We start from the raw sequence: 100,992 nt of genomic DNA, 5'->3' as shown, positions 1-100,992 counted from the left end.
CCCGCCACTGGCGGGTCAACTTTGGTGATCGACAGCGGGCGATTGATGCCGTAGCTGCCAATGGTTGCGTAGACTCGCGCTAACTGTAACGGCGTTACCATTAGCCCGTAGCCGAAAGAGAAGGTGGCCCTCTCTATGTCAGACCACCGTTGTTTTTGAGGGTATAAGCCACTACTTTCCCCGACCAGCCCCAAATTGGTCGGTTTACCCAGTCCAAAGCGCGCGTAAGTGTCTACGAGTGCTGAGGAGGGCATCGCTAACGCCAAACGTGAAACCCCGACGTTACTCGACTTCTGTAAAACCCCGGTAAGGGTCAATTCGTTGTAGCGCGCCACGTCCTTGATCTCATGACCATTGACGCGGTACGGCACGGTATTCAGTACGCTGTTCTCTTTCACCACACCACGCTGCAGCGCGGTCATCACCACCATCGGTTTCACGGTGGAGCCGGGCTCGAAGATGTCGGTAATGGCACGGTTGCGCATCACATCTTTCGGCGTGTTGGAGAGATTGTTCGGGTTGTAAGCCGGGCTGTTCGCCATCGCCAGCACTTCGCCGGTGTTCACATCCACCAGAACGGCAGTGCCTGACTCCGCCTTGTTGAAGGCTACGGCATTGTTCAATTCGCGGTAAACCAACGCCTGCAAACGCTCGTCGATACTGAGCGTCAGGTTGTGCGCCGCGCGGCTGTCCACGGAGGAGATATCTTCGATCACGCGACCATAGCGATCTTTACGCACCGTACGCTCGCCTGGCGCACCGGTCAGCCACTTGTCGAAGCTCTTTTCGATGCCCTCAATGCCCTGGCCATCAATGTTGGTAAAGCCGATCAGATGCGCAGTGACCTGACCCGCTGGATAGTAGCGGCGCGACTCTTCACGCAGATAAATGCCAGGTAACTTGAGTTTTTTGACGTACTCACCAATGGCCGGGTTCACCTGGCGCGCCAGATAGATAAAGCGCCCTTTGGGATTGGCATTCACGCGCGCGGCGAGTTGATCGAGTGGGATAGATAAGGCATCTGAGAGGGCTTTCCAGCGGCTGTCGAGTGACACACCGCCATGTTCCATCAGTTCTTTAGGGTCAGCCCAGATGGCATTCACCGGTACACTGACAGCCAATGGACGACCAGCACGGTCGCTGATCATGCCACGTGCAGTAGGAACAGATTGCACCCGCAGCGAACGCAAATCCCCTTCTTTCACCAGTTTATCCGGGCTGATGACCTGTAACCACGCCACGCGTGACAGCAATCCGCCCAAAGCCAGTAAAATACAGCCGCACAGCAACGCAAAACGCCAGCTTATAAAGCTGGCCTTATCTTCCTGTTTTTTTAACTTCAGCGTTTTGCCTGCGCCGCTCATTGAGGTCTGCGATTCCTTATTTATCTCTGCACCACGATATTTTCCTGTGAAGGATCAACATGCTGCATCTGCAGCTTATCGGTTGCTATTCGCTCAACCCGGCTATGATCGCCGAGCGCATTCTCTTCCAAAATCAGGTTACGCCACTCGATATCGAGCGCATCACGTTCTAAAACCAACTGTTCGCGCTGCGCCGTTAACAGGCGCGTTTTGTGTGTGGTGGTGACCACTAACACCGAGGACACAAGCACCGCAATCAGTAGCAACACCGGGATCTTGCCGAATCGCAGCAGGTCACCGCCGATGACGCCAGGCAGGCTGTGTCGCTCGTTGCCAATCATGTCGCGGTCCTCTCAGCAATTCGCAGTACCGAACTGCGCGCGCGTGGGTTCTCGTTAACTTCCGCTTCGCCCGGAATCAGCTTGCCTAAGGTTTTCAGCTCACGTCCGCCCAGCGCTTTAAGCTGGCTTTCGGTCATTGGAATACCCGCTGGAACTTGCGGGCCACGGCTCTGATCGCGCATAAAGCGTTTGACCAATCGATCTTCCAGCGAGTGGAAGCTGATAACCGATAAACGACCGCCAGGTGCCAGCACCGACATTGCCCCTTTCAGCGCGGTGTCGATCTCTTCCAGTTCGCTGTTGATCCAGATACGAATCGCCTGGAAGGTGCGCGTAGCCGGATGCTTAAACTTGTCTTTCACTGGCATCGCAGCAGCGATCACAGTGGCTAATTCCTTGGTGCGCGTCATTGGCTGTTCACGATTGCGCTCGACGATGGCGCGTGCGATACGTTTGCCAAACTTCTCTTCACCGTAGGTCTTGATGACGAAGGCGATATCGGCTTCCTCGGCGTTCATCAGCCACTCGGCCGCAGACTGGCCCCGTGTCGGGTCCATACGCATATCCAGCGGCCCATCACGCATAAACGAGAAACCGCGCTCTGCGTCATCCAACTGCGGTGATGACACGCCAAGATCGAGCAATACGCCATCGATCTTGCCAGTGAGACCACGCGCTTCGACATACTCTGCCAGCGCCGAAAAGGGTCCGTGCACAATCGAAAAACGTGGATCCTGAATTTCAGCTGCGGCGGCTATGGCTTGCGGATCGCGATCGATCGCCAGTAACTGCCCCTTCTCGCCCAGTTGCGAAAGGATCAGACGTGAGTGACCGCCGCGCCCAAAAGTGCCGTCAATGTAAATGCCGTCTTCCCTGATATTGAGGCCGTTAACCGCCTCATCCAGCAGCACTGTGGTGTGTTTAAAATTATCCTGCATAGCTATAGCGACAAGTCCTGCAACCGCTCAGATAAAGGCTCCTGAGCCGACTGTTCTGCGTCAATATCGTCCTTAACTTGTTGATACCAGGTCTGTTCATCCCACAGCTCAAACTTATTGAACTGTCCAACCAGCATCACTTCTTTGGTCAGGCTCGCATGTTGCCGTAGCGTATTCGCCAGCAACAAACGACCTGCATTATCCATCTGGCATTCACTGGCATGTCCTAACAGCAGTCGCTGCACGCGACGCTCGTTCGGATTCATGCTGGATAAGCGCGCCAGTTTTTTCTCGATGATTTCCCATTCGGGCAGGGTATAAAGCAACAGACATGGCTGGTGGAGGTCAATGGTGCACACCATTTGCCCCTGAGACTCCGCGACAAGCAATTCACGATAGCGTGTTGGTACCGCCAATCGGCCTTTGCCGTCGAGATTGACTAACGTTGCTCCTCGGAACATGTCAGTCCTACCCCCCAATCACCCGTTTTCACCACTTTATCCCACTTTTTACCACGAAACGAGTTTACGGAGCCTATGAAATCCTTGTCAAGCCGCAACGACAAGTGAATATCACTCTTTACAAGGGTGAGAATTATTTAATGGAGGGCAATTAAAGGGAATGATTGGCAAAATAAGAAATTAACCTGATGAATAATGGAATAAAAATTTTCACGATTTGAAAAATGGCGAAAAATAAAGCGTTTTAATCGCAAAAGATAATTATCCCGGGATATGCGACAGCGGCTGCATTTTAGGGGATTTCTGAAAGGAAGCCCAGCACCATCGCGCCAGCTCTGCTACACGTCACTGCTGAAGATGTAAACAAATAAGAAAATTCAGCGCAGTTAATTCGTTAGGGAAAGTGGTGACTATTTACGCTTTTTTACCCCAGTCCTATGGCAGAAAAATATCTGGATGATTAATAAGTGCGGGCAGCGATCTGCCCGCGATTTCATTTCGTACGTCGGCTTAATTGGCCACGACGGAATAAATTGCGGCGAATACGGGTTAATCCCGGCTTCGGTTTACGCGGTTCATCCAGCGAGGCCAAAACTAATTCCAGCACGCGCTCGGCGACATCGCGATGACGCTGCCCCACCGCCAGTACCGGGCACTCTAAAAAGTCCAGTAATTCGTGGTCGCCAAAGGTAGCGATAGCCAGATCAGTGGGCAGGCGGCCATCACGCTTCAGGGTGATATCCATCACGCCCTGAAGCAGACCGAATGAAGTGGTAAACAACGCATCCGGCATCGGATGATCTTCGAGGTATTTCTCGAACAGTGAGGCAGCCGCAGCGCGATCAAAGCTGTTGCAGTAGAGGTAATCCACCGTACGTTCATCGTCTTTCCACGCATCGCGGAAGCCCATTTCACGCAGGAAACTGACTGAAAGCTCAGGCAAGGCACCAAGGAACAGCACGTTTTTCACCGGAAGCTGACGCAATTCAGCCGCCAGTGCATGCGCATCGTCCTGATCGGCACCGACCACACTGGTGAAGTGTTCACGATCCAGCGCGCGGTCCAACGCGATAATCGGCAGCGGATCGTTGATCCAGCGCTGATAAAACGGGTGTTCTGGCGGCAGTGAGGTGGAAACGATGATCGCATCCACCTGGCGCTGTAGCAGATGTTCAATACAGCGCATTTCATTGTCAGGCTGATCTTCCGAGCAGGCAATCAGCAGCTGATAGCCACGTTGACGTGCCTGGCGCTCCAGATAATTGGCAATGCGCGTGTAACTGGTGTTCTCAAGATCCGGGATCACCAGACCAATTGAACGCGTACGCCCGGCGCGCAGGCCTGCCGCAACAGCATTGGGGTGATAATTATGTTCACGCACCACCGCCATCACTTTTTCGACGGTTTTGTCGCTGACACGATACTGCCGCGCTTTGCCATTAATAACGTAGCTGGCCGTGGTGCGCGACACGCCCGCCAGGCGCGCAATTTCATCCAGTTTCACGATGACACCTTAATTCTGATAAGCCAGGGCTGGGCAAATGTCCGCAGAGTAGCTATGGGTAAAACATTTGTAACATCTAACCGCAGAACACTACGCTGAGCAACCGCTTTTATCGGGCAGCACTCACAAGCGCATTAAATAAAAAAACCCGGCATTACGCCGGGTTAGCTTTGAAGCAGGATGATAACTCTGCGGAATTAACGCATCACACGATCGCCACGTGACACGCCCACAATCCCTGATCGCGCCACTTCAACGATCTCAGCAACATCGCGCACCGTGTTAAGGAAGGCGTCGAGTTTATCGCTGGTGCCTGCCAGCTGAACCGTGTACAGCGTTGGCGTCACATCGATAATCTGGCCACGGAAAATTTCCGCGCTGCGCTTCACTTCTTCACGGCCATACCCGCTTGCCTGAATCTTCACCAGCATGATTTCACGTTCAACGTAAGCACCCTGCCCTAACTCGCTGACACGTAACACGTCTACCAGCTTGTGCAGTTGCTTTTCAATCTGCTCCAGCACTTTTTCATCGCCGACCGTCTGAATGGTCATGCGTGACAGCGTGGGATCGTCGGTTGGCGCAACGGTCAGGCTTTCGATGTTGTAGCCGCGCTGTGAGAACAAGCCCACCACGCGAGACAATGCGCCGGATTCATTTTCCAGCAATACCGATAACACACGACGCATAATTAAGTCCTCTCCGTTTTGCTCAGCCACATCTCATCCATCGAACCACCGCGAATCTGCATCGGGTAAACGTGCTCGCTGCCGTCGATATTCACATCAACAAACACCAGACGCCCTTTCGCCAGGGTATCCAATGCCAGCTGCAGCTTCTCTTCCAGCTCAGCGGGATGCGCGATGGAAATACCCACGTGTCCGTAGGCTTCGGCTAAACGCACAAAGTCAGGCAGAGATTGCATGTAGGATTGCGAGTGGCGGCCGGAATAAATCATATCCTGCCACTGTTTCACCATACCGAGGAAACCGTTGTTAAGGTTCAGTACCAGTACCGGCAAATCGTACTGCAGCGCAGTCGACAGTTCCTGGATGTTCATCTGAATACTGCCATCACCGGTCACGCAGATGACGGTTTCATCCGGCAGCGCCATTTTCACGCCCAGTGCAGCCGGTAAGCCGAAGCCCATGGTGCCAAGGCCACCGGAGTTGATCCAGCGGCGCGGCTTATCAAACTGATAATAGAGCGCGGCGAACATCTGATGCTGACCGACGTCAGAGGTAACGTACGCATCCCCCTTAGTCAGACGCCAAATGGTTTCGATAACCGCTTGCGGTTTGATCTTGTCGCTGGTGCGATCAAATTCCAGGCACTTACGGCTACGCCAGCCATCAATGGTCTGCCACCAGTCGCGCAGGCTATCCAGCTCTTGCTTCGCATCGCTTTGCGCCAGCAGTTCCAGCATCTGCGACAGCGTCTGCTTCGCATCACCCACAATGGGGATATCGGCACTGACGGTTTTGGAAATCGAGGTCGGATCGACGTCGATATGCATGATGGTGGCGTTCGGGCAATATTTTGCCAGGTTGTTGGTGGTACGATCATCGAAGCGCACACCAATGCCGAAAATCAAATCGGCATTGTGCATGGTCATGTTGGCTTCGTAAGTACCGTGCATGCCCAGCATGCCTACACTCTGGCGATGCGTGCCAGGGAACACGCCGAGCCCCATCAGTGACATGGTGACCGGAATATTCAGCTGTTCAGCTAACTGCAGCAGCTCCGCCTCACAGCCTGACATAATCGCACCGCCACCGGCATAAATCACCGGCTTATGCGCGGCCAGCAGCGTTTGCAGTGCACGCTTAATCTGTCCTTTATGCCCCTGAATCGTCGGGTTATAAGAGCGCATGCTGACCGACTCAGGATAGACGTACGGCAGTTTGTTCGCTGGGTTAAGAATGTCTTTTGGCAGGTCGATCACCACCGGGCCTGGGCGGCCGCTTGCTGCCAGCCAGAAGGCTTTTTTCAGCACGGTTGGGATCTCTTCGGCGTTTTTCACCAGGAAGCTGTGTTTGACCACCGGACGGGAAATCCCGACCATGTCGCACTCCTGGAACGCATCGTAGCCGATCAGTGAAGACGGCACCTGACCCGACAGAATCACCATCGGAATCGAATCCATGTAGGCCGTCGCAATACCGGTAATGGCATTGGTTGCGCCTGGACCTGAGGTGACCAGCACCACGCCGACTTCGCCGGTCGCGCGTGCCAGACCATCAGCCATATGCACTGCGCCTTGCTCGTGACGCACTAATACGTGGTCAATACCACCGACCGTTTGCAGCGCATCGTAAATGTCGAGCACTGCTCCGCCCGGATAGCCGAATACCTGCTTAACGCCCTGATCGATTAACGAACGGACGACCATTTCGGCTCCTGACAACATCTCCATTTTCTGCCTCCAGGCTTGAGGAACCGGATCCCGTGGCGCGCATTGCCCCTGCGCCACTGGCACCCAGCCCCGTATTCGCCAGTTAAGATCAAAACCTTATGTTTATGCTCAGATGACAGAATTCATTTCTGCCTTCCAGGTACAGGGAATCTACTTGAGTTGATTCTTTTAAGAGTAGGTCGATTACCATAACCGCAGAAAACCCGGCCTGCAAACGACAGGACGCTGCGACAGGCTTATTTCGGCACAAAAGGCACTGACACGTGATAATCGCTCGCGAGGATTAAACTAATGCCATCCCACAACCACAGATGAAAATGCTGGTTTCATGATTATTTGCAGCGTGTTCTAAGAAATATGATTTTCATATTGCCTGGCCGGTTAGCCCACAATTTTTCCTGAATATTACTTTCTGGCGTGATTAACTTCAAAATCCGCTTCTTGCATGACATTGTGCTAAGCAACCCGCCAAATCTTGTTTTTATGATTGTATCGAAAACCCAGATAAACCCATTAAATTCAATGCATTAGAATTAATTCGCTTTTATAAAATTTTTTTTAGGCTGTTTAAGCCATTATGCATGCAGCTAATTAATGCCAAAGCTCTGTATAGCGGGATATTCGCAGCAGATCACCCTTAACCGACAAAAGAAATACCCTTTCACTTAGGGTTGACTTCCCGCAGCAATCCCAGTATCAATATGTGCAGCACAAAATTTACGAGGTTTGATTCATGTTTCATTCTTTCCGCCTACTCGGTCTACTACTAAACGCATTCAGTTTGCGCGGTAGACTTGTGGGTGGAATCAATCACTGATTCGAACCTGAAGAAGTTTAAAGAACCCGCGCCGATGCGCGGGTTTTTTTATGCTCGTTACACCGGCGAAGTTGAGTTAAAGCAAAAGGAAGATGACCATGAGCCAGCAAGTTATTATTTTCGATACCACTCTGCGCGACGGCGAGCAGGCATTACAGGCCAGCCTGAGTGTTAAAGAAAAACTGCAGATCGCCCTGGCGCTGGAGCGTATGGGCGTGGATGTAATGGAAGTCGGTTTCCCTATCTCTTCGCCTGGCGATTTTGAATCGGTGCAGACCATCGCGCGCTCGGTGAAAAACAGCCGCGTTGCCGCCCTGGCTCGTTGTGTGGATAAGGATATTGATGCCGCCTACGAGGCCTTGCGTGTGGCTGAAGCATTCCGCATTCATACTTTCCTCGCCACTTCGCCAATGCATATCGCCACCAAATTGCGCAGTACGTTGCCTGATGTGATTGACCGCGCGGTAGCCTCGATTAAACGTGCCCGCAACTACACCGATGACGTTGAGTTCTCTTGCGAAGACGGCGGTCGTACACCGATTGACGATCTGTGCCGCGTGGTAGAAGCCGCGATTAACGCCGGCGCGACCACCATCAACATCCCGGATACGGTCGGCTACACCTTACCGCACGAGTACGCCAACATCTTCAGCCAGCTGCGCGAACGTGTACCGAACATCGATAAAGCCATTTTGTCCGTTCACACCCATGATGATTTAGGCATGGCAACCGGCAATGCCGTAGCAGCGGTGTTAGCGGGTGCACGTCAGGTTGAAGGCACCATCAATGGCCTGGGTGAACGTGCCGGTAACTGTGCGCTGGAAGAAGTGATCATGACGATTAAAACCCGTCAGCAGATCATGAATCTGCACACCAATATTCATCATCAGGAAATCTACCGCACCAGCCAGTTGATCAGCCAAATCTGCAACATGCCGATTCCGGCCAACAAAGCGATCGTCGGCACCGGTGCTTTCGCCCACTCTTCCGGTATCCATCAGGATGGCGTGTTGAAGAACCGCGAGAACTACGAAATCCTGACCCCGGAATCCATCGGCCTGCATAAAATCCAGTTAAACCTGACCTCACGTTCAGGCCGCGCTGCGGTAAAACATCGCATGGAAGAGATGGGCTACAAAGACTCCGACTACAATGTTGATGCTTTGTACGATGCCTTCCTGAAACTGGCCGATAAGAAAGGCCAGGTATTTGATTACGACCTGGAAGCGCTGGCCTTCATCAACAAACAGAATGAAGAGCCAGAGTATTTCCAACTGAACGAATTCAATGTGCAGACCGGTTCCAGCGTGACTGCTACCGCGTCTGTGCAGTTGGGCTGTGGCGAAGAGACCAAAGCCGATGCCGCGACCGGTAACGGCCCGGTGGATGCCGTATATCAGGCCATCAACCGCATCACCGGCTTTGAAGCCGAGCTGGTGAACTACAAGTTGACGGCGAAAGGCCACGGCGAGAACGCGCTGGGCCAGGTTGATATCGTGGTGAACTACAACGGTCGTAAATTCCATGGCGTTGGCCTGGCGACCGATATCGTCGAATCTTCTGCCAAGGCTATGGTGAACGCCCTGAACAACATCTGGCGCGCCAAACAGGTAGAAAAAGAATTGCAGCGTAAATTTAAAGATCAGAAGGAAACGGTGTAACTATGACTCAGTCTTATCATATTGCGGTAATGCCAGGCGACGGAATCGGCCCGGAAGTGATGGCGCAGGCCATCAAAGTTCTCGATGCAATTCGCGCACGCTTCGACATGCGTATCACCACCAGCGAATATGATGTTGGCGGTATCGCCATCGATCGTCACGGTGAACCGCTGCCGCCTGCCACCGTGGCCGGTGCTGAGCAAGCCAATGCGATTCTGTTCGGCTCTGTTGGTGGTCCAAAATGGGAACACCTGCCGCCGGCGGGTCAGCCTGAGCGTGGTGCACTGTTGCCGCTGCGTAAACACTTTAAGCTGTTCAGCAATCTGCGCCCCGCTTCCTTATATAAAGGTCTGGAAGCGTTTTGCCCACTGCGCAGTGACATCGCCGCACGCGGTTTCGACATCCTGTGCGTGCGTGAATTAACCGGCGGTATCTATTTCGGTCAGCCAAAAGGTCGCGAAGGTAGCGGTCCGCATGAGCGTGCATTTGATACCGAGGTGTATCACCGTTTCGAGATCGAGCGTATTGCGCGCAACGCCTTTGAAGCCGCACGCAAGCGTCGTAACAAAGTGACGTCAGTGGATAAAGCTAACGTGCTGGCAACCTCTGTGATGTGGCGTGAGATCGTCAACGAAGTGGCAAAAGATTATCCGGATGTGCAGTTGAGCCACATGTACATCGATAACGCCACCATGCAGCTGATTAAAGATCCATCACAGTTTGACGTGCTGCTCTGTTCTAACCTGTTCGGTGACATCCTGTCAGACGAATGTGCAATGATCACCGGTTCCATGGGCATGCTGCCTTCTGCCAGCATGAACGAAGAAGGTTTCGGTTTGTATGAGCCTGCGGGCGGTTCTGCGCCAGATATCGCCGGTCAGAACATTGCCAACCCGATTGCACAGATTCTCTCGTTGTCTCTGCTGTTGCGCTTTAGCCTGAATGCAGGTGAAGCCGCAGACAGTATCGAGCGTGCGGTCAGCCGTGCGCTGGAAGCGGGCCATCGTACCCGCGATTTAGCCGGTAACGGCCCAGCTGTGAGCACAGATGAAATGGGCAGCATCATTGCCGATTTTATCGCTGAGGAAAAATAATAAAATGAAAAGCTTATACCAGAAGTTATTTGATGCACATGTCGTCCACGAAGCACCTAACGAAACCCCGTTACTGTACATCGATCGCCATCTGATCCATGAAGTGACGTCACCGCAGGCCTTCGATGGCCTGCGTGCGCACGGCCGCAAAGTACGCCAGCCGTCGAAGACGTTCGCCACCATGGATCACAACGTTTCTACCCAGACCAAAGACATTAACGCGTCGGGTGAGATGGCGCGTATTCAGATGCAAGAGCTGATCAAGAACTGTGCTGAGTTCGGCATTCAGTTATATGACCTGAATCACCCGTTCCAGGGCATCGTGCACGTTATCGGACCTGAACAAGGGATGACACTGCCGGGCATGACCATCGTCTGCGGCGATTCCCATACCGCCACCCACGGCGCATTCGGCTCGCTGGCATTCGGTATCGGTACCTCCGAAGTTGAACACGTGTTTGCCACCCAGACCCTGAAGCAGGGCCGTGCCAAAACCATGAAGATTGAAGTGCTGGGTGAAGCGGCACCAGGCATTACGGCCAAAGATATCGTGTTGGCGATTATCGGTAAAACCGGCAGCGCCGGCGGTACCGGTCACGTTGTCGAATTCTGTGGCCCAGCGATTGAAGCGCTGAGCATGGAAGGCCGTATGACGCTGTGTAACATGGCGATTGAAATGGGTGCGAAAGCGGGTCTGGTCGCACCGGATGACACCACTTTCGCTTACCTGAAAGACAAACAGTTCGCACCGAAAGGCGAGCAGTGGGATGAAGCCGTCGCTTACTGGCGTACGATGAAGTCCGACAGCGATGCCAAATTTGACACCATTGTCACCCTGAACGCGGCCGATATTGCTCCGCAGGTGACCTGGGGCACCAACCCAGGCCAGGTGATGGCGGTTGATCAGGCGATCCCAAATCCTCAGTCCTTTGCCGATCCGGTTGAACGTGCTTCTGCTGAGAAAGCCTTGGCGTACATGGATTTGCAGCCGGGTATCAAACTGACTGAAGTCGCTATCGACAAAGTCTTTATCGGCTCCTGCACCAACTCACGAATTGAAGATTTGCGCGCTGCGGCAGCCATCGCTAAAGGCCGCAAAGTCGCCCCTGGCGTTGTTGCCATGGTCGTCCCTGGATCAGGCCCAGTGAAGGCACAAGCCGAAGCCGAAGGTCTGGACAAAATCTTCCTGGAAGCGGGTTTTGAATGGCGTCTGCCAGGTTGCTCCATGTGTCTGGCGATGAACAATGACCGTCTGAACCCAGGCGAGCGTTGTGCCTCCACCAGTAACCGTAACTTTGAAGGTCGTCAGGGCCGTGGCGGCCGCACTCACTTAGTGAGCCCGGCGATGGCTGCAGCGGCGGCAGTAACCGGTCGTTTTGCCGACATTCGTGAATTGACTCAGGGAGCTTAAGCCATGGCGAACAAATTTACTCAACACACTGGCATTGTAGCGCCACTGGATGCCGCAAACGTCGATACCGATGCCATCATTCCAAAGCAGTTCCTGCAAAAAGTGACGCGCACCGGTTTTGGCGCGCACCTGTTCCACGACTGGCGTTTTGAAGATGATGCGGGCACCGTGCCAACCCCAGGTTTCGTGCTGAACAAGCCGGAATTTAAAGGCACCAGCATTTTGCTGGCGCGTGAAAACTTCGGCTGCGGCTCATCACGTGAGCACGCACCGTGGGCGCTGACCGACTTCGGTTTCCATGTGGTGATTGCACCAAGCTTCGCGGATATTTTCTATGGCAACAGCTTCAACAACCAGTTGCTGCCGGTGAAGTTGAGCGATGAAGAAGTGGATGAGATGTTCAAACTGGTGGCCGCGCAGCCAGGCGTGACCTTTACCGTGGATCTGGAAGCCCAGACCGTCACGGCGGGTGATAAGTCCTACAGCTTTGAAATCGACAGCTTCCGCCGTCACTGCATGATTAACGGACTCGACAGCATTGGTTTGACGCTGCAACACGAAGCGTCCATCTCCAACTACGAGACCACTCAGCCATCATTCCTGCGTTAATGCCCTTTTCGGTGCGCTTCAATGCGTACCGAAGAGATTCGCCCTGAATGCCTGTCAAGTCGCCTTTGCTGGCGACTTTATATTTATTGGGCATCACGCACGCGCGACGCCAGCCCCAGCGCCACAACCGCCATCGCTAATGCCAGCCAATACACCGATTCATGGCCAAAGCGCTCGCTCAGCGTGCCCTGTATCAATCCCGCAATAATCAAACCGGTCGATATCGAAGTGGTAAACATCGTGGTCGCCGCGCCCGCGCGTCCCGGCATGAGATCCTGAAACCACAACATGCCAATCCCGGCGACGATACCTATAAACGCCGCGTTGAACAGCTGCAGCACCATCAATGCCGTGCGCGACTTGAACAACACCAGTCCGAGATAGAACAGGATCGCCGCCACTAGCGCTAACAGCACCAACTTGCGCTTACCAAAGCGTTTGGCATAGTGCCCAGCCAGCAGCATGATAGGAATCTCCAGCCCTGCCGCCGTCCCCATTAATAATCCCGCCAACTTTTCCGGCAGCCCCAGCGTTGAGCTGATATACAGCGGCATGTCGATGATATACATGGTGTTGCACGCCCACATCACCACGGAGGCGATAAACAGCATCCGCACCTGGCTATCTTTCCACGGGCTGAGCTGGGTCAATACCTGCTCTGGCGTCGCGGCCACGCGCGGTACCGATGGCAGAGTACGCCAAATCAACAGCATACTGAGCAGGAAGATCGCCGCCGCTACGCAGAACAGCGTCACGAAGCCATAATTGAGGGCTAAGGCGAACGACAGCGGCGGGCCAATCACCCACGCCAGCGACAGTTGCGCACGCATCACCGAGCTGAACATCACCACTTCACGCGCCGACTGATCGGCATATTCCCGTGCCAGCGCAAATATCTGCGGTATTGCCACGCTGGCCAGTGCCGATAGCAACACCCCCACGCTGATCAGCGTCAGGTAATGACGATTAAAGGCAAACAGCAGCGCATTCAGTACCGCCATCAGGCAGCAAAATAGAATCAGATTGCGACGATCGCCACGATTGTCCGAACGCTTCGCCATTAGGAGGCTAATCACGATCCCGGCAATCGCGTTAATGGTAAAAAACAGCCCAACCCAAAACGGTCGCACCTGCACTTCGCGCGTCAAAAATAAACTGAGCGTGGGCGCCTGTAGTGCACCGGCGACGCCGGTCATAAACGACACCGCCATAAAAGAGAGATAAACCGGGTTGAGACGACGCTGGCGCGTTAACAGCGATTTCATGCAGAAATCCCTTTGCGGAGAAATGAGGCTAAGACAAAGAGGGTAGAAGATTTCACAGCAAAACGAAAAAAGCCAGCAGAGAAAACGCTGCTGGCGGTGAAATGCACCCTACTCAGAAAAGGCTCCACGTCGGCGGAACCGCTGGCAGAGCGCCATTCATTGCTGAATGCCTCCCGCTCTTCCATTACCTGGCAGTATGCCTCTAATATGGGGCAGGAAAAACTGAGCGATTCTGAGAAGGAGTTCCCCTTTTATGTCCTCTGCGCGACTGCAACAGCAGTTCATCCGCCTATGGCAAAGCTGCCAGGGATTGGACCAGGAAACCACCTTAAGCGATCTGGCTGAACGGCTGCACTGTTCGCGACGCCATATGCGCAATCTGCTAAATGCCATGCAGGAGGCGGGCTGGCTGATTTGGCAGGCAGAAGCCGGGCGCGGCAAGCGTTCTAGTCTGAGCTTCAATTACACTGGCCTGGCACTCCAGCAACAGCGCGCGGAAGATTTACTGGAGCAGGACCGCATCGAACAGTTGGTGCAACTGGTGGGCGATAAGAATCAGGTGCGGCAGATGATTGCGGCCCATCTCGGGCGTAGTTTCCGTCAGGGCAAACATATCCTGCGCGTGCTCTATTACCGCCCGCTGCCTAATCTGCTGCCTGGCTCGCCGCTGCGTCGTTCGGAAAACCATCTGGCGCGACAAATCTTTAACGGCCTGACGCGAATAAATGAGGAAAAGGGGGAAATCGAAGCGGATATCGCCCACCACTGGCAACAAACCTCCCCGCTCCACTGGCGTTTCTTTTTACGACCCGCGATTCGCTTCCACCACGGCCGCGAACTGGAGATGGAAGACATCATCGCCTCACTGGAACGTGTACGCAGTCAGCCGCTGTTCTCACATATTGATAAACTGCACTCTCCCGCGCCCTGGACACTGGATATTCATCTGGCGCAGCCTGATGACTGGCTGCCCTGGCTGCTGGCCAGCGTCAGCGCCATGATCCTGCCGCGTGAGTGGCCGACGTTGCGCCATTTTGCCCGTCAACCCATCGGCACCGGCCCCTACAGTGTGGTACGCAATCAGCAGACGCAGCTGAAAATTGCCGCCTTTGATGACTATTTTGGCTATCGCGCGCTGATTGATGACGTGTCGATTTGGGTGCTGCCGGAAATCAGCGACGAGCTGGTGTATGCCGGCGTTAAGCTGCAGGGGGAAACCGCCGATGAGAAGTCCGAAGAGAGCCGTCTGGAAGAAGGCTGCTATTTCCTGCTGTTCGACCAGCGCTCAGAGCGTGGTAAGGATACCCATTTTCGCCGCTGGGTGAGCTATCTGCTTAACCCGATTGCCCTGCTCAACCATGCGGGAGTGGGCTATCAGCGCTACTGGTTCCCGGCATACGGTTTCTTACCGCGCTGGCACCATCGCCGCGATCTCACCCCGGCCGAAAAGCCCGATGGGCTAACGCAACTGACCATCAGCTGGTATAGCCATCATGTTGAGCATGAAGGTATTGCTAACGCCCTGCGCCCGCTGCTGGCTGAACAGGGCGTTGAACTGATCACGCGCGAGCTGAGCTACGAAGAGTGGTTCGAAGGTGAAGGAGAGAGTGACATCTGGCTCGGCAGCGTCAACTTCACTCTGCCGCTCGACTACGCACTGTTTGCGCAGCTCTACGAATTGCCGCTCATGCATCACTGCGTTCCGATTGACTGGCACGCAGATGCACAACAGTGGCGACAGAAAGCCTTGCCTCTGGCCGAGTGGAGCAAACAGTTGGTGAACAGCGACTTTGTTCATCCGCTCTTCCATCACTGGTTACTGCTGGAAGGCCAGCGCAGTATGCGCGGTGTGCGGCTCAACACGCTCGGCTGGTTTGACTTTAAATCAGCCTGGTTTGCGCCACCGGAGCTGTGACACTTTCGCGCTGTCACAGAAGTGTCTAAAATAAGCCGTTCTCAACGGGGTGCCCTGGTTTTGGGCTGAGAGAAACCCGTCGAACCTGATCCGGCTCATACCGGCGTAGGGATTTGAGATGAGCGATAACTCAGATCCTTTGCGACTCAACCTTATCTTCTCCTCAAGGAGCGCAAAGTGTTAAACAAAGTCTTGCCCGCGTTGCTGTTGGTCTCTGCCCCGGTGTTAGCTGCCAAGCCTGCTCTTACTGTTTACACCTACGACTCGTTCTCTGCAGATTGGGGCCCCGGCCCTGCCGTCAAAAAAGCCTTTGAAGCCGAGTGCGGCTGCGAACTGAACTATGTGGCGCTGGAAGATGGCGTGTCGCTGCTTAACCGCGTGCGGATGGAAGGCAAAAACAGCAAAGCCGATGTGGTGCTGGGCCTCGATAACAACCTCGTGCAAGCCGCCGAAAAAACCGGCCTGTTCGCGAAAAGCACCATCGACACCAGTAAATTGCAACTGCCTGATAGCTGGCATAATGACACCTTCGTTCCGTTCGATTACGGCTACTTCGCCTTCGTCTACGATAAAAACAAGCTGAAGAACCCACCGAAAAGCCTGAAAGAACTGGTCGAAAGCCCGGAAAAGTGGCGCGTGATCTATGAAGATCCACGCACCAGCACACCGGGATTAGGCCTGCTGCTGTGGATGCAAAAAGTGTATGGCGATAAAGCACCTGACGCCTGGCAGAAGCTGGCACAGAAAACGGTCACCGTCACCAAGGGCTGGAGCGAAGCCTATGGCCTGTTCCTGAAAGGCGAAGGCGATCTGGTGCTGAGTTACACCACCTCTCCCGCTTATCACATCATTGAAGAGAAGAAAGATAACTACGCCGCTGCGCCGTTTAGCGAAGGCCATTATCTGCAAGTGGAAGTGGCTGCACAGCTCGCTAGCAGCAAACAGCCGAAACTGGCGCAGCAGTTTATGCAATTTATGGTGTCGCCAGCCTTCCAGCAGACCATTCCGACTGGCAACTGGATGTATCCGGTGATCAAAAGCGATCTGCCTGCCGGTTATCAGTCGCTGACCGTTCCGGCGAATGCGCTGCAATATCGCTCAGCCGAAGTGGCCGATCATCGCGCTGACTGGATTCGCACCTGGCAACAAGCCGTTAGCCGTTAATGCCAGCCTGGTTAATTCCTGGAAGTGCCGTTGCGCTGCTATTGTGCGCAGTGGCACTGCTGGCGTTTGGTGCCTTAACGCTGACCGCGCCCGTCACTGACTGGCGCGCCTTGCTCACTGACAGCTATCTGCATCACGTGCTGGCGTTTTCGTTTGAGCAGGCGCTGCTGTCCGCATTGTTCTCGGTGCTGCCATCAATTCTGCTGGCACGCGCGCTGTATCGCCGTCGCTTTCCAGGGCGCACGCTGCTGCTGCGTCTGTGCGCCATGACGCTGGTCTTGCCGGTTTTGGTTGCGGTATTTGGCTTGCTCAGTGTCTACGGTCGCAGCGGCTGGCTGGCACAACTCTGCGCCTTAGCAGGACTCGACTACCACTTCTCACCCTATGGCCTGCAGGGCATTCTGCTGGCACACGTGTTCTTCAATCTGCCGCTCGCCACCCGCATGCTGTTGCAGGCGCTGGAAAGTATTCCCGGTGAGCAGCGTCAGTTAGCCGCCCAGCTTGGCCTGCGCGGCTGGAACCAGTTTCGTTTCGTCGAGTGGCCATGGCTGCGACGCCAGATTCTGCCCACCGCCGCACTGATTTTTATGCTGTGCTTCGCCAGCTTTGCCACCGTGTTGGCACTGGGCGGTGGACCGCGCGCCACCACGCTGGAACTGGCTATCTATCAGGCGCTGAGCTTTGATTACGATCCCAGCCGTGCAGCCCTGCTGGCACTGTTACAGCTTGGCTGTTGTCTGCTGCTGGTGCTGTTAAGCCAGCGCTTCAGTAAAGCCATCCCCACCGGCAGCCAAAATATTCGAGGCTGGCGCGATCCCCAGGATTGCTGGCATGCCCGGATCGGCGACACGCTACTGATTGTCTGTGCGCTACTGCTGTTACTGCCGCCGCTCGCTGCGGTGATCGTTGATGGCTTGCGCGGTGGTGTTGCAGGTGCGCTGCAACAACCCGCGTTATGGCAAGCGACCTTCACCTCACTGCGCATCGCCCTCGGCGCCGGATTGCTGTGCGTGGTACTGACGATGATGTTGCTATGGAGCAGCCGTGAGCTACGGCAGCGCCAGCGCAACATGGCGGCACAGGCGATGGAACTGAGCGGCATGCTGATTCTGGCGATGCCAGGCATCGTGCTGGCCAGCGGCTTTTTCCTGCTGTTCAACGCCACCATCGGCCTGCCGCAGCGTGCCGATGGCTTAGTGATCTTCACCAATGCGCTGATTGCCATCCCCTATGCGATGAAAGTGCTGGAAAACCCGATGCGCGATATCAGCGCCCGTTACAGCCCGCTCTGCGCCTCACTGGGCATTGCTGGTATTCATCGCCTGAAACTGATTGAACTGCGCGCGCTGAAGCGGCCCATTGCGCAAGCGCTGGCGTTTGCCTGCGTACTGTCGATTGGTGATTTCGGCGTGGTGGCACTGTTTGGCAGCGCCGATTTCCGTACGCTGCCATTCTATCTGTTCCAGCAAATTGGCGCTTACCGCGGCGCGGACGGTGCCGTGACGGCACTGCTGCTGTTACTGCTGTGCCTGTTACTCTTTACCCTGATGGAAAAACTGCCGGGTCGCCATGCTGACACTGAATAACCTCACTTACCTTTACCAGCATCTGCCAATGCGCTTCCGTTTTGAAGCCCAGGCGGGTGAACGTTTGGCAATCCTTGGTCCCAGCGGCGCAGGCAAAAGCACCTTGCTCAGTCTGATCGGTGGTTTTTTGCCAGTGAGCCAGGGAACCCTGATGATGAATGGCGTCGATCACACACGCAGCGTGCCCTCTGCACGGCCAGTGTCGATGCTGTTCCAGGAAAACAATCTCTTCCCGCACCTGACAGTGCAGCAAAATATGGGGTTAGGTTTGCATCCGGGCTTGAAACTGACGCGGGAACAGCAACAACAGTTGGCCGCCATCGCTGAGCAGACCGGATTAGCGGAGATGCTGAACCGCTTGCCCGCGGAGCTTTCTGGTGGTCAACGCCAGCGTGTGGCCTTAGCACGCTGCCTGTTGCGCGATCGGCCAATCCTGCTGTTGGATGAACCCTTCTCTGCGCTCGATCCGGCGCTGCGCGGTGAGATGCTGCAACTGGTGCGTTCGGTGTGCGAAAGCCGCAACATTACTTTGCTGATGGTGTCGCATAGCCTGGAAGACGCTCAGCAAATTGCGCCGCGCAGTCTGGTGGTGGTTGATGGTCGGATTTATTGGGATGGCAGCACGGCGAGCTTGATCAGTGGAGAGAGTGAAGCGGCTGCCATCCTTGGCGTGAAAAAGCCTTAAGCGAAGAACACCTTCCACAACAGATGGCGGAAGATGGGCATCATCGGGTGATACTGAATGGCGATAAACGCGGCCACGCCGATAACAGCGGCCAGCGGTGCCAGCCAGCGCAAGCGCGCCTGCGGCAGATATTTCGTTGCCCAGTCAGTGGTTTTACCACTGCGCCACCAGCGCCACATCAGCCAAAAGCCCATCCACACCAGCAACGCCACCAGCAACAGTAGCCACTTAAAATTGCCGCCTTGCGCGGCCTGTGGCACATCAATCGCCACACCGGCGAGGATACCCGGCATCAGATAAGCCGGCGGCCAGAGAATACAGCCAATCAAATTGGGCGGCAGGAATTTGCGCACCGGCAGCTCCAGCATGCCCGCGGCCAATGGAATCAACGGCCGCGTCGGGCCGACGAAGCGCCCCACCAGGATGGTAAACATGCTGTGTTCATGCAGCGCGTGCTCGGTTTTATCCAGCAGGCCCTGATACTTTTTCAGATATTTCCAGCGGTGCAATGGCCCCTGAAATTTCCAGCCGATGCCATACGAGACCCAGTCGCCAATCAGGCAACCGGCAAAACCCGCCGCCCAGGCAGGATAAAGGCCAATCTGTCCGCTGCCCACCAGCGCCCCAAGGCTGGCCATTAATACGGTTCCTGGCAACAGCAATCCCACGAACGCCAGCGACTCAAGGAAGGTCACCAGCGCCACGGCCATCAGCGCGTACTCCAGCGATTGCGAAAACAGATGTTGAATCCAGGCTTCCATAACTATCCTCTGCGCAATATAGAGGCTGGATTGTCCGGAGCCAGCGCCGAACCGTCAAGGCAAGAATTGTAGAACGATGTTGACAGAGTGCTGACACTATCGCCACACGCAGGCACTGTATAAACATCCATGATATACTTCAGGCAATTCATTTCCCGGAGTTAACGTGACCGAACCGCGTGCAGGTTTTCTGCTTACCCGCCACTGGCGAGATACCCCAACCGGCAGCGAAGTGGTGCTGTGGCTGGCAACTGATGAGGGTCCACAGCGGCTGGTGCTACCGGCGCAGGAGTCTGTGGCTTTCATTCCAGAAGAGTTCCGCCAGCAAACCGAAGCGCTGATACGCGACGAACGGCATACCCGAGTGCAATCACTGGAACTGAAAGATTTTCGCCGTCGCCCAGTGTTTGGGCTCTATTGCCGCAGCAATCGCCAGCTGCAAAACCTGGAAAAGCGCCTGCGAGAGAATGGCATCGCGGTGTATGAAGCCGATATCCGCCCGCCAGAGCGCTATTTGATGGAGCGTTTTATCACCGCGCCGGTGTGGTTTAGCGGCGAGGTGCGCGGCGATAACGTGGTCAATGCACGTCTGAAACCGCATCCAGATTATCGTCCGCAACTGAAATGGGTTTCGCTGGATATTGAAACCACGGAACACGGTGAGCTGTATTGCATCGGGCTGGAAGGTTGCGGACAGCGCCAGGTTTACATGCTGGGGCCGCCCAATGGCGATGCCAGCACGCTCGATTTCGATCTCATCTATGTGGATAGCCGCCCGCAGTTGCTGGAGCAGCTCAATGCCTGGTTCGCTCGCCACGATCCTGACGTAATCATCGGCTGGAGCGTGGTGCAGTTCGATCTGCGCGTCCTGCAGAAACACGCTGACCGCTACGGCATCCCGCTGCGCCTGGGCCGCCAGAACCAGGCGCTGGAGTGGCGTGAGCACGGTTTTAAACCTGGGGTATTCTTCGCACAAGCCACAGGACGATTAGTGATCGATGGCATTGAAGCGCTGAAATCCGCGTTCTGGGATTTTCCCTCTTTCAGTCTTGAGGCGGTGTCACGCCAGCTCCTCGGCGAAGGAAAAGACATCGACAACCCGTGGCAGCGTATGGAAGAGATCAACTGGCGTTTTGCCCATGACAAACCCGCGCTGGCGAAGTACAACCTAAAAGACTGCGAGCTGGTGACGCGCATTTTCCAGCACACCGCCATCATGCCATTTTTGCTGGAGCGCGCCACGGTGAACGGCCTGGCGGTCGATCGTCACGGCGGTTCGGTGGCGGCTTTTGGTCATCTTTATATTCCGCGCATGCATCGTGCAGGATTCGTGGCGCCTAACCTCGGTGAAGTCGCCCCCGAAGCCAGCCCCGGCGGTTATGTGATGGACTCACGGCCCGGACTGTATGATTCGGTGCTGGTGCTCGATTACAAAAGCCTTTATCCCTCCATTATTCGCACCTTCCTGATCGATCCCGTCGGTCTGGTGGAGGGGCTGGCGCATCCAGACGATGCCGATTCCGTGCCCGGCTTCCGTCATGCGCGCTTCTCACGCCAAACCCATTGCCTGCCAGCGATTGTGGAGCAGATTTGGCAAGGGCGTGAAGCAGCGAAACGCGACGGCAATCAGCCTTTGTCACAGGCACTGAAAATCATCATGAATGCCTTTTACGGCGTGCTGGGCACCAGCGCCTGTCGCTTCTTTGATCCACGTCTTGCGTCTTCTATTACCCTGCGTGGCCACGCCATCATGCAGCAAACACGCGAGCTGATTGAAGCCGAAGGGTTTGATGTGATTTATGGCGACACCGACTCGACCTTTGTCTGGCTCAAAGGCGCGCACAGCGAGGCGGAGGCCGCCGCCATTGGTCATCGTCTGGCTAAACAGGTCAATGCGTGGTGGCAGCAACATCTGCAGCAGACTTACGGGCTAGAGAGCGCACTGGAATTAGAGTACGAAACCCATTTCAGTCGCTTCCTGATGCCGACCATTCGCGGTGCCGAGCAGGGCAGTAAAAAGCGTTACGCCGGGATGATTCGCAGCGACGGAACAGAGCGGTTGGTGTTTAAAGGGCTGGAGTCGGTGCGCACCGACTGGACGCCGCTGGCGCAGCAGTTCCAGCAAAATCTTTATGGCCGAATTTTCCGTGGCGAACCGTGGCAGGATTATATCCGCGAGACCGTGGCCCAGTTGCTGGCAGGCGAACTGGACGAATTACTGGTCTATAAAAAGCGTCTGCGCCGCCCGTTAAAAGATTACGAAAAAAACGTGCCACCCCATGTGCGCGCCGCGCGCCTCGCCGATGAGCAAAATCGGAAATTACAGCGTCCGCTGCAGCACCAAAATGGCGGGTCCATACGCTATGTGATGGCGACCGCTGGCCCGGAACCGCTGGAAGCGCGCACCACGCCGCTCGATTACGATCACTACGTCACCAGGCAGTTACAACCGGTGGCAGATGGAATTTTACCTTTCGTTGGCGATGACTTTGCTACACTTATCACCGGGCAGCTGGGGCTTTTTTGACAGGTGACGAATGCCCTGCCATCCAGTACCATAGCGCCCTTCCTGTTTCTCACCGCATAGACACCCTGACCAAACTCATGTTTGGCGGTGTTGTATTGCCTGAGTGCAGGTGAACTTCTTTATGGCATGTCAGAGAGTCGAGCTAAAAATATATGGTTTTTACACTGGGTCAGCGCTGGATTAGTGATACGGAAAGTGAACTGGGATTAGGAACGGTGGTGGCGATTGATACCCGCATGATCACCATGATGTTCCCGGCAACCGGCGAAAACCGCCTATATGCCCGTAATGATGCTCCCGTCACCCGTGTGATTTTCAATCCGGGCGACACCATCACCAACCACGAAGGTTGGCAGATGAGCGTCGATGAAGTCCGCAACGATAACGAATTAATGACTTACATCGGCACGCGTCTCGACACCGAAGAAAGCGGCGTGGTGATGCGCGAAGTGATGCTGGACAGCAAACTGGTATTCAGTAAGCCTCAGGATCGCCTGTTCGCCGGTCAGCTCGACCGTATGGACCGTTTCTCCCTGCGCTTCCGTGCGCGTAAATACCAGAGCGAGCAGTATCGCCTGCCGATCAGCGGTCTGCGTGGCATGCGCACCAACCTGATTCCGCATCAGCTGCATATCGCCCATGATGTCGGCCGTCGTCATGCGCCACGCGTGTTGCTGGCGGATGAAGTGGGCCTGGGTAAAACCATTGAAGCCGGGATGATCATTCAGCAACAGCTGCTGGCTGGTCGTGCCGATCGCGTACTGATCGTGGTGCCGGAAACGCTCCAGCACCAGTGGCTGGTAGAGATGTTGCGCCGCTTCAACCTGCGCTTTGCCCTGTTTGATGACGACCGCTACACCGAAGCCCAGCACGACAGCGATAACGCCTTCGAAACCGAGCAGTTAATTATCTGCTCGCTAGACTTCGTGCGTCGCAATAAGCAACGTTTGGAATTACTGGCTGATGCCGACTGGGATTTACTGGTGGTCGATGAAGCTCACCATCTGGCCTGGAGCGAAGAGGCACCCAGCCGTGAATATCAGGTAATTGAACAGCTGGCGGAAAAAACGCCTGGCGTATTGCTGCTGACGGCAACGCCGGAACAGCTGGGCCTGGAAAGTCACTTTGCCCGTTTACGTCTGCTCGATCCAAACCGCTTCCACGACTTCAGCCAGTTTGTGGCTGAGCAGCAGAATTATCGCCCGGTGGCTGATGCCGTCAGCTCATTGCTGGCCGATCAGGCGATCACCAAAGAAGAGATGAACCTGATCAATGACCTGATCGGCGAGCAGGACATCGAGCCGCTGCTGCAAGTGGCGAACAGCGATCGTGAAGGCAAAGAAGATGCGCGCAAAGAGCTGGTCTCGATGCTGATGGATCGCCACGGCACCAGCCGCGTGCTGTTCCGTAACACGCGTAACGGCGTGAAGGGCTTCCCGAAACGCGAACTGCACCAAATTCGTTTGCCGCTGCCCGCGCAGTATCAAACCGCGATTAAAGTTTCCGGTATTATGGGCACGCGCAAGAGCGCAGAAGAACGCGCACGTGACATGCTGTATCCGGAAAAGATTTATCAGGAATTTGAAGGTGATAGCGGTACCTGGTGGAACTTTGACCCGCGCGTAGAGTGGCTGATGGGCTACCTGACCAGCAACCGTAAAGAGAAAGTGCTGGTGATTTGCGCTCAGGCCGCCACTGCGCTGCAACTGGAACAGGTGCTGCGTGAGCGTGAAGGTATTCGTGCCGCGGTGTTCCATGAAGGATTATCCATTCTGGAGCGTGACCGTGCTGCGGCATTTTTCGCTTCAGAAGAAGAAGGTGCACAGGTGCTGCTGTGCTCGGAGATCGGTTCTGAAGGCCGCAACTTCCAGTTCGCCAGCCGCCTGGTGATGTTCGACCTGCCGTTTAACCCGGACCTGCTGGAACAGCGTATTGGTCGTCTCGACCGTATCGGTCAGATGCACGACATCCAGATTCTGGTGCCGTGGTTGGAGAAAACCGCTCAGGCGGTGCTGCTGCGCTGGTATCACGAAGGCCTGGATGCGTTTGAACATACCTGCCCGACTGGCCGCACCATTTATGACAGCGAATACAGCAAGCTGATTGAATACCTTGCCGCGCCAGAGAACCCGCAAGGGCTGGATGAGTTCATTGCAGAGAGTCGCAAACAGCACGACACGCTGAAATCGCAGCTGGAACAGGGTCGTGACCGTTTACTTGAGCTGAACTCCAACGGCGGCGAAGCGGCGCAGGCGCTGGCGAATGCGATTGGTGAACAGGATAACGACACTGATCTGGTCAACTTCGCACTGAATCTGTTCGATATCGTCGGTATCAATCAGGAAGATCGCAGTGACAGCCTGATCGTGCTAACGCCATCCGATCATATGCTGGTGCCGGATTTCCCAGGTTTGCCGGAAGACGGCTGCACCGTGACCTTCAACCGTAACCAGGCGCTGTCGCGTGAAGACACCCAATTCATCACCTGGGAACATCCGCTGATCCGTAATGGTCTCGATTTGATCCTGTCCGGCGATACCGGCAGCTGTGCATTATCACTGTTGAAAAACAAAGCGCTGCCGGTGGGTACGCTGCTGGTTGAGATGGTCTATGTGGTTGAAGCGCAGGCACCGAAAAGCCTGCAACTCACTCGCTTCCTGCCGCCAACGCCGGTGCGTTTGCTGATGGATCGTGCTGGCAACAACCTGGCAGGCAAAGTGGAGTTTGAGAGCTTTAACCGCCAGTTAAATGCCGTGAATCGCCATACCGGTAGCAAACTGGTTAACGCAGTACAGCAGGAAGTGCACGAGATTTTGACGCAGGCCGAAAAAGTGGTGATTCCGGAAGCACAGGCGATCATCGCAGCGGCGAAAGTCGAGGCGGATGAGAAGCTGAGTGCCGAGTTTTCACGTCTTGAAGCGCTGCGAGCGGTCAACCCCAACATCCGCGATGATGAAGTTGAAGCGCTGGAAAGCAATCGCGAACAGGTGCTGGTCAGCCTCGGTGATGCGGGCTGGCGTCTGGACGCGCTGCGTCTGATTGTTGTCACGCACCAATAATTGCTGAAGGCCACTACGACATGTTGATGGAAGCCTACAATCCGCCGCTCGAACCCTGGCTACATATTCTGTATCAGGACGAGCACATTATGGTGGTCAACAAGCCAAGCGGGTTGTTGTCGGTGCCGGGCCGGCTGGAGGAGCACAAAGATAGCGTGATGACGCGTATTCAACGTGATTTCCCCCAGGCGGAATCGGTGCATCGACTGGATATGGCGACCAGCGGGGTGATCGTGGTGGCACTGAATAAAGCCGCAGAGCGCGAGTTGAAGCGGCAGTTCCGCGAGCGTGAGCCGTCAAAGTACTATGTGGCGCGCGTTTGGGGTCATCCAGCCGCGGAAGAAGGATTGATCGATCTGCCGCTGATTTGCGACTGGCCCAATCGCCCGAAGCAAATGGTGTGTTTCGAGAACGGCAAAGCGGCGCAGACGGAATATCAGGTTCTGGAGTACGAAGCCAGCCACAGTGCGCGTGTGCTGCTCAAGCCGATTACCGGGCGCTCGCATCAGCTGCGCGTGCATCTACTGGCGCTGGGTCACCCGATTTTGGGCGACCGCTTTTATGCTCATGAAGAAGCGCTGGCAATGGCGCCGCGTCTGCAACTGCACGCGGAGTCATTAACCATTACCCATCCGGCGTTTGGCAATAGCATGACGTTTAAGCAGCCAGCAGATTTTTAATCTGCAGGTCATAAAAAAGGGCCGTCATTAATGACGACCCTTTCAATTTACGCTCAATGTCTCAGACTATTTAAATCCCTTCTCTTTACGAATCAAATCGTAAGCGGCCTGAATTTCCTGAGCCTTCTGCTTCGCCATCTCCATCATTTCTGGCGGTAACCCTTTCGCCACCAGTTTGTCCGGATGGTGCTCACTCATCAGCTTGCGGTAGGCTCGTTTAATCGTGGTGCTGTCGTCACTGCTTTTTACACCCAGCACACTACAGGCATCATCCAGCGTCGGTCCGCGTTTCGCCTGTTGATAAGCACCGCCATATGAGGAGCCACCGCCACCAAATTGTTGCCCACCTTCCATCATGCGCAGGAACTGATCGAACTGTGCCCGCGAGATGCCCAGCTCTTCCGCAATCACATACAGCACCTGGCGTTCATTGGGATGCAGCGAACCATCAGCAAATGCCGCCTGAATCTGAATTTCCAGAAACATCCGAATCAGATCAAAACGGCCAAAGCAGGCACTGCGCAGTTCACGCAACTTATTTCGCAGCGGATAGTCACTTTGCTTCCCTTCGCGGAAAGCGCGCTGCGCTGCCGTGCGGGCATCGCCATGTAATTGCATACGATCCATAAATAAGGAAGCAATCTGGATATCTGCCTCGGTGACGCGCCCTTTTGACTTGGTCAAATGGCCCATCACCTGAAAAGTGGTACTGAAAAACAGCGTCTGTCGCGCCTGATTATTGGCGAAATAGCCCTGTCCTTTTACGCTGCGCACTTTGTCAAACATATGACCAATGATCAGACCCAGTACAATGCCCCAGAAGCCTGCTCCGGAAAGTAAGCCGAGAGCCAGACCAATAACTTTTCCCCAGTAGCGCATAAACTCCTCAATTCGCCATGCTTGCGGCTGAAAATTGCATTATCATACCTTTCATTTACTTCAGTGCCTAACAGCAACGCGATCAGACAAGGATTAACACTGGCACAACGCCGGGCAGTAAGTTAGTCTCTGAGCCGATTGTCGGCATGATGCCCGTTCTCATGGAAATCCCGAACCGCGTATGAAAAAACAGATACCTACCCTGCTGGCAACCATGATTGGTGCAGCGCTCTACAGTCAGCAGTCATTCGCCGACGATCTGATGTCGCAATGTATGCTGGGCGTGCCGAGCTACAACCGTCCGCTGGTCAGCGGCGACACCAATTCGTTGCCTGTCACCATCAACTCTGACTCGGCCAAGGGTAACTACCCGAATGACGCGGTATTCACGGGCAATGTTGATGTGCAGCAGGGCAACAGCCGCTTACGTGCCGATGAAATGCAACTGCATCAGCGTCAGCAGGATGGACAGACAACGCCAGTGCGCACCGTGGATGCGCTGGGTAATGTGCACTATGACGACAACCAGGTCATCCTGAAAGGTCCGAAAGCCTGGTCCAATCTGAACACCAAAGACACCAACGTGTGGAACGGTGATTACCAGATGGTGGGCCGTCAGGGCCGTGGCGTCGCCGATCAGATGAAACTGCGCGGCAATAACCGTTATACCATTCTGGAAAACGGCAGCTTTACCTCCTGTTTGCCGGGTTCCAACAGCTGGAGCGTCGTCGGTTCCGAAGTGATCCAGGACCGCCAGGAAGAAGTGGCGGAGATTTGGAACGCACGCTTTAAACTCGGCAATGTGCCAGTATTTTACAGCCCTTATATGCAGTTACCGATTGGCGATCGCCGTCGCTCCGGTTTCCTGATCCCGAATGCCAAGTACGGTAGTAATAACGGCTTCGAATTTATGCTGCCGTATTACTGGAACATCGCGCCGCAGGCCGATGCCACGATTACGCCGCATTACATGAGCAAACGTGGTCTGCAATTGCAGAACGAATTCCGCTATCTGACCGTGTTTGGTTCCGGTTTAATGGAACTGGATTATCTGCCTTCCGATAAGCAGTACGACAACGACAAAGCGGTGCGTGGCATCGCCGAAAATGATAACTCTGACCGTTGGCTGTTCTACTGGCAGCATGCTGGCGTTTACGAGCAACACTGGCGCTTCAACGCCAACTACACCAAGGTCAGCGACCCGTATTACTTCAACGATCTCGACTCGAAGTACTACAACTCCACTGATGGTTATGCGACGCAGAAATTCAGTTTTGGCTACGCGGATACCAACTGGGACGCCACGCTGTCGACGAAAGATTTCCAGGTATTTGGTAACACAGATTCGACTAACGTCTATCGTGCCATGCCACAGCTCGACCTGAACGCCTATCAGAACGATATTGGACCATTTGATGGCCACATCTACGCGCAGGCAGTGAAATTCACTAACGTGAATAGCAAAATGCCTGAAGCAACGCGTCTTCACATTGAGCCAACATTAAACTTACCGCTGTCTAATGGCTGGGCCAGCCTGGATACCGAAGCAAAATTCCTCGCTACGCACTATCAGCAGGACAATATTGATCGTTATAACAATAACGAAATCTCTAATATTTCCAGCAACGGTAACCAATTAGATAGCTCCGTCAACCGCACTCTGCCACAGTTCAAAGTGGATGGCCGTCTGATATTTGACCGCGATATGGATTGGGAGCCGGGTTACACGCAAACGCTGGAACCGCGTGTGCAGTACCTGTATGTCCCGTACCGTAACCAGAGCAATATCTATCCTTACGACTCGACTCTGCTGCAAACCGACTACACCGGTCTGTTCCGCGATCGTACTTATAGCGGCCTGGATCGCATCGCATCGGCTAACGAAGTCTCAACCGGCGTGACCACGCGAATTTATGATAACGATCTGGTTGAACGTTTTAACGTTTCTGTAGGTCAAATCTACTCGTTTACCCCGTCTCGTACCGGTGTAAACCAGACCAGTGATGATGATGACACCGGCAGCCTGGTGTGGGCGGGTGACACCTACTGGAAAATCAGCGATCGCTGGGGCGCTCGCGGCGGACTGCAGTATGACACCCGCCTCGATAACGTCGCCCAGGGCAACGCTATCCTGGAATACCGTCAGGATGCGGATCGGATGGTGCAGTTGAGCTACCGTTACAGCAGTCCGGAATATGTGGCACAAGCGTTGAACAACGCCAGCTTGCTGACGAACCCGATCTACAAAAACGGGATTTCACAAGTCGGTGCGACCGCGAGCTGGCCAATTGCTGATGCCTGGTCACTGGTCGGCGGTTATTACTACGATACCCGCAACAGTCGTCCGGCTGAACAACTGGTAGGCCTGCAGTACAGCTCGTGCTGCTACGCCATTCGTCTGGGTTACGAGCGCAAGATCAACGGCTGGGAAAACAACGACAGTAAGTACGACAACCAAATCTCATTCAACATTGAGCTACGTGGTCTGAGTTCTAACTATGGCTTAGGCACCAATGAAATGCTGCGTCAGGGCATCATCCCTTACCAGCGCGCTTTCTGATGTTGTGATGTTTGACAGGCTATCCCGCAGTGCGGAAACAACAATGGATAAAGTATGAAGAACTGGAGAATGCTGATTCTTGGTGTAGCGATCACCGCTAACACTGCGTTCGCAGCCCCACAAGAGGTTGATAAAGTTGCTGCCGTCGTGAATAACGGCGTGGTACTGGAAAGTGACGTTGATAACATGATGCGCACCGTGAAATCACAGGCGCAGCAGGCTCATCAACAGTTACCTGATGACAAAACCTTGCGTCATCAGATCCTTGAGCGTCAGGTCATGGATGCCATCATTCTTCAGATGGGCGAGAAAGCCGGCTTGCAGGTCAGCGATCAGCAGTTAGATCAGGCCATTCAAAATATCGCCGCACAAAATAAGATGAGCATGGACCAGTTGCGTAGCCGCCTGGCCTATGACGGAATGAACTACAACGCTTACCGTGCGCAGATCCGTCAGGAAATGCTGATCTCTGAAGTGCGTAATAACGAAGTGCGCCGCCGTGTCACCATCCTGCCGCAGGAAGTGGATGCGCTGGCAACGCAGATTGGTTCTCAGAACACTCAGGGTACCGAACTGAACGTGAGCCAGATCTTGCTGCCGCTGTCAGAAAATCCAACGCAACAGCAGGTTGACGATCAGGAAGCGCTGGCGCGTCAATTAGTTGGTCAACTGAAAAGCGGTGCCGATTTCGGCAAAATGGCAGTGACTTACTCTGCCGATCCGCAAGCGCTGAAAGGCGGCAACATGGGTTGGGCAAAGATTGAAGAGCTGCCTACCCTGTTCTCGCAAGCGTTGAGCACCGCGAAGAAGGGTGACATTGTCGGCCCAATCCGCTCTGGCGTTGGCTTCCACATTCTGAAAGTGAACGACCTGCGCGGTGAGAGCAAAAACATCTCTGTCACCGAAGTGCATGCGCGTCACATTCTGCTGAAGCCTTCTCCGATCCTCACTGACGCGCAGGCGCAAGCGAAGATCGAGCAAATTGCTGCAGATATCAAAAGTGGTAAAACCACCTTTGCCGCCGCAGCAAAACAGTTCTCTGAGGATCCGGGTTCAGCCAATCAGGGCGGCGATCTCGGCTGGGCAACCCCGGAAATCTACGATCCGGCCTTCCGTGATGCGCTGCTGAAGCTGCAAAAAGGCCAGGTCAGCGAGCCGGTACACTCATCTTTCGGCTGGCATTTGATTCAGTTACTGGATACCCGCCAGGTTGATAAAACCGATGCGGCGCAGAAAGAGCGTGCTTATCGTGTGCTGTTCAACCGTAAATTTGCCGAAGAAGCACAAACCTGGATGCAGGAACAACGCGCCAGTGCTTACGTGAAGATTCTGGACAGCAATGGTCAGTAATTATCGTGTGGTGATCACCCCCGGCGAACCCGCCGGGATTGGTCCTGATATTACCGTTCAACTGGCTCAGCTCGACTGGCCAGTTGAACTGGTGGTCTGTGCCGATGGCCATGTGCTGCGTCAGCGCGCCCAGCAACTGGGCTTACCGCTGACGCTGCGCGATTACCAACCGGGTGTTGCGGCACAAGCACAGCAGGCCGGTACGTTAACGCTGCTGCAGGTTGATACTGCTCAGCCGGTCACGCCTGGTGAATTAACCGTCGCGAATGGGCATTACGTATTGGAAACGCTGGCGCGTGTCTGCGATGGTTGCCTCAACGGTGAATTTGCCGCATTGATTACCGGACCGGTACACAAAGGCGTTATCAATGACGCCGGCATTCCGTTTACCGGTCATACCGAATTTTTCGCCGAACGCGCGGGTGGCGATCGCGTCGTGATGATGCTGGCCACCGAAGAGCTGCGTGTCGCCCTCGCGACCACGCATTTGCCGTTGAAAGATGTCGCTGACGCCATTACTCGCGACTGTCTGCATGAGGTCATTACGATTCTGCATCAGGATTTACAGCAGAAATTTGGTTTACCGCATCCCCATATCTTCGTCTGCGGCCTGAACCCGCATGCGGGCGAAAGCGGCCATATGGGCCGTGAAGAAATTGATACTATTATTCCGGCACTCGACGAACTGCGTCAGCAAGGTATTCAGCTCACCGGCCCATTACCGGCTGATACGCTTTTCCAGCCGAAGTACCTACAGCATGCTGATGCGGTCCTGGCGATGTATCACGATCAGGGCTTACCAGTGCTAAAATTTCAGGGGTTTGGTCGCGCGGTGAATATCACCCTTGGCCTGCCCTTTATCCGGACTTCTGTCGACCATGGTACCGCGCTGGAATTAGCCGGTCAGGGCAAGGCGGAACCGGGCAGCTTTATCACGGCGCTTAATCTCGCCATCACTATGATCAAGAGCAGTAATGAATAATCGCGTCCATCAGGGGCATTTTGCCCGTAAACGTTTCGGGCAGAACTTCCTGAACGATCAGTACATTATCGACAGCATTGTCTCCGCTATTCACCCGCAGAAGGGAGAAGCGATTGTGGAGATTGGTCCCGGCCTTGGTGCCTTAACTGAACCGGTGGGCGAACGCCTCGATGAACTGACCGTTGTAGAGCTGGACCGCGATCTGGCTGCACGTTTGCAGACCCATCCGTTCCTCGGACCAAAGCTGACCATTTATCAGCAAGATGCCATGACTTTCGATTTCTCGGCGCTGGCGCAGGAGAAAGGTCAGCCACTGCGTGTCTTTGGCAACCTGCCGTACAATATTTCGACCCCGCTGATGTTCCACCTTTTCAGCTATACTGGTTCGATTAAAGACATGCACTTCATGCTGCAGAAAGAAGTGGTAAACCGTTTGGTTGCCGGACCAGGCAGTAAAGCCTATGGCCGCCTGAGCGTGATGGCGCAGTACTATTGCCAGGTGATTCCGGTGCTGGAAGTTCCACCCGAATCCTTTACGCCTGCGCCAAAAGTTGATTCCGCCGTGGTGCGTTTGATGCCTTACCCTGAGCCGCCTTATCCGGTGAGCGATATTCGCCTGCTGAGCCGCATCACCACTGAAGCCTTTGGTCAACGCCGTAAAACCCTGCGTAACAGCCTTGCACATATGTTTACTGCGGGTGCGTTGGATGAACTGAACATTGATGCCTCGCTGCGTGCTGAGAATGTCACCGTGGCGCAGTATTGCCAATTGGCGAACTGGCTGGGTAATCATCAGGCTGAAACCCCGGAGAAATAAGCGTATGAGTGAACTGGCCCGCGTCTGTATTCATGTATTGAGTCAATATGTGGAATCACAATCCTTGCCCGACGAGGATCGTTACGTGTTTGCCTACACCATCACCATACGTAATCTGGGACGAAATAGCGTTCAACTGCATAGCCGCTACTGGCTTATCACCAATGGCAACGGTCGTGAGACTGAAGTTCAGGGGGAAGGTGTGGTTGGCGAGCAACCGCACATTGCCGCTGGCGGTGAGTATCAGTACACCAGCGGTGCGATTCTGGAAACCCCAATGGGCACCATGCAAGGTCACTATGTGATGATCGACGATGAAGGTGAAGAATTTCACGTTGACATTCCGGTGTTCCGACTCGCCGTGCAAACCCACATACATTAATCCCCCTCCGCCCGGCCTGTCCGGGCGGCGCGTTTTGATCGGACTGACGTAATGAGTACATACCTGATTGGCGATATTCACGGCTGTTATGACGAGCTACGTGCGCTGCTGGCGCAGGTTGATTTCGATCCGCAGCAAGACGAGCTTTGGCTCACCGGCGACTTAGTGGCGCGTGGCCCGGGTTCGCTGGATGTACTGCGCTATGTGAAATCGCTGGGAGATTGCGTGCGACTGGTGCTCGGCAATCACGATCTGCATCTGCTGGCGGTTTATGCGGGCATCAGCCGTAACAAACCTAAAGATCGTCTGACGCCATTGTTAGAGGCGCACGACGCTGATGAACTGATCAACTGGTTACGTCGCCAGCCGCTGTTACAGGTAGATGAAGAGAAAAAGCTGTTGATGGCTCATGCGGGTATCACACCGCAGTGGGATCTCGACACGGCAAAACTCTGTGCGCGTGAAGTTGAAGCCGTGCTGGCCAGCGACACCTACCCGCTGTTCCTGGATGCAATGTACGGCGACATGCCGAATAACTGGACGCCGGAATTGAGCGGTTTGGCACGTCTGCGCTTCAGCACCAATGCTCTGACGCGTATGCGCTTCTGCTTCCCCAACGGTCAGCTGGATATGATCTGCAAAGAAGCCCCCAACTCTGCGCCACCGCCATTGAAACCCTGGTTCCTCGTTCCGGCCAAAATCGACCGCGACTATACGCAGGTGTTTGGCCACTGGGCTTCGCTGGAAGGTAAAGGGACACCTGAACACATAATCGGACTGGATACCGGTTGCTGCTGGGGCGGAACGCTAACGCTGCTGCACTGGGAATCACAACGCTATTATGTGCAGGCCTCCAACCGCGAAAAGGCGATGGCAGAGAGTGCCGCCAGCGCACATCCGCCATTGAGCGACATGCATTAATAAATGCCCCGGCCAATTAACCATTGCCGCAGATCATAAACAAAAAGCCCCGCAAATTGAGCGGGGCTTTTTTTCTTTCGCCATAATCGATGGTGCTGAGATTTCCCGGTCGCCGAAATGGCGACACTACGACGATATGGCACAGTCTTCGTCAGGGGCGCATTGACGCGCACCGGGATAAACATCAACGGCGATCTAAAATCTCAAAGCAGTAGCTGTGCGAGTTTTGTGCATCGGCGTCATGAAACTCGCTAAAGGTCGATTGCCACTCATCCGGCTCGTAATCCGGGAATTGGGTGTCACCTTCGACTTCGGCATCAATGTGTGTGAGATACAAACGATCGGCACGCGCCAGCATCTGTTCGTAAATGCGACCGCCACCGATCACCATGACCTCTTCCACGTCTCCCGCCGCTTTCACTGCTTCGTCCAGTGAAGTCACCCAGGTCACGCCGTCATGGGTGCCAGGCTGGCTGCTCACCACAATATTCAAACGTCCCGGTAGCGGGCGGCCGATTGATTCAAAGGTCAGACGCCCCATAATCACCGGCTTATTCAGCGTATTACGTTTGAACCACGCCAAATCAGCAGGCAGGTTCCATGGCATGGCGTTTTCCATACCAATAATGCGATCGGCTGCCAGTGCTGCGATCAGACTAATCATGTTAAAAGACCTACAGGAAAAAAATTGGCGCCATCATACGTAAAGGCGAAAGTTTCGTCGATAGGCCGCCCCCGCTATTTGCGTAAAGCTCCTTTGCGACCGCATTTTTGTTATTGGACAGAGTTTTACACCGACTTTCCCACCATACATGGAAATAGACGCCAGATTAGTCCAGCTGAACGCTACAACTCAGGGCGAAATGAGGCTTTGACGTGATGGAGTGTAAAGAAAACCGCACTGTCTGCGACAAAGAAAAACGGCTCCCGCATGAGCCGTTGTCACTTCGATTAGAAATCGTAGCGCAGACGCACCAGGTTCATGTTACCCAGTGATTTGTCGGTGCTTGAGGTGATCACGTATTCGTAGTCCACCTGGAAGCCGTAATCCAGTTTAGTGCTGATACCGACACCATTGTCGATACGTTTGTAGTTACGTCCATTGACGAACTCCAGACGGTCGCCCATGAAGTATGGCTGGATCGATTTAACCGCATACTGATCGATAGCGAATTTGTAGCCCGCGAAGTATTCAACGCCCCACGCATCATCTGCGAAGTAGTTGTTTACGGTGTTCTTCTTGGTCGGTGAGAAGTTCTGATACCAACCCGCACCGGCAGACAGCGTCCAGTTATCCGGGGTCCAGCTCAGCGCGGTACCATAGATGTTCTGGTCATAGTCTTTGCTTTCACCGTTGCCTGGGTTATGGATATCTGCACGGGTGTAGTTCCATGCCGTGCCCCATGCCAGATCTTTGGTGATGTGATAGTTCACGCCCAGTGAGCCGCCGCCTTTACGCTTGTAACGCAGGCCATTACCCGGCAGGTAGTCGTTATCTTCAAACAGGTATGAAGCATAAACATCGACGTCGCCGAAGGTGTTTTTGTACTTCAGCATCTTACGTGAACGGTATGAACCGTCGTAATCGCCGTTGATACCATTGCCCGGTGCCTGAGCCAGCATGTCGTAGTCCCAGATATCGGTCTTCGCGCCAACCACATCATAGTAAACGCTGTTCTGCTGACCAAAGGTCAACTGACCCCAGGTTTTGCTTTTCAGACCGGTATACAGCTGGCGGCGCGTGGTGTTGTTCTGGCCATCGGCATAGTGGTGATCCCAACCCCACCAGGCCGGGAAGTTCACGCCCAGCTCGTAGTAGCTGACCCAGCTGATGTCATCAAACAGGTAGTAATCAGCGGAGAAACGGAAACGTGAACCGCCATCGTAGCCGTTACGTTTATACGATTGGTCACTGACACCAGCCTGATGCTGGAACTGAGGACGAATACTGCCGCCGACTTTGAAATCAAGACGACTAAGTGGATCGCCCGCCTGCGGATCCTGCTTCAGCAGGGTAATTTCCGCCTGGCTGGCGAGAGGCGCAGCAACTAATAACGCAGCCACTGCGCTGAGGGTGAAAGCACGCATTTTCATTTTTTATATCCCAGTTAAGGTGAGCGCTCTATTGATGAGCGCTCAAGATAGTACGGTGCGCTTACCGGGATCGTATTTATAAATTTGTGCGGATAATCCGAGGTGTAACCGTTATCGCATCAACTGATAAAAACTATGTCAAATCAATAGATTTTTCACACATAACCTTATTCAACCAATGATAAACAGGCGAAAAAAAACGGCTCCCGAGGAGCCGTTTTCAGTCGGTCAACTTATTGATTAACCTTTGATTTGCGCATGCATTTCCTGCACTGAAATCACTTTCTCAGTCGGGTCGGCATTCAACGCCATCGCCGTAGCAAATCCACCGTTCAGCGTGGTGTCATAATGCACTTTATATTGCAGCGCACTGCGGCGAATCAGTTTGGAATCTTCAATCGCCTGACGACCCGCGGTGGTATTGACGATGTAGGTGTACTCACCATTCTTCAGACGGTCCTGAATGTGTGGACGACCTTCATGCACCTTGTTAACCAGACGTGGGTTGATACCGGCTTCACCCAGCACCACAGCGGTACCGTGTGTAGCATCTAACTCGAAGCCAAACTTCTGCAGCTTCGCCGCCAGGTCGACGATACGTTTCTTATCGCCTTCGCGCACTGACAGTAACGCACGACCGGTTTTCTTCATGTTGCTCTGCGCACCCAGCATCGCTTTGGCAAACGCCTCAGCGAAGGTACGGCCGACACCCATCACTTCACCGGTAGAACGCATCTCTGGGCCAAGAATCGGGTCAACACCCGGGAACTTGTTGAACGGCAGCACCACTTCTTTCACCGAATAATACGGTGGAATGATTTCTTTCGTGACGCCCTGCTCAGCCAGGGTTTTCCCTGCCATCACGCGTGCAGCCACTTTCGCTAAAGGTACGCCGGTCGCTTTAGACACGAATGGCACGGTACGCGCCGCACGTGGGTTCACCTCAATCAGGTAGACCTCATTGTCCTTCACCGCGAACTGCACGTTCATCAAACCGCGCACGTTCAGCTCGAAGGCCAATTTCTCAACCTGCTGACGCATTACGTTCTGGATTTCAGTGCTCAGCGTGTAAGCCGGCAATGAACATGCGGAGTCACCGGAGTGGACACCAGCTTGTTCGATGTGCTCCATGATGCCGCCAATCAGTACGCGCTCACCGTCGCAAATGGCGTCAACGTCGACTTCCACAGCATCATCCAGGAAGCGGTCCAGCAGTACAGGTGCATCGTTGGAAACAGAAACCGCGGTCTGGAAGTAACGCTTCAGGTCGATTTCGTCATAAACGATTTCCATCGCACGGCCGCCCAGTACATAAGAAGGACGTACTACCAACGGATAACCGATACCTGCGGCTTTCTCAACAGCTTGCTCCAGCGTAGCCACGGTGGCGTTAGCCGGTTGCTTCAGGCTCAGGCGATCAACCGCCTGCTGGAAACGCTCACGGTCTTCAGCACGGTCAATCGCATCTGGGCTGGTACCAATCACGGGCACGCCTGCCGCTTCCAGCGCACGAGCCAGCTTCAGCGGGGTTTGGCCGCCGTACTGCACGATGACGCCTTTAGGCTTCTCGATGCGCACGATTTCCAGCACGTCTTCCAACGTCACCGGTTCAAAGTACAAGCGGTCAGAGGTGTCGTAGTCGGTTGAAACGGTTTCTGGGTTACAGTTCACCATAATGGTTTCGTAACCGTCTTCGCGCAGCGCCAGCGCCGCATGCACGCAGCAGTAATCGAACTCGATACCCTGACCGATACGGTTTGGACCACCGCCCAAAATCATGATTTTGTCACGATCCTGGTTTGGATTCGCTTCGCACTCTTCTTCATAAGTGGAGTACATATAAGCGGTATCGGTGGAGAATTCAGCCGCACAGGTGTCTACGCGTTTGTAGACTGGGTGCAGGTTGAACTGCTGACGCAGTTTGCGAATTTCGCTCTCCGCCACGCCCGCCAGGTTTGCCAGACGCACGTCAGCAAAGCCTTTGCGCTTCAGTGCACGCAGGAAATCGGCGTTCAGTGAGTTAACACCTTCACGCGCAACCTGCTCTTCCAGGCGCACCAGCTCTTCGATTTGCACCAGGAACCAGCGGTCAATGTTGGTCAGGTTGAACACGCCATCCACCGACATACCGGCACGGAACGCATCGGCGATGTACCAGATACGGTCAGAACCGGCATCTTTCAGCTCACGGCGGATGCGGGTCAGCGCTTCGGCATCATCCAGATCCACTTTCGGGTCGAAGCCGTTTGCACCGACTTCCAGACCGCGCAGCGCTTTCTGCATTGATTCCTGGAAGGTGCGGCCAATTGCCATCACTTCACCCACAGATTTCATCTGCGTGGTCAGGCGGTCATTGGCGCCAGCGAACTTCTCGAAGTTGAAGCGAGGAATCTTGGTCACAACGTAGTCGATTGACGGCTCAAACGACGCCGGCGTACGACCGCCGGTGATGTCATTCATCAGCTCATCAAGGGTGAAGCCCACCGCCAGTTTCGCGGCGACTTTTGCAATCGGGAAACCGGTGGCTTTGGAGGCCAGCGCTGACGAGCGCGACACACGCGGGTTCATCTCGATAACAACCAGACGACCATCTTTCGGATTGACTGAGAACTGGACGTTAGAACCGCCGGTTTCAACACCGATTTCACGCAGTACCGCCAGCGAGGCGTTACGCATGATTTGGTATTCTTTATCCGTCAGGGTTTGCGCCGGTGCCACGGTGATCGAGTCACCGGTGTGGATACCCATCGCATCGAAGTTTTCGATTGAGCAGACGATGATGCAGTTGTCGTTTTTATCACGCACCACTTCCATCTCGTACTCTTTCCAGCCAATCAGCGACTCATCAATCAGCAGCTCATTGGTAGGGGAAAGATCCAGGCCACGCTCGCAAATCTCTTCGAACTCTTCGCGGTTGTAAGCGATACCGCCACCGGTGCCGCCCATGGTGAAGGAAGGACGAATGATGCACGGGAAGCCCACATCTTCAGCCACGGCCAGTGCTTCTTCCATGGTATGCGCGATACCCGAACGAGCCGTGCCAAGACCGATACTTTTCATCGCTACATCAAAGCGGCGGCGGTCTTCGGCTTTATCGATGGCATCTGCGGTCGCACCAATCATGGTGACACCGAACTCGGCCAGTACACCCTGACGTTCCAGTTCCAGCGCGCAGTTCAGCGCTGTCTGGCCGCCCATGGTCGGCAGAACCGCATCCGGGCGCTCTTTTTCGATGATCTTACGCACCACTTCCCAGTGAATCGGCTCGATATAGGTCGCATCGGCCATTTCCGGGTCGGTCATAATGGTAGCCGGGTTGGAGTTCACCAGAATGACGCGGTAACCCTCTTCACGCAGCGCTTTACACGCCTGTGCACCGGAGTAGTCAAATTCACATGCCTGGCCGATAACGATCGGGCCAGCGCCAAGGATCAGGATGGATTTTATGTCTGTACGTTTTGGCATCGTGGGCTCCTGATTACTTCGCGTTAGAACGGTAAGCTTCGATCAGTTCGATAAAGTGATCGAACAGCGGCGCCGCATCGTGCGGGCCTGGGCTCGCTTCAGGGTGTCCCTGGAAGCTGAAGGCCGGTTTATCTGTGCGGTGAATACCTTGTACCGTCTGGTCGAACAGCGACACATGCGTGACACGCAGATTCGCTGGCAACTGGCTGTCATCAACCGCAAAACCGTGGTTCTGCGCGGTAATCATCACCACATTGTTGTCGAGATCTTTGACCGGATGGTTGCCGCCGTGGTGGCCGAGTTTCATCTTGATGGTTTTCGCACCGCTTGCCAGTGCCAGCAGCTGATGGCCAAGGCAGATACCGAACACCGGAATATCGGTTTTCAGGAACGCCTGAATTGCATTGATGGCGTAGTCACACGGCTCCGGGTCACCAGGACCGTTCGACAGGAAGATGCCATCTGGATTCAGTGCCAGCACCTCTTCTGCGCTGGTTTTGGCCGGGACAACCGTCAAGCGGCAGCCACGATCCACGAGCATACGCAGGATGTTGCGCTTAGCGCCGAAGTCGTAGGCGACAACGTGGAACGGCAGCTCTGCAGCCGTTTTCTGCTCAGGCAAATCCCCTTCCAGGGTCCAGCTACCCTGCTGCCACGCGTAAGTTTCTGCAGTGGTCACTTCTTTTGCCAGATCCATTCCTTTCAAGCCCGGGAACGCCTGCGCCTTTTGCAGCGCCAGTGCCGCATCTGGATTATCACCCGCAATAATGCAGCCGCTCTGTGCGCCCTTCTCACGCAGCAAACGCGTCAGTTTGCGCGTATCAATGTCGGCGATACCGACAATGTTATTGCGCTGCAAGTAAGCTGAGAGGCTTTCTTCACTGCGGAAATTGCTGGTGATTAGCGGCAGGTCGCGAATAACGAGGCCTTGAGCATGGATTTGGCTGGATTCTTCATCGGCGGCATTAACGCCAACATTGCCGATATGGGGATAAGTGAGGGTAACGATTTGGCGGGAATAGGAAGGATCAGTGAGGATTTCTTGATAACCAGTCATTGACGTGTTGAAAACGACTTCCCCCACTGCCGACCCCGTTGCCCCGATGGCCCGACCGTGGAATTGGGTTCCGTCTTCCAGAACCAAGAGCGCTGACTTAATCAAAACATCCTCCAGGGAATAAACAGTCACAATATTTGCATATTAATTCAAAATACATGCCCGAATCAATGCAAAATCCGCCTGAATGCTCGAATTTTGGCAAATTGCGCGCATTCTAATGATCGACCTTCAGCTTGTCTACCCTGAGCGGCTATTTTTTTGTATTTTTAAGGCTGTTGAATGTTAAAAAGCGAGAAAGGCGATAAAAGAGTGAGATAAGTGAGGAAAATAAACGGTTGCCAAGCGGCAATAATCGCAAACACGTGCTACCACGCATAAATTTTTGACCAAATGGTCAAAAATCGCATCTTACTGACTTCTTAATAGACATAAAACTTGTAAAATGCCAATCACAAGACAAAACAACAACCAAGCCATCATTTTAACAAGTAAAATAAAGGGCAATGATCACATTGCCCTATTCAATCATCATCTTACCGATTGAAATAACCACATCACGATGGTTCACAACACTCACAACATCGATAAATCCAGCACATCTCGCATATCATAGAGGCCAGATTTCTTGTTCTTCAACCAACTTGCCGCCTTAACTGCGCCATTAGCGAAGGTCATGCGGCTGGAAGCCTTATGGGTAATCTCTACACGCTCGCCAATATCAGCAAACATCGCGGTATGCTCACCGACAATATCACCCGCGCGCACGGTCGCGAAACCGATGGTCTGTGCTTTACGCTCGCCAGTATGGCCTTCGCGGGCGTAGACCGCGTGCTCATCTAAATTCCAGTTCATCGCATCGGCAATGGCTTCGCCCATCGCTAACGCTGTACCTGATGGTGCATCAACTTTATGACGGTGATGCGCTTCCACGATTTCAATATCAGCATATTCACCCATCACTTTGGCCGCTTGCTGCAGCAGATTCAGCACCAGGTTCACTCCAACACTAAAGTTCGCGGCAAACACAATGCCAATTTCTTCCGCAGCAGCGCGAATCGCTTCTTTGCCCGCTTCATCGAAACCCGTGGTGCCGATCACCATCGCTTTTTGATGCTCACGGCAGAACGCCAGATATTCCAGCGTGCCTTCCGGGCGAGTAAAGTCGATTAGCACATCAAAATCATTGACGACTTTCAGCAAATCATCGGTAACGGTAATACCGGTTTTACCGATACCAGCCAGTTCACCTGCGTCAGCGCCCAGCAGTGAGGAACCGCTGCGTGCCAGTGCTGCGCCTAACGCGACACCTTCCGCTTGCTGCACGGCCTGAATTAAATTGCGTCCCATGCGGCCCGGCGCACCAACGATAGCAATGCGGATATCACTCATAATTATTCATTCCTGATACAAATCTATGCATGCAAAGCGTAAACAGGTTAACGGTCAGATAACAGTCACGCCACAATAAAAAAGGGATAATAAGAATTTTATGCCAGCCGCCAAACATTATCAGTAAAAGCAATCCCACCTGCTGGAAGTGGTCTTTTTGGCGACGACAGATAAAGAAAAGGCCGAACGATGTCGGCCTGATTCTGTTTCGGTAGCAAACGCTTACTGGACGTTGCGCACTTCGACACGCAACTCTTTCGGCACTTCAAACACAATGTTCTCTTCGCGGCCAATCAGCTCAATCGCGGCTTCACCGCCATACTCTTTCAAGCGCTGAATCACCTGCTGCACCAGAATATCCGGTGCCGAGGCGCCCGCCGTCACACCGATGATCTGCTTGCCTTTAACCCACTCTTCCTGAATGTCATCCGCTGAATCGATCAGCTTCGCCAGTTTCCCCGCACGCTGTGCCAGTTCGGCCAGACGGTTGGAGTTAGAGGAGTTTTTCGAGCCAACCACCAGCACCACTTCCGCATCACGCGCCAGAACACGCACGGCTTCCTGGCGGTTAGTGGTGGCGTAACAGATATCATCTTTGCGTGGGCCAATAATTGCCGGGAAGCGCTGACGCAGTGCATCAATCACATCTGACGTATCATCAACCGATAAAGTTGTTTGCGTCATGAAGCACAGATTGCCTTCGTCCTTAACGCTCAGCTTGAACACATCTTCCGGCGACTCCACCAAATACATGCCACCGTTGGGGTTGTTGTACTGCCCCATGGTGCCTTCCACTTCAGGGTGGCCGGCATGACCAATCAAAATGGCTTCCACACCTTTACGGCTGGCGCGCGCCACTTCCATATGCACCTTGGTCACCAGCGGGCAAGTGGCGTCAAACAGCATAGTGAGATTGCGCGCCTTCGCTTCCGCCCGCACCGCCTGAGAAACGCCGTGAGCGGAGAAGATCAGGATGGCATCGTCCGGCACTTCGCTGATCTCTTCAATGAAGATCGCTCCCCGATCGCGCAAGCTACTTACCACGTAGCGGTTATGTACCACTTCGTGACGCACATAGATCGGTGCACCGTACATCTCCAGCGCGCGCTCCACAATACTGATGGCGCGATCCACGCCTGCACAGAAACCGCGAGGGTTAGCTAACAGGATTTGCATCGCTGGCCTCCAGCACCGGGTCAATCTCCAGCACTTCAATTTCAAACTGAATGCGCTGGCCGGCCAACGGATGGTTAAAATCAACGGTGATAGAGTCACCGGAAATTTCACGGATCACACCCGGCATCTCGCTGCCACCTCTGCCGCTGAACAGCATGATGGAACCGACTTCAGGTTCGCCAGCATCTTTAAAGTCACGGCGCGAAAAGTACTGAACCAGGTCCGGACTGGTACCACCAAAGGCATCTTCCGGTGCCAGCGTAAAGGCATGCTTATCGCCGACTTTACGTCCTAACAGTTCCTGTTCCAATGCACCCGACAAGCTGCCATCTCCCAGACGGAACAGCGCTGGTTTGCCGTTGGCGCGTGTGGATTCCGCTGTTGAGCCATCTTCCAGCTTCAGCGTGAAATGCACCAGCAACGCGCTATCGCGCTGTACGGACTCAGTCATTTGTTACCCTTTCTCTTTGACCTGTTTGTCTTTCGGCGTGAGGAATCCTTCCAGCACCACCAAGGCCGCACCAATACAGATGCCGCAGTCAGCGATGTTGAAGGTGGCAAAATGCCAGTCACCAACGTAGAAGTCGATGAAATCCACCACGAAGCCGTGATATGCACGGTCAAACAGGTTACCCAACGCCCCGCCGATAATCAGCGCGTAGGCAATATTGGTTAATTTGTTACTTGCACGGTTGCGATACATCATCACCACCAGCGCGACCACAATCGCAATCGCGATGCCGGCAAAGAACCAACGCTGCCAGCCACCTTTATCCGCCAGGAAGCTGAACGCCGCGCCATAGTTGTGCGCGTAGAACAGATTCAGGAACGGTATCAGCGGCTGTGTTTCATGCAGCATCATGTTGTTCATGATCCACTGCTTGCTGGCGAAATCGACCACGATCACCACCAGCACCAGCCACAACCAGCGCAATCCGGTAGAGCAGAGTTTACTCATCAGGCAAATTTCCGCACTTCACCGTTGCCGGCTACGTTGGTGTAACAACGTCCACAGACCGCAGCATGCTCCGGATTCTGGCCAACGTCAGTAGTGTAATGCCAGCAACGCGGACATTTCTCGCCTTCTGCTTTATGCAGTGCGATTTTCAGACCTTTCAGTACTTCGCTCTGCTGCGCTTCATCGCTGGCAGCGGCGTAATCCGCCACCGTTGCGCCGGAAGTCAGCAAGACAAAACGCAACTCATCGCCCAGCGCCTGCAGTTTAGCGGCCAGTTCAGCATCCGCGTAAAGCGTTACTGTGGCTTCCAGTGCGCCACCGATACGTTTATCGCTGCGCGCTTGCTCGATCACTTTGTTGACTTCGCCGCGCACTTTCAGCAGCTCATCCCAGTAGGCGTCGTTCAGTGCTTCGTTATCCGCCAGACCAAACAGGCCTTCATACCACTCTTCAGTGAATACGTATTTAGCACGTTCACCCGGCAGGTAGCCCCAGATTTCATCAGCAGTGAAGGACATGATTGGCGCCATCCAGCGCACCAGCGCTTCAACGATGTGCCACAGCGCGGTCTGGCAACTGCGACGCGCGAGGCTGTCACCTTTCGCGGTGTACTGACGATCTTTGATCACATCAAGATAGAACGAGCCCATTTCGATGGAGCAGAAGTGCATCAGACGCTGCACCACTTCATGGAAATCGTAGTTCTCGTATGACTGGACGATGTCTTGCTGTGCAGCCAGCGCACGGCCAACCGCCCAGCGATCGACCACCACCATCTCTTCGGGTTTCACGCAATCGGTCGCCGGGTTGAAGCCCGCGAGGTTTGCCAGCAGGAAGCGCGCGGTGTTACGGATACGGCGATAACTGTCAGCGGCACGCTTCAGGATCTCATCGGACACCGCCATTTCACCGGAGTAATCGGTTGAGGCGACCCACAGACGCAAGATATCCGCGCCCAGTTTGTCCATCACATCCTGCGGAGCCACGGTATTGCCGATGGATTTCGACATCTTGCGGCCCTGACCGTCCACGGTGAAACCGTGCGTCAGTACCTGACGATAAGGCGCTTTGCCTTTCATCGCCGTCGAGATCATCAGCGAAGACATGAACCAGCCACGATGCTGATCTGAACCTTCCAGATACATATCCGGCGCATGGCCGCCAAATTCTGGGCGCGCATCGACCACGGAGTAGCTGGTTGAGCCTGAATCGAACCACACATCCAGCGTATCCGGTACTTTGACATAGTGATCAGCGTCGTCGCCCATCAGATCGCGCGGATCGAGATCCCACCATGCCTGAATGCCATCCTGCTCTACGCACTTCGCGACTTTTTCCATCAGCTCCAGCGTATCCGGATGCAGCTGCTCGGTCTCTTTGTGCACGAACAGCGCCATCGGCACGCCCCAGGTACGCTGACGTGAGATACACCAGTCTGGACGGTTCGCCACCATCGCTTCGATACGCGCCTGGCCCCAATCCGGGATCCATTGCACGCCTTTAATCTCTTTCAGCGACTGCGCACGCAGGCCTTTCTGATCCATGCTGATGAACCACTGAGGGGTAGCACGGAAGATGATCGGGGTTTTGTGGCGCCAGCAGTGCGGATAGCTATGCAGCAGTTTTTCAACGTGCAGCAGTGCGCCTTTCTCTTTCAGCAGCTCAACGATCATGTCGTTGGCTTTAAACACGTTTACGCCGTCCAGCGTTGGATAGGTGCCTGGCAGGTACGCGCCATCTGGACCGACAGGGTTAGCGGTTTCCAGACCGTATTTCTGGCCGATCACATAGTCATCCGGGCCGTGTCCAGGTGCGGTATGCACTGCACCGGTACCCGCTTCCAGCGTAACGTGCTCGCCCAATACGACTTTCGACTGGATCTGCTCAAGGAACGGGTGCTGGAACAGCTGCAACTCAAGTGCTGAACCGTTGCATTCGCCCAGGACCGTCCACTCAGCGATGCCCGCGCGCTTCATCACGCTCTCAACCATCTCTTTGGCGAGGATCAAGCTGCGGCCTTCAATCTGCAGCAACTGGTATTCGAACTCAGGATGCAGGGAGATACCGCGGTTAGCAGGCATGGTCCACGGGGTGGTGGTCCAGATCACCAGAGAAACCGGGCCTTCAGAGGCTGCAACGCCAAACTTAGCGCGTACCGCATCAGCATCAACGGCGTTAAACATCACGTCGATAGAAGGGGAGGTTTTGTCGTAGTACTCCACTTCCGCTTCAGCCAGTGCTGAACGGCAATCCATGCACCAGTGCACCGGTTTGGCGCCTTTATGCAGGTGGCCGTTGCCAATAATTTTACTCAGCGCACGAATGATGTTGGCTTCAGTTTTGAAGTCCATAGTCAGGTACGGACGATCCCAGTCACCCAGTACGCCCAAACGGATAAAGTCTTTCTTCTGGCCTTCAACCTGCTCAGCAGCATAGTTACGGCAGGCGGCACGGAATTCCGCAGCGGAGACTTTCTCGCCCGGTTTACCGATCATCTGCTCAACTTTGTGCTCAATCGGCAAGCCGTGGCAGTCCCAACCGGGTACATATGGCGAGTCGTATCCCGCCATGCCTTTCGACTTAACGATAATGTCTTTCAGAATCTTGTTAACGGAGTGACCAATATGAATGCTGCCGTTCGCGTACGGAGGGCCATCATGCAAAATAAAGGTTTTTTTCCCTTTTTTGGCTTCGCGGATGATGCCGTACAGGTTGTCATCAGTCCAACGTTGCAGCATTCCCGGTTCGCGTTTGGCCAGATCGCCACGCATCGGGAACCCCGTTTCCGGCAAATTCAGGGTAGATTTATAGTCACTCATCAGATTCTCGGTTCCGTATTTCGGTCATTAAGCCGGTGCGTTAAGCCCAAAAAATTGGCGGGCCGTCACCACATCTTTCGCAATTTGTTCTTTCAACGCGTCCAGCGAAGCGAAACGCTGTTCGTCGCGAATCTTTTGTTTCAGCACCACCTCAATGTGGTGGCCATAAAGATTCATATGTGTGTCAAGCAGGTGAACTTCAAGCTGCTGACGCAGACCTTTTACCGTCGGACGTGTGCCAATGTTGGCCACGCCAGCGATAGGCTTGTCGCCCAGGCCTAACACTTCTACCGCAAACACCCCTTTCACCGGCGTTACTGTGCGGCGTAATGGAATGTTAGCGGTGGGGAAACCAATGGTGCGCCCCAGTGCATCACCGTGCACGACGCGCCCTGAAATGCTGAATGGATGGCCCAGCAGCGCTTCCGCCTGCGCAAAATCATCCTGTGCCAGTGCCTGACGTACCGCCGTGCTGCTGATACGCGCACCGCCATCACAATAGGTCTGGGTGCTGATGACGTCGAAGCCATACTCGACACCGGCTTTCTGTAATAACAGGAAATCCCCCTGGCGACCAGCGCCAAAGCGGAAATCATCACCCACTGCGAGAAACTTCACGTTGAGTTTATCGACCAGCAGTTCAGCGATAAAACTTTGTGCGGAGTGTGCCGCAAAACGGCGATCAAAGCGGACGCAGAGCACCGCATCAACACCCGCCTGTTCGAGATACTTCAGCTTCTCGCGCAAACGCGTCAGGCGTGCCGGGGCTTTGTCACCGGCAAACAATTCAAGTGGTTGCGGTTCAAACAGCATCACCACCACCGGCAGATTGCGTTGACGTCCTTCAGCAATCAACTCCGCCATCAATGCCTGGTGGCCGCGATGTACGCCGTCAAAATTGCCAATGGTCAGGACGCAGCCGCGATGCTGCTCTTTCAGATTATAAATACCGCGGATAAACTTCATGGCTGACTCAAACCGGTGGAAATCGGCGGATTATACCCTTGAATGGCCTTCAGGTTAACCCGTCTGCGTGCCTTTCCTGCGTATGGTGCAGCTTAATGCGCACGCAACCCATTGCTCAGGCAGGTAATGAAGATTTTTAATGTGAAATACTGTATTCAGCGACGTGTTGCTGGTAGAATCCTGCGCCATCAATTACGTAATCAAGCGCCGTTGCTAAAACGACGCTTATTTGCACAAATCCATTGACAAAAGAAGGCGCAAAAGGCATAGTCCTCGGCCTTTGATTTGTCCATATAGATCACATTTGGGAGTTGGACCTTGGCTAATATCAAATCAGCTAAGAAACGCGCCGTAACATCTGAGAAACGTCGCAAGCATAACGCAAGCAACCGTTCAATGATGCGTACTTTCATCAAGAAAGTATACGCGGCTATCGCAACAGGCGACAAAGCTGCTGCGCAGAACGCATTCAACGAAATGCAACCAATCGTGGACCGTCAGGCTGCTAAAGGTCTGATCCACAAAAACAAAGCTGCACGCCATAAAGCAAACCTGGCTGCACAGATCACCAAACTGGCTTAATCGCCTGTTAGGTTATCGCTTTGTCGAAAGAACCGGCGCTTAGCCGGTTTTTTTATGCCTGCGATTTAGCATTAAAGAGTACGCTGAAATCACGATTGCAGATGCGCTGTACCGCCGGATGTTGAATCATGCGCTCGGCAAAGATCACGTGATACTCCTCCATGACCGCCTCCAGACGCCCTATTTCACGCATCGTATCATCGCGATAGATCTCCGCGCCATAGAGTGTCGGCGCGACAAAAATCGCATGGTTCTGCGCACCAAAGGCCTTCATCAAGGCCGCATCATCAAACTCGCCCAGAATATCCACCTGCAACCCCTGGCTGTGAATCCAGTTGAGCAACTTGCGGCCGAGCATCGAGCGACGTCCGGGAATGAGCAGGCGACGCTGCTCTAAACATGCCGGGAAAGGACGATCGGGCAGCGGTGCATTGCACCAGAAACTGATTGGGCACTCGCCGAGTTTCACTGAGAACAAACCTTCCTGCTGAGTGGAGTCGATTGGACAATCCGAGACAATCATGTCGAGCTTGTGCTGGCTCAGTTGCTCCAGCAACATCTCGTGCGTTGACTCGAAACAGCGCAGATGAATTTTCTCCTCCGACACCACGGCCGCTTCCAGCACTTTGCTCACCAGTGGTTTTGATAACGCATCCGCCACACCCACGTCGAACAACAGGTGCGACTCTTTGCGATAGTTAACGATATCCAGCATCTCCTGGCTGAGCATGAACATGCGATCGGCGTAGCGAAACACCAGTTGTCCGAGTTCATTAGGCACCAAACCACGCCCCTGGCGGCGAAACAGCGCGCCACCCAATTGCTCTTCCAGTGCTTTAATCTGCCCCGTTACCGTTTGCGGCGTCAGGCAGAGAACATCAGCGGCGCGCACCACGGAGCCAGTTTTACACACCTGCCAGAAATAATAGAGATGATTGAAATTGAGCTGATTCATCATAAAAAAAGGAGGCTTGCGCCTCCTTCCCTGTTTATCGCAGTTTGATACGCAACAGTGTGTAACCGATCACTGCCGACAGCAGCGAGCCACTGAGGATACCGAGTTTAGAGAAAGTCACCAGCTGCTCATGTGCGGCGTCAAAGGCCAGTGAGCTAATGAAGATCGACATGGTAAAGCCAATACCGCACAGCACACCGATCGCCATGATATCGCGTATTGCGGTGCCGTTCGGCAACACCGCCAGTCGCCACTTCACTGCCAGCCAGCAGAACAACGTAATGCCCAGCGGTTTACCGATCAACAGGCCGAGGATAATGCCCAGTGGCTCCGGTGACAGTACGTCGCCAAATGTAATGCCACTTAAAGAGATGCCGGCGTTAGCGAAAGCGAACAGCGGCAGAATCAGCCAGTTCACCCAGGGCATCAAACCGTGTGCCAAATGTTCTGCAGGCGAATGGCCATCCTTCTCTTCCAGCGGCACGAAGAAGCCCACGATCACCCCTGCCAGCGTGGCATGCACGCCGGATTTAAGCACAGCGGTCCACAGCACCACACCCACCAGCATGTAAATCGCAATGTTACGCACACCGCAGCGGTTCAATATCGCCAGCAATACGATAGCGCCAGCGGCGACGCTCAACGACAGCACCGAGAGATCGCTGGTATAGAACAGCGCGATGATCACGATAGCGCCGAGATCATCAATAATCGCCAGTGCCATCAGGAACACTTTCAGTGCGGCAGGTACGCGGCTGCCGAGCAGTGCCAGCACACCTAAAGCAAAGGCAATGTCAGTGGCAGTTGGGATCGCCCAGCCGTTACGAGCGATTTCATCAGCATGATTCAAACCGAAGAAGATCAGCCCGGGAACCACCATACCACCGAGGGCTGCAATCACCGGGAAGATGGCACGGTCGCGACTGGCTAACTCACCAATCATCAGCTCACGCTTCACTTCAAGGCCGATTAATAAAAAGAACAAAGCCATCAACGCATCGTTGATCCACAGCAACAGGTTTTTGCTGATATCCAGTGCGCCAAAACGAATTTGCACCGGCTCAGCGAGGAACGATTGATAACCTTGCGCGGTTTCTGCACTGTTGGCGAGGATCATTGCCGCAACAGCCGCAAGAATAAGCACGATGCCGTTGCTGGCATCACTCGCGATAAAGCTCTTCAGTAAGCTTCGAATACTACGGGGTTTGTTCACAACTCCTCCTGAGCAGGACAATTTTTAGCGGGTAGTTTAGCGGCGTAAATACCTCGTTAAAAGCAGCTTATGTCTCGTTTATAGATCGGTAATACCGATCTATTAAATCACAGCCATAAAAAAAGCGGAGAGTCGCCTCTCCGCTTCATTGTGAACCACTTACCCGATTAGCGGGTCAGATCGTCAAAGAACTTTTTCACACCATCGAAGAAGCTTTTAGAGCGCGGGCTGTTTTTCTCACCCGTTGGGCCGCCGAAGCTCTCTTCCAGCTCACGCAACAGCGCTTTCTGTTTGTCGTTGAGGCTAACTGGGGTTTCCACCACCACACGACACAGCAGATCGCCCACCGCGCCACCGCGCACTGACTTCACGCCTTTACCGCGCATGCGGAACAGCTTGCCGGTTTGCGTTTCAGACGGCACTTTCAACTTCACGCGACCATCAAGAGTAGGCACTTCGATCTCGCCACCCAATGCCGCCATCGCGAAGTTGATCGGCACTTCACAGTACAGGTTGTTATCTTCACGCTCGAAGATCGGGTGTTTTTTCACCGAGACCTGAACGTACAGATCGCCCGCTGGCGCACCGTGTTCACCCGCTTCACCTTCGCCGCTCAGACGAATGCGATCGCCGGTATCCACGCCTGCCGGGATTTTCACCGACAAGGTTTTCTGGCGTTCAACGCGACCATGTCCATGACAGGCATTGCACGGATCTTTGATCACCGAGCCACGACCGTGACAGGTCGGACACGCCTGCTGTACGGTAAAGAAGCCCTGACGCATCTGCACCTGGCCTGCACCGTGACAGGTCGAACAGGTTTGCGGCTGAGTACCCGCTTTCGCCCCGCTACCGTGGCAGACATCACACTCTTCCAGGGTTGGAATGCGGATCTCTTTGGTCACGCCGCGTACCGCTTCTTCCAGCGACAGCTCCATGTTGTAGCGTAAATCGGCGCCACGGGCAGCACGCTGACGGCGTCCACCACCAAAAATATCGCCAAATACGTCGCCAAAGATATCGCTGAAGTCAGCACCACCGCCGCCAAAGCCGCCGCCACCGAATCCACCACCGCCCATGCCACCCTGTTCGAAGGCTGCATGACCGTACTGGTCATAGGCCGCACGCTTTTGCGCATCGGTCAGGACTTCGTAGGCTTCTTTAATCTCTTTAAACTTAGCTTCGGCTTCTTTATTGTCCGGGTTACGGTCCGGATGGTATTTCATCGCCAGGCGCTTGTAAGCCTTTTTGATTTCACGCTCATCTGCGGATTTAGAGACGCCTAAGATCTCGTAAAAATCACTCTTAGCCATTTTGTTCTGCCCTTAACATGATCGCACGGGCGTGGAGAGATCTCCTACGCCCGTGCTGGTTTCAACGGCTGTCAGGCCAGCCGTCGCGCCCGGTCAGGGGCAATTATTTTTTATCTTTAACTTCTTCGAATTCAGCGTCGACAACATCGTCATCTTTCTTCGCTGAAGCGTCGCCAGCCTCTGCTGCGCCCGCCTGGCCTTGCTGCTGCGCCAGTTCCATCAGTTTGCCAGACACTTCCATCAGAGCCTGCATTTTGGCTTCGATTTCTGCTTTATCTTCGCCTTTCAGCGCGGTGTTCAGCTCGGTCAGCGCAGACTCAATCGGTGCTTTGTCTTCAGCAGACAGTTTGTCACCGGCTTCATCCAACTGCTTACGGGTGCTGTGCGCAATCTGGTCACCCTGGTTACGTGTCTGTACCAGCTCTTCGAACTTACGGTCAGACTCGGCATTCGCTTCTGCGTCACGCACCATTTTTTCGATCTCTTCTTCGTTCAGACCTGAAGAAGCTTTGATGGTGATCTTCTGCTCTTTACCGCTGTTCTTGTCCTTCGCAGACACGTGCAGGATACCATCGGCATCGATATCGAAGGTCACTTCGATCTGCGGCATACCGCGCGGTGCAGCCTGGATACCGTCGAGGTTGAACTGGCCCAGAGATTTGTTATCACCTGAACGCTTACGCTCACCCTGCAGCACGTGAATGGTCACGGCAGACTGGTTATCTTCAGCGGTTGAGAACACCTGGCTGTGCTTGGTTGGGATGGTGGTGTTCTTGCTGATCAGCGCAGTCATCACGCCACCCATGGTTTCGATACCCAGCGACAGCGGGGTCACGTCCAGCAGCAGAACGTCCTTCACTTCACCAGCCAGCACACCGCCCTGAACCGCAGCACCCACAGCAACCGCTTCATCCGGGTTCACGTCTTTACGTGGCTCTTTACCAAAGAACTCAGTGACTTTGGCCTGAACCATTGGCATACGGGTCTGACCACCAACGAGGATAACGTCGTTGATATCAGAAACAGACAGACCTGCATCTTGCAGCGCAACTTTCAGTGGCTCGATAGAACGGGTCACCAGATCTTCAACCAGTGATTCCAGCTTCGCACGGGTCACTTTGATGTTCAGGTGCTTAGGACCGGTTGCATCTGCAGTGATATACGGCAGGTTAACGTCGGTCTGCTGCGCTGAAGACAGTTCAATCTTCGCTTTTTCAGCCGCTTCTTTCAGACGCTGCATCGCCAGCGGATCGTTATGCAGATCGATACCCTGGTCTTTCTTGAATTCAGCAACTAAGTAGTTGATCAGACGGCTGTCGAAGTCTTCACCACCGAGGTGAGTATCACCGTTGGTCGCCAGCACTTCGAAGGTTTTCTCGCCATCAACTTCATCGATCTCGATGATAGAGATATCGAAAGTACCACCACCCAGGTCATATACCGCGATAGTGCGGTTGCCCTGACCTTTGTCCAGACCGTAAGCCAGTGCAGCTGCGGTAGGTTCGTTGATGATACGTTTTACGTCCAGACCCGCGATACGGCCGGCATCTTTGGTTGCCTGACGCTGTGCATCGTTGAAGTAAGCTGGAACAGTGATAACCGCTTCGGTTACCGCTTCACCGAGGAAATCTTCCGCGGTTTTCTTCATCTTTTTCAGCACTTCAGCAGAGATCTGCGGTGGTGCCATTTTCTGGTCTTTCACGTTCAACCATGCGTCACCGTTATCAGAACCGATGATTTTGTACGGCATGATTTTGATATCACGCTGCACTTCTTCGTCCTGGAAACGACGGCCAATCAGGCGCTTGATCGCGAACAGGGTGTTCTGCGGGTTAGTCACCGCCTGACGTTTAGCCGGCTGACCGACCAGAGTTTCGCCATCTTGTGTATATGCAATGATTGACGGTGTGGTGCGATCGCCTTCGGCGTTTTCAAGCACACGTGCTTTACCACCATCCATAACCGCAACACATGAGTTGGTTGTACCCAAGTCAATACCAATAATCTTACCCATCTAAACGTCTCCCACTTAAATTCTTTGTCAATTAGCGTTGTTAGCAGATGTGCGGTCAAACTGACCCTTTTCAACTGCTGTAACAGGCTTTTTTTGCTGCCTGCCATCACTCGATGACAACTAAATGGGGCCGCTTCAGAGCGCATCAAGGGTTAAAACTAAAATATTTTAAAAAAAATGCGGAAAAGAAAAAGGCGCTTACGCGCCTTGAGTTAAACATTTACCTGATTGAGCAGTGTCGATCGCTGTTTTTCGCTCTGAAGCCAGAGGCCGACCAGCAAACCAATCAACGCCAGCGCCAACACATACCAGGCGGGTGCCATCGGCGTGAGTTGCATCATTAGCGTCACGCTAATGGGTGTCAGACCGCCGAAAATCGCATAGGCCACATTGTATGAGAAGGAGATGCCGGTGAAACGCACCGCCGCCGGGAACGCTTTAACCATCACAAAAGGCACCACACCCACCACGCCAACGCTCAATCCCGCCAGTCCATACCAGACAAACAGCATCTCCGGCGCACCACCCAATTGGTGGAAGAAGTTCCAGCTGAAGATGGCCAGCAGTATGGAGCCACCAATCAACGTACGGGCCGCACCGAAGCGATCCACAACCCAGCCCGCGATGACGCAGCCGATCAGCAACATAACGGTGGCAACGCTGTTGGCCTGCAGACTCAATGCCGCGGGGATGCCATGCTGTTTCTGCATCAGCGTGGGCGCCATCAGAATCACCACCACGATGCAGGCCGAGAGCAACCAGGTCAGCAGCATCGAAATCACAATGCCGCGCTTATGGCTGGCAAGGATGGTTTGCAGCGGCAGCTTGTCAGACAGCGCTTTACGCTGCTGCATCTGCTTAAACACCGGCGTTTCATGCAGCCAGCGGCGCAGATACATGGCCAGCAAGCCGAATAAGCCACCGAGGAAGAACGGAATGCGCCAGCCGTGATCGCGAATCGCTGCCGGTGAAAGCGTGGTGTTCAGCACCGTCGCCACTAGCGAACCCAGCAAAATGCCCGCGGTTAAACCCGCTGTCAGCGTGCCACAGGCAAAACCAATGCGTTTTTCCGGCACATGTTCAGCCACGAAGACCCACGCACCCGGCACCTCGCCACCAATCGCGGCGCCCTGCAGCACGCGCATCAGCAACATCAAAATCGGCGCTGCGATGCCAATGCTGGCATAAGTCGGCAGTGCGCCCATTGCCAGCGTGGGTAACGCCATTAACAGAATGCTCAGACTAAACATCTTCTTGCGCCCAACTTTGTCACCAAAGTGCGCCATGATGATGCCGCCCAGCGGACGCGCCAGATAACCTGCGGCGAAAATCGCGAAGGTCTGTACCTGACGCAACCACTCTGGGATATCCGGTGGGAAGAATAGCTCGCCGATTACGGCCGCGAAGAAAACGAAGATGATGAAGTCGTAGAATTCCAGTGCCCCGCCGAGGGCGGCCAGCGACAGGGTTTTATAATCCTGGCCGTTGAGACGGCGCGTTGTATGTGCATCCATAGTCGTGCGGTATCCAGAGACAAAGTCAGTGTGGTTGTAAAGCTGGAGTTACTATACCGTCAATATTTCGCCACACCAGTATCGCTGAATTTTATGCCTGAAAACGGCGATTTTCAGACGTTTGTCTCACGCCTTGCACTTTTAGGACGAAATGCTGCTACCACTTCGGGATCGGTTTCCACGTAGGGCCCTTCCAGCAACTGTAAACAATAAGGTACAGCAGCAAAAATACCCGGCACTTTCACTGCACCATCTTCTGCTTTCAGCCCTTCCAGCGTCTCTTTGATGGATTTGGGCTGACCCGGCAGATTGAGGATCAGCGACTGTTTGCGGATCACCCCCACCTGACGCGAAAGGATCGCAGTCGGCACAAACTGCAGGCTGATTTGACGCATCTGTTCGCCAAAGCCCGGCATCTCACGATCGGCGACTGCCAGGGTAGCATCGGGCGTAACATCGCGGCGCGCAGGGCCGGTTCCGCCGGTGGTCAGTACCAGATTGCAGAACAGTTCATCGACCAGTTCACAGATCGCCTGTTCAATCATCGGCTGCTCATCGGGTACTAAACGGGTTTCGATTTCAAACGGGGTAGTCAGCGCGGCGGCGAGCCAGCTTTCCAGCGCCGGAATGCCTTGATCCTGATAAATGCCATTAGCAGCACGATCGGAAACGGAAATTAATCCAATACGCAAAGTATCCATTGAGTTATCGCTGTGGTTGACCGCAAGGCGGCAAATAAAGAGGGATGCAAAGAGGATAATACAAAGCGGAGTCGAGGGAAAAGCGTAAAACCGTGGCGACAGCTGCCGCCACGGTAAATCACCTTACAGCAGTTCGGCGATCATCTTCTCAAGTTTGCCCTGATCGATGGCAAAGTTGCGGATACCTTCAGCCAGTTTGGTCACGGCCATTGGATCCTGGTTGTGCTGCCAGAAGAACTCAGCTTCGGTCATTTTCGCAGGGCGCGCTTTGACTTCACCGGTATAGCTCAGCTTGCGCTCAACCGCACCTTCGCTCTCTGCCAGCTCTTTCAGCAGGCCCGGAGAGATGGTCAGACGGTCACAGCCGGCCAGTTCGATGATTTCACCGATGTTACGGAAGCTGGCACCCATTACCACAGTTTCATAACCGTGCTGTTTGTAATAGTTGTAGATTTCCGCCACCGACACCACGCCTGGATCTTCATGCGCAGCGTACTCTTTCTTATCGGTGTTCTGCTTGTACCAGTCGAGGATACGGCCTACGAATGGCGAGATCAGGAACACGCCTGCTTCCGCACATGCACGCGCCTGCGCGAAGGAGAACAGCAGAGTCAGGTTACAGTTGATGCCTTCTTTTTCCAGCTGCTCAGCAGCACGGATGCCCTGCCAGGTTGAAGCCAGTTTGATCAGGATACGGTCGTTGCTGATGCCCGCATCGTTGTACAGCTTGATCAGGCTACGTGCCTTCGCGATGCTCGCTTCGGTGTCGTAGGAGAGACGTGCGTCAACTTCGGTAGAGATACGGCCTGGGATCAGTTTCAGAATTTCCAGACCAATGTTGACGGCCAGCTTGTCAGAAACCAGTGCCAGCTGCTCTTCTTTGTTGCTGCTCTGCTGACGTGCCCAGGTAATGGCTTCGTCAATCAGTTTGCGGTATTCAGGGATTTGAGCGGCGTTGAGGATCAAAGAAGGGTTGGTGGTCGCATCTTGCGGCTGATAAAGCTTCATCGCCGCGATATCACCGGTGTCGGCGACCACAGTAGTCAGCTGACGCAAGGAAGTAAGTTTGTCCGTCATGGTTCTCTTTCTCTTAGGTTGACTGTCAGGGTGTAAAAGGCTGTTGGGATAATATCACGCACAATTCAGTGCGCAACATCACGAAGTGCCTCATTACGATAGCGCTAACAAATGGGAGCGATTTGCCGATCCGTGCAGCTTTTTTGCTACACTCGTCGCAACTTAATTCCCATCAATCCCCTGTTAACAGGCGGGTCAACAAGGACAAACACGATGCTGATGGTTATCTCGCCAGCGAAGACACTGGATTTTGAAAGCCCGCTGGCGACACAGCGCTTTACGCAGTCAACACTGTTAGAAAAATCACAACAGCTGATCGATGTTGCGCGCGATCTTTCACCGGCGCAGATCAGTTCACTGATGGGCATCAGCGATAAACTGGCACATCTGAATGCCGAACGCTTCAACCAGTGGCAGCCGCCCTTCACGCTCGACAATGCCCGACAGGCAATTCTGGCGTTTAAAGGCGACGTGTACACCGGTTTGCAGGCTGAGACGTTCAGTGATGCAGATTTCGATTTTGCCCAGCAGCACCTGCGCATGCTGTCCGGTTTATACGGCGTGCTGCGTCCGCTGGATTTGATGCAGCCTTACCGCCTGGAAATGGGCATCAAGCTGGCCAACCCGGCGGCAAAAGATCTCTACGGTTTCTGGGGTGATTTACTGACGCAGAAGCTGAATGACGCAATGGCCGAGCAAGGCGATGAGGTGCTGATCAACCTCGCATCCGATGAGTACTTCAAAGCGGTGAAGCCGAAGCAACTGAACGGTGAGTTGATCAAGCCGGTGTTCCTCGATGAGAAAAACGGCAAGTTTAAGGTGATCAGTTTTTACGCCAAGAAAGCGCGTGGCCTGATGAGCCGCTATGTGATTCAGAACCGCCTGAGCAAGCCCGAGCAGCTGAAACAGTTTGATGTCGATGGCTACTTCTTTGCGGCTGACGAGAGCAAGGGTAACGAGTTGGTGTTTAAGCGCCGCGAGCAGAAATAAAAAAAGGTCGCCAACAGGGCGACCTTCCTCTCTTTGACGCGCATCAATGCGCGCCTGTTTGCATCACTTCAGCAAAAACTTACGCAGCTCAGCAAAGTCTGCCGTCATATTATGCGACAGCAGTGGCAGCTCAGCGCGCTCTGCCAGTTCTTTCGGCAACGGCAGTTCCTGACCCAAAATCTCATCCACGCTCTCTTTGAACTTGGCCGGATGCGCAGTGCCGAGGAACAGACCGAATTCGCCTTCCTGCAGGTTGTCACGCAGCATGCGATAGGCAATCGCCGCGTGCGGCTCAGAGATATAGCCAATTTCCGCCAGCTCACGCATGGTGGCTTTGGTGGTCTCATCCGATACCGCGCCAGACACCAGATCGGTCAGGCGCCAGGTTTTACGACGGAACAGCTCTTCCACGCGCGGCCAGTTATTCGGCTGGCTGACATCCATGGCGTTCGACAGGGTTGCCACTGTCGCATTCGGTAGCCATTCACCGTTGCCCAGGAAGCGTGGCACGGTGTCGTTGGCGTTGGTTGCCGCGATAAAGCGCTTGATCGGTAAGCCGAGTGATTTCGCCAGCAGACCCGCGGTCAGGTCACCAAAGTTACCGCTTGGCACGGAGACCACCAGCTGATTGCGCTGCTCTTGTGGCAGTTGCGCCACCGCTTCGAAGTAGTAGCAAATCTGCGCCAGCAAGCGGCTGATGTTGATGGAGTTAGCCGAGTTCAGGCCAATCGCTTTCTTCAGCTCTTCGTCATCAAACGCCTGCTTCACCAGCGCCTGGCAGGCATCGAAATCGCCTTCCACCGCGATGGTTTCAATATTGCCGCCCAGCGTACAGAACAGTTTTTCCTGCAGTGGGCTGATCTTGCCCTGCGGATAGAGGATAACGACGCGCACGTTTTCCATGCCGTAGAAGGCATGGGCCACCGCGGCACCGGTGTCGCCGGAGGTCGCGGTCAGAATGGTGATTTGCTCATCAGCGCCCGACACATAAGAGAGCATCTGCGCCATGAAACGACCGCCGAAGTCTTTGAATGCCAGCGTTGGGCCGTGGAACAGTTCGAGGCAGGCCACATCGTCACTGACTTTCGCCACTGGCGCCGGGAAGGCAAAGGCGTTTTTCACGCGCTCAGCCAGCTGGTGCGCGGCAATCTCATCGCCAATATAAGCTGAGAGAATTTTGCTGCTGCGGCTGACGAAATCCATCTCCAGCATCGCATCGATGTCGGTCAGTTCGAATTCCGGCAGTTCGAGCGGGAAGAACAGCCCTTGCTGCGAGCCGAGGCCCTGTTTAACGGCCTGAGCAAAACTAACCTGCTCGTTGTGATCCTTAAGGTTGTAGAGTTTCATGCGTTATCCCAAGTTACGTGCGCCAGCCGTATCAAGACGGCAGATATGGACGAAGCCTTCATCGTTCTGCAGATAGTGCTGGCTCAGCCAGTCTGCCATCCGCTGTGCCGTTGCCATCTCGTTGCAAACGGCGAAAAGTGTCGGACCGGAGCCCGAAATACCGCAAGCCAACGCGCCGATATCGGCAGCCGCCTGGCGCGCCTCAGCGAAGCCCGGCAGCAGTTTGGTGCGGTAAGGTTCTGCAATCACATCCTGCATCAGTTTAGCTGCCAGCAGCGGCTGGCGGGTATGACAGGCGTGAATAAAGCCCGCCAGCAGACGGCCATGCTTGATGGCATCGTCTTTGCGGTACTGCGCAGGCAGAATCGCGCGTGCTTCAGCGGTTGAGACTTTAATGCCTGGGTAGGCCATCACCCACAGCCAGTCATCAAAGCACGGCACATCCTGTGAGATGATACCGTTCTCTTCAATCATCAGCTGCACACCGCCGAGGAAGCAAGGCGCAACGTTATCAAAGTGCACGCTGCCCGAAATACGCCCTTCCAGCTCGCCCATTAAGGCCAGCAGCTCGGTATCGTTCAACGGCTTGCCGCAGAACTCGTTCATCGCCATCAAACCGGCCACCACCGAGCAGGCGCTGGAACCCAGACCTGAACCGATCGGCATATTCTTTTCCAGCGTCATCGCGACAGGCACTTCTTTGCCAATCGCCTGGCAGAAACGTTCCCAGCACTGATAAACGATGTTCTCTTGCGGATTGGTTGGCAGCTTGCTGACAAAGCGCCCGGAGTTCACCAGGCTGAAGCTGTCGGCCGCTTCTACCGATACGCAGTCACCCAACAGGGTGCCATCCACCGGCGAAACCGCCGCGCCCAGCACATCAAAGCCGACGCTGACGTTACCTATTGAGGCCGGTGCATAAATTTTTACCATCATCAAACTCCCAACTTCCACGACAGTGTACGCAGCAAGTCGGCAAACACGCCGGCCGCTGTGACATCATTCCCCGCGCCGTATCCACGCAGAACCAGCGGGATCGGCTGATAATAGCGGCTGTAAAACGCCAGCGCGTTCTCGCCGTTCTTCACTTTGTACAGCGGATCGTTGCCGTCCACCGCATCGATTTTCACTTTGCAGACGCCGCCTTCTTCAATGGCGCCGACGAAGCGTAACACTTTACCTTCATCACGCGCTTTGGCAACGCGGGCGGCAAAAGCATCATCCAGTTCCGGCAGGCGCGCCATAAACTGCTCAACGTCAGCGATGTCGGTGAGTTCAGCGGGCAGCAGCGGCTCAATCTCGATATCGCTCAGTTCCAGTTGATGTCCCGCTTCACGCGCCAGAATCAGCAGTTTACGTGCCACATCGGTACCGGAGAGATCGTCACGCGGATCCGGTTCGGTAAAGCCCATCTCACGGGCTGTTTTTGTGGCTTCTGATAACGATACGCCTTCATCCAGTTTACCGAAGATAAAGGAGAGCGAACCGGAGAGGATACCGGAGAATTTGATCAGCTCATCACCCGCATTCAGCAAGTTTTGCAGGTTTTCGATCACCGGCAGACCCGCACCGACGTTGGTGTCGTACAGGAACTTACGACGCGATTTCGTCGCGGCCGCACGCATCTGCTGATAGTAATTCCACGACGAGGTATTGGCCTTTTTGTTCGGCGTCACCACGTGGAAACCTTCAGCGAGGAAGTCAGCATATTGATCGGCCACCGCCTGGCTGGAAGTACAGTCCACAATCACCGGGTTCAGCAGGTGATACTCCTTCACCAGACGCATCAGGCGACCCAGGTTGAACGGCTCTTTGGCTTCGCTCAGTGCGCCTTTCCAGTTGCTGAGATCGATGCCGTGCACGTTGGTTAACAGCGCACGCGAATTGGCGATACCGCACACGCGCAGATCAATATGTTTCTCTTTCAGCCACGCCTGCTGACGATGCAGCTGCTCCAGCAACGCCGCGCCGACACCGCCCACGCCCACGACGAACACTTCGATCACCTGGTCGGTGGCGAACAGCATCTGATGCACCACGCGCACGCCAGTGGTGACTTCATCGTTGCTTACCACCACCGAGATGGAACGCTCGGAAGAGCCCTGCGCAATCGCCACGATGTTGATGTTGGCGCGTGCCAGTGCCGAGAAGAATTTGGCGGAGATGCCGCGCAAAGTGCGCATGCCATCGCCGACCACGGAAATCACCGCCAACTGCTCCAGCACATCGAGTGGATCCAGCAGGCCATCTTTCAGCTCCAGATAGAACTCCTCTTCTAATACGCGGCGCGCGCGCGCCTGCTCGCTCTGCGGGACGCAGAAGCTGATGCTGTATTCAGAAGAGGATTGGGTGATCAGCACCACTGAGATGCCGGTGCGCGACATCGCCGCAAATACGCGTGCTGCCATGCCGACCATGCCTTTCATGCCAGGACCGGAGACGTTAAACATCGCCATATTATTCAAGTTGGTGATGCCTTTCACCGGGTTCTCATCCAGCTCGCCTTCGCCACCAATTAAGGTGCCGGGCGCTTGCGGGTTGGCGGTATTTTTGATCAGGCAAGGAATCTGGAACTGGGCAATCGGGGCAATGGTGCGCGGATGCAGGACTTTCGCGCCGAAGTAAGACAGCTCCATCGCTTCCTGGTAGGACATCGACTTCAGCAGTCGCGCATCCGGCACCTGGCGCGGGTCGCAAGTATAAACGCCGTCTACGTCAGTCCAGATCTCGCAACAATCTGCACGCAAGCATGCCGCCAGCACCGCTGCCGAGTAATCAGAGCCATTACGGCCCAGCACCACCAGTTCGCCCTTCTCGTTTCCGGCGGTGAATCCCGCCATCAGGATCATGTGATCGGCAGGGATCTGGCTGGCCGCGATGCGACGGGTTGATTCGGCGATATCCACGGTGGATTCAAGGTAATGACCGACAGCCAGCAGTTTCTCCACCGGGTCGATCACCGTGACTTTGTGGCCGCGCGCCTGCAGCAGCGCTTCCATGATGGCGATAGAGAGCTTCTCACCACGACAGATAATGCCAGCATTCACCGCATCCGGGCACTGGCCCAGTAGGCTGATGCCGTGCAGCACCTGTTTCAACTGGGCAAATTCCAGCTCAATGCGGGTTTTCAGGCCATCATAATCGAAGCCCGGCTGTGCCTCCGCCAGGCCCTGCAGCAGGTCGGCAAAAATCCGTTCGGCATCGCTGATATTCGTCAGTGCGTCCTGGCCGCTAATGGTTTTCTCAATCATCGCAACCAGATGATTGGTGATTTTCGCTGGCGCAGAGAGCACGGTAGCAACCTGTCCCTGTTGCGCGTTGCTTTCCAGAATATCTGCCACGCGGAGAAAACGTTCCGCATTGGCTACTGAGGTTCCGCCGAATTTCAGCACTCGCATGATTGAAGCTCTCCTGAATTTTTGCCGAAAAAAAAGCCCGCACTGTTTAGGTGCGGGCTTTTTTCTTTGTTTTTCCTGTATGCGTCAGCCCGCACCGTTACCTGTGGTAATGGTGGTGGTAATAATAATTGTGGTGTTCAGGCTGTGATTACGCATTGAGATTTTTTCTGTCTGTCTTTGTCTTGTCCGTCTGCCTTCCAGAAGTAAAGCAAAGCGCACGTTAAGTCAACGAATTTGTCTTAGCCGCAATTTTAAGGCGACTGCGCAGAGTTCGGTTTCTGCGCGTAAATCATATTGGGATCGTTCAACTGATCGCCCTGTTTCCCGATCAGTCACTATTAAAACCGATATTCACCGATTATTTATCTATAAGTTTTTTTTCTACATCATGTAGCAGGCGATGCAGCATGGCGCTATCGCGCTGTTCCAGCAGGCCAATACGCTGATCGATCCAGTCTGCCATTTTGGCATCGTCGCTCACCTCCAGTTTCACCAGCAGTTGGTGGAAGCGCTCGCGCAGCGCCTGCAGCTGGTGTTCGTTCGCTACCTCTTTCACTTCTGCCGCGACCTGATTCAGCGCCGACAGCTGATAGCAGTAAACCATCACCGCCTGTCCGAGGTTGAGTGAAGGGTAATCATTGGCCATCGGAATGCCGGTCAGCAGATCGACCTGATCCAGCTCTTCATTGGTTAAGCCGCTGTCCTCACGACCAAACACCAGCGCGATTCGGCTCAGCCACTGGCGCTTCTCTTGCAGAATGGTTTCGACTTGCGCCGGCGTGGCGTAGTAGCGGAACTTCGCACGACTGCGGGCGGTGGTGGCGACCGAGAAATCGACATCGGCCAGCGCCTCACTCAGCGTGGCGTAGGTTTTGACATTATCGAGAATCTCACCGGCACCGTGCGCAACTCGACGCGCAGCCGGGTCTTGCCAGGCATCGCTGGCAACAATACGCAGTTCGCTAAAACCCATGGTTTTCATGGCACGAGCGGCCGCGCCGATATTTTCCGGACGGGCGGGTGAGACAAGGATCAGGGGGAAATGCATGATTTTTCCATCGAACTGTTAACAACTCGCCCTATGTTGGCACGCAGTGGCAAAAATACCAACCGCACGGACAAGAGAAAATAAGATGTTAAGGATGTTAAAAGAGGATAAAAGCGATGGGGAGAAGATATTGTGGGATATAACTAAAATTTCCACGCTTAATTAATATAAATCTATTGTTTTTCATATTATTAAAATATTATTTCTTGCAGGTTTTAGTTTTACCGTTATGCAGCCAAAATGTAGCAAAAATGCTGCTTTTTGTGAGCTAAGCTGGCATTCCTGGAGAAGTTTTTCATAAAAGTGTTAACGTGCTACACTTGCATTTGATATAAGTCAACGAAGCGTTGTTTTTATGCTTATCGGTTGTTGTTGGTGCTGTTAGGTTGCTGTTAATACGGTTAGGATAAGCGCCAGTCCGATACCCACGGGGCACGCAAATATTCATCCTGACTGGCTGAGCTAACACTGAAGTTGACATAGATGGATGGTGTATTCCGAAGATTATTTCGTACACCGGTTGCGTAAGGCACGCTGTTTTGATGAACAGTAAACGCAGCCATCGTACGCCCTGTTTTCGATTTGTTGGCAAATTTTAGGTAGCGAAACATGCAGACCCCGCACATTCTTATCGTTGAAGACGAACTGGTCACGCGTAACACCCTCAAAAGTATTTTTGAGGCGGAAGGTTACGTGGTCTATGAAGCCACCGACGGCGCCGAGATGCATCAGGTTTTGACGGAAAATGACGTCAATCTGGTGATCATGGATATCAACCTGCCAGGCAAAAACGGTTTGCTGCTGGCACGCGAATTGCGTGAACAAGCAAACGTTGCGCTGATGTTCCTGACAGGTCGTGATAACGAAGTGGATAAAATCCTCGGCCTGGAGATTGGCGCCGATGACTACATCACTAAACCGTTTAACCCACGTGAGCTGACGATTCGTGCACGCAACCTGTTATCGCGCACCATGAATCTGGCGATGCCAAGCGAAGAACGTCGCGCGGTTGAAAGCTATCGCTTTAACGGCTGGGAGCTGGATATTAACAGCCGCTCACTGATCAGCCCGAACGGTGAACAGTATAAGCTGCCACGCAGTGAGTTCCGCGCGATGCTGCACTTCTGCGAAAACCCGGGCAAGATTCAAACCCGTGGCGATCTGCTGAAAAAGATGACGGGGCGTGAGCTGAAGCCGCATGACCGTACCGTGGATGTCACCATCCGCCGCATTCGTAAGCATTTTGAATCCACCCCGGATACACCAGAAATCATCGCCACCATTCATGGCGAAGGTTACCGCTTCTGTGGTGAATTGCAGGATTAAGTTTGCTGCAGTTAAAGAAAAACGCCCATCAGGGCGTTTTTTTATGCCTCAATGCCACGGCATGATTGGCACAGCGCTCAGCGCGTTCTTCGGCGAACCGTCCACCACTTTATCTGAGTAGCTTAAGTAAACCAGCGCATGGCGTTTCTGGTCAAAGAAGCGCACCACCTGCAATTTCTTAAACACCAAAGAAGTGCGCTTTTGGAACACAACTTCACCCTGCGCCTTGCCTTGTGCAATTTTATCGCTAAGCTCTACAGGCCCAACCTGCTGGCAGGAGATAGCCGCGTCGGAAGTATCTTCCGCCAGACCTAATCCGCCCTTGATCCCACCGGTTTTCGCCCGGCTGATATAACAGGTTACATTTTTTACGTCGGGGTCGTCGAAGGCTTCCACCACGATCTTATGGTCGGGGCCAAACATCTTGAAAACCGTGTCTACTGAGCCGATCTCCTCGGCCTGTACGCCCGCGCTGAAGATAGAAGTTGCAAGCGTGATTATAAGAAAGCGAGTTATTGTCATTGAGTTACCATTGGCAATCGAATAGATGAGACTGTAATGTACTGTCAATCGAACCCGGAACCAAACCTAAACGGGTTGTAACCCGCATTGATTTAGCACAGCCGATTGACAAACCGCCCCCACGCTTTTGTGCATTTCGTGCTATTATTCGACGACTTCATAGTTGCGCCACCAGAGAGTTATGAGGATGTTTTATGGACCAAGCCGGTATCATTCGCGATTTGCTTGTCTGGCTGGAGAGCCATCTGGATCAACCCCTTTCACTCGATAATGTTGCGTTGAAAGCGGGCTATTCCAAGTGGCACCTGCAGCGTATGTTCAAGGAAGTGACGAGCCACGCCATCGGCGCTTACATCCGCGCGCGTCGCCTGTCGAAAGCCGCTGTGGCCTTGCGCCTGACCAGCCGCCCGATCCTCGACATCGCTTTACAATATCGCTTCGATTCACAGCAGACTTTTACCCGAGCGTTTAAAAAGCAGTTTAATCAAACGCCCGCCTGGTATCGTCGCTCATCGGAATGGAACTCCTTCGGCATTCGTCCGCCGATTCGTCTGGACGATCACCACATGCCTGAGGCCACGTTTGTCACGCTGCCGGAAACGGTGCTGGTCGGGCAAACGCAGAGTTACACCTGTACGCTGGAGCAAATTTCCAGCTACCGTGACGAAATGCGCATCCACTTCTGGAAACAGTTCCTGCTGGAAACCGATACCGTGCCACCGGTGTTATACGGTCTGCATCAGGTGCGTGCCAGCCATGAAAAGGATGACGAGCAGGAGATTCTCTACACCACGGCAGTGCCTGCCGATCAACAGGCATTGAACATGCAGTCGAATCAAAATGTGATTCTCGAAGCCGGGGATTACGTACAGTTCACCTATAACGGTGCGCGCAGCGCGCTGGGTGAGTTTATCCTGCTGCTGTACGGCACCTGCATGCCAACGTTGGGTCTGGTGCGTCGCCAGGGTCAGGATATTGAGCGCTTCTTCACGCATGGCGGTAAGAAACGCAGCGAGCCGCCAACGGAAATCCGTTGCGAATATCTGATTCCCATTCGCCCGCAGCAGAATCGCTGATATGAAAATGCCGTCATGATGACGGCATTTTTTTGGCTTCAATCACGGCAGGTCGTCATAAATGACGACCCTACGATTTAACCGCGTGCGCGTTGATCACGAACCCGCAATTTGGCAGGGTGCGTATTCATCACACCCCCACGAATTTGTAGGGTACGCATTCATGCGCACCGAAACCGGATGACAATTAACGCTGCAACTCATCCAGCGCAGGGGCATCCAGATGCGACACATCGCCTGCCGTCTCGACCACCCAACCTGCTGCCAGCCACGCGCTCTGCTGATGATCCACGCGTGAAATAGAGCAGTTGCGCAGGCGCAAACGGCGCTCAGCGTGCGCCGGCAATCCCAACAGCGTACTCACTAACACGCCTAACGCCATACCGTGGCTGACAATCAACGGACGGCTGCCCGCTGGCAGTTCGAGCAACGCGTTCAGCGCGTCGTGCATGCGCGTCGCCATCTCCAGCATCGATTCACCGCCAGGAATACGGCCGTCCTGGGTGCCATCCACCAGCGTTTTACGCCAGCTCTCCTCTTCCGGCGTTAAGCCATCAAGGGGGCGCTGTTCGAGACAGCCCATATTCAGCTCACGCAAACGTGCATCAACCGTGACCGTACAACCGCAGGCATCCGCGATGATCTCGGCGGTGCGGCGCGTGCGGCCTAAATCGCTGGCAATCACATGGGTGATCCCCTGCGATTTCATCCGTTCGCCCACTTGTTGGGCCTGTTGCTCACCTTTTTCCGTCAGCGGACTGTCGGATTGACCTTGAATGCGTCGGGCCGCATTCCATACCGTTTCGCCGTGACGAACAAGATAGACCTGTAGCATGCTTAATTTCCGTTATACTGCGACAAATTTGCCTTGAGGGTTCAAACAATTATGTACCACGTTGTCGCAGCCACCATCAACCCGGCAAAAATTCGCGCGATTGCTCAGGCGTTCAACGACGTCTTTGGTGAAGGATCCTGCCATATTGAAGGGGTCGAGGTCGAGAGCGGCGTTGCCGCACAGCCGTTAAGCGATGTCGAAACGCGAACTGGCGCACGTACCCGCGTGGCGAATGCGCGTTTGCAGCGTCCTGAATCTGACTACTGGGTAGCGATTGAAGCCGGTATCGAAGGCGATTGCGCTTTTGCATGGATGGTGATTGAAAACGCCCATCAGCGCGGCGAATCACGCTCCGCCAGCTTCACCTTGCCGCCGATTGTCATGGAGGGATTAGCCGCCGGACACGAACTCGGTCACGAGATGGCGCGCTTAACCGGCGTTGATAATATTAAGCAGAAAGGCGGTGCCATCGGTGCATTTACCAACGGCCTGCTCAGCCGCTCCAGCGTTTACCATCAGGCGCTGATACTGGCGCTCTGCCCGTTCACCCATCCGCTGTATCAGCAATAATTAATGGCGGCCTAAGCGCGCTTCCAGCCAGCGTTTCAGCTCGGGAGGCGCCTCTTTCAGACTGTTGGAGCCACGCGTAATGGTGGCGATACCGACACCCAGCTCATTCTTCAGCTCACGCTGGCTCATGTCGCCGTTCATCAGCTCTTCAATAATGCGCAGGCGCGTGCCAAACGCTTCACGTTCATCGGGCGTCATCATCAGTTGCAACAAAGGCAACGACACACCGTCCGCGAAAGCGTTCTGCATCAAATCGATAAAACGCAGCCAGTTATCTTCAACAGGCTGAGCCGCATCCGGCTGGGAAGAAAGAGGTTGGCTCATGAAGGGCTTCCGTACTCATTAGCGAGTACGGAAGCATAGCACAGCTAGTAACGGCGATTCCACTCGCCATCGGCGAGAATCTTATCCGGCTTGCCCATGAAGTAACGGTAGTAGGCGTCATACGCCAGCACATTTTTCACGTAGCCGCGTGTTTCCGAGAACGGAATGGTTTCGATGAATGCCACCGCATCCAGTTTGCCACCGCTGTTATTCAACCAGCTGCGTACCCTGCCCGGCCCGGCATTATAGGCTGCCGAGGAGAAGATGCGGTTCTGATCGAACTGCTGATAGACGTATTCCAGATACTGCGTACCAATCTGAATATTGGTCTGAGGGTCGAGCAACTGGCTGCTGTTCACATAGCCGGGGATGTTATACATCTTCACGGTATGGCTGGCCGTTGCTGGCATCACCTGCATCAAGCCACTGGCACCAACCGGCGAACGCGCTTTCGGATTCCACGCACTCTCCTGGCGGGAGATCGCCATAGCATAGCTCTGCGGAATACCTTTATCGCTGGTGTATTGCTGATACAGATTGCGCCATGCCAGCGGGAAGCGCTCTTTCAGGCTATCCCACATTTTCGCGGTAATAGTGGCCTGCACACTGAGATCCCACCAGTCCTGCTCGTTGGCGTAACGCGCCAGCATTTGCTGCTGCGAATGGGTCTTGCTGGAGATCAGATTGGCCCACTCACTGCGCGCCAGGTTATCCAGCCCCCAATACATCAGCTCACGCACGCGCGCCAGTTCAGGCCCCTGCACCACCGAGTTGTCTGCCGCCGGGGCTTGATCGATCTGCAAAGGATATTCCACGCCGAGACGTTGCGCCGCCACCATCGGGTAGAAACCACGAGCCTGCATCAGCTTACGCAGAATTTCATCGGCTTCTTCTTTGCGCCCCTGAGAAATCAGCAGATCGGCCTGCCAGTATTGCCACTCATCTTTCTCTTTGGCTTCTACTGGCAAACGCGCGATCCAGGTGTTCAGTCCACGACGATCGTTCTGACTCAGTGCCAGCCGCACACGGCGTTCCACCAGCGCAGTGGATTCACTGTTCATCACCACTGCATCACGCCAGCGCGCCTGCTCGGAAGTCAGATCCGCGCCCATCATGCGCCACACCACGGTTTCCTTCAGATCCTGTTCTTCCGCCGGGCTCATTTTCTGCGCCTGTACCAGTTGCGGGATCATCATGCGCGCATTATCCATGTCTTCACGCGCGACGCGGGCAAAGGCATAACTGGTGGCCATCCGAGTGAAATCGGTCGGACCGAGGCTACTGGCAAACGTGGTGACGGTCTGCGGATTTTGCTGCAGCGCAATCAGCGCGCTGGAGGTGGTCTGGTAATCCGCGGGCAACATTTTGGCCAGGTAATTGACCAGACTGTCGTTGCCGGCTTTCATCGCCAGGCGAATACGTTCGAGAATGGTAATCGGCGACATCTGTCCGGACGCTTGCCACACCGAGAACAGCTGATCGCAATCATTCGGTAACGCGGAACCGCGCAGCCAGATCGATTTCGCGCCATCAAACGCCACCTGCTGTTGGCCGGTAGCCCACTTGGCGTAATACCAGTTACACCGCGCCTGCACCGGTTTTGGCTCATCCGGGCTGAAGCTCAATACGCCCTGCCAGTCCTGACGATGTGCCAGCACGTTGACGAAGCGTGTCGAGAGCGAACGCGCCGGTGGCAGCGTTGGATATTGCTGAATGAAATTCTTCACCGCCAGCGGCGTCTCTTGATCGAGATCCTGCGCCAGCAAACGGTATTGCAGATACGGATAGAGCGGATAATCCTGCAGCGTTGGCATCAGCTGCGAGACCTGGTCCATTTGATTGTTATCCCAGGCTTGTTTGATTTGCGCATAGCGCTGTCTTTGTTGATCCAGCGAGTCGGCCCACACGCTGCTGGCCGTGCTGACCAGACAGATCCCTATCATCCAGTTACGCCACTTCTCCACTCTGCTCTCCTCTCTGCTGCGATCCAGCTCATGCCAGACTTAACTCATGCTAACCAGGCCAACGGTCTCTTGCCATGTTCTTCACAAAATTTACGCAGGCGCACCGTGATTGCACACCGTCTGCGCTGTGACTGTGCAAATTATCATCACAAAATCTTATGTCATATCAATTAGCTACAACTATTCATTGACTTACAAAAATGGCACGCGCTTTGCTCTGTTGAATTCCATCTTGTATACCAGTTGGAATTCACTCATGGCAGCAACCTTCGGATACACGCTTCAGGATTGGCAACACCGCTACCAGCAGGACCCACAGTGCATCAGCACCTTGTTGGCAGCACACCTCGACGCTATCGACCAGCAGGATAACGCCTGGCTGTATGTCGCTTCGCCCGCTCAATTGCAGGCGCAAATTGAACCCTTGCTGGCCAGCTACTTGCGCAATCCCGCTGCACTGCCGCTGTTTGGCGTGCCGTTTGCGGTGAAAGACAATATCGATGTGGCAGGCTGGCCGACCAGTGCCGCCTGCCCGGCCTTAACCTACACGGCTGAAACCGATGCCTTTGTGGTCGCACAGCTCAAAGCAGCCGGTGCGGTGGTGATCGGCAAAACCAACCTCGACCAATACGCCACAGGGTTAGTCGGCACGCGTTCTCCGTTCGGTGCAGTCAGCAACACCTTTAACCCCGAGTATGTTAGCGGCGGCTCCAGCTCCGGTTCTGCTTCGGTGCTGGCGCGCGGCCTGGTGGGCTTCTCGCTGGGCACCGATACCGCCGGTTCCGGCCGCGTCCCGGCAGGTTTTAACAACATCGTCGGTCTGAAACCAACCAAAGGCTGGTTCTCGGCCAGCGGCGTCGTGCCTGCTTGCCGTTTGAATGACACCATCTCCGTCTTCGCCCTGACCGTAGAAGATGCCTTCGCCGTTGCCACCGCTGCAGGCGGTTACGATGCCGGAGATGCCTACTCGCGCAGCAATCCGCACACCGCGCCTGCCAGCTTCAAGGCTCAACCTGATTTCGCCATTCCCGCCACGCCTGAATTCTTTGGTGATAAGCAGGCCGAAGCGGCGTGGTTGAGTGCCCTGGAGCAACTGCAAGCGGGCGGCGCGACGCTGCATCCGATCGACTTCACCGCATTCCACCAACTGGCGGAACAGCTTTATTACGGCCCGTGGGTGGCCGAGCGCACTGTCGCTGTCGGTGAGATGATCAATCGCCCGGAAGAGATGGACCCGGTGGTGTACGGCATTGTCAGCAGTGGCCTGAAATACACCGCCGTCGAGGCTTATCAGGCGGAATACCTGCGCGCTGAGCTGACGCGTCAAATCCAGCAAACCCTGGCGCAGTTCGATGCGGTCGTGGTACCGACCTCGCCGACCATTCACACGCTGGAAGAGATGAAGCAGGAACCGGTGCACTACAACTCGCAGTTTGGCACCTACACCAACTTCACTAACCTCGCTGATCTCAGCGCGCTGGCGCTACCTGGCCCGTTCCGCGCTGATGGCCTGCCTGCTGGCATCACGCTGATTGCACCGGCCTGGCAAGATCGCGCATTAGCAGGCTTCGGCCTGAAGTGGCAGCAGCAGATGGCGCTGACGTTGGGCGCCACTGGCAAAGCTCAGCCGATGCAACATGCCGCATTGCCCGTTTCTAAAGATGACGTGCGCGTGGCGGTGGTCGGTGCGCACCTCACCGGCATGCCGCTGAATTTCCAGCTCACCACCCGCAACGCCGTGTTGGTGGAGGAGACGCAAACCGCCAGCCACTACCGTCTGTTTGCCCTACTTGATGGCCCGATTAAAAAACCCGGCCTGCTGCGCGCTGAAAGCGGCTCAGCCATCACCGTGGAACTGTGGGATATCCCGCTGGCACGCTTTGGCGAATTCGTGGCGGAAATCCCGGCACCGCTCGGCATTGGCTCACTGACGCTGGCTGATGGCCGCGTGGTGAAAGGCTTTATCTGTGAACCGGCGGTGCTGTCGCAGGCGCTGGAAATTACCGAATTCGGCGGCTGGCGCAACTGGCTGGCCTCTCAGGGGAGTAAATAACCATGTTCAGCACCGTACTGATCGCTAACCGTGGCGAAATCGCCTGCCGTGCGATTCGCACCCTGAAACGTCTTGGTGTGAAGAGCGTCGCCGTTTACTCCGATGCCGACCGTAACGCGCGCCATGTCAAAGAAGCCGATGTGGCGATCGCGCTGGGTGGCGATAAAGCCAGCGACAGCTATCTGCGCATCGATAAGATTCTGGCCGCCGCCAAAGAGACCGGTGCAGAAGCCATCTGGCCGGGCTACGGCTTCCTCTCCGAAAGCCTGCCGTTTGCCGCCGCCTGTGAAGAAGCGGAGATTGCTTTTGTTGGCCCGACGGCGCAGCAGATTGGCGAGTTTGGCCTGAAGCACCGCGCGCGTGAACTGGCGGCCAGCGCAGGTGTGCCGATGACGCCTGGCACACCGCTGCTCAACTCGCTGGAAGAGGCGCTCAGCGCGGCAGAAAACATCGGTTATCCGGTGATGCTGAAAAGCACGGCGGGCGGCGGCGGTATTGGCTTAACCCGCTGTGACGACGCCGATGCGCTACGTAACGCGTGGGAAAGTGTACGTCGTCTCGGCGAACAGTTTTTCAGTGATGCAGGCGTGTTCCTGGAGCGCTTTATCGACCGCGCACGCCACGTTGAAGTGCAGATTTTTGGTGACGGCAGCGGCAAAGTGATTGCCCTCGGTGAGCGTGACTGCTCATTACAGCGTCGCAACCAGAAAGTGGTGGAAGAGACCCCGGCACCGAACCTGCCGCAGGCGACGCGTGAGGCGCTGCTCTCTTCGGCCGTGCGTCTGGGCGAGTTAGTGAGCTATCGCAGCGCCGGTACCGTGGAATACATCTACGACGCCGCACAGGATGCGTTCTATTTCCTCGAAGTGAACACCCGCTTGCAGGTTGAGCATCCGGTGACGGAGTGTGTCACCGGGCTCGATCTGGTGGAGTGCATGCTGCAAGTCGCCGCCGGTGATGCCATCGACTGGGCGCGACTGCAACAGGCACCCAAAGGCGCATCGATTGAAGTGCGTATCTACGCCGAAGATCCACTGAAAAACTTCCAGCCAAGCCCCGGCACCCTGACCGGCGTCAGTTTCCCGGATGGCGTGCGCGTCGATGGCTGGATCGATACCGGCACCGAAGTCTCAGCGTTTTACGATCCGATGATTGCCAAACTGATCGTTCACGCCGACACGCGTGAGGCGGCGCTGGCGAAAATGCAGCAGGCGCTGGATGCCACGCAGCTGCACGGCATCGCCACCAACCTCGATTATCTGCGCCAGATTGTTGCCACCGAAGCGTTCAGCAGCGGCAAAGTCTGGACGCGTTTCCTCGACAGTTTTACGCCGTCTGCCAGCGTGATTGAAGTGCTGCAACCGGGTACCTTCAGCAGCATCCAGGATTTCCCTGGCCGCCTCGGCTATTGGGATATTGGCGTGCCACCTTCAGGCCCGATGGATGACTTTGCTTTCCGCCTCGCAAACCGCATTGTCGGCAACCACGACAGCGCCGCCGGGCTGGAGTTTACCCTGCAAGGGCCGACGCTGCGTTTCCATAGCGATGCAGTGATCGCCCTGACCGGCGCCGATTGCCCGGCAGAACTGGATGGCACCAGCCTCAATTACTGGCAGCCAATCAGCGTGAAAGCAGGGCAAACCTTGACGCTGGGCCGCGCTCAGAGCGGTTGCCGCACTTATTTGGCGGTACGCAACGGTTTCGATGTGCCGGAATATCTTGGCAGCCGTTCTACCTTCTCACTTGGCCAGTTTGGCGGCCATGTCGGACGCACCTTGCGCGTCGCGGATATGCTGCCGATCTCTCAGCCACGGCTGGCTGCCTGCACCACGCCCGCGCCGGTCAGTGAGCCACAAGCGCTCGATCACGCGCTGGTGCCGCACTATGGCAGCGAATGGCGCATCGGCGTGCTGTACGGCCCGCACGGCGCGCCCGACTTCTTCACACAATCCGCGATTGATGAGTTCTTCGCCAGCGACTGGCAGGTGCACTACAACTCCAACCGTCTTGGCGTGCGCTTAGTGGGACCCAAACCGACCTGGACGCGTGCCAACGGCGGCGAAGCCGGGCTGCACCCTTCTAACGTGCACGACTGCGAATACGCGATTGGCGCGGTGAACTTTACCGGTGACTTCCCGGTGATCCTGACCCATGACGGCCCGAGCCTCGGTGGCTTCGTCTGTCCGGTGACCATTGCCAAAGCGGAGCTGTGGAAAGTTGGTCAGGTAAAACCGGGCGACCGCATTCACTTCCACCCGATCAGCGCTGACGAAGCGGTGGCGCTGGAGAAAGCGCAGGCGCACAGTGTGGAAACCCTGCGCAGCACTCATGCACCAGCCTTTGAGGTGCCCTCACTGGCCGCCAGCGATATTGGCTCCGCCACCTTGCTCGCCGCCTTACCTGCTACGGCTGCCACACCAGCGGCGGTTTATCGCCAGGCCGGGGATAAATACGTGCTGATTGAGTATGGCGATAACGTGCTGGATCTGGCGCTGCGTCTGCGTGTGCACCTGTTGATGAATGCGCTGCGCGAACGCGCGGTGCCCGGCGTGGAAGAGTTATCGCCCGGTGTGCGTTCATTGCAGGTGCGCTATGACAGCCTGATCCTCAGCCAGAAACAGCTGATGAATCTGCTGCTGGAACTGGAAGCCGGACTCGGTGATGTCAGCCAGCTGAAGGTGCCGTCACGGATTGTCTGGATGCCAATGGCGTTTGAAGACAGCGCCACACTCGGTGCCGTCGAGCGTTACAAAGAAACCGTGCGGGCCAGTGCGCCCTGGCTGCCAAACAACGTCGATTTTATCCAGCGTATTAATGGGCTGGAGAGTCGTGAAGCGGTGCGCGATACCCTTTTCGATGCCAGCTATTTGATCCTCGGCCTGGGCGATGTCTATCTCGGTGCGCCTTGTGCCGTGCCGATCGATCCGCGCCATCGCCTGCTCAGTTCCAAATACAGCCCGGCACGTACCTTTACCGCCGAAGGCACGGTGGGTATTGGCGGGATGTACATGTGCATCTACGGCATGGATTCCCCTGGTGGCTATCAACTGGTGGGTCGTACGCTGCCAATCTGGAACAAATTCCTCAAGAACGACCAGTTCGCGGCGGATGAGCCATGGCTGCTGCACTTCTTCGATCAGGTGCGCTTCTATCCGGTGACCGAAGATGAACTCACTCAGCTACGCGATGACTTCCGCGAAGGGCGCGCCACGGTACGCATCGAAGAAACCCTGTTTGATTTCGCTGCCCACCAGCAATTCCTCGCTGAACACGCCGACTCGATTGCCGAATTCCGTCAGCGCCAGTCAGCCGCTTTCGAACAGGAAGTGACGCTGTGGGCGCAGGAAGAGCAGAACGCGCCGCTGACCAGTGAAGAGACGCTGATGGCCCCGGAAGCCGACGAAGATGCACTGGCGGTCTGTGCCGATATGAACGGCAACATCTGGAAAGTACTGGTGCAGCCAGGTGACGCGGTGGAAGCCGGTCAGACGCTGATCATCGTCGAAGCAATGAAAATGGAACTGGCGATTGTCGCGCCGCAGGCCGGCACGGTGAAACGCATTGCCTGCCAGGCAGGACGTCCGGTGAGTCCGGGCGACACCCTGCTGTGGCTGGAATAAGGAGCTGGTATGAATCAAAGCCCACGTAGCAAAGGCCGCCCGGAAGCACTGGCGGAGAAGGTTTATCAGGCACTGAAACAAGACATTTTTGAGTTTCGTTTGATGCCCGGTGACCGCTTTAGCGAAAACGAAATCGCCGATCGGCTCGACGTGAGCCGCACGCCGGTGCGTCAGGCGCTGTTCTGGCTGGAGCGCGAGGGCTATGTCGAAGTGTGGTTCCGCAGCGGCTGGCAGGTGAAGCCGTTCGACTTCGAATACTTCGAGGAACTGTACGACTTCCGCACCGTGCTGGAGCGCGAAGCCGTGCGCCGCCTGTGCGCGCTGCCACCGCTGGCCTGTGCGGAGATCCTGACCGAACTGAAAGGTTTCTGGATCGATGCACCACGCCTTGAGGATGGCAAAGCGGTGTCGGCGCACGATGAAGCCTTTCACATGGCGCTGGTGGCCGCCGCTGGCAATCAGGAGATGGCACGCATCCACGCCGAACTGACCGAAAAAATCCGCATCATCCGTCGTCTCGACTTTACCCGTGACGACCGGGTAGATGCGACATACCGCGAACACGCTCAGATTTTACGGGCGATTTTTCAGCAAAAAACCGAGGAGGCACAACGCATTTTAACCGACCACATCGCTGTCAGTAAGGCAGAGGTCAGAAAGATCACATTGCATATGTTACAGCAGGCCCGGCTTCAACCCATTGAATAAAAACACTAACACATTTAGAGGGTTAACGATGAAAAGACGTTCGTTGCTAAAAGCTTTTGCGCTCTCCGCCACTGTGGCCAGTTTGGGCTTTACCTTTGGTGCCCAGGCCGCTGATACCATCAAAGTCGGCATCATGTCGTCGCTTTCCGGCACCATGGCGATCTCCGAGACGCCGCTGAAAGACGTGGCCCTGATGACCATTGATGAAATCAACGCCAAAGGCGGCGTGCTGGGCAAAAAGCTGGAACCGGTGGTGGTCGATCCGGCATCTAACTGGCCGCTGTTCGCGGAAAAAGCGCGCCAGCTGTTAACGCAGGATAAAGTCGCGGCAGTATTCGGTTGCTGGACCTCGGTCTCACGTAAGTCGGTGCTGCCGGTGTTTGAAGAGCTGAACGGCCTGCTGTTCTATCCCGTGCAGTATGAAGGCGAAGAGATGTCGCCAAACGTGTTCTATACCGGTGCCGCCCCTAACCAGCAGGCGATTCCGGCAGTGGAATATCTGATGAGCGAAGACGGCGGCAGCGCCAAGCGCTTCTTCCTGCTGGGTACCGATTACGTCTACCCGCGCACCACCAACAAGATCCTGCGCGCCTTCCTGCACACCAAAGGCATTCAGGATAAAGACATTGAAGAGGTCTACACGCCGTTTGGCTACAGCGATTATCAGACCATCGTTTCTAACATCAAGAAGTTCTCCGCCGGTGGCAAAACCGCCGTGATCTCCACCATCAACGGTGACTCCAACGTGCCGTTCTACAAAGAGCTGGCTAACCAGGGCATCAAAGCCACGGATATTCCGGTAATCGCCTTCTCGGTTGGCGAGGAGGAACTGCGCGGGATTGATACCAAACCGCTGGTGGGTCAGTTAGCCGCATGGAACTACTTCGAATCGGTGGATAACCCAACTAACGCGAAATTCGTGGCGGATTACCGTGCTTATGCCAAAGCGCACAACCTGCCGAACGCAGGTACCGTGGTGACCAATGACCCGATGGAAGCAACCTATGTCGGCATCCATATGTGGGCGCAGGCGGTAGAAAAAGCGGGTACCACCGATGTGGACAAAGTGCGTGCGGCGATGGCCGGACAGACCTTTAAAGCGCCGGACGGCTTCACGCTGACCATGGATAAAACCAACCACCATCTGCATAAGCCAGTGATGATTGGTGAAGTCGAAGAGAACGGCCAGTTCAACGTGGTGTGGCAGACCGATAAGCCAATCCGCGCTCAGCCCTGGAGCCCGTATATCGCTGGTAATGATAAGAAGCCGGATTATCCAGTGAAATCGACGAAGTAATGCCGTGGTCGCCTTCAAGGGCGACCCTACAAACTTCGCTCGGATAATGTCGAGGCGTCATTCATGACGTAATGACGCTCACTTAAGCCAATGAGTCCGTATTTAACCCGGCGTTCATGAATGCGTTCCCTATGAAAAGGCACCGGACAACGTAGGGTCGTCAATTAGGGTGGCCCTGCAAACTTCGCTCGGACAACGTAGGGCCGTCGTTCATGGTGACCCTGCAAACTTTGCCCGGACAACGTAGGGGCGTCATTCATGGCGACCGTTTTCAACACTGCACCACCGTAACAGGACGATAACCATGATCCTCCGCCGTTATCTTTGCTGTCTGCTGCTGCTCCTGCCGTGGCTCGCTCAGGCGGGCGATGGCGCTGATTTCGCCGCCGCCAGCCGCACTGAACAGGCCAATCTGCTGCAACAGTGGGCGGCCACTCCGCAAGCCAGCCGCTTGCCGCTGCTGCAGGCGCTGCGTAACGAAAGCATGGTCATCGACCAAAATAAACAGCCGTTCAGCAAGCAGGATGACAAACTCATTCCGCTGGACAGCGCACAACAGCCGACGGGTGAAACCAAAAAGCTGTTTATGAACAACCGGCTGCGCGTGTTAATCGCCAGCGCCCTCGCCGCCCACCAGCTGGTGAGCGATGATCCGTCTATCCGCCTGCGTGCCGCACAACAGTTGCAAAACGATGGAGCGGCCGATCAGTTGCCGCTGATCGAACAGCGCCTCGCCGTGGAAAAAGACACTCAGGTTCACGCCGTGCTCGCCATGGCCGCTGCCAACCTGCAACTGGCCAGCCCGGATGCCGCCGTACGCCTCAAAGCCGTCACGCTGCTCGGTGAATCCAGCGATCCTAATATGCAGGCCAGCCTCAATCGCTTAACGCAGGCCAGCAACGAACCCGATGCGCAGGTGCGCGCCGCGGCCACGGAGAGCCTGCAACAAATCAAAAATCGCCTGATGTGGGGCGATCTGTTCGGTCAGGCGTTTACCGGCCTGTCACTCGGCTCGATCCTGCTGCTGGCTGCGCTGGGTCTGGCGATCACTTACGGCCTGCTTGGCGTGATCAACATGGCGCACGGTGAGATGCTGATGCTCGGCGCGTACGCCACCTGGTTTGTACAAAACCTGTTCCAGCAGTTCGCACCGCAGTGGCTGGCGTGGTATCCGCTGCTGGCGCTGCCTGTGGCATTTCTGATCACCGCAGGCATTGGCATGCTGCTGGAGCGTACCATCATTCGCCATTTATACGGCCGCCCGCTGGAAACCCTGCTCGCTACCTGGGGCATCAGCCTGATGCTGATCCAACTGGTGCGCATGCTGTTTGGCGCACAGAACCTGGAAGTGGCTAACCCAAGCTGGCTGTCTGGCGGCTGGCAAGTGCTGCCTAACCTGGTGCTGCCGTACAACCGCATTGCGGTGATCCTGTTTGTATTTGCCGTGCTGGGCCTCACCTGGCTGCTGCTCAATAAAACGCGTCTGGGCCTGAGCGTGCGCGCCGTGACGCAAAACCGTGCCATGGCCGATTGCTGCGGCGTACCAACCGGGCGCATCGATATGCTGGCGTTCGGTCTGGGTTCCGGCATTGCCGGACTGGGCGGCGTGGCGCTGTCGCAACTCGGTAACGTCGGCCCGGAACTCGGCCAAGGTTACATCATCGACTCTTTCCTGGTGGTGGTGCTGGGCGGCGTAGGCCAACTGGCGGGGACTGTGGTTGCCGCCTTTGGTCTGGGCATCCTCAACAAAGTGCTGGAACCGCAGATTGGTGCGGTGCTGGGTAAAATCCTCATCCTCGTGCTGATCGTGCTGTTCATTCAGAAACGTCCACAGGGCCTGTTTGCCTTCAAAGGGAGGGTAATAGACTGATGAGCCAACCCCTGACGTTAACGCTGACGCGCAAAGCGCCGCGCCTCAGCATCAGCCTCGGCATCGTGATCACCTTGCTGCTGCTGGTGCTGCCGTTCTGCGCTCTGCTACCGGCCACGCATCCGCTGGCAATTTCCACCTATACGCTGACCTTGATCGGCAAAATCCTCTGCTATGCGATTGTCGCAGTGGCGCTGGATCTGGTGTGGGGCTATGCCGGATTGCTGTCTCTTGGACACGGCCTGTTCTTCGCATTGGGTGGCTATGCGATGGGCATGTACCTGATGCGCCAGGCATCGGGCGAGGGCTTACCAGCCTTTATGTCGTTCCTGTCGTGGAATGAGCTGCCGTGGTTCTGGGCGGGTACCCAGCACTTTGCCTGGGCGCTGTGTCTGATCATGCTGGTGCCGGGTTTGCTGGCGCTAGTGTTCGGCTACTTCGCCTTCCGCTCAAAAATCAAAGGCGTTTACTTCTCGATCATGACGCAGGCGCTGACCTATGCAGGCATGTTGCTGTTCTTCCGTAATGAAACGGGCTTTGGCGGTAACAACGGTTTTACCGGTTTCACCACCCTGCTCGGCTTTAACGTGACCGCCACCGGCACGCGTATTGGACTGTTCGTCGCCACCGTGCTGCTGTTGTTAATCAGCCTTGGCATTGGCTTCGCACTGGCGCGCAGCAAATTTGGCCGGGTGCTCACCGCCGTGCGCGATGCCGAAAACCGTTTGATGTTTGTCGGTTACGACCCCAAAGGCTTCAAGCTGTTTGTCTGGACGCTGTCGGCGGTGTTATGCGGTCTTGCGGGTGCGCTGTATGTGCCGCAGGTCGGCATTATCAATCCCAGTGAAATGTCGCCGACCAACTCGATTGAGGCGGCTATCTGGGTGGCACTCGGCGGGCGCGGCACCTTAATTGGCCCGCTTTTAGGGGCCGCGATTGTGAACGGAGCCAAAAGCTGGTTCACCGTGGCCTTCCCGGAATATTGGCTGTTCTTCCTCGGCCTGATGTTTATCCTCGTCACGCTGTTCCTGCCGCGTGGTGTGATTGGCCTGCTGCGCCGGAGGCGTGATGACTGAGCAACTGTTTACCCAACCTCATCCGGCCGATCGCCATCGCGATCAGAGCGATCCGGTGCTGCAACTGGAGAAGATCAACGTCTCGTTCGATGGCTTCCGCGCGCTTACCGATCTGTCACTGAAGATCGGCGTCGGTGAACTGCGCTGTGTGATCGGCCCCAACGGCGCGGGCAAAACCACGCTGATGGATGTGATCACCGGCAAAACCCGTCCCGATAACGGGCAAGTGATCTATGACCAGGACACCGATCTCACCCGCATGTCGTCGGTGGAGATCGCTCGGGCCGGCATTGGCCGCAAGTTCCAGAAACCCACGGTGTTTGAAGCCTTAACGGTGTTTGAGAATCTGGAAATCGCGCTGAAAAACGATAAGTCGGTGTGGGCTAGCCTGCGCGCACGACTCAACGGCGAACAGCAGGATCGCATCGACGAGGTGCTAAAACTGCTGCGGCTGAGCGGTGAACGCCAGCGCAAAGCGGGCTTGTTGTCGCACGGTCAGAAGCAGTTTCTCGAAATCGGCATGTTGTTAGTGCAGGACCCGCATCTGCTACTGCTCGACGAACCCGCGGCGGGTATGACCGACGCGGAAACCGAGTACACCGCCGAGCTGTTCCGCAGTCTGGCAGGCAAGCATTCGCTGATGGTGGTGGAACACGACATGGGTTTTGTCGAGACTATTGCCGATCACGTCACGGTGCTGCATCAGGGCCAGGTGCTGGCAGAGGGATCGTTACGCGAAGTGCAGGCGAACGATCGGGTCATCGACGTTTATCTGGGGCGCTAAGATGCTGCAAGTATCCGAACTGAATCAATATTATGGCGGCAGCCATATTCTGCGCGGTCTTTCGTTTGAGACGAAACCGGGCGAAATTACCTGCCTGCTGGGCCGCAACGGCGTGGGCAAAACCACGCTACTGAAATGCCTGATGGGACTGATCCCGGCAAAGTCTGGCGAGATTCGCTGGCAGGATAAGGTGATCAACAGCCGTAAGCCGCATCAGCGTGTGCAAGCGGGTATTGCTTATGTGCCGCAGGGCCGCGAAATTTTCCCGCGCCTGACGGTGGAGGAGAATCTGCTGATGGGGCTGGCACGCTTCTCGGGATCGCAGTCCAAATCCGTGCCCGAGGAGATTTACCAGCTGTTCCCGGTGCTGCGCGAAATGAAGGCCCGACGCGGCGGCGATCTGTCCGGTGGGCAGCAGCAGCAGCTGGCAATCGGTCGTGCTTTGGCATGTAAGCCGCAGCTGTTGATCCTTGACGAGCCGACCGAAGGGATCCAGCCGTCGGTGATCAAAGAGATCGGCGCGGTGATCCGTCAGTTAGCCCAGCGCGGTGATATGGCGATCTTACTGGTGGAGCAGTTTTACGATTTCGCCGCCGAGCTGGCCGATCAGTATCTGGTGATGTCGCGTGGAGAGATCGTACAACGCGGCACGGGATCCAATATGGAAGCAGAAGGCGTGCGCGGGCTAGTGGCGATTTAACCGTAGGGTGCGCATTCAGGTACAAACCGGGCACATGGGTTACAGTTATAAACGGCGCCCCTACGGCTCAATGCCTATCGCTATAGCGGCGCCATTTATTGTGTGAAATTACTGAGCCGGTTTCGACTCCAACTGGAACACGCTGATATTCTCCACCAGCGATCCAACCTGCTGATTCAGCGCACGCGCCGATTGAGCGGACTGCTGTGACAGCGTGGCGTTCTGCTGGGTGGCGGCATCCATATGCGTCACCGCCAGGTTCACCTGCTCAATACCCACGCTCTGCTCCGCGCTAGCGGATGAGATGTTCTCCATCAACTCGCACAGCTGCTTCACGCTCTCGACGATCTCCTGCATCGACGATCCCGCGCCTTTCACCAGCGTATTGCCCTGCGCAATCAAACTCACTGAACGATCGGTCAAACCACGAATATCACGCGCTGCGGAAGCCGATCGCTGTGCCAGCGCACGCACTTCCGATGCCACCACCGCAAAGCCACGACCATCATTACCCGCACGCGCCGCTTCGACCGCTGCATTCAGTGCCAGAATATTGGTCTGGAATGCAATGCCATCAATCACCGTGACAATCTCATTGATCTCACGTGAAAACTGGTGAATCTCGCCCATTGCCACCACCACTTTCTCCACCACCTCGCCACCCTCGCCGGCGCGATGGCGGGTATCACGCGCGATATCGCTGGCATGGCGTGCGTTCTCGGCATTGTTTTTCACCACGGAAGTCAGCTGCTCCATTGAAGCTGCGGTCTCTTCCAACGCACTGGCCTGCGCTTCGTTGCGCGCCGACAACTCGCGGCTGCCGTGTGCGACCTGATCGGTGGTATCGGCTATTGCCTCCGTCCCCGAACGCACGCCGGTCACAATACGCGTCAGGTTGTGATTCATATCACGCAGCGCCGCCATCAGCTGTGCGGTTTCATCACGTCCTGAGACCGCAATCTGGGCACGCAGATCACCTGCCGCCACGGTCTTCGCTACGTTAATTGCCTGCTTCAACGGACGCGTGATGCTCTGCACCAGCCAGGCCGTAATGCACACGCCGACCAGCAAGATACAGCCCATCGCGATCAGCAGCAGCATGCGGGTTTTCTGGTAATGGGCGAGGTTGTTGGCTTCGATCTCCTGATGCATCTGCTGCGAGCGTTTCAGCGTGGCGGCCACCAGATCGTCGATTTGCTGTGTCGGTGCGCGGTCGATACCGGTGACCAGATGGTCAACGCGTGCCGCACTGTTAATATCGCTGATACTGTAGTTTTCCAGCGCCGCCAGATATTTGCTCTCCAGCCCGGCATGCACCGCGCGCGCCTGTTCCACGGGAGCGTCAGGTAACCCCAGCGACGTCTGAATCTGGCTCAGCTTACTCAGCAGCGCCTGCGTTTGTTGGCTCTCTTTCAAAAACGCCTTTTTGTACTTATCGAAGGTCTCCTGCCCTTGGGTGCCGCGCAGCAGGGTATTTTTCCACTCCTGTACCTGTATCTTGAACTGCACCTGCGCACTGCGCGCGGTGTCGATGCTGTCGGCAATCAGCACTTCACGTGCCATCACGTCCTGATTGTTTTCCAGCGCCTGCATATTGACTTGCAGTCCGTGCAGTCCCATCAACAATGTGGCGAGCAACAGCAGCGTGGCGAGAAAACCCAGCCGCTGGCCAATTTTAAACTGATTGAGCTTCATAAATCTGAACCCTGGTAAAGAGAGAGGAGAACCAATGTGACGAATGTCGCAAGGGTTATCGTCCAACAGGAAGATGGGCTTTATACGATTGGCAAGGATATTGCGTGACAGTTTTGTGAATAGCGAAGCGGTAAAGTTGAGGCGGCACTCAGGCCGCCTGCGATTAGAGAATGCCGGTCTCCACGCTGAAATGGCGTTGCTCGCCCGAGGCCAGCTCAATCAAGGTTCCAGCACGCTGTGCCGCCTTAAATCCTTCTGGCCGACAAGTTGAGGGCAGCACGTAAGCCGCGACCTGCTGATCGTGATTGTGCAGCAACCAGCGTGTGGCGTGGGGGAACTGTCGGCTATCGAAGCGCGTCATCAAGGCATAGCCTTCTGGGGCATGCAGTTCGAACTGCACCTCGTTGCCGTATTGCGGCAGATTATCGGCAAAGAACACGATTTCCGGATCGCACATCTCCGGTTGATCTAGCTGCTGCAATGTCTGGGGATCGCGCGCCAGCCGATCGGTGTACGCGGTCCACTGGGGCGTTGGTTTCACATGTGCCGGGATCGAGGTGCGTAACTTGAACGCATCCTGCGGAATCGACTGCTTAAAGCGGCCATTTGCCAGCCAGGCGCTGTTCAGGTGACACATGTACTGTAACGGCATCGGCGCGCCCGCCAGATTGGTGACGTTCATCTCAATCTGCAAGCGCGGCGCGTTAGCGTGCAACCGCACTGCTGGAGCAGCCAGATAGTGATGACCAAAACCTTTCACATATTCCGTTTCCCCTTCCAGAGAAACGCGATCCTGCTCCAGCACGATCCACGCGCTGTCCATACGCGCGCAGGCCATTTCACCGTGCAGCGGATGTTCGTCATCGGGCGCAGGACAGCCATTCGCCAGCAACCCAGAATGGAAGGCAAAACAGCCGTAGGTATCGATAATCGAACTGCCCAGCAGCGGCTGTTTAAAGCTGTGTCCCATGGTGAGGGAATGCCCATCAAAGGTCGCATCCCACACCATTTGACCGTAAAACGGCAGCACAATCACCGTGCCGCGCTGGTTGCTGATACGCACCGCTTCCACACCCGCCGGATAACGAAACAACTCGACGTGAAAATACTCATTGTGCAACAGCGTGCTGGGCGTTTCATGAAACTGTTCACGTCTCAGCGGTAATCGGGTTTTCATGGCATCTCCTCAACCAAACGACCAGCCTGAATGGCCTGATTTTTATGGCGCAGCTCGCCCCAGAAATAGAACCCTACCCAGGCAAAGCACAGCAGCGAGACACCAAATGCCAGCTGCATCGATCCCAGATGATCAGAGGCGAATCCCTGTATAGCCGGGATAAACGCCGCACCCACAATCGACATCACGATAAACGCGCCTGCCACTTCGGTATACTTGTTATCCACCGTAGCTAACGTGCCCGCATAGATGGTGGCCCAGCAAGGGCCAAACAGCACGCTGACAAACACTGCCGCGTATACAGCGGTAAAGTTTGGCACAAACATCACCCACGCGAGGGTGATCACACCCAGAATCGAGTAGGCAATCAGCACTTTTTCCGCACGGAAGCGCGTCATCAGGAAGTTGGCGACAAACTTACCGATAAAGAAGCAGATAAAGCTGTAAATCATAAAGTTAGAGGCGTGACGTTCGTTTGTTGCCCCCAGCGTCAATGCCAGACGAATGGTGAAGGACCACACCGCCACCTGCATCCCGACATAGAGGAATTGCGCCACGATGCCACGTTTAAAGTGACGATTACCCGCCAGATAGCGGAAGGTTTCACCCAGCGAGGGCAACGACTTCTCACTGGATTCCGGCTTGCAACGTGGATAGCGAGTGAACAGAAACAGCAGCATCACCACCACTAACACCATCACCAGATATTTGTAGGGTTCCAGCGTGTGCTCCAGCATGCTAAGACGGAAAGCGTGGGCCTGCTCGGCGTTCATGCCCGCCATCTGCGCATGCAGGCTTTCACCATCCTGAAACACCAGATATTTACCCAGTACGATGCCCATCAGCGCACCAATCGGATAGAACGTCTGGCTGATGTTAAGGCGTAGCGTGGCGTGATCGCGGTGGCCAATCATCGAGCTATAGGTATTCGCCGCCGTTTCGAGGAAGCTAAGACCAATGGCGATGGCGAAGATCGCCGCGAGGAACATGGTGTAAGTCGCCATATGTGACGCCGGATAGAACAGCACGCAACCGACGATATACAGCACCAGTCCCATCAAAATCGCCAGCTTGTAAGTGGCTTTACGGATCACCAGCGAGGCGGGAATCGCGATCAAGAAGTAGCCACCGTAAAACGCACTCTGCACCAGGGCACTGGCAAAATCGCTCAGCGCAAACACGCTTTTGAATTGCGTAATCAGGATATCGTTTAAGCTCGCGGCACAACCCCACAATGGGAACAGGCACGAGAGCAAAATGAACTGAAACAGTGGCGTCTTATTCAGATAGCCGTCAGGTTGCTGAACAATGTTCTGTTGCATGACTCGACCTCAGTTTAGGTTGAGAAAACGCTGGAAGGTTTCCGCGTCAGGATAGGAGCGCTGCGTGCCACGGCCGGTCACGCTGCAGGCGGCATAAGCCGAGGCTTGCGACATTGCGGCCGCGATATCGCCGGTTTTTACCAGCTCGTGGGCAAAACAGCCGATAAAAGCATCGCCGGCACCGCTGGTATCCACCGCCTGCACCGCCGTTGGTGCCACATGACGCAGATGGTCGCCGGACATCCACAGTGAACCGCGTCCACCGAGGGTGATAATCAGGTTCTTCAGACCGCGCTTGAGTAACACCTGCCCCGCCCGTTTCACCTCATCATCCGTGCCCACCGGCATACCGGTGAGAATCTCCAGTTCGGTTTCATTGGGCATAAAGAAGTCACATTTGCAGGCGTAGTCGATATCCAGATTCGCCACCGCCGGTGCCGGATTGAGAATCACTTTGATGCCGTGTTGACGTGCAAAATCAATCGCGTAGTAGACGGTTTCCAGAGGAATTTCGAGTTGCAGGATGATCAGCTGGCAGGCTTTCAGCGCCTCGGCTGCCGCATCAATATCGGCGGGTTTGAGCTGCTGGTTGGCGCCTTTGATGATGAGAATGCGGTTCTGCGATTGGTCATCAACAAAGATCGGTGCCACGCCGCTGGAGGTACCCGGCGCGGTGGTGACAAATTGGGTATCGACGCCCTGCTGCTTGAGGTTCGCTACCGTGTTCGGCGCAAACAGATCGTCGCCCACTTTGCTGACCATCATCACGCTGGCACCCATTTTCGCGGCAGCCACCGCCTGATTCGCCCCTTTGCCACCACAGCCGATGGCGAAATCAGGCGCTTCCAGGGTTTCGCCCGCTTTCGGCATCTGATTGGTGTAGGTAATAAGGTCCACCATATTCGACCCAATAACCGCGATATCCATTGTTTACTCCCCGGTGAATTTTTTAGCTTTTAAATGTTATTTAAATAACATTAGCAGGTATAAAAAGTGATCGGTGTGACAAAATTCACATCCTGAGCAGCCCATGAAAACGATTTATTCCACAACAGCGGCAATAGATATGTGATTATTTTAACAAAACCACATCAGCGCCGTTGACGCTTTCAGCGCGGTGTGGGAAGTTTGCGGGGCGATCTCATTACAGGTAATATTGAAAAATTGCCGGCTGGAAAAGTCGCAAATCATTAAAATATGAGAGATTTACCGCGAAATTTCGGTGGCGCTTCTGCCACGCCGACGGGTAAAACCTTTCTTCCTCAGGATAGTCATTACACAGAGATGCTCATGGAAACCCGGCGCGAAGAACGTATTCACAAGCTGGCGCAAGCACTGAAGCGCACCGATAAGCTGCACCTGAAAGATGCGGCGCAACTGTTGGGCGTCTCTGAGATGACCATTCGTCGCGATCTGACCGAGCCAGCCTCTACGGTGGTCCTGTTGGGGGGTTATATTGTCAGCGATCCGAAAAGCCATGCCGGGCACTATTTCGTCTCCGATCAGCACGGGCAAAATGCCGCACGCAAACAGCGCCTGGCGCAGGCCGCAGCCAGTTTGATCAGTGAAAATGACACAGTGTTTTTCGATTGTGGCACCACCCTGCCTTATATCGTGGATGCCATTCCGGACACGCTCGCGTTTACCGCGATTTGCTGCGCCATGAACACCTTCCTCGCGCTGAAAGAGAAACCCGCCTGTAATGTGATATTGAGTGGCGGCGAGTTTCATGCCGATAACGCGCTGTTTACGCCGATTGGCGCGCACTCGATCCTCGACGATCTCTGCCCGACGCTGGCCTTTATCTCCGCCGCGGGGATCGATCAGGAACAGGGCGCAACCTGCTATAACATCAATGAGTTAGCGATGAAACATCACGCCATGCTGCGTTCGCGCACGCGCGTGTTGGTGGCGGACAGCAGCAAATTTGGCAAAGTGCTGCCCGCGCGCATTGGCGAGCTACGTCGTTTTGATTTACTGGTGAGTGATAGCGCGCCAGAACCGGCGATGAAGAGCTGGCTGGCGCAACAGAATATCCCGCTGCGCCTGCCTTAAGATCAGGCTTTGCGGTCGATCACCGCATCGCCGTCGCGCAGACGGCGCAGGTTATCGCAGATCCCTTTGATAATTCCCTGCATTGAGACATCGGTGACGCCGCCAATATGCGGCGTCGCGATCACGTTATAGCGGAACACCGGATCTTGTGGATCGGGTGGCTCCTGCCAGAACACATCCAGCCCGGCGCCAGCCAATTTTTTCGTTTCCAGCGCTGCCAGAAACGCCTGCTTCTCGATCAGGCCACCGCGACCCAGGTTGATCAGGAAACTGTCTGGTTTCATCTGCGCCAGCGCATCGGCATTAATGATGTTATGCGTCGTAGCATTGTCAGGCAGGCTGAGCACGACAAAATCGGCCTGCTGCAACAGTTCTGGCAGCTGCGCCATATTACCGACCCAGTCGAGTTGATGTTGGCGCGCAAAAGCTTCATCCGCTTCACGTTTTACCCCAATCATACGCATGCCAAACGGAGCCAGTCGCTTCGCCAAAGCTTTGCCGATGCCGCCCAGCCCCACCAGTCCCACGGTTTTGCCCATCAGACCTAAGCCAATGGGTTGACCCAGCCTCTGGTGTGCCAGGCAATTGGCGATCTCATGCTGACGACGTGCCAGGCCAATCATCATCCAAATCCCCAACTCCGCCACCGAATCGGCATTACCGGAATGATCGGAGGGAACGTTCGCCACCATAATGCCGGCCTTTTTGGCCGCTTCAAGATCGACACCTTCCAGCCCGACACCCGCCTGCTGCACCAGCTTCAGGCGATCGGACGTGGCGATCAATCGGGCATCCACCCGGCACATACCAGGAATTAGCGCATCAAAACCGGCCAGACTCTCCGCCGCATGGCCCGCCGAGGCAATAAACTCCATATCCGGTAACGTCTGACGAATGGCCGGAATTAATCCGCCCCAGGCATGTTCATCCGCAGCAATCAGCACTCTCATCGAACCCCCTCCGTTTTCCAGGCAAAAAAGCAGCATAGCGACTGTTGAGTGAGAATCAATCAGTTATGGGCGCTCCTGAAGATTCAACGCCATGCGGCTGTGATTGCCAGGTGAAAACGGCTAAACTTCAGCATCTGAGGTTCCACCATTCACAGACCAGAGGCTCATTACAACGTGGCTCAATTCGTCTATAGCATGCATCGCGTCGGCAAAGTGGTTCCGCCGAAGCGTCACATTCTGAAGAACATCTCTCTTAGCTTCTTTCCTGGCGCCAAAATCGGTGTACTCGGCCTGAACGGCGCGGGTAAATCCACCCTGCTGCGCATCATGGCCGGTATTGATACCGATATCGAAGGGGAAGCACGCCCACAACCGGGCATTAAAGTCGGCTATCTGCCGCAGGAACCCAAACTCAACCCAGAGCACACCGTGCGTGAATCTGTGGAAGAGGCGGTTTCTGAAGTGGTTGGTGCACTGAAGCGTCTCGACGAAGTGTACGCACTGTATGCCGATCCTGATGCCGATTTCGATAAACTGGCTGCCGAACAAGGTCGTCTGGAAGAAGTGATCCAGGCGCACGATGGTCATAACCTCGACACCCAGCTGAACCGTGCTGCTGATGCGATGCGTCTGCCAGACTGGGATGCCAAAATTGGCAACCTGTCCGGTGGTGAGCGTCGCCGCGTCGCGCTGTGCCGTCTGCTGCTGGAAAAGCCAGACATGCTGCTGCTCGACGAACCGACCAACCACCTGGATGCAGAATCCGTGGCCTGGCTGGAGCGTTTCCTGCACGACTTCGAAGGCACCGTGGTGGCGATCACGCACGACCGTTACTTCCTCGACAACGTGGCTGGCTGGATTCTGGAGCTGGACCGCGGTGAAGGTATTCCGTGGGAAGGCAACTACTCCTCTTGGCTGGAGCAGAAAGATCAGCGTCTGGCGCAGGAAGCTTCTTCTGAAGCGGCACGTCGTAAGTCGATTGAGAAAGAGCTGGAGTGGGTTCGTCAAGGCGCGAAAGGCCGTCAGTCTAAGGGCAAAGCCCGTCTGGCGCGTTTCGAAGAGCTGAACAATACCGAATACCAGAAACGTAACGAAACCAACGAATTGTTCATTCCACCAGGTGCGCGCCTCGGCGACAAAGTGCTGGAAGTGACCAACCTGAGCAAATCGTATGGCGACCGCGTACTGATCGACGATCTGACCTTCTCGGTGCCGAAAGGCGCGATTGTCGGCATCATCGGCCCGAACGGTGCCGGTAAATCGACCCTGTTCCGCATGATGTCCGGTCAGGAGCAGCCCGATTCTGGCACCATCGAGCTGGGCGAAACCGTCAAGCTGGCGTCTGTGGACCAGTTCCGTGACGCGATGGACAACTCCAAAACCGTGTTTGAAGAAGTGTCAGGTGGTCAGGACATTATGCGCGTCGGCAACGTTGAGATGCCGAGCCGTGCCTATGTTGGTCGCTTTAACTTCAAAGGCACCGATCAGGGCAAACGCGTTGGCGAGCTGTCCGGTGGTGAGCGTGGCCGTCTGCACCTTGCGAAACTGCTGCAAGTTGGCGGCAACCTGTTGCTGCTCGATGAACCGACCAACGACCTGGACATCGAAACCCTGCGCGCGCTGGAAAACGCCCTGCTGGAGTTCCCAGGCTGTGCCATGGTGATCTCGCATGACCGTTGGTTCCTTGACCGTATCGCCACCCACATCATCGATTATCAGGATGAAGGTAAGGTGGAGTTCTTCGAAGGTAACTTTACCGAGTACGAAGAGTACAAGAAACGCACCCTCGGCGCTGACGCGCTGGAGCCGAAGCGTATCAAGTACAAGCGCATGGCGAAGTAATTGTCATGATGTGAAAAAGGCGCCGATTGGCGCCTTTTTTATTGCTGTAGGGTTAAGCCCCCAGCATCTGCTTCACCAGCTCAACGCAGCGCAGGAAGCGCGTATCGTAGTCATCCTCTTTCACATGGACGAACTCAATGTTGTTTTCACGCAACATGGTCACCAGCATCGACTGAAACTCGCGGCGATCCATCGAACTGCCCAGGCTGCGCAAACCGTCTGCCACCCACGGCACGTTGTTTTCCAGCAGAATCACCAGATCGAAACGGTACTCATCGATCAGCGCCTGCACAAACGGGTGCTCGCGCCCTTCATACTTGAGGCAAAACGCCTGTGTGGTAACAAAATCGGTATCGATAAACGCCACTTTGCTGGCATATTTCACTGCGAAATCAATGTACTGTGCCTGACCCAGCGCAATCTTATCGTAGTCAGAATACTGCAATGCCATCTCATCGCCACCGAGGTGCGAGAAGACATAATCGCGGCCATATTCCCAGGCACTGGTGGTGTTAAAGATATTCGCCAGCTTGTTCACCAACGTGGATTTGCCACTGGATTCACCGCCGAGGATCGCCACAGTGCGCACAAAGAACGGCTTCACTTCAGTCGGAATGTATTCCCAGTAACGGAACGGATCCTGACGAATCTGCCCGCCGCTGATGTTCATAAAGGATCGATTGGGATCGATCACCACCGTCGAAATACCGAGATGCTGTTGGTACATTGCCGCATCAGCTTCTTCACTGGTGTAAATGCAATCCGGCTCAATGCCCTGCTCGGAGAGGAATTTCTTCACCCCTTCACTCCACACATCCCAGCCGTGCGGATAGGGTTCAATTCCCTCTTCATCAAACGAGTGGATGCGGATGTTCTTCTGGTATTTGAAGGTCTGCAATAGCCAGCGCAGGCGATCGCTCACGGTCGGCTGCTGCGACATGGCGCTGTTTTCAAACAGCTCACGATCGCGCGGATCGTCGTGTCCCATAATGATGTGCAGCTCATCCACCTGGCTGCAGGCGCGCTGGATCAGATAGATATGGCCAGTGTGCAGCGGGTAGAATTTACCGAACACCACGCCAACGGTTTTGTCACGACGAGGAAATTCCAGCCCAAGAAATCGGTGAAGCGCTTCCAGCTTTTGCGCGCTCGGGCTTTTGATTTTGGCATTCAGCAACTGGCTTAAGTAGCCTTTGGTCATCCCGCTGGCATCTGCAACCTGCTGCAGCGTATGGCCCTGCTGGCGTATGGCGGTTTTCAGGTAGTCGAACGATGACATTTGGTGCCTCCTGCATGGGAAATAATGGGATGGGGTATGCGCTGGCCCTCACCCCGGCCCTCTCCAGTTTACGTGAGAGGGAAAAGTCTGTGCGGTACGTTTATCAAGATGCGCATGAATGCGCACGCTACATTGACGGTGAACGTTAGGGGCGGCAGGTATGCCGCCCGACGAAATTACAGCTCGTCCAATATCGCCAGTGCATCCGCCAGCTTCTTGGCGCTGTACACCTTCATGCCGTCGATGGCCTTTTTCGGTGCATTGCCCGCCGGCACAATCGCGCGCTTGAAACCGTGCTTGGCCGCTTCGGAAATTCGCTCTTGACCGCTTGGCACCGGACGAATTTCACCGGCCAGCCCGACTTCACCGAAGATCACCAGATCCTGCGGCAGTGGACGGTCACGCAAGCTCGATACCATCGCCAGCAGCAGCGCGAGGTCAGCGCTGGTTTCGGTGACTTTCACACCACCGACCACATTGACGAACACATCCTGATCCGCCATTTGTAAACCACCGTGCCGGTGCAGCACCGCCAGCAAAATCGCCAGACGGTTTTGCTCCAATCCAACCGCGACACGACGCGGGTTGCCCATCATTGAGTGATCCACCAGCGCCTGAATCTCCACCAGCAGCGGACGCGAACCTTCCCACACCACCATAACCGAACTGCCAGAGGTGACTTCATCGCCGCGTGACAGGAAAATGGCTGACGGGTTACTGATTTCACGCATGCCCTGCTCGGTCATGGCGAACACACCCAATTCGTTCACCGCACCAAAGCGGTTTTTGTGGCTACGTAGCGTGCGGAAACGGGAATCGGCATCGCCATCCAGCATCACTGAACAGTCGATGCAGTGTTCCAGCACTTTTGGCCCGGCCAGCGAGCCATCTTTGGTCACGTGGCCGACCATCACAATCGCTACGCCGCGTGTTTTAGCGAAGCGCGTCAGGTAAGCGGCCGTTTCACGCACCTGCGCGACGCTCCCAGGCGAAGACTGGATATCCGCCATGTGCATCACCTGGATGGAGTCGATTACCATCAGTTTCGGCTGCTCCTGCTCGGCGATCAGACAGATCTGCTCGATGCTGGTTTCCGACAACATGTTCAGGTTTTCGGTGGGTAATCCCAGACGATGGGCGCGCATCGCGACCTGTTGCAGTGACTCTTCACCGGTGACGTACAGGGTTTTCATCCCTTCGGACAGCTTGCACATCACCTGCAACAGCAGCGTCGATTTACCGGCTCCCGGATTACCACCGATTAAAATCGCACTGCCTGGCACTACGCCGCCCCCCAACACGCGATCAAACTCTTTGAAGCTGGTGGAGAAACGCGGCACGGCTTCGAGGCTGATCTCTGACAGCTTCTGCACCCGGCTGGGCCCCGCGCTCCCGGCATAGCCGCTCAGACGCTCATTACGCGCTGCCGCAGGCGAGGCGGCAATACGCACCTCGGTGATGGTGTTCCACGCGTTGCAGGCGCTGCACTGCCCCTGCCAGCGTGGATAATCTGCGCCGCACTCGTTACAAACGAAGGCGCGTTTTGCCGCTTTGGCCAAATCAAATCCTCAGTTAACGCTCTTCGTGAATCAAGCTGCCGGTCAGGATGCAGAACACACCCATCAAATCGGCATGGCGGATAATGATCGACGCCTGCTCATTCACTTTGGGTTTAGCGTGATAAGCGATACCCAATCCCGCCGCCTTGATCATCGGCAGATCGTTGGCGCCATCGCCAATCGCGACAGTTTGTTCTGGCGCAATGTCATGACGTTCGGCGAGATTTTTCAGGGTATCGGCTTTAAATTGCGCATCAACAATCTGCCCCAGCACTTCGCCCGTCAGCTTGCCATCGCGCATTTCTAACTCGTTGGCGACGGCCGCAGCCAGATGCAGTGTCTGACGCAAATGGTCGGCATAGTAGGTGAATCCACCGGAGGCAATCGCCACCTGCCAGCCCAGCGCCTGCAGTTTATGCACCAGCGTGGTCAGGCCTGGCATCAGTGGCAGCGTATCGCGCACCTGCTTGAGGATGTTGGCATCAGCACCCGCCAGTTTTGCCACGCGTTCACGCAGGCTGGCTTTAAAGTCCAGCTCACCGCGCATCGCACGTTCGGTGACTTCTGACACCTGCTCGCCGCAGCCCGCCAGTTTGGCAATCTCGTCGATGCATTCAATCTGAATGGCGGTGGAATCCATGTCCATCACCAGCAATCCTGGGGTTTTCAGATGCGGGATCTTGCCAAGCGGCGCCACATCAAACCCCGCATCGTGCGCCAGTTTGGTCGCACGTGGCGTCAGTGAACCGGCCAGACGAACCACCTGATACTCATCGACATTCCAGGCGCTGACGATCACCATCGCCGCACCCAGCAGATGCTGATAATCGGTCAGTTTTTGTTTATCGAGTCCGCGCCCATACAGCAACCAGCCAGTCCGACCGGCACGGTAATCCAGCGGCATCACTTCATCACCGCTGAGAGAGAGGGGTAGACCCGGCCAGAGTGAAACATCGGCGGGCAGATCGCACCAGGTAAGACGATTTGGCATTACAGCTCCTGTAGGGACAACAAAACCACGCAAGAGGCTACCTTGTCTGCGCGGGTTCTGGCAACATAATTGCCAGCCTTTCTGCTGTTACGTCACACGGGTTTCTGATGGTTAAAACCGCACTGAAATTTCGCCTGCATCGCACGGTGATTGTTCTTATCTCGCTGGCCCTGTTAGTGGTGCTGATGCAAGGGGCATCCTGGTTCAGTCTCGGCCACCAAATGGCACGCTCTGAGCAGGTGGAAGAACTGGCGCACACGCTGACGCGTCAGGTGGCGTTTAGTCTGAAACCGCTGATGGACAACAGCGACGACAATCGTACGCAAATCGAAGCCATCCTTAATCAGATGACCGATAACAGCCGCATTCTGGATGCCTCAGTCTATGCCGACGACGGCAGTCTGGTGGCACACAGCGGTGAAAGCATTAATGTGCGCGATCGCCTGGCGCTGGATGGTAAACGCGCCGGCAGCTACTTTAACCACCAAATCGTGCAGCCGCTGGAAGGCAAAGAGGGACCGCAAGGCTTCTTACGCGTGACGCTGGATACCCACGTGCTGGTCACCGAATCACGTCAGGTGGACAACACCACCAACATTCTGCGTTTGATGATGCTGCTGGCGCTGGCGATTGGCATCATCCTCACTCGTACGCTGCTGCGCGACCGTCGTACCCGCTGGCAGCAATCACCGTTCCTGCTCACCGCCAGCCGCGCGGTGAAAGAGGATAAGGAACGAGAGGAAGAAGAAGCGGCCACCACCTCAGAGAATGAAAAAAGCCCTTAAGCCATTTTATGGATGGTCTCATCCAGCGTATCCAACTGCTGCAATGCTTGCGTGGCGATACGCTGGAAATTGGCGCTAAACATTTCGTCATCCGCAATCGCCTGCCAGTAGGTTTTCGCCATTCCACAAGCTGTGCGCCACACTTCACCCGGTAATGAGATATCTAACTTTAATGCCAGTTCATCACGCATATGCCCCTGCGAGTTAGGAGCCAGTGCCATTGGCAGCATGTCGTAGGCAGGTGTCAGATTGAATGTTTCCCGGTCGGTGAAGAAAGATAAATTCCCTGCGTGCATATCACTGTTACCAATCAGGCGACCAAATGCCCATTGCAAAGTGCCACGCTGTAGGGTGACATCATCAATGCGCTGCTGATGGTGCAGTTCACGCAGCGCAGCAGGCCAGTGTTGTTGATGACCAACAAACTCTGCGCTGACGGCCTCAAGTGAACTCATCTCGCGTCGACCACGCTCACCGATGCGATCAAAACGCTGTACTTCAAGAAATAGCTGCTCTTCACCTGCAATCAATTGGCTTTGCGCCGCCGTCACACCTGCGGCTTGAAGATGCAGCAATGCCAGATGTTCCGCACGGAGCAAATCACGCCAGCGCTGCGCATTATCGCTGTGGCGCGACACAGTGAATTTCACCAGACAGTGACGATCGCCATTCGCTGTCGTGGCATAGCAGAGAAATTTCGGTTGCTCGCCGCCCGCCGATGACCCTGGCTCATCACCACTTAGCGCATGCAGTGCTCGCTGCGGGTAAGATGACGCTTTCTCTTCTTCACTGATGGCGCGCGGTGCTTCCTGCTCTAACCAACGCTGATAGGTGCGCTCACCGATGATGAATGCGCCCGGCATGTCGACGCCACCGCTTGCCAGCGCCATTAAACACTGATCGTCACTCCACAAACGAATGTCGTCATTTAATCCCAATGGATGGGCATTCTCTCTGCCCCACTGACGACCAATAAAACCTTGCGGGCGCATATCCTGTAAAAACCACGGCAACCCTTCATAAAAGTGGCCTCGCCCCTGCTCATCGTTATGCAGGCAACTGCCCTGCGGCCAGGTCGGTAACAAAGTGCCTGCAGGCTGCGCCTGGCCATGTGCAGAGATGCGATACAGCGGGAAGCGGTCTTCACCGCGAATCGGACGGAGCAAAGCATAACGCGTCGCACGGGCTCTGCCCCATTTCACGATTTGGGGCTGTTGCCGTAATTGCCGCGACAACGTCGCCTGACTGATGCCAGAGCGTTGCAGTAAATCGGCTGCACCGAGCGGTCCCGTCAGCAGCAAACTTTGCAGATCGACCATTGTCGTTCACCCTATCAGCGCCTGATGAATAGATTTGTGAATAGATTTATGCATAGATTTTATCATAAAAAAAGCCCGCACAGCGGGCTTCTTAGAATCATCACAATCTTTACCGTGAATAGATACTTTTAGCGTTGTGTCAGCAACGCCTGCAGCTCTGCCAGCGTCTTCACCTGCCAGGTCGGTTTGATATGTTCCGGCAAAGGACGCGTACCGTGATCGATCCAGCAGGTTTTCAGCCCCGCATTCATGCCGCCCAGAATGTCAGACTCAGGGGTATCACCGACCATCAACACGCGGCTGCGATCCGGGTTGCCGAGCAACGCCAGCGTGTGGTCGAAAATCGCCACATCCGGCTTCGGTACGCCGACCTGCTCAGAAATCACCAGCTCATCAAAGAACTCGCGGAAACCGGTACGTTCCAGACGCGCCTGCTGCAAAGCGGTAAAGCCGTTGGTAATGATGGCGATCTTCACTTTACCCTTCAGCGCGTTGAGCAACTCAGCTGCGCCGTCGAGAGGCAGGCAAATATCTGCCATCGCACTCAGGAAATCGCTGTTCAGCACTTCAGGCGCGACGCTGAGTTTCTCACCCCACAAGGTGAAACGACGTGTTTGCAGCTGCAAGGCTGAAATGGTGCCGTTTTGATAATCGACCCACAGCGGTTTGTTGATCGCCTGATAATCGGCGTAATCTTGATCGCTAAAGTGCACGTCATAGCTGGCGAACATTCGCTGTAAACCGGCGTAGGCGTCAAAATGAAAAAGTGTGTCATCCGCATCAAACAGGATGCAGTCCCAGTCGTTTAACATAGTGTCCCTTTTTACAGAGTTAGCGCCATGATAATGGCATCTTCACGGCCGTTGGCGGTGGGATAGTAGTTGGGTCGTACGCTGACCTGATGGAAATCCAGTTGCTCATACAGCGCAATCGCCGGGTGATTCGAGGCTCGCACCTCAAGCCACAGCGTCATCACATCGCGCTTTTCCAGCTCAGCAATCAAATGTTCCAGCAGCTGGCGCGCATAGCCGCGGCGCTGAAAATCGGGATCGACCGCAATGTTGAACAGCGAGGCTTCATCCAGCACCACTTGCGTAATGGCGAACCCTGCCAGTTTACCCTCGGCTTCCAGACGATAATTCACAAAACGTTCGCCCTGATTGCTGGCAAACGTCTGCTCGCTCCACGGAAACGCGTGGCTGCGACGTTCAATGGCCAGCAGCTGCGGCTGGTCTTCAGGGATGACTAAAGAGATGGCTGTCATGGTTACACATCTGTTGCCACAGGGCGCGTTTTGCCGCACCGCTGCTGATTAATTCGTTGAAAACGGCGGTGGAAAAGGTGATGCCGTTAAAGGTGTATTCGCTCTCGACGCCCAGCAACCAACCGGCACAATCCACCTGCTCAGGCAGCATCGGCAGCTGTTCCGGCGTCAGCGTCATCACCTGCGAAGGCTGAATATTCAGGGCTCGCAGGACATCGCGAATTAAGGGTTCCTGCAGCGCGGGGGCATGTTCAGCCACCATCACCAAACGGGTGTCCGGGGCCAGCGTCACGGCAATTTCGCCCTGCAGCACGCGCGGACGCCGCAATTGATACTGCGTAATCCCCATTTGCTGTAGAAGCCAGTCGCGCCTTGTGCTCATGCTATTACCCGTTATGCTGCCAGAATGCGACGCTATGCTAGCAAACCCATCGAACATGCGCCAACAAAGCACTATAATCCCCGCTCTGATTTAACAGGAGCGTTCCATGTCTGCTTTTACCCCGGCCAGCGAAGTGATTCTGCGCCACAGTGATGAATTTACCGCCCGCCATGTTTTGTTTGCTGGCGACCTGCAGGATGACCTGCCCGCCCAGCTGGAAACCGCATCAACGCGCGTGCACACCCAGCAGTACCATCACTGGCAGAACCTGAGCCGTCGCCTCGGTGAACGTGCGGTTTATAGCATGGTGGCCACTGCCGCCGATGTTGAAGGCTGCGATACGCTGGTTTATTTCTGGACGAAGAACAAGCCAGAAGCGCAGTTCCAGCTGCAAAACCTGCTGTCGCTGATGCCGGTCGGCTGCGATATCTTTGTGGTCGGTGAAAACCGCAGTGGCGTGCGCAGTGCAGAAGGCATGCTGGAAGACTGGACGAAACTGGAAAAAGTCGACAGTGCGCGTCGTTGCGGTCTCTATCATGGTCGTCTGGATACACAGCCAACCTTTGATGCCAGCAGCTACGGCAATACTTACATGATCGAGCACCTCACCATCCACACGCTGCCGGGCGTATTCAGCCGCGATGGGCTGGATATTGGTAGCGATCTGCTGCTCTCCACGCTGGAGCCGCACTTCCGTGGCAAAGTGCTGGATATCGGCTGCGGCAGCGGCGTGCTCGCCACCGTGATGGCACAAATCTCCCCACGCATCCGTTTGTGGCTGTGTGATGTGCATGCTGCTGCCATCGAAGCCAGTAAACTGACGCTGGCCGCCAACGAACTGGAAGGGGAAGTGTTCGCCAGTAACGTCTTCTCGGATGTCACTGGCCGTTTCGATATGATCATCTCTAATCCACCGTTCCATGACGGCCTGCAAACCAGCCTCGATGCGGCCAACACGCTGATTCGTGGTGCCTTAAAGCATCTGAACAGCGGCGGTGAACTGCGTATTGTGGCTAACGCCTTCCTGCCCTATCCGCAGATTCTGGATGAGACCTTCGGTAACCACGAAGTGCTGGCGCAGACCGGACGCTTTAAGGTCTACCGTGCCGTGTACGGACGCGGCGCCAAAGCGCGTAAATAACCCATTTTGCGCTTCCCGACGGTGAAAATGTTGTTTTTTGCAGCAATCGTTTCATCGTCGTGAAATATGTATTGACGCAAAGAGTAAAATCTCTAGAATGCGCCTCCGTGGTTAGCAATACTTTAGGGTGTTGCAAGGTACGCGACGGTGGCGGAATTGGTAGACGCGCTAGCTTCAGGTGTTAGTGTCCTTACGGACGTGAGGGTTCAAGTCCCTCCCCTCGCACCAATAATCACAAAGTTTATATCATAGCACTGAGCGATGGTGGCGGAATTGGT

The 100,992-nt window shown here is 55.1% G+C and carries 83 protein-coding genes, 1 tRNA gene, 1 riboswitch and 1 other annotated feature; of the genes, 36 read left to right on the top strand and 48 right to left on the bottom strand.

Annotation, left to right across the window (positions count from 1 at the left end; all coding sequences use genetic code 11):
* The 7 genes from ftsI to ilvI all read right to left on the bottom strand — a co-directional run.
* The coding region (gene ftsI / locus VH86_RS10740; protein ID WP_034825983.1) for a peptidoglycan glycosyltransferase FtsI at window positions 1–1,364 on the bottom strand (1,364 nt) is incomplete at its 3' end.
* A 20-nt stretch (window positions 1,365–1,384) separates the two neighbouring features.
* Complete coding sequence (gene ftsL, locus VH86_RS10735; protein ID WP_034825986.1) at window positions 1,385–1,705, bottom strand: cell division protein FtsL; 321 nt, start codon at window positions 1,703–1,705, stop codon at window positions 1,385–1,387.
* Window positions 1,702–2,643, bottom strand: a complete 942-nt coding sequence (gene rsmH, locus VH86_RS10730; RefSeq protein ID WP_034825988.1) for a 16S rRNA (cytosine(1402)-N(4))-methyltransferase RsmH — start codon at window positions 2,641–2,643, stop codon at window positions 1,702–1,704. Before rsmH ends, ftsL begins: the two co-directional genes overlap by 4 nt.
* A 2-nt stretch (window positions 2,644–2,645) precedes the next feature.
* Window positions 2,646–3,104 carry a division/cell wall cluster transcriptional repressor MraZ gene (mraZ, locus tag VH86_RS10725; protein ID WP_038649082.1) on the bottom strand — a complete coding sequence of 153 codons (459 nt, stop codon included), beginning with the start codon at window positions 3,102–3,104 and terminating at the stop codon, window positions 2,646–2,648.
* A 493-nt stretch (window positions 3,105–3,597) separates the two neighbouring features.
* The gene (gene cra / locus VH86_RS10720) at window positions 3,598–4,608 is read right to left on the bottom strand and encodes a catabolite repressor/activator (protein WP_045832872.1); all 1,011 of its coding nucleotides are present in this window, start codon (window positions 4,606–4,608) and stop codon (window positions 3,598–3,600) included.
* A gap of 197 nt (window positions 4,609–4,805) precedes the next feature.
* Window positions 4,806–5,297 (bottom strand): acetolactate synthase small subunit, encoded by a 492-nt coding sequence (gene ilvN / locus VH86_RS10715; RefSeq protein ID WP_034825997.1) that lies wholly within the window; start codon window positions 5,295–5,297, stop codon window positions 4,806–4,808.
* A gap of 2 nt (window positions 5,298–5,299) precedes the next feature.
* Window positions 5,300–7,024: an acetolactate synthase 3 large subunit gene (ilvI, locus tag VH86_RS10710; RefSeq protein ID WP_034825999.1), complete on the bottom strand. Its 1,725-nt coding sequence runs from the start codon at window positions 7,022–7,024 to the stop codon at window positions 5,300–5,302.
* A 733-nt stretch (window positions 7,025–7,757) separates the two neighbouring features.
* On the opposite strand from ilvI, the gene leuL reads away from it, so the two are divergent.
* The 5 genes from leuL (at window position 7,758) to leuD (ending at window position 12,616) form a co-directional block, all read left to right on the top strand.
* Window positions 7,758–7,841, top strand: coding sequence for a leu operon leader peptide (leuL, locus tag VH86_RS26345; protein ID WP_101749442.1), 84 nt, complete (start codon window positions 7,758–7,760; stop codon window positions 7,839–7,841).
* A gap of 98 nt (window positions 7,842–7,939) precedes the next feature.
* Window positions 7,940–9,502, top strand: a complete 1,563-nt coding sequence (leuA, locus tag VH86_RS10705) for a 2-isopropylmalate synthase (protein WP_038649086.1) — start codon at window positions 7,940–7,942, stop codon at window positions 9,500–9,502.
* 2 nt (window positions 9,503–9,504) lie between these two features.
* On the top strand, window positions 9,505–10,596 hold the full coding sequence (gene leuB / locus VH86_RS10700) for a 3-isopropylmalate dehydrogenase (RefSeq protein WP_045832871.1): 1,092 nt from the start codon (window positions 9,505–9,507) through the stop codon (window positions 10,594–10,596).
* Between the two features lie 4 nt (window positions 10,597–10,600).
* Window positions 10,601–12,007: a 3-isopropylmalate dehydratase large subunit gene (gene leuC, locus VH86_RS10695; RefSeq protein ID WP_034826009.1), complete on the top strand. Its 1,407-nt coding sequence runs from the start codon at window positions 10,601–10,603 to the stop codon at window positions 12,005–12,007.
* Between the two features lie 3 nt (window positions 12,008–12,010).
* Window positions 12,011–12,616 carry a 3-isopropylmalate dehydratase small subunit gene (leuD, locus tag VH86_RS10690; protein ID WP_045832870.1) on the top strand — a complete coding sequence of 202 codons (606 nt, stop codon included), beginning with the start codon at window positions 12,011–12,013 and terminating at the stop codon, window positions 12,614–12,616.
* An 83-nt stretch (window positions 12,617–12,699) separates the two neighbouring features.
* On the opposite strand, the gene VH86_RS10685 is transcribed toward leuD, so the two are convergent.
* Entirely contained in the window at window positions 12,700–13,881 is a 1,182-nt protein-coding gene (locus VH86_RS10685) for an MFS transporter (protein ID WP_045816740.1), read from the bottom strand.
* A gap of 253 nt (window positions 13,882–14,134) precedes the next feature.
* Between VH86_RS10685 and sgrR the strand changes: the two genes are divergently transcribed.
* The 4 genes from sgrR to thiQ all read left to right on the top strand — a co-directional run bounded on the left by sgrR (window position 14,135) and on the right by thiQ (window position 19,231).
* Complete coding sequence (gene sgrR, locus VH86_RS10675; protein WP_045832869.1) at window positions 14,135–15,796, top strand: HTH-type transcriptional regulator SgrR; 1,662 nt, start codon at window positions 14,135–14,137, stop codon at window positions 15,794–15,796.
* Window positions 15,797–15,831: 35 nt separating this feature from the next.
* Window positions 15,832–15,926, top strand: a riboswitch (TPP riboswitch).
* A gap of 47 nt (window positions 15,927–15,973) precedes the next feature.
* Complete coding sequence (thiB, locus tag VH86_RS10670; RefSeq protein ID WP_045832868.1) at window positions 15,974–16,960, top strand: thiamine ABC transporter substrate binding subunit; 987 nt, start codon at window positions 15,974–15,976, stop codon at window positions 16,958–16,960.
* Window positions 16,960–18,546 carry a thiamine/thiamine pyrophosphate ABC transporter permease ThiP gene (gene thiP / locus VH86_RS10665; RefSeq protein ID WP_045832867.1) on the top strand — a complete coding sequence of 529 codons (1,587 nt, stop codon included), beginning with the start codon at window positions 16,960–16,962 and terminating at the stop codon, window positions 18,544–18,546. Before thiB ends, thiP begins: the two co-directional genes overlap by 1 nt.
* A complete protein-coding gene (gene thiQ / locus VH86_RS10660; protein ID WP_045832866.1) occupies window positions 18,530–19,231 on the top strand; it encodes a thiamine ABC transporter ATP-binding protein ThiQ in 702 nt (233 codons plus the stop codon). Before thiP ends, thiQ begins: the two co-directional genes overlap by 17 nt.
* Here thiQ and VH86_RS10655 read toward each other — a convergent pair.
* Window positions 19,228–19,992, bottom strand: coding sequence for a DedA family protein (locus VH86_RS10655; protein ID WP_045832865.1), 765 nt, complete (start codon window positions 19,990–19,992; stop codon window positions 19,228–19,230). The genes thiQ and VH86_RS10655 overlap by 4 nt on opposite strands.
* Before the next feature lie 166 nt (window positions 19,993–20,158).
* Here VH86_RS10655 and polB point away from each other — a divergent pair, with 166 nt between their 5' ends.
* The 3 genes from polB to rluA all read left to right on the top strand — a co-directional run bounded on the left by polB (window position 20,159) and on the right by rluA (window position 26,258).
* Window positions 20,159–22,519 (top strand): DNA polymerase II, encoded by a 2,361-nt coding sequence (gene polB, locus VH86_RS10650; RefSeq protein ID WP_045832864.1) that lies wholly within the window; start codon window positions 20,159–20,161, stop codon window positions 22,517–22,519.
* A 152-nt stretch (window positions 22,520–22,671) separates the two neighbouring features.
* Window positions 22,672–25,578, top strand: a complete 2,907-nt coding sequence (gene rapA, locus VH86_RS10645) for an RNA polymerase-associated protein RapA (RefSeq protein WP_045832863.1) — start codon at window positions 22,672–22,674, stop codon at window positions 25,576–25,578.
* A gap of 20 nt (window positions 25,579–25,598) precedes the next feature.
* Complete coding sequence (gene rluA / locus VH86_RS10640) at window positions 25,599–26,258, top strand: bifunctional tRNA pseudouridine(32) synthase/23S rRNA pseudouridine(746) synthase RluA (protein ID WP_045816732.1); 660 nt, start codon at window positions 25,599–25,601, stop codon at window positions 26,256–26,258.
* Window positions 26,259–26,324: 66 nt separating this feature from the next.
* Here the strand turns inward: rluA and djlA are convergent, their stop codons facing one another.
* The gene (gene djlA / locus VH86_RS10635; protein WP_034826068.1) at window positions 26,325–27,137 is read right to left on the bottom strand and encodes a co-chaperone DjlA; all 813 of its coding nucleotides are present in this window, start codon (window positions 27,135–27,137) and stop codon (window positions 26,325–26,327) included.
* A gap of 181 nt (window positions 27,138–27,318) precedes the next feature.
* Between djlA and lptD the strand changes: the two genes are divergently transcribed.
* Genes lptD through apaH form a run of 6 tightly spaced genes read left to right on the top strand, consistent with a single transcriptional unit; the run spans window position 27,319 to window position 34,149 of the window.
* A complete protein-coding gene (gene lptD / locus VH86_RS10630) occupies window positions 27,319–29,697 on the top strand; it encodes an LPS assembly protein LptD (protein WP_045832862.1) in 2,379 nt (792 codons plus the stop codon).
* A 54-nt stretch (window positions 29,698–29,751) separates the two neighbouring features.
* On the top strand, window positions 29,752–31,047 hold the full coding sequence (gene surA / locus VH86_RS10625; RefSeq protein WP_045816730.1) for a peptidylprolyl isomerase SurA: 1,296 nt from the start codon (window positions 29,752–29,754) through the stop codon (window positions 31,045–31,047).
* Window positions 31,037–32,029 carry a 4-hydroxythreonine-4-phosphate dehydrogenase PdxA gene (pdxA, locus tag VH86_RS10620; RefSeq protein ID WP_045816729.1) on the top strand — a complete coding sequence of 331 codons (993 nt, stop codon included), beginning with the start codon at window positions 31,037–31,039 and terminating at the stop codon, window positions 32,027–32,029. Before surA ends, pdxA begins: the two co-directional genes overlap by 11 nt.
* The gene (gene rsmA / locus VH86_RS10615; RefSeq protein ID WP_034826076.1) at window positions 32,022–32,846 is read left to right on the top strand and encodes a 16S rRNA (adenine(1518)-N(6)/adenine(1519)-N(6))-dimethyltransferase RsmA; all 825 of its coding nucleotides are present in this window, start codon (window positions 32,022–32,024) and stop codon (window positions 32,844–32,846) included. Before pdxA ends, rsmA begins: the two co-directional genes overlap by 8 nt.
* Window positions 32,847–32,850: 4 nt before the next feature.
* The gene (gene apaG, locus VH86_RS10610) at window positions 32,851–33,228 is read left to right on the top strand and encodes a Co2+/Mg2+ efflux protein ApaG (protein WP_034826077.1); all 378 of its coding nucleotides are present in this window, start codon (window positions 32,851–32,853) and stop codon (window positions 33,226–33,228) included.
* Window positions 33,229–33,279: 51 nt separating this feature from the next.
* Entirely contained in the window at window positions 33,280–34,149 is an 870-nt protein-coding gene (gene apaH / locus VH86_RS10605; protein ID WP_045832861.1) for a bis(5'-nucleosyl)-tetraphosphatase (symmetrical) ApaH, read from the top strand.
* A gap of 184 nt (window positions 34,150–34,333) precedes the next feature.
* On the opposite strand, the gene folA is transcribed toward apaH, so the two are convergent.
* From folA to ribF, 10 genes are all read right to left on the bottom strand, one after another.
* Window positions 34,334–34,813: a type 3 dihydrofolate reductase gene (gene folA / locus VH86_RS10600; protein ID WP_038649129.1), complete on the bottom strand. Its 480-nt coding sequence runs from the start codon at window positions 34,811–34,813 to the stop codon at window positions 34,334–34,336.
* A gap of 287 nt (window positions 34,814–35,100) precedes the next feature.
* Window positions 35,101–36,243: a porin gene (locus VH86_RS10595; RefSeq protein WP_045832860.1), complete on the bottom strand. Its 1,143-nt coding sequence runs from the start codon at window positions 36,241–36,243 to the stop codon at window positions 35,101–35,103.
* Between the two features lie 240 nt (window positions 36,244–36,483).
* Complete coding sequence (gene carB / locus VH86_RS10590; protein WP_038649136.1) at window positions 36,484–39,708, bottom strand: carbamoyl-phosphate synthase large subunit; 3,225 nt, start codon at window positions 39,706–39,708, stop codon at window positions 36,484–36,486.
* A 13-nt stretch (window positions 39,709–39,721) separates the two neighbouring features.
* Window positions 39,722–40,870: a glutamine-hydrolyzing carbamoyl-phosphate synthase small subunit gene (gene carA / locus VH86_RS10585; RefSeq protein ID WP_034826093.1), complete on the bottom strand. Its 1,149-nt coding sequence runs from the start codon at window positions 40,868–40,870 to the stop codon at window positions 39,722–39,724.
* A 471-nt stretch (window positions 40,871–41,341) separates the two neighbouring features.
* Window positions 41,342–42,157 carry a 4-hydroxy-tetrahydrodipicolinate reductase gene (dapB, locus tag VH86_RS10580; RefSeq protein WP_045832859.1) on the bottom strand — a complete coding sequence of 272 codons (816 nt, stop codon included), beginning with the start codon at window positions 42,155–42,157 and terminating at the stop codon, window positions 41,342–41,344.
* 222 nt (window positions 42,158–42,379) lie between these two features.
* Window positions 42,380–43,333, bottom strand: a complete 954-nt coding sequence (gene ispH / locus VH86_RS10575) for a 4-hydroxy-3-methylbut-2-enyl diphosphate reductase (protein ID WP_034826097.1) — start codon at window positions 43,331–43,333, stop codon at window positions 42,380–42,382.
* A complete protein-coding gene (gene fkpB, locus VH86_RS10570; protein ID WP_034826099.1) occupies window positions 43,314–43,784 on the bottom strand; it encodes an FKBP-type peptidyl-prolyl cis-trans isomerase in 471 nt (156 codons plus the stop codon). Before fkpB ends, ispH begins: the two co-directional genes overlap by 20 nt.
* Window positions 43,785–43,787: 3 nt before the next feature.
* Window positions 43,788–44,291, bottom strand: a complete 504-nt coding sequence (gene lspA / locus VH86_RS10565; protein WP_038649144.1) for a signal peptidase II — start codon at window positions 44,289–44,291, stop codon at window positions 43,788–43,790.
* Window positions 44,291–47,110, bottom strand: a complete 2,820-nt coding sequence (ileS, locus tag VH86_RS10560) for an isoleucine--tRNA ligase (protein ID WP_045832858.1) — start codon at window positions 47,108–47,110, stop codon at window positions 44,291–44,293. The genes lspA and ileS overlap by 1 nt, the downstream gene beginning before the upstream one ends.
* A gap of 27 nt (window positions 47,111–47,137) precedes the next feature.
* Entirely contained in the window at window positions 47,138–48,076 is a 939-nt protein-coding gene (gene ribF / locus VH86_RS10555) for a bifunctional riboflavin kinase/FAD synthetase (protein ID WP_034826105.1), read from the bottom strand.
* A 318-nt stretch (window positions 48,077–48,394) separates the two neighbouring features.
* Between ribF and rpsT the strand changes: the two genes are divergently transcribed.
* Entirely contained in the window at window positions 48,395–48,658 is a 264-nt protein-coding gene (rpsT, locus tag VH86_RS10550) for a 30S ribosomal protein S20 (protein ID WP_034826107.1), read from the top strand.
* Window positions 48,659–48,710: 52 nt separating this feature from the next.
* On the opposite strand, the gene nhaR is transcribed toward rpsT, so the two are convergent.
* The 7 genes from nhaR to tal all read right to left on the bottom strand — a co-directional run bounded on the left by nhaR (window position 48,711) and on the right by tal (window position 57,445).
* A complete protein-coding gene (nhaR, locus tag VH86_RS10545) occupies window positions 48,711–49,613 on the bottom strand; it encodes a transcriptional activator NhaR (RefSeq protein ID WP_045832875.1) in 903 nt (300 codons plus the stop codon).
* 34 nt (window positions 49,614–49,647) lie between these two features.
* Window positions 49,648–50,826 (bottom strand): Na+/H+ antiporter NhaA, encoded by a 1,179-nt coding sequence (gene nhaA, locus VH86_RS10540; RefSeq protein ID WP_045832857.1) that lies wholly within the window; start codon window positions 50,824–50,826, stop codon window positions 49,648–49,650.
* Between the two features lie 167 nt (window positions 50,827–50,993).
* Window positions 50,994–52,139, bottom strand: a complete 1,146-nt coding sequence (gene dnaJ / locus VH86_RS10535) for a molecular chaperone DnaJ (protein ID WP_034826114.1) — start codon at window positions 52,137–52,139, stop codon at window positions 50,994–50,996.
* A gap of 103 nt (window positions 52,140–52,242) precedes the next feature.
* Complete coding sequence (gene dnaK / locus VH86_RS10530) at window positions 52,243–54,153, bottom strand: molecular chaperone DnaK (RefSeq protein ID WP_045832856.1); 1,911 nt, start codon at window positions 54,151–54,153, stop codon at window positions 52,243–52,245.
* 212 nt (window positions 54,154–54,365) lie between these two features.
* Window positions 54,366–55,667: an MFS transporter gene (locus VH86_RS10525; protein WP_045832855.1), complete on the bottom strand. Its 1,302-nt coding sequence runs from the start codon at window positions 55,665–55,667 to the stop codon at window positions 54,366–54,368.
* Between the two features lie 113 nt (window positions 55,668–55,780).
* Window positions 55,781–56,368 (bottom strand): molybdopterin adenylyltransferase, encoded by a 588-nt coding sequence (gene mog / locus VH86_RS10520; RefSeq protein WP_038649159.1) that lies wholly within the window; start codon window positions 56,366–56,368, stop codon window positions 55,781–55,783.
* 123 nt (window positions 56,369–56,491) lie between these two features.
* Window positions 56,492–57,445 carry a transaldolase gene (tal, locus tag VH86_RS10515; protein WP_034826122.1) on the bottom strand — a complete coding sequence of 318 codons (954 nt, stop codon included), beginning with the start codon at window positions 57,443–57,445 and terminating at the stop codon, window positions 56,492–56,494.
* Between the two features lie 213 nt (window positions 57,446–57,658).
* Between tal and yaaA the strand changes: the two genes are divergently transcribed.
* Window positions 57,659–58,435 carry a peroxide stress protein YaaA gene (gene yaaA, locus VH86_RS10510; RefSeq protein ID WP_045816719.1) on the top strand — a complete coding sequence of 259 codons (777 nt, stop codon included), beginning with the start codon at window positions 57,659–57,661 and terminating at the stop codon, window positions 58,433–58,435.
* Window positions 58,436–58,498: 63 nt separating this feature from the next.
* Here yaaA and thrC read toward each other — a convergent pair whose 3' ends face one another.
* From thrC to VH86_RS10490, 5 genes are all read right to left on the bottom strand, one after another.
* A complete protein-coding gene (thrC, locus tag VH86_RS10505; RefSeq protein ID WP_038649165.1) occupies window positions 58,499–59,782 on the bottom strand; it encodes a threonine synthase in 1,284 nt (427 codons plus the stop codon).
* 3 nt (window positions 59,783–59,785) lie between these two features.
* A complete protein-coding gene (gene thrB, locus VH86_RS10500) occupies window positions 59,786–60,715 on the bottom strand; it encodes a homoserine kinase (RefSeq protein WP_045832874.1) in 930 nt (309 codons plus the stop codon).
* A gap of 2 nt (window positions 60,716–60,717) precedes the next feature.
* A complete protein-coding gene (gene thrA, locus VH86_RS10495; RefSeq protein WP_045832854.1) occupies window positions 60,718–63,180 on the bottom strand; it encodes a bifunctional aspartate kinase/homoserine dehydrogenase I in 2,463 nt (820 codons plus the stop codon).
* A gap of 26 nt (window positions 63,181–63,206) precedes the next feature.
* Window positions 63,207–63,329, bottom strand: a sequence feature (Thr leader region).
* Entirely contained in the window at window positions 63,265–63,336 is a 72-nt protein-coding gene (thrL, locus tag VH86_RS25895) for a thr operon leader peptide (RefSeq protein ID WP_128601299.1), read from the bottom strand. (Overlaps the previous feature by 65 nt.)
* A gap of 202 nt (window positions 63,337–63,538) precedes the next feature.
* Window positions 63,539–64,228 (bottom strand): tRNA/rRNA methyltransferase, encoded by a 690-nt coding sequence (locus VH86_RS10490; protein ID WP_038649173.1) that lies wholly within the window; start codon window positions 64,226–64,228, stop codon window positions 63,539–63,541.
* Window positions 64,229–64,837: 609 nt separating this feature from the next.
* On the opposite strand from VH86_RS10490, the gene arcA reads away from it, so the two are divergent.
* On the top strand, window positions 64,838–65,554 hold the full coding sequence (gene arcA / locus VH86_RS10485) for a two-component system response regulator ArcA (protein WP_034826183.1): 717 nt from the start codon (window positions 64,838–64,840) through the stop codon (window positions 65,552–65,554).
* Between the two features lie 48 nt (window positions 65,555–65,602).
* On the opposite strand, the gene creA is transcribed toward arcA, so the two are convergent.
* The gene (gene creA, locus VH86_RS10480; protein ID WP_045832853.1) at window positions 65,603–66,076 is read right to left on the bottom strand and encodes a protein CreA; all 474 of its coding nucleotides are present in this window, start codon (window positions 66,074–66,076) and stop codon (window positions 65,603–65,605) included.
* A 194-nt stretch (window positions 66,077–66,270) separates the two neighbouring features.
* Between creA and robA the strand changes: the two genes are divergently transcribed.
* Window positions 66,271–67,152 (top strand): MDR efflux pump AcrAB transcriptional activator RobA, encoded by an 882-nt coding sequence (gene robA, locus VH86_RS10475; RefSeq protein WP_045832852.1) that lies wholly within the window; start codon window positions 66,271–66,273, stop codon window positions 67,150–67,152.
* A gap of 187 nt (window positions 67,153–67,339) precedes the next feature.
* Here robA and gpmB read toward each other — a convergent pair whose 3' ends face one another.
* Complete coding sequence (gene gpmB, locus VH86_RS10470) at window positions 67,340–67,987, bottom strand: 2,3-diphosphoglycerate-dependent phosphoglycerate mutase GpmB (protein WP_045815952.1); 648 nt, start codon at window positions 67,985–67,987, stop codon at window positions 67,340–67,342.
* 51 nt (window positions 67,988–68,038) lie between these two features.
* Here gpmB and yjjX point away from each other — a divergent pair, with 51 nt between their 5' ends.
* Entirely contained in the window at window positions 68,039–68,557 is a 519-nt protein-coding gene (gene yjjX / locus VH86_RS10465) for an inosine/xanthosine triphosphatase (protein WP_045815951.1), read from the top strand.
* Here the strand turns inward: yjjX and trpR are convergent, their stop codons facing one another.
* Both trpR and sltY read right to left on the bottom strand, forming a co-directional pair.
* Complete coding sequence (gene trpR / locus VH86_RS10460) at window positions 68,558–68,881, bottom strand: trp operon repressor (protein ID WP_038649187.1); 324 nt, start codon at window positions 68,879–68,881, stop codon at window positions 68,558–68,560.
* 44 nt (window positions 68,882–68,925) lie between these two features.
* The gene (gene sltY / locus VH86_RS10455) at window positions 68,926–70,845 is read right to left on the bottom strand and encodes a murein transglycosylase (protein ID WP_045832851.1); all 1,920 of its coding nucleotides are present in this window, start codon (window positions 70,843–70,845) and stop codon (window positions 68,926–68,928) included.
* A 256-nt stretch (window positions 70,846–71,101) separates the two neighbouring features.
* Between sltY and atzF the strand changes: the two genes are divergently transcribed.
* The 8 genes from atzF to urtE all read left to right on the top strand — a co-directional run bounded on the left by atzF (window position 71,102) and on the right by urtE (window position 82,953).
* The gene (atzF, locus tag VH86_RS10450; RefSeq protein WP_045832873.1) at window positions 71,102–72,898 is read left to right on the top strand and encodes an allophanate hydrolase; all 1,797 of its coding nucleotides are present in this window, start codon (window positions 71,102–71,104) and stop codon (window positions 72,896–72,898) included.
* Between the two features lie 2 nt (window positions 72,899–72,900).
* Complete coding sequence (gene uca / locus VH86_RS10445; RefSeq protein ID WP_045832850.1) at window positions 72,901–76,518, top strand: urea carboxylase; 3,618 nt, start codon at window positions 72,901–72,903, stop codon at window positions 76,516–76,518.
* 9 nt (window positions 76,519–76,527) lie between these two features.
* Window positions 76,528–77,226 carry a GntR family transcriptional regulator gene (locus tag VH86_RS10440; protein ID WP_038649195.1) on the top strand — a complete coding sequence of 233 codons (699 nt, stop codon included), beginning with the start codon at window positions 76,528–76,530 and terminating at the stop codon, window positions 77,224–77,226.
* A 28-nt stretch (window positions 77,227–77,254) separates the two neighbouring features.
* Window positions 77,255–78,523: an urea ABC transporter substrate-binding protein gene (gene urtA, locus VH86_RS10435; RefSeq protein WP_034826208.1), complete on the top strand. Its 1,269-nt coding sequence runs from the start codon at window positions 77,255–77,257 to the stop codon at window positions 78,521–78,523.
* A gap of 304 nt (window positions 78,524–78,827) precedes the next feature.
* Complete coding sequence (gene urtB, locus VH86_RS10430) at window positions 78,828–80,393, top strand: urea ABC transporter permease subunit UrtB (protein WP_045832849.1); 1,566 nt, start codon at window positions 78,828–78,830, stop codon at window positions 80,391–80,393.
* Window positions 80,393–81,469 carry an urea ABC transporter permease subunit UrtC gene (gene urtC / locus VH86_RS10425; protein WP_045815947.1) on the top strand — a complete coding sequence of 359 codons (1,077 nt, stop codon included), beginning with the start codon at window positions 80,393–80,395 and terminating at the stop codon, window positions 81,467–81,469. Before urtB ends, urtC begins: the two co-directional genes overlap by 1 nt.
* Window positions 81,462–82,253 (top strand): urea ABC transporter ATP-binding protein UrtD, encoded by a 792-nt coding sequence (gene urtD / locus VH86_RS10420; protein WP_034826215.1) that lies wholly within the window; start codon window positions 81,462–81,464, stop codon window positions 82,251–82,253. The genes urtC and urtD overlap by 8 nt, the downstream gene beginning before the upstream one ends.
* Before the next feature lies 1 nt (window position 82,254).
* Window positions 82,255–82,953, top strand: coding sequence for an urea ABC transporter ATP-binding subunit UrtE (gene urtE / locus VH86_RS10415; RefSeq protein WP_045832848.1), 699 nt, complete (start codon window positions 82,255–82,257; stop codon window positions 82,951–82,953).
* A gap of 108 nt (window positions 82,954–83,061) precedes the next feature.
* Here urtE and VH86_RS10410 read toward each other — a convergent pair whose 3' ends face one another.
* The 4 genes from VH86_RS10410 to rbsK all read right to left on the bottom strand — a co-directional run bounded on the left by VH86_RS10410 (window position 83,062) and on the right by rbsK (window position 88,074).
* A complete protein-coding gene (locus tag VH86_RS10410; protein ID WP_045832847.1) occupies window positions 83,062–84,648 on the bottom strand; it encodes a methyl-accepting chemotaxis protein in 1,587 nt (528 codons plus the stop codon).
* 163 nt (window positions 84,649–84,811) lie between these two features.
* Window positions 84,812–85,825, bottom strand: a complete 1,014-nt coding sequence (locus VH86_RS10405; RefSeq protein WP_045832846.1) for an aldose 1-epimerase family protein — start codon at window positions 85,823–85,825, stop codon at window positions 84,812–84,814.
* The gene (fucP, locus tag VH86_RS10400) at window positions 85,822–87,147 is read right to left on the bottom strand and encodes an L-fucose:H+ symporter permease (RefSeq protein ID WP_045815942.1); all 1,326 of its coding nucleotides are present in this window, start codon (window positions 87,145–87,147) and stop codon (window positions 85,822–85,824) included. The genes VH86_RS10405 and fucP overlap by 4 nt, the downstream gene beginning before the upstream one ends.
* Before the next feature lie 9 nt (window positions 87,148–87,156).
* Entirely contained in the window at window positions 87,157–88,074 is a 918-nt protein-coding gene (gene rbsK, locus VH86_RS10395; protein ID WP_045832845.1) for a ribokinase, read from the bottom strand.
* Window positions 88,075–88,437: 363 nt separating this feature from the next.
* On the opposite strand from rbsK, the gene deoR reads away from it, so the two are divergent.
* Window positions 88,438–89,202 (top strand): DNA-binding transcriptional repressor DeoR, encoded by a 765-nt coding sequence (deoR, locus tag VH86_RS10390; RefSeq protein ID WP_038649214.1) that lies wholly within the window; start codon window positions 88,438–88,440, stop codon window positions 89,200–89,202.
* 2 nt (window positions 89,203–89,204) lie between these two features.
* Here the strand turns inward: deoR and VH86_RS10385 are convergent, their stop codons facing one another.
* Entirely contained in the window at window positions 89,205–90,152 is a 948-nt protein-coding gene (locus tag VH86_RS10385; protein WP_045832844.1) for a 2-hydroxyacid dehydrogenase, read from the bottom strand.
* Between the two features lie 174 nt (window positions 90,153–90,326).
* Between VH86_RS10385 and ettA the strand changes: the two genes are divergently transcribed.
* Window positions 90,327–91,994 (top strand): energy-dependent translational throttle protein EttA, encoded by a 1,668-nt coding sequence (ettA, locus tag VH86_RS10380; RefSeq protein ID WP_072017012.1) that lies wholly within the window; start codon window positions 90,327–90,329, stop codon window positions 91,992–91,994.
* Between the two features lie 52 nt (window positions 91,995–92,046).
* On the opposite strand, the gene nadR is transcribed toward ettA, so the two are convergent.
* The 3 genes from nadR to serB all read right to left on the bottom strand — a co-directional run bounded on the left by nadR (window position 92,047) and on the right by serB (window position 95,823).
* Complete coding sequence (gene nadR, locus VH86_RS10375; RefSeq protein ID WP_038649223.1) at window positions 92,047–93,273, bottom strand: multifunctional transcriptional regulator/nicotinamide-nucleotide adenylyltransferase/ribosylnicotinamide kinase NadR; 1,227 nt, start codon at window positions 93,271–93,273, stop codon at window positions 92,047–92,049.
* A gap of 176 nt (window positions 93,274–93,449) precedes the next feature.
* Complete coding sequence (gene radA / locus VH86_RS10370; RefSeq protein ID WP_038649226.1) at window positions 93,450–94,832, bottom strand: DNA repair protein RadA; 1,383 nt, start codon at window positions 94,830–94,832, stop codon at window positions 93,450–93,452.
* A 13-nt stretch (window positions 94,833–94,845) separates the two neighbouring features.
* Complete coding sequence (gene serB / locus VH86_RS10365; RefSeq protein WP_038649229.1) at window positions 94,846–95,823, bottom strand: phosphoserine phosphatase; 978 nt, start codon at window positions 95,821–95,823, stop codon at window positions 94,846–94,848.
* 107 nt (window positions 95,824–95,930) lie between these two features.
* On the opposite strand from serB, the gene VH86_RS10360 reads away from it, so the two are divergent.
* Window positions 95,931–96,608, top strand: a complete 678-nt coding sequence (locus tag VH86_RS10360) for a YtjB family periplasmic protein (RefSeq protein ID WP_038649232.1) — start codon at window positions 95,931–95,933, stop codon at window positions 96,606–96,608.
* Here the strand turns inward: VH86_RS10360 and yjjJ are convergent.
* The 4 genes from yjjJ to VH86_RS10340 all read right to left on the bottom strand — a co-directional run bounded on the left by yjjJ (window position 96,605) and on the right by VH86_RS10340 (window position 99,573).
* A complete protein-coding gene (gene yjjJ / locus VH86_RS10355; protein ID WP_045832843.1) occupies window positions 96,605–97,927 on the bottom strand; it encodes a type II toxin-antitoxin system HipA family toxin YjjJ in 1,323 nt (440 codons plus the stop codon). The two genes, VH86_RS10360 and yjjJ, sit on opposite strands and share 4 nt — an antisense overlap.
* 128 nt (window positions 97,928–98,055) lie before the next feature.
* Window positions 98,056–98,739: a pyrimidine 5'-nucleotidase gene (gene yjjG / locus VH86_RS10350; protein WP_045832842.1), complete on the bottom strand. Its 684-nt coding sequence runs from the start codon at window positions 98,737–98,739 to the stop codon at window positions 98,056–98,058.
* Window positions 98,740–98,750: 11 nt separating this feature from the next.
* Window positions 98,751–99,191, bottom strand: coding sequence for a ribosomal protein S18-alanine N-acetyltransferase (gene rimI / locus VH86_RS10345; protein ID WP_045832841.1), 441 nt, complete (start codon window positions 99,189–99,191; stop codon window positions 98,751–98,753).
* Window positions 99,163–99,573 carry a DNA polymerase III subunit psi gene (locus VH86_RS10340; protein WP_045815935.1) on the bottom strand — a complete coding sequence of 137 codons (411 nt, stop codon included), beginning with the start codon at window positions 99,571–99,573 and terminating at the stop codon, window positions 99,163–99,165. Before VH86_RS10340 ends, rimI begins: the two co-directional genes overlap by 29 nt.
* A 106-nt stretch (window positions 99,574–99,679) precedes the next feature.
* Between VH86_RS10340 and rsmC the strand changes: the two genes are divergently transcribed.
* Window positions 99,680–100,714 (top strand): 16S rRNA (guanine(1207)-N(2))-methyltransferase RsmC, encoded by a 1,035-nt coding sequence (rsmC, locus tag VH86_RS10335; protein WP_038649247.1) that lies wholly within the window; start codon window positions 99,680–99,682, stop codon window positions 100,712–100,714.
* A 141-nt stretch (window positions 100,715–100,855) separates the two neighbouring features.
* Window positions 100,856–100,942 (top strand) — tRNA-Leu (locus tag VH86_RS10330).
* Window positions 100,943–100,992: the final 50 nt, after the last annotated feature.

Source organism: Pantoea sp. BL1 (assembly GCF_000963985.1).
In the GTDB taxonomy this organism is placed as follows: Bacteria; Pseudomonadota; Gammaproteobacteria; order Enterobacterales; family Enterobacteriaceae; genus Pantoea; species Pantoea rwandensis_B.
Note: the sequence above shows the minus strand (reverse complement) of the source record. Positions and strands in the feature narration are given on the sequence as shown.

Bases quoted from the DNA above. Each gene is read 5' to 3' on its own strand.
- nhaR (WP_045832875.1), bottom strand. From the start codon at position 49,613: ATGAATCAGCTCAATTTCAATCATCTCTATTATTTCTGGCAGGTGTGT.
- dnaJ (WP_034826114.1), bottom strand. From the start codon at position 52,139: ATGGCTAAGAGTGATTTTTACGAGATCTTAGGCGTCTCTAAATCCGCA.
- trpR (WP_038649187.1), bottom strand. From the start codon at position 68,881: ATGAGCCAACCTCTTTCTTCCCAGCCGGATGCGGCTCAGCCTGTTGAA.
- urtC (WP_045815947.1), top strand. From the start codon at position 80,393: ATGAGCCAACCCCTGACGTTAACGCTGACGCGCAAAGCGCCGCGCCTC.
- dapB (WP_045832859.1), bottom strand. From the start codon at position 42,157: ATGAGTGATATCCGCATTGCTATCGTTGGTGCGCCGGGCCGCATGGGA.
- carB (WP_038649136.1), bottom strand. From the start codon at position 39,708: ATGCCAAAACGTACAGACATAAAATCCATCCTGATCCTTGGCGCTGGC.
- folA (WP_038649129.1), bottom strand. From the start codon at position 34,813: ATGATTAGTCTGATCGCAGCACTGGCAGCCGATCGCATTATTGGTATG.
- leuC (WP_034826009.1), top strand. From the start codon at position 10,601: ATGAAAAGCTTATACCAGAAGTTATTTGATGCACATGTCGTCCACGAA.
- yjjG (WP_045832842.1), bottom strand. From the start codon at position 98,739: ATGTTAAACGACTGGGACTGCATCCTGTTTGATGCGGATGACACACTT.
- serB (WP_038649229.1), bottom strand. From the start codon at position 95,823: ATGCCAAATCGTCTTACCTGGTGCGATCTGCCCGCCGATGTTTCACTC.
- mog (WP_038649159.1), bottom strand. From the start codon at position 56,368: ATGGATACTTTGCGTATTGGATTAATTTCCGTTTCCGATCGTGCTGCT.
- yjjX (WP_045815951.1), top strand. From the start codon at position 68,039: ATGTACCACGTTGTCGCAGCCACCATCAACCCGGCAAAAATTCGCGCG.
- urtA (WP_034826208.1), top strand. From the start codon at position 77,255: ATGAAAAGACGTTCGTTGCTAAAAGCTTTTGCGCTCTCCGCCACTGTG.
- thrB (WP_045832874.1), bottom strand. From the start codon at position 60,715: ATGGTAAAAATTTATGCACCGGCCTCAATAGGTAACGTCAGCGTCGGC.
- urtE (WP_045832848.1), top strand. From the start codon at position 82,255: ATGCTGCAAGTATCCGAACTGAATCAATATTATGGCGGCAGCCATATT.
- VH86_RS10655 (WP_045832865.1), bottom strand. From the start codon at position 19,992: ATGGAAGCCTGGATTCAACATCTGTTTTCGCAATCGCTGGAGTACGCG.
- thrC (WP_038649165.1), bottom strand. From the start codon at position 59,782: ATGAAACTCTACAACCTTAAGGATCACAACGAGCAGGTTAGTTTTGCT.
- VH86_RS10595 (WP_045832860.1), bottom strand. From the start codon at position 36,243: ATGAAAATGCGTGCTTTCACCCTCAGCGCAGTGGCTGCGTTATTAGTT.
- yaaA (WP_045816719.1), top strand. From the start codon at position 57,659: ATGCTGATGGTTATCTCGCCAGCGAAGACACTGGATTTTGAAAGCCCG.
- atzF (WP_045832873.1), top strand. From the start codon at position 71,102: ATGGCAGCAACCTTCGGATACACGCTTCAGGATTGGCAACACCGCTAC.
- urtB (WP_045832849.1), top strand. From the start codon at position 78,828: ATGATCCTCCGCCGTTATCTTTGCTGTCTGCTGCTGCTCCTGCCGTGG.
- ispH (WP_034826097.1), bottom strand. From the start codon at position 43,333: ATGCAAATCCTGTTAGCTAACCCTCGCGGTTTCTGTGCAGGCGTGGAT.
- fkpB (WP_034826099.1), bottom strand. From the start codon at position 43,784: ATGACTGAGTCCGTACAGCGCGATAGCGCGTTGCTGGTGCATTTCACG.
- pdxA (WP_045816729.1), top strand. From the start codon at position 31,037: ATGGTCAGTAATTATCGTGTGGTGATCACCCCCGGCGAACCCGCCGGG.
- thiP (WP_045832867.1), top strand. From the start codon at position 16,960: ATGCCAGCCTGGTTAATTCCTGGAAGTGCCGTTGCGCTGCTATTGTGC.
- VH86_RS10410 (WP_045832847.1), bottom strand. From the start codon at position 84,648: ATGAAGCTCAATCAGTTTAAAATTGGCCAGCGGCTGGGTTTTCTCGCC.
- mraZ (WP_038649082.1), bottom strand. From the start codon at position 3,104: ATGTTCCGAGGAGCAACGTTAGTCAATCTCGACGGCAAAGGCCGATTG.
- rimI (WP_045832841.1), bottom strand. From the start codon at position 99,191: ATGACAGCCATCTCTTTAGTCATCCCTGAAGACCAGCCGCAGCTGCTG.
- VH86_RS10405 (WP_045832846.1), bottom strand. From the start codon at position 85,825: ATGAAAACCCGATTACCGCTGAGACGTGAACAGTTTCATGAAACGCCC.
- VH86_RS10360 (WP_038649232.1), top strand. From the start codon at position 95,931: ATGGTTAAAACCGCACTGAAATTTCGCCTGCATCGCACGGTGATTGTT.
- surA (WP_045816730.1), top strand. From the start codon at position 29,752: ATGAAGAACTGGAGAATGCTGATTCTTGGTGTAGCGATCACCGCTAAC.
- VH86_RS10385 (WP_045832844.1), bottom strand. From the start codon at position 90,152: ATGAGAGTGCTGATTGCTGCGGATGAACATGCCTGGGGCGGATTAATT.
- VH86_RS10685 (WP_045816740.1), bottom strand. From the start codon at position 13,881: ATGAAATCGCTGTTAACGCGCCAGCGTCGTCTCAACCCGGTTTATCTC.
- ilvI (WP_034825999.1), bottom strand. From the start codon at position 7,024: ATGGAGATGTTGTCAGGAGCCGAAATGGTCGTCCGTTCGTTAATCGAT.
- gpmB (WP_045815952.1), bottom strand. From the start codon at position 67,987: ATGCTACAGGTCTATCTTGTTCGTCACGGCGAAACGGTATGGAATGCG.
- rsmC (WP_038649247.1), top strand. From the start codon at position 99,680: ATGTCTGCTTTTACCCCGGCCAGCGAAGTGATTCTGCGCCACAGTGAT.
- tal (WP_034826122.1), bottom strand. From the start codon at position 57,445: ATGACGGACAAACTTACTTCCTTGCGTCAGCTGACTACTGTGGTCGCC.
- lptD (WP_045832862.1), top strand. From the start codon at position 27,319: ATGAAAAAACAGATACCTACCCTGCTGGCAACCATGATTGGTGCAGCG.
- VH86_RS10440 (WP_038649195.1), top strand. From the start codon at position 76,528: ATGAATCAAAGCCCACGTAGCAAAGGCCGCCCGGAAGCACTGGCGGAG.
- nadR (WP_038649223.1), bottom strand. From the start codon at position 93,273: ATGTCATCGTTCGACTACCTGAAAACCGCCATACGCCAGCAGGGCCAT.
- sgrR (WP_045832869.1), top strand. From the start codon at position 14,135: ATGTCCTCTGCGCGACTGCAACAGCAGTTCATCCGCCTATGGCAAAGC.
- rsmA (WP_034826076.1), top strand. From the start codon at position 32,022: ATGAATAATCGCGTCCATCAGGGGCATTTTGCCCGTAAACGTTTCGGG.
- fucP (WP_045815942.1), bottom strand. From the start codon at position 87,147: ATGCAACAGAACATTGTTCAGCAACCTGACGGCTATCTGAATAAGACG.
- ftsL (WP_034825986.1), bottom strand. From the start codon at position 1,705: ATGATTGGCAACGAGCGACACAGCCTGCCTGGCGTCATCGGCGGTGAC.
- creA (WP_045832853.1), bottom strand. From the start codon at position 66,076: ATGACAATAACTCGCTTTCTTATAATCACGCTTGCAACTTCTATCTTC.
- ribF (WP_034826105.1), bottom strand. From the start codon at position 48,076: ATGAAGTTTATCCGCGGTATTTATAATCTGAAAGAGCAGCATCGCGGC.
- rluA (WP_045816732.1), top strand. From the start codon at position 25,599: ATGTTGATGGAAGCCTACAATCCGCCGCTCGAACCCTGGCTACATATT.
- yjjJ (WP_045832843.1), bottom strand. From the start codon at position 97,927: ATGGTCGATCTGCAAAGTTTGCTGCTGACGGGACCGCTCGGTGCAGCC.
- arcA (WP_034826183.1), top strand. From the start codon at position 64,838: ATGCAGACCCCGCACATTCTTATCGTTGAAGACGAACTGGTCACGCGT.
- leuL (WP_101749442.1), top strand. From the start codon at position 7,758: ATGTTTCATTCTTTCCGCCTACTCGGTCTACTACTAAACGCATTCAGT.
- leuD (WP_045832870.1), top strand. From the start codon at position 12,011: ATGGCGAACAAATTTACTCAACACACTGGCATTGTAGCGCCACTGGAT.
- VH86_RS10490 (WP_038649173.1), bottom strand. From the start codon at position 64,228: ATGCATTTCCCCCTGATCCTTGTCTCACCCGCCCGTCCGGAAAATATC.
- urtD (WP_034826215.1), top strand. From the start codon at position 81,462: ATGACTGAGCAACTGTTTACCCAACCTCATCCGGCCGATCGCCATCGC.
- rapA (WP_045832863.1), top strand. From the start codon at position 22,672: ATGGTTTTTACACTGGGTCAGCGCTGGATTAGTGATACGGAAAGTGAA.
- thiQ (WP_045832866.1), top strand. From the start codon at position 18,530: ATGCTGACACTGAATAACCTCACTTACCTTTACCAGCATCTGCCAATG.
- ileS (WP_045832858.1), bottom strand. From the start codon at position 47,110: ATGAGTGACTATAAATCTACCCTGAATTTGCCGGAAACGGGGTTCCCG.
- uca (WP_045832850.1), top strand. From the start codon at position 72,901: ATGTTCAGCACCGTACTGATCGCTAACCGTGGCGAAATCGCCTGCCGT.
- VH86_RS10525 (WP_045832855.1), bottom strand. From the start codon at position 55,667: ATGGATGCACATACAACGCGCCGTCTCAACGGCCAGGATTATAAAACC.
- apaG (WP_034826077.1), top strand. From the start codon at position 32,851: ATGAGTGAACTGGCCCGCGTCTGTATTCATGTATTGAGTCAATATGTG.
- thrA (WP_045832854.1), bottom strand. From the start codon at position 63,180: ATGCGAGTGCTGAAATTCGGCGGAACCTCAGTAGCCAATGCGGAACGT.
- leuA (WP_038649086.1), top strand. From the start codon at position 7,940: ATGAGCCAGCAAGTTATTATTTTCGATACCACTCTGCGCGACGGCGAG.
- leuB (WP_045832871.1), top strand. From the start codon at position 9,505: ATGACTCAGTCTTATCATATTGCGGTAATGCCAGGCGACGGAATCGGC.
- dnaK (WP_045832856.1), bottom strand. From the start codon at position 54,153: ATGGGTAAGATTATTGGTATTGACTTGGGTACAACCAACTCATGTGTT.
- apaH (WP_045832861.1), top strand. From the start codon at position 33,280: ATGAGTACATACCTGATTGGCGATATTCACGGCTGTTATGACGAGCTA.
- deoR (WP_038649214.1), top strand. From the start codon at position 88,438: ATGGAAACCCGGCGCGAAGAACGTATTCACAAGCTGGCGCAAGCACTG.
- VH86_RS10340 (WP_045815935.1), bottom strand. From the start codon at position 99,573: ATGAGCACAAGGCGCGACTGGCTTCTACAGCAAATGGGGATTACGCAG.
- rsmH (WP_034825988.1), bottom strand. From the start codon at position 2,643: ATGCAGGATAATTTTAAACACACCACAGTGCTGCTGGATGAGGCGGTT.
- djlA (WP_034826068.1), bottom strand. From the start codon at position 27,137: ATGCGCTACTGGGGAAAAGTTATTGGTCTGGCTCTCGGCTTACTTTCC.
- lspA (WP_038649144.1), bottom strand. From the start codon at position 44,291: ATGAGTAAACTCTGCTCTACCGGATTGCGCTGGTTGTGGCTGGTGCTG.
- rbsK (WP_045832845.1), bottom strand. From the start codon at position 88,074: ATGGATATCGCGGTTATTGGGTCGAATATGGTGGACCTTATTACCTAC.
- ilvN (WP_034825997.1), bottom strand. From the start codon at position 5,297: ATGCGTCGTGTGTTATCGGTATTGCTGGAAAATGAATCCGGCGCATTG.
- robA (WP_045832852.1), top strand. From the start codon at position 66,271: ATGGACCAAGCCGGTATCATTCGCGATTTGCTTGTCTGGCTGGAGAGC.